Source organism: Curtobacterium sp. MCLR17_042 (assembly GCF_003234695.1).
GTDB lineage: Bacteria > Actinomycetota > Actinomycetes > Actinomycetales > Microbacteriaceae > Curtobacterium > Curtobacterium flaccumfaciens.
In genome coordinates this window covers 1-111602 of the sequence record NZ_QKTD01000004.1, presented here as the reverse complement: position 1 = coordinate 111602, position 111602 = coordinate 1, and the positions used below count along the sequence as shown (strand labels likewise).

Sequence of the window (111602 nt, the reverse complement as noted above, 5' to 3'; positions counted from 1 at the left end):
ACATGCCGATCATCAGGAACCACAGCGGCTTGTCGATCGTCATGAAGGTCAGGACGACGTAGCCGAGCGACACCAGGGCGGTGCCGATGACCGGGAAGATCCGGTAGCGGCCGGTGCGCGCCACGATCTGCCCCGAGGCGATCGAGGCGATCATCAGGCCACCGATCATCGGCAGCGTCGCGAAGCCGGACTCGGTCGGCGTCAGGCCGGTGACGATCTGCAGGTAGAGCGGGATGGTGAGCATCGCGCCGAACATCGCGAAGCCGACCAGGAAGCCCAGGATGGTCGCCATCGAGAACGTGCTCGAGCGGAAGAGCTTGAGCGGGATGATCGCGTCGTCCTGCATGCGGGTCTCGATCACCAGGAAGGCGACGAGGCCGAGCGCACCGATGACGTAGCAGGCGATCGCGCTGGCCGAACCCCAGCCCCACGTGCGGCCCTGCTCCGCGACGAGGAGCAGCGGGGCGAGCGTGACGATGACCGAGGTCGCGCCCCACCAGTCGATGCGCGGCTTGGCCTTGGCCTCGCCGAACTTCGGCAGGTGCAGGAACGCGATCACCATGAGGAGCGCGGCGACGCCGATCGGCACGTTGATCAGGAAGACCCAGCGCCAGCCGGTGATGCCGACGATCGAGCTCGCACCGGCGAACAGTCCACCGATCAGCGGGCCGATCACGGACGAGATGCCGAAGACCGCCAGGAAGTAGCCCTGGTACTTCGCGCGCTCACGAGGCGCGAGGATGTCGCCCATGATCGCGAGCGGGAGCGACATCAGCGCACCGGCACCGATGCCCTGGAACGCGCGGAAGGCGGCGAGCATGGTCATCGACGTCGACAGGGTCGAGAGCAGCGACCCGAGGATGAAGACCGCGATGCCGAAGATGTAGAGCGGGCGACGGCCGAAGACGTCGGAGAGCTTGCCGTAGATCGGCGTGGTGATGGTCGACGCGATCAGGTAGGCCGTCGTGACCCAGGCCTGCTGGTCGAGGCCGTGCAGGTCGTCACCGATCGTGCGGATCGCCGTGCCGACGATGGTCTGGTCGAGGGACGACAGGAACATGCCCGCCATCAGGCCGTAGATGACGAGCAGGATCTGGCGGTGCGACATGATCGGCTTGCCCGGCGTGCTCGCCGGGGAGTCCTGTCGTCCGCGCGACACCTCGACGGGTGCGGTGGCAGTGGACATGCGGAGTTCCTCACAGGGGATGTGGCGTGGTGGTCGTCGGCCTGGTCGGGACCCCGAACGGGTGTCAACCTTGCAGGCTCTGCAACTTTACACCGCCAGCACCTTTGCTGCCAACGCAAAGTTGCCGACCGTGCACGTTCGTGTACGGGTTCTCAGGTAGCGTCGGCGCATGGGGCGAACTACCTGGACCGATGTACCGACGACGCTGCGGCAGCAGGTGGAGGGGGTGCTGGGCGGTCCGGTCTTGACCGCCGAGTCCCAGGCGAGCGGGTGGTCTCCCGGCAGCGCCGACCGGGTGACGACCGCGGCGGGACGACGGGCGTTCTTGAAGACCGTGTCACGCTCGCGCAACGAGGCAGCCCTCGAGCTGCACCGCCGCGAGGCCGCGGTCATGGCCCAGCTGCCGACCACCGTGCAGGCGCCACGGCTGCTCGACGCGCTGCACGCCACGGTCGACGGCGACGACTGGGTCGCGCTCGTGCTCGAGGACGTCGCAGGGCAGCACCCGGGCCGGCACCTCGACGGATCGGACACGACGGCCGTGCTCGACGCGCTCCACACACTGCCGCCCGCGACCGATGGGCTGGCGACGCTCCCCCGCATCGCCGAGGACCTGCGCGGTGAGTTCGGCGCCTGGGACCGGATGCTGGCCGACGACGCGGACGCCGCCCGCGTCGCCGAGGTCGTCCCGCCGCACGTCCTCGACGCCGGCCCCGCGATCGCCCGCGCGGCATCCGGGGCAGCGGCACTCGTCGACGGCGAACACCTCGTGCACGCCGACTGCCGAGCGGACAACCTGCTCGTCGACGACGCCGGGCTCGTCTGGGTGGTCGACTGGCCCTGGGCGAGCGTGGGCGCGCACTGGCTCGACCCGCTGACCTACCTGCTCGACACGCTCGTCCGCGGTGAGGACGCCGACGTCGAACACCACCTCGCCACGCACCCGGTCTTCGCCGGGGTACCCGCCACCACGATCGACGCCGTGCTGGCCGGGCTCGCCGGGCTGTTCTTCGAGCACGCCCTGCCCCCGGCGCCGCCGAACATGCCCACGATCCGCGACTTCCAGCGTCGCGAGGGCGTGGCCGCCGCCGACTGGTTGCTCCGGCGCTGGGCCGACTGACAGCGCGCCCGCCCGAGCGGGGGACGCGTCTGTCCAGGGAGCGCAGCGCACCGGAGCGTACGGTCCACCGCATGACTGATGAGCACCGCACCCCGCGTCCCGAAGACGACGCCGCGCGCCTCGGTCTCGTCGTCGTCGGAGAGGCAGCAGCCCTGCAGTCCGGCGACGAGGCGGCACTGGACGCGAGCGAGCAGAACATCCGCGACACGATCGACGAGCTGGTCGACGAGCCCCTGACCCCGCGGCAGGAGGAGGTCGTCGAGCGACTCGCCGCGGCAGGCGGCACCCTGACCGCCGGGCTCAGCGGTGCCCTCGCCGCCCAGAGCGGTCGCAGCGTCGACGACGTGCTCGAGGGTGCGGCCCGCAGTGTCGTGTGGCAGCAGCGGCTCGCGGACGAGCGTGAGGACGCCGGCGCACAGCAGCGCGACCCGCAGAACGAGAACGGGCACGACGAGGGCTGATCCCCCGTCGCGCCCGCTGCAGGCACCCGCCCGGTTACTCGGTCGGCTCGACCTGTGGCACCGACTGTTCGCGCACGACGGCACGGGCAGCCGCCTGACCCGTCGTGGTGCTCTTCACGATGTCGCTCAGGGTGAACCCGGCGGTGGCACCGAGCAGCGCATCGACCTCGCTGAACTGGCTGACGACACTCTTCGACAGTGCACCGGCGCCGTCGGAGGACACCACGGTGAGCGTGTCGATGTTGCTCATCGGAGCGGCGAGTTCGCGGGCGATGCTCGGCAGTGTCTCGATGGCCTTGACCCGCAGGACGGCCTCGGAGTGCTGTGCGAGCGCGTCGGCCTGCGCCTTGGTCGCATCGGCCTCGGCCTGACCCTTCGCACGGATCGCGTCGGCGGCGGCTTCACCCTCGGCGCGTGAGGCGTCGGCGGCGAGCTTGCGGGCATCCGCCTCGGCCTTCGCCTCGGCCGCGACGGCCTCGGCGGAGATCCGGCGGGCCTCGGCCTGGGCGCGGGCGGTCTCGACCTGGGCCCCAGCGGCGGCTTCGGCCTCGACGCGGGTCTTGCGCGCCTGGGCCTCGGCGACGGCGGAGACCTCGGACTCGAGCTCGGCACGGCGCAGCTCGGCACGCTTCTGCGCGGTGATCTGCTCCTGCTCGACGACGCCCTGGGACGCACGCGCCTGGGCGAGCGGGCCGGCGGCAGCGGCTTCGGCGGACGCACGGTCGGCGTCGAGCTGCAGCGCGGCACGGCGGATGGCCAGGGTGTTCTCGGCCTCGGCGATCGCCTGGTCGGCGGTGGCACGGGCTTCTCGCGCTTCGCGGTCGGCCTGGGCCTCGGCGTTCTCGGCCTCGAGTCGCACGCGTGCACGCTCGGCACGGCCGAGGTCGCTGATGTACTCGTTGCGGTCCGAGATGCCCTTGATCTCGAACGAGTCGACGTCGAGCCCCTGACTGTGCAGGGCGTCCTGCGCGACGGTGAGGACCGCGACGGTGAGCTGGTCGCGGTTCCGGATGATCGTCGAGACGTCGGTCGCGCCGATCGAGGCACGGAGCGAGCCCGACAGGACCTCGCGCGCGAAGTCGTCGATCTTCTTCTCCTGGCCGAGGAACCGCTGTGCGGCCGCCCGGATGGACGCGTCGGCCTCGCCGACCTTGACGAGCGCCACGGCCTCGACGTCGATGGTGACGCCGCGGGAGTCCTGCGCGTTGACGTTGATGTCGATCGCACGCGAGCTGAGCGACAGCTTCGCGACCTTCTCGAAGAAGGGGCGGACGAGCACGCCGGCGCCGAGCACGACCTTGATGCCGGACTCGACGGTCTCGGTGCCGTCGGCGTTCTTGACCTTGCGGGAGCGCTTGCCGGTGATGATGAGCGCTTCGTCGGCACCGGCGTTGCGGTACACGACCTTGGCGTAGATCAGCGCGATCACGGCGAGGACGATGATCCCCACGATGATCAGCGGGACGGCTCCGAGCGCGAACAGGACTTCCATGACTCCCCCTCCGGACCAGGCGCCAGCCTGGATTCCGCATCTGTTGTTCCGTTGGCTCCCATCCTAGGAGCGCGCGCGGACAGCGGGGCCGCGCTGGGGAGGGTTGGGGACAACAGACGGGAGGCGCGGTACAGGATCACCCGCACCGCGCCTCCAGGCCGGGGTTGCGTCAGCGCCTACGCGCCCGCACGCCACCAGTCGTCGAAGGGCGTCGCCGGCACCTGGCGCTTGTGCTCCGTCGCGCGGTAGCGCGACTCGATCGCCTCGGCGACCTCGACCGGCACGTCGTGGCCCTGCAGGTACGCGTCGATCTCGGCGTAGGTGAGCCCGAGGTTCGCCTCGTCGGTCTGCCCGGGCAGCTCGTCGAGCAGGTCGGCAGTGGGCGCCTTCTCGTACAGGCGGGCGGGTGCGCCGAGGTGCTCGAGCAGCTGCCGCCCCTGGCTCTTCGACAGCCCGGTGAGCGGGGTGAGGTCGACGCCGCCGTCGCCGTACTTGGTGAAGAAGCCCGTGACGGCCTCGGCCGCGTGGTCCGTGCCGACCACCAGCAGGCCGCGCTGCCCGGCGATCGCGTACTGGGCGACCATGCGCATGCGCGCCTTGACGTTGCCCTTGACGAAGTCGCTCAGTTCGACGCCCGAGGCCGCGGTGTCCTGCATGACCCCGTCGACGCCGTGCTCGATGTTCACGGTGACGCCCGGGTCGGCCGCGATGAACTGCAGGGCGAGCTGGGCGTCGTCCTCGTCGGCCTGCACCCGGTAGGGCATGCGGACGGTCGTGAACTCGGCCGGGTGCCCCTCGGCGCGGAGCGACTCGACCGCGAGCTGGGTCAGGCGGCCGGCCAGGGTGGAGTCCTGCCCGCCGCTGATGGCGAGGAGGTACCCCTTCGCCCCGGTCGTCAGCAGGTAGTCGCGCAGGAACCCGACACGACGGGCGACCTCCTGCTCCGGGTCGATGGTCGGCTGGACGTTGAGGTCCGCTGCGATGGCGGCTTGGAGTTCACGCACCACCCCAGTATCACGCCGATCCGCCTCCGTGGACCGGCGGGTTCCCGAAGACGTCGATCGGAGCGACCGGGAGGTCCGGGGCGGCGGTGACCCGATCACCACCGCCCCGGGGATCCGCGACGACCCGAACGCGTCGCGGACCCGGTGAGGCGAACGCCGGTACCCGCCGGCGCCCGTCCTGGTCAGGCGCGACGAACTCGTCGCACCGGGATCGCGGTGGGTGGTCCGTGGTGTGGCACGGTGCCTCCTCCCCCGACGGGGTCTCCGCCACTGATCCGCCCCCGGTGGTGAGCCAGGGGATGTGGGGCCCGTCGAACGGGCCGAGGGCGGCTGGTGAGGCCGCTTGCTGTGGAAGGTACCAGGATGCGAGCAGGGCTCGACACCCCCGTTGTGGGGTCACGACTCGGACTGCTTTCGTTGACAGTTCGATGGCTAACAGTTAGAGTCCTGATCATGCAGGCACCGGACTTCACGACACCGCTCCAGCTCATGCGGTGGATCGGATGGGCACAGCGCAAGGGCGCCGAGGAGTGGGTCCGTGAGCGCGACCTCACCCACGAGCAGTCCTTCGTGCTCGGGTACCTGCAGGAACACCCCGGCGCCATCCAGCGGGACGTCGCCGAGGCCACCCGGACCAGCGCGGCCAGCGTCTCGAGTCTCCTGCAGGGGCTCGAGCGGCGTGGCCTGATCGAACGACGACCGGACGCCACGAACGGGCGGACGAAGACGGTGCACGCCACCCAGGCGGGCATCGACCTCATCGCCGGGTTCACCGACGCGATGGTCGCCCTCGACGACTCCCTGCTCGCACCCCTCGACGAGGACGAACGCGACACCCTGCGGCGACTGCTGCAGAAGGTGACCGCGGAACTCGCGCCGCCGACCCGCTAGCCGCACCACCGCACCGCCGGCGCCACGCGCGCCACCGCAGCGACCCGCTCCCGCACCACGCGCCTCCCGGCCGGATCCGCCGGCGTGCCTTCGCGACCCCGCGATCCCGCGCCTTCCCGACCCGCGACCCTGCGATCCCGCGACCCCATCGGTCGCGCGCTCCCCCCTGCCGTGCCGGCGTCCGTCGGCGCGCCCACCGCCATGCCCGGAAGGGAACCGTCATGTCCTCCACCACCACCGCTGCGGCGACGAACCGCTGGTACCTCTCCGCTGCCCCCATCGCCCGAGCCCTGGTGCACCTGTGCGTGCCGATGGCCGCCGCGATGGTCGTCAGCGCCCTGTACAACGTCATCAACGCGGGCTTCATCGGCGCGCAGCACGACACGTCCCTGCTCGCCGCGATCACCTTCGGCACGCCGTTGCTCGGCCTCGTGATGGCCGTGGGCGGGGTGTTCGGCGTCGGCGGCAGCGCGTTGATGTCCCGGTTGCTCGGCGCCTCGGAACACGATCCCGACAAGGCGCGGGACATCAGGCACGTCGCCTCGTTCGCCCTGTGGGGAGCCGTCGTGACCGGAGCCGTGCTCGGCGTCGTCGGGCTCCTGCTGCTCCGCCCGCTCGTCGCCGTCCTCGGTGCCGACGCGGCAGCCGTACCCGCCACGAGCGAGTACGTCACCGTGATGCTCGCGTTCGTCCCCGTCCTCGCCGCGTCCTTCGCGCTCGAGCAGATCGTCCGCTCCGAGGGCGCCGCGAGGCAGGCGATGATCGGCCTGGTCCTGTCCACGGTCGGCAACCTGGTGTTCGACGTCCTGTTCATCCTGGGACTGCACTGGGGTGTCGGCGGCGCTGCACTCGCGGTAGGCCTGGCCAACGTGGTCTCGATCGCCTACTGGGTGACGTGGCTGCAGCGGAACAGCGAGAACGTCAGCTTCGCGCCGAAGTGGTTCACCCTGCGGGCGGACATCCTGAAGCCCGTGTTCGGCATCGGCGTCGGCGAACTGCTGCAGTCCGCGTTCCTCATCGTCACGACACTCGTCCTCAACAACCTCGCCGCCGCCTACGGTGATGACCCGCTGGCGGCGATGGGCGTCGCGGTCCGCATCGCCCGGGTGCCGGAGTTCCTGGTGATGGGCGTGACCATCGGCGTGCTGCCGCTGCTGGCCTACGCGTTCGGAGCGGGTGACGCAGCTCGACTCCGTTCCGGCCTGCGCGCCGCGGCCCTGACCGTCGGCGGCATCGTGCTCGTCTTCTCCGGGACCGTGTTCGTGTTCCGCGAGCAGGTCTTCACGATCTTCTCCGGCGACCACTCGGTGCTCGCGATCGGCATGACGATCCTGACGGCACAGCTCGTCGCCGCCGTCGTCAACGGGTTCACGGGGCTGCTCACCTCGCTGTTCCAGGCGACCGGGATGGTCATGCCCGCGATGGTGCTGTCGATGGGGCAGGGCGTGCTGTTCATCCCGATCGTGATCGCCGGCAACGTGTGGTTCGGGCTCGCCGGGATCATCTGGGCGCTCACCGTCACCGAGGGCATCGTGTTCGTCGCCGCGGTCGTCCTCTGGCTGGCGACGCGGGGCCGCATCGCCCGAGGCCTGGCCGAGGGCAGCGCGGCACGCGCCGACGCCGCGCTGGAGGCCGCTCCCGTGGCGTGAGGCGCGTCGCCCCCGGCGTCACGCACCACGTGCGGACGGGAGGCCCGGTGCCGGTCCGGCGCCGGGCCTCCCGTCCGTCGCGTGGCCGCGTTCCGTGCGTCGCCTGCGCTGCGGCGTGCGTGCGTGCGCTTCGTGAGCAGGAACGGTCGGGTGCGCGCGTGCGACCCGACCGTTCCTGCTCACGAAGTGCGCGACGCTGCGCGCGCCGCGAGCGCTACGCGCTACGCGCTACGCGCTACGCGCTGCGACCGCGCCGCAGCAGCAGCACGACGACCGCGCCGGCCACCAGGACGGCTCCGGCGGCGAGGCCGATCCACACGCCCGGCGCGATGCCCGGCGACGAGGACGGAGCACCGTCCGAGGCTCCGGTGGCCGTCGCGGTGGCACTCGACGTCGGAGCGGTGCTCGCCGTCGGGGTCGGGGTGACGCTCGCGCTCGGGGTCGACACGGGCGCTGCGGCCCGGTACTCGAACGCGAGCGTGCCCTCGATCGGGTGGCCGTCCGGCGACACGTACCGCCAGAGCACGGTGTAGCTGCCCCGGTCGAGGTCGACCGCGCGGCGCATGGTCGTCCCGGAGACGGTCACGTCACCCCTGGCGACGTCGGTGCCCGAGGCGTCCGTCACCTGGATCCGGAGTCCGGCGTCGAGGCCGGCGAGCGGCGCCTCGGAGAAGGTCAGGTCGACGGACTCGAGCGGTTCGGTGACGACCGCCCCGTCCGCCGGGGTACTGCTGGTCAGGGCCGAGTGGGCCGACGCGGGCTGGACACCGACGAGCGTCAGCAGTCCCGCCGCGACGATCGCCAGTGCCGCCGCCGTGGTTCGGGCTGTGCGCATGCGCAGACTCTACCGACGGCCGAGCGGCAACCCGCTGGGGGTCAGAGCTGCTCGCCGAGGAAGTCCGCGTAGGTGGGCTCGTAGCGCGCTTCGCTGACGCTGACGAGCTGGTGGCCGGTTCCTTCGAGGCGTTCGGCGACGAGGGCGGCGAGGTCCTCGGGCGAGCGGAGGCCGTGGCGGTGCCAGGCGTTCTGGATGGTGGCGGTCATGGCGACCAGCCCTTCGTCGAGATGATGCGCATCTCGGATCCGTCCGGGCCGACCCGCTGTGCCAGACCTCACAGATCGTGAGGAGCATCGTGACGACGAGTCCCTGATGACTGACCCGGTACCGCAACGATACGGTCGCGCCCGAGCGCCGTCGAGGCGGATGCGCTTCGCGGCTGACGGACGGGAGGCCCGGTGCCAGCTGGCACCGGGCCTCCCGTCATCAAGGGGTCGCGCCCAGGGCGCGGATCCGCTCGATCAGTCGGTGCCGGAGTCGAAGGCAGCGCCCTCGGAGGCGAGGTCCGTGCGACGACCCATCGCGTCCTCGGCGTCGGAGGCGACGATCGCGCCGCCGAGGATCTCCTCGGCCTCGCCCGCCTCGAGCTCGCCGACGAGCTCGGCCGTCGCGCCACCGATGAGGCCGGCGGCGGCGTACTGCTCGAGCCGCGAACGGGAGTCCGCGATGTCGAGGTTGCGCATGGTGAGCTGGCCGATGCGGTCGTCCGGGCCGAAGGCAGCGTCGCCGACGCGCTCCATCGACAGCTTGTCCGGGTGGTACGACAGCGCGGGGCCCGTGGTGTCGAGGATCGTGTAGTCGTCACCACGACGCAGGCGCAGCGTGACCTCGCCGGTGACGGCGGAGGCGACCCAGCGCTGCAGCGACTCGCGGAGCATGAGGGACTGCGGGTCGAGCCAGCGGCCCTCGTACATCAGGCGACCGAGACGGCGACCCTCGTTGTGGTACGAGGCGACCGTGTCCTCGTTGTGGATCGCGTTGAGCAGGCGCTCGTAGGCGATGTGCAGCAGCGCCATGCCCGGAGCCTCGTAGATGCCACGGCTCTTGGCTTCGATGATGCGGTTCTCGATCTGGTCGGACGCACCAAGGCCGTGGCGGCCACCGATGGCGTTCGCCTCGTAGACCAGGGCGACCGCGTCGGTGTACTCGACGCCGTTGATCGCGACGGGGCGACCGGCCTCGAACCGGACGCTGACGATCTCGGTCGCGACCTCGACGTCGTCACGCCAGGCGGCGACGCCCATGATCGGCTCGACGATGTCCAGGCCGCTCGACAGCTCTTCGAGGCTCTTCGCCTCGTGCGTCGCGCCCCAGATGTTCGCGTCGGTCGAGTACGCCTTCTCGGTGGAGTCGCGGTACGGGAACCCGCGGGCGACGAGCCACTCGCTCATCTCCTTGCGGCCGCCGAGCTCCTCGACGAACTCGGAGTCGAGCCACGGCTTGTAGACGCGCAGACGCGGGTTGGCCATCAGGCCGTAGCGGTAGAACCGCTCGATGTCGTTGCCCTTGTAGGTGGAGCCGTCGCCCCAGATGTCGACGCCGTCTTCCTTCATCGCGCGGACGAGCATCGTGCCCGTCACCGCGCGGCCGAGCGGCGTCGTGTTGAAGTACGTCTTGCCGCCGGAGCGGATGTGGAACGCACCGGTCTGCAGGGCGACCAGGCCCTCTTCGACCAGGGCGCTCTTCGCGTCGACCAGTCGGGCGATCTCCGCGCCGTACTCGTGGGCGCGGCTCGGGACGGCGTCGATGTCCGGCTCGTCGTACTGGCCGATGTCGGCCGTGTACGTGCAGGGAATCGCTCCCTTCTCGCGCATCCAGGCAACGGCGCAGGAGGTGTCGAGACCCCCTGAGAACGCGATGCCGACTCGTTCGCCGACGGGGAGACTGCTCAGGACCTTGGACACGGGGTCAATCGTACGGGGCCAGCGGGCTCGACTACCGTCCGGGGCGACGGTTGTGGAGAACTGACCTGCCACAACCCGGAACCGATCCAGGGCGACCGGACAATACAGGGCATGAACCAGATCACGGGGGACCGGTCCGACTGGGCCCTGGGCGTCGCCGGGGACGGCCGTGCGGTCGGTCGGCTCTTCGACCGGCACGCGGCGCGACTGCGTCGTCACGTCCGAGCGCTCGTCCCGACGCCGGACGACGCCGATGACGTGGTCGCCGTGGTGTTCCTCGAAGCCTGGCGGAAGCGGGACCACGTCCGTTTCGTCGACGACTCGATGCTGCCGTGGCTCCTCGTCACGGCGACCAACACGGCGCACAACCTGACGCGGTCGTCTCGGCGGCACCGCTCGTTCCTCGGCAGGTTCCCGGTCGACGATCCGGCACCCGACCCAGCGGACTCCTTCACCGACGCAGAGGCCGTGACCGCGCTCCGTGGTCTCCCGATCGCAGACCAGCGGGTCCTGTCCCTCTGCGTGCTCGAGGGGCTGAGCGAGCGTGAGGCCGCGACCGTCCTCGGCGTCCCGCCCGGCACCGTCAAGTCCCGGCTCCACCGTGCGAAGGCGCGGCTCCACAAGCAGTACTCGGCGACAGCGGAACCCCTCGGAGGCACACTGTGAACCACGACCAGATCTCCCCTCGTCTCGCAGCGATGCGCGACGCACTCGTCGCAGAGGTCGACGCCACCAGCGCCACCGGAGCGCCGCTCCGTCGACGTCGCCGACCGACCCGCGGCACGGTCCTCACGATCACGGCGGCGTTCCTGGCGGGATCGGCCGTCACGGGCGGGATCACCGCGGCTGCCGTCCCGTCGAACGACCCGGACGCCGCGCTGGAGAGCACCCTCGCGACCTCGACGCGCTACATGGTCGAGGAAGCGAACCACGCCACGATCCTCGGGATTCCGGCCTTCGCGGCCACGCAGGGCGATGGTTCGTTCTCGCTCGGCACCCGCCCCGCGAACGCCGACCGGGTGACGCTCACGTGGAAGTGCCTCGACCCGGGGACCTTCACCGTGGCCATCGACGGGACGACCATCGACGGGCCCACCCGCTGCACCCCGGGCACGACCGGCGGGGTGAGCGGTGAGCATTGGAGCCTGTCCCCAGCGCCCGGTTCCGGACACTCGGCGGCGACCATCAGCGTGACGGGCGGCGGCTCCGCCCGCTACGCCGTCTGGGCCTCGTGGGTCGAGTCCGCGCCGATCGCGGAACCCTCTGCCCAGCAGCGAGCCGAGATCCGGGACGACCGGATCACCCTCGACGAGTACCGCGCCGCCTTCAACCGGCTCGAGGCCTGCCTGACCCAGGCGGGACACCCGATGGACGACGTGCCGCTCTCGTGGTTCGCGAACGGGTCCTGGACGAGCCGACCGGTGGGCACGGGCCCCTGGTATCTGTACTCCACGCCTGCCGAGGGCCTCGAGGTGTTCGACACCCAGTGCTACCCGCGGGAGTTCGGCCAGGTCGACGCGCTCTGGCAGGCGGAACACCCGATGCCGGAGGACCCGCCGGCCCAGCCTGCTGGCTGATGCACCATGGTGCGGAGGCTCATGCGACCGAGGAAGGGAACGAGATGCTTGGTCGTCATGCACTTCGAACCACCAGGACGGCGGAGGCCCCACGCCTTGCGGTCGTGGGGCCTCTCGGTCGATCAGTGGATCTTCGCGGCCTAACCGGTGTACCGAACTGATCCAGTCGCACTTCCGAGGTCGAAGTGCTGGTGGTGGCAGGCGGTGTCCGTGACCGAGCGGATGTTCGAGAACGCGGGTCGGTTGGGCATGCAGTTGAACTGACCAGCCTGCGAGCCGCTCGGCACGATGCTGTCGAGGTAACGCACGTACTCGATGCGCTTCGCCTCCGAAGAAGCGGACATCGTGGTTCCTCCCACCCCGATGACGTCGATCGCCTTCGCGGGGTCGTAGCAGTGCAACGAGAAGTCGCAGTTCGTGGACTCGTCCATGCACGGACGTCCGATGTCACTCACCCGGATGCTCCCGAAGTGGTCGACCGACATCGCGAGAGCCTGGAGGATGCGGACGTCCACCCTGCACCCGGCTGGAGCTGTACCGGTCTGGGCGTACGGAAGGATCTCTCGCTCGAAGATCGCAGCCTTGCCGTCGATGAACGTGAGTTTGCCTGCCTGGTACTGGGATTGCAGGCGCTTTGCGACCGCCTGGGCGCTGCTCGAGGGCGTCGACCTGCCGTCCCAGTCACCGGCGATGGGGACGAGCGAGCTGTTGCCGGTCGGTCCGAACACGAAGGTGATCGATGCGGATCCCGGCGCGTTCGAGTTCGTCAGGTGGTAGGAGCCGTCGCTCGGGCGGTACCACCCGACCGTGTCCTTGCCGTCACCGTTCCAATCGCCGGCAACTGGGGACACGGAGGAATTACCGGACACCCCCCACGCGAAGGCTGTCGAGGTCGCTCCGTTCCCGTTGGCGCTGGCCAGGTGCCAGGAACCATCGCTCGGGCGGTACCACCCGACGGTGTCCTTCCCGTCGCCGTTCCAGTCACCAGCGATGGCGGTCACCGACGAATTGCCCGCTGCTCCGTAGACGAAGGCGGAGGACGTCGCACTGTTGCTGTTCGCGCTGGCCAGGTGCCACGAGGCATCGCTCGGGCGGTACCACCCGACCGTGTCCTTGCCGTCGCCGTCCCAATCGCCCGCAACCGGGACGACGGACTTGTCACCGGCGGGGCCGTAGAGGAAGGAGATGTCGGTGCCGCCGTTGAGCTCGGCCGTGAGGTGCCACGATGCGTCGCTGTACCGGTACCACCCGACGCTCGACGATCCGTTCCCGTCCCAGTCGCCAGAGACCGGCACGATCCCACCGCTGTTGGCCGGACCGAACACGAACGCACGGTCGCTCTGCCCACCTCCTGGCGGTGTGCTGTAGGACAAGTGCCACGACGAGTTCGACGGCTGGTAGTACCCGATCCCGGAGGCGGCATTGGCGGTGCTCGCCTGGGCCGAGTCCTCGGGCGTGGTCACCCCGACCGCGAAGCCGGAGAGCGCCGTCGCTGCAGCCAACCCCGCGAGGACGCGGATGAAGCCAGCTCGCCTGTGTTGTTTCTGTGATTTCCCCATGCAACAACGATGGCAGACCAATCGTTCTACCCAGGGCGAGAGACGACCCCCAACTCGGGGGTGGTGCTGGTGCCCCTGGAGGGACTCGAACCCCCAACCGTTTCCTTAGGACGGAACTGCTCTTCCATTGAGCTACAGAGGCTGGCCCGACCACTCTAGCGGCGGAAGGGCCCCAAGAACGCGTGCAGTTCGTCGACGAACAGGTCGGGCTGCTCGAACGGCGCAAAGTGCCCGCCGCGGTCGAGCTCGTGGTGGAACACGAGGTTCGTGGTGCGCTCGAGCCACTCGCGCGGCGCCCGCACGATGTCGCCGGGGAAGATCGAGAACCCGGACGGCACCTCGACCCGTCGTTCCAGCTGCTCCGCCGGGATCGCCGCGTTCGCATGGTACATCCGCATCGCCGACCCGATCGTGGCGGTGGCCCAGTACTCGGTGAGCAGCGCCAGGACCTCGTCGCGCGTGTAGACCGACCACAGGTCCCCGTCGGAGTCGCTCCACGCCCGGAGCTTCTCGACGATCCAGGCCGCGAGACCCGCGGGTGAGTCGTTCAGCCCGACGGCCGCGGTCTGCGGCTTCGTCCGGTGCAGCATCGCGTAGGCGCCCTCGGCGGTGCGCCACCGATCGGTCGCGGCGACGAACTCCCGCTCGGCGGCGGACAACGTCGACGCATCCAGCCCCGGCCAGGCGAGCCCGCCGTCGATGCGGTGCACGGCGACGACCCGGTCGGGGTGGTCGAGTGCCAGGTAGCGGGCGACGTGCGTGCCGATGTCGCCGCCGGACACCGCGAACCGCTCGTACCCCAGGTCCGTCATCAGCGTCGCCCACATGCCGGCCACCTGCCGGGCGTCGAGCACCTGCGGCGGTGCATCCGAGAAGCCGTACCCGGGCATGTCCGGCACGACGACGTCGTACCCGGCGTCGACGAGCATCGGCAGCACCTTGCGGTACCGCCAGCCGGAGTCCGGCCAGCCGTGCGCGAGCAGGACCGGCAGGGCGTCGGTCCGCGGAGCGCGGGCGTGCAGCACGTGGATGCCGATGCCGTCCACGAAGACACGGCGCGAGGGCAGCGCGGCGAGCTCGGCACGGTGCGCGTCGAAGTCGAACCCGTCGGCCCAGTACTCGACGAGCGGGCGCAGGACGTCGAGGTCCACGCCGAGCGACCAGCCGACCCCGGCGGGCGCGTCCGGCCAGCGCGTGGCACGCAGCCGAGCACGCAGGTCGTCGATGGTCGCGTCGTCGATGTGCGGTGTCTCGCCCATGCCGGCGACGCTAGTCAGCGCCACCGACGAACGGAAGGCCAGGCCGACGAACGGAAGACCGCAGCCGATCAGGTCAGCGGTGCGTCCCGACCGGCCTCGAACAACACCCGGATGGCGTCCGCCCGGATCCACCGCTCGCTCAGGCAGAGCGGTCGCTCGTCGTCGCGGTCCGACGTCAGGCTCTCGATGAACCAGCCGAGCGTCACCTCGTCGAGGTCCAGGTGCCGGGCGACGTCCTCGGACACCACGTCGGCGGTCGCACGGACCCAGCGGCGGTGCGGCGTGGAACGTCCCACCTGCCGGAGCACCTCGTACAGCGAGTCACTGACCTGCAGCGCCTCGGCGAGCTCGGGCACGATCGACGGCGGGACCCACTCCACGCCCCACGCTGCCGGCAGCCCGTCGACCAGCGAGCGCCGGGTCAGGCGGTGCACGGGCGCTCCCGGTTCCAGGTCGAGGGACTCCGCGATGCGCGGCGGGACGGGGACGAGTGCGCACGACAGCGTCACGCTGGACGGCTTGCCTCCGGCCGCGCGGACGGTGTGGCTCCACGACGGTGCCGCACGCGAACCGATCAGGTAGTCGATGCGGCGTGCGACGAAACTGCCGACGCCCTTCACCCGGCGGATGCGGTTGCGCCGCTGCAGGTGCTGCAGCGCCGCCCGGGCGGCGGACCGCCCGACGCCGAACCGCGCCGCCAGCTCCGCCTCGCTGGCCACCCGCGAGCCGATCGGCAGATCGGCCAACTCGCCCTCCAGGGCGGCGGCGATGTCGAGGTATCGGGTCTCCGGCACGCTCGGACTGTAGCCGGTCCTCTGGCGGACCGCATGCCTGTCCGGACAGGCCGCCACGAGCCTCCCGGCGTCGTTCACCTGGCGGACACCTGCGCACCGTCTGCCCGCCACGGCGCACTCCGACGCTGGTCGGACCGCGCCGGTCCCGGCGTGACGGCACGAACCCAGGAGTCCCATGATCTCGCTCGTCTGCCTCGACATGGCAGGAACCACCGTCGACGACGGTGGCGTCGTCCTCGACGCCTTCCGCACCGCACTCACCGACGTCGGCCTCGAGCACGGCAGCTCGGAGCACGACCGCGCGGTGCGGTACGCGGTCGACACCATGGGCCAGTCGAAGATCGCCGTGTTCACGGCGCTCTTCGACGGGGACGGCGTCCGCGCCGAGGCGGCCAACACCGCGTTCGAGCGTGCGTACGGCCGGACCCTCGACCGCGGCGTGCGTCCGGTGGACGGCGCCGTCGAGACACTCGTCGCACTCCGCGCAGCGGGGCGACGGATCGCGCTGACCACCGGGTTCTCGCCCGCGACGCGCGACGCGGTGCTCGACCTGCTCGGCTGGCGGCCGCTGATCGACCTCGCGCTCTCCCCCGCCGACGCCGGCCGCGGGCGCCCGTTCCCGGACATGGTGCTCACCGCCGTGCTCCGGACCGGCACCGACGACGTCCGTGACGTGGCGGTCGTCGGGGACACCGTCGCCGACCTGCTCACGGGACACCGCGCCGGTGCCTCCGTCGTGGCGGGCGTGCGGACCGGGACGCACCAGGACGCCGACTTCGCGACCGTCCAGCACACCCACGTCCTCGACTCGGTCACCGAGTTGCCGTCGGTGCTCGCCGAGGTCGAGGACGCCGCCCGGGTCCTGGCGTGACGCCGGTGCGCGCCGACGCCCGGTACGCCCTGTGGCACGGCGTCGGCGCCCCGGTCACCGTCGAGACGCTGCCGTCGACGACGCTGCCGGACGGCGGTGTGCTCGTCGAGGTCGAGCTGGCCACCGTGTGCGGCAGCGACCTGCACACCGCGCTCGGCCACCGTCCGGGTCCGACGCCGAGTGTCCTCGGCCACGAACAGGTCGGCCGCGTCGTCGCGGTCGACGCCGTGCCGCCGACCACCGTCCAGGGACAGCCGGTCCGGGTCGGTGACCGCGTCGTGTGGTCGGTCGCCGCGTCGTGCGGTGACTGCGACCGGTGCGCGTCGGGCATCCCGCAGAAGTGCCGCTCCCTGCGGAAGTACGGCCACGAGGCCGTCACCGCGGACTGGACGCTGAACGGCGGCTTCGCCACGCACTGCGTCCTGCTCCCCGGCACGGCGATCGCGGTCGTCCCCGCGCACGTGCCGGCAGCCGTCGCCGCGCCGGCGGCCTGCGCCACGGCGACCGTGGCCGCGGCGCTCGACGCGGTGCAGCGACCGCTCGACGGCGCACGGGTCCTGGTCACCGGTGCCGGCATGCTCGGGATCACCGCCGTCGCGATGGCCGTCGATGCGGGTGCCAGCGTGACCGTCTCCGACCCGAACGCCGGCCGACGTGCCCGGGCGGTCTGCTTCGGCGCGGCGCGGGCCGCTGCCCCGGGTGACGCGATCGGGTCCTTCGACGTCGCGGTCGAGCTGTCCGGCTACCCCGACGCGGTCGAGGCGGCGGTGGACTCCCTCGACGTCGACGGCGTCGCCGTGCTCGTCGGAGCGGTCTCGACCAGCCGTCCGGTGACCATCGACCCGGAGCAGATCGTGCGGCGGCTGAACCGGATCGTCGGGGTCCACAACTACGCGCCCCGGCACCTCGCGACCGCGGTGGCCTTCCTCGCGCGCAGCGAGCTGCCCTTCGCGGACCTGGTCGAGCAGCCGGTCGGCCTCGGCGCGGTCGGGCACGCCGTCACGACGCCGCCGTCGGACGGGTTCCTGCGCCGCGGGGTCGCCCCCGCCGTCGCCGTGGTGTGATGGCTGCGTGACGACCTTCACCGCTGCCCGTGTCCACCGGGGCGACGGCGCGACGCCGGGCTCGTCCTTCGCCGTGCGCGACGGCGTGGTCGTCGAGGCGTCGGCCGGACCGGCGGTCGACCTCGGCGACGTCGACGTCCTGCCGGGCCTGGTCGACCTGCACGCCGACTCGTTGTCCCGCTTCGAGCAGCCGCGCCCCGGCGTCCCGGTCCCGCTCGCGCACGCGCTCGAGTCCTTCGCCGCCGACGCCCTGCTCGCTGGCGTGACGACCGCGCTGCTGTGCTGCTCGGTGGAGCACGCGACTGCTCCGGCGCGCAGCGCCGAGCACGCCGCCGCCGTCCTCGACGCGGTCGCCGCGTCCGACCTGCCGGTCGAAGTCCGCGTGCACCTGCGCGTCGACGTCACCCACGACGACGCCGTGGCAGCGGCCGGGAGGCTCGTGGCGGCGTATCCGGATCGCGTCGCCCTGGTCTCGTACATGGACCACACCCCCGGCCGCGGCCAGTACCCGACCGTCGCCGCGTGGAGACGGGCCTACCGCGCGCTCGACCGCGCCGACGACGAGGAGCTCGACGCCCGCCTGGCGGCGTTCCAGGCCGGCGCCGAGGGCATCGGCCGACGACGAGCGGCTGTCGCCGAGCTCGCGGACCGGGCCGGTGTGGTCGTCGCAGCACACGACGACGAGACACCCGAAGCCGTCCTCGAGGCCCGTCGGCTCGGCGCCCGGATCTCGGAGTTCCCGGTCACCGAGCGCGCTGCGGCCGCCGCGATCGACGCCGGGCTCGGGGTCGTCGTCGGTGCGCCGAACCTCTGGCGGGGCGGGTCGCACGGCTCCGGGCTGTCCGCTCGCGCGGCGATCGCGGCCGGTCGGGCCGACGTGGTGGCGTCGGACTACCAGCTCGGCTCGCTGCTGCCGGGGCTGCGAGCGGCCGTCGCCGCCGGGGTCGCACCGTTCGCCGACCTCGTCGCGACCGTCACGCGGAACCCCGCGGAACACGTCGGGCTCACCGACCGGGGGCTCCTCGCACCGGGGCGCCGAGCGGACTTCGTCGCCGTGCGCGAGGACCGTGTGGTCGGTGTCTGGCGTGACGGCCGGCAGCGGCTGTTCCGCGACTGACGATCCCCCTCGATCGAGGACGGCCGGGGTCAGCCGAGGACCGTCGGCGCGATGCCGAGGCCGGTCGTCATGCCGATGCCCGTGGTGACCGTCACGACGTCGACCCCGGGGACCGGCTGGTCGATGAGGAACTCCCGCCCCGGCGCCGAGGCGTAGACGCCCTGCCACCGGTCGACGACGGAGACCGGCGCACCGAACAGCCGCTCGGTCTCGGTGACGAGCAGCCGGAAGCCGTCCTCGTCCTGGAACGGCGGCGCGTCGACCCCGCGCTCGTGGGTGTCCCCGACGATGACGCTGCCGTCCGGCGGCGACGTGTACATCTGGTTGAGGTCCCAGCGGATCCCCTCGGGCAGGTCGGCGGCGAGCCGGTCCCGCAGGGCAGCTGCTCCGGGCATCGCGGCGAACCCCGAGTACCGCAGCAGCGACCACCCGGTCAGCAGCGGTGTGGCGAGCGGGAAGGCGAGGGGGATCGTCGCCCGCAGCATGTGGAGCCGGCAGCGGACCAGGCCGATCGACTCCGCGAGCTCCGGGAAGAGCTGGTCGAGGTCGTGGTTGGTGCAGACGACGATCCGGGTCCCCTCCACGATGCCCCGACCGGTGCGGACGGCGCCGGTGGTGACCTCGAGCACGGGGGTGCGCCAGTGGAAGGTGACCCCCTGCCCGGCGAGCCAGCGCGCGATCGCGGGAGCTGCCTCGCGGGGGTCGACCTGCAGGTCGTGCGCCAGGTGGGCGCCGCCGAGGGCCGAGCCGGGGTCGACCGGAACCGCCGCTGCGATCTCGGTCGCGTCGGCCAGCCGCAGGTCCGCGCCGGAGTCGCGGTACTCCTCGAGCACCGCGAGCTCCTCAGGGCGACGGGCGACGACGTGCGCACCGCGTTCGCGCGCCGTGAACCCGGCGAGCTGCGCGAGTGCCAGCCAACGGCGGCGTGCCTCCTGCGCGTAGCCGGCCGCCTCCCCGGTCTGCGGGGTGACGCAGGCGTGCCCGAAGTTCCGGACACTCGCACCGACGATCGCGCCCGCACGATCGACCACCGCGACCCGGGCGCCCTGGCGGAGTGCCTCGTAGGCCATGCCGAGCCCGACGATGCCCGCGCCGACCACGACGACGTCGTACCGTTCCGTCGCGCTCACCGGAACACCCGCCGCAGCCACATGGCCAGGCCCTCGGTGACGAGCACCGTGACCAGGATGAGCAGGACGATCGCGGTGACGGACGCGTAGTTCGACCCCTGCGCTGCATTGAGGAGGTAGTAGCCGATGCCGCCACCTCCGACGATGCCGAGGATCGTCGCCGCACGGATGTTCGTGTCGAGCAGGTAGAAGGTGTGCCCGAGCATCGCGCGGAACCCCTGCGGCACCGTCGCCGAGGCGTAGCGCTGCAGGCGACCCGCGCCGGTGGCGGTGACGGCGCGCTCGGGCCCGGGAGCGACCTCCTCGAGCGAGTCCGCGATCAGCTTGCCGAGGAGCCCGATGCCACCGAAGGCCAGGGCGAGGGTCCCCGCCTGCGCACCGAGCCCCGTCACGACGATGAGCACGACCGCGAGGATCGTCTCCGGGATCCCGCGGACGACGACGAGCAGCAGCCGTGCGCCGCCCCGGACCCCGCGCCCGGGAGCGACGTTGCGGGCGGCCAGGGACCCGATGACGAGCGAGAGCAGCAGCGCGAGGACGGTCGCGGCGAGGGCGATCGCGACGGTGTCGAACATCGCGCTGAACATGATGCCGGCACCGTAGCTGCCGAAGGACGGCGGCCAGAACTGCACGGCGACGGCGGGGATCTTGCCCCACACGGTGACCAGGTCACCCCAGGCGATGTCGCAGACCACGACACTGCCGACGACGACGGCCAGGGCGACCCAGCACCAGATCGCGTTCCGGACCCGGACGGGGGTCCACGGGCGGCGGAGGGTGCCCTCGACCGTCGCGGCGACCGGTCGCCGCGTGGACGGTGCGGCCTCGGTTCGCTGCCGGTCCCGTCGACGCATCCACCGACGGGCAGCCCTGGCACCGATGCCGCGCCCGGCCGGGGCCACCCCGAGCATGGCGGCGCGCACCGAGCTGGAGACGATCTCCATCAGGACGCACAGGCCGAAGATGACGATCGCGTACCCGATGCCGAGTGAGTAGTCGAGCGACTTGAACGCGAAGGACATCTCGCGGCCGAGGCCGACGATGCCGACGTACCCGAGGATGACGGATCCGCGCAGGTTGATGTCGTTGCGGTGCAGGATCGTCGCGACCCACGACGGCAGCACCTGCGGGAGCACGCCGGCGGTGAACTGCTGCGCACGGCTCCCCCCGGCTGCCCGGATCGCGTTGCGCGGTCCTTCGTCGATCTGTTCGATGGCGTCGGCGAAGAGCTTCGAGATCATCCCGACGGAGTGGATGCCGATCGCCAGGATCCCGGGCAGCGGACCGATCGTGAAGACCAGGACGAACACCATCGCGAGGACGACGTCCGGCACGGCCCGGGTCAGGACGCTGACCAACCGCGCTGCGGCCACCCACCCGCGGGCCGGACTGGTGTTCGCCGCCGCCAGGTACGCGACGGGGACGCTCAGTGCGGCGGCGAGCAGGGTGCCGAGCAGGACGAGCCCGACGGTGAGCGCGGTCTGCTGCAGCAGCACCGGGGCCGCCGGGAACCGGACGGTGCCCACACGGTGGAAGAAGTGCTCGGCGTTCGACCACGACGCGATGATGTTCGGGATCGAGATGTCGACCCGCGCGACCGCGACGCACGCCAGCACGCCGAGGGCGACGAGGGTGAGCACCGCAGCGGTGCGCTCCGGCGAGACCCGGCGGCGGGGTGCACGACGGGCCACGTCCTCGGCGAGCGCCGCCGCGGTTCCGGGTCGGGTGTCGAGCGTCGTCACGAGGTCCGCTCCCCAGCGTCGAGTGCGTGCAGCTCGGCCTCGATCGTGGCGAACTCGTCGGTGCTCGTCGCGACCTGCCCGTAGATCTCCATGACCTCCGCCTTGCCGAGGCCGTCGGTCCGGGTGTCGAGCACGACCTCGCCGTGCCGGAGCCCGATGATCCGGTCCGCCCACGACAGGGCCAGGTCGACCTGGTGCAGGCTGCAGAGCACCGTCAGCCCCCGGTCGGCGGCGATCTCGCGGATGAGGCGCATGACCTGCCCGCTGGACTCCGGGTCGAGCGAGGCGACCGGCTCGTCAGCCAGGAGCACCGTCGGGTCCTGCATGAGGGCCCGGGCGATCGCGACGCGCTGCTGCTGCCCACCCGACAGGGTGTCGGCCCGCTGGTACGCGCGGTCGAGCAGCCCGACGCGGTCGAGGTGCCCGAGTGCGGTGCGACGGAGGCCGCGCGGGTACGACCAGAGGCCGAGCCGCGGGCCACGGAGGGTCGCGAGCGCTCCGGTGAGCACGTTCTCGAGCACGGTGAGCGCCGGCACGAGTTCGAACTGCTGGAACACGAACCCGACGCGACTCCGCAGCTCGCGCAGACGGCGCCCGGTCAGGCGGTGCACCTCGGTCCCGTCCACCCGGACGCTGCCGGACGTCGGGAGCTCGAGTGCGTCGACGTGCCGGAGCAGGGTGCTCTTGCCGGAGCCGGACAGCCCGAGGAGCACGACCACCTCGCCCTGCCCGACGCGCAGCGACACGTCGCGCAACGCCGTCGTGTCGCCGAAGCGCTTCGTCAGGCCGGTGATCTCGACGGCCGGGGTACCGACCGGTGCGTGGTTCGTCATGGTGCTCCTCGGGCTGCCGTCTCGCGGTCGCCGGGTCAGGCCTGGCAGGTGGTGGACTTCGTCGTCTCGCAGATGTCGCGGATCAGGTCGTAGTACTCGTCGTCGACGGGCTTGGTGCCGTAGAAGACGCTGCGGAAGCCGTCGCTGTCGGCGCTGTCGACACCGGCGTCGATGATCTGGTCGATGGTGACGTCGGACAGCGCCTTCGTCAGCGTCTCCTTCTCGGCCGACGGCAGGGTGTCCGAGACGACGATCGGGGCGCCGGGGACCATCGTCTTCGCGACGACGCGCACGTCGTCGTTCTTCTCGACCTCGCTGTCCTCGGCGAACCCGGCGTCGCACTCGGTGCCCGCCGCGACCTTCTGGACGCTGACGTCGTGCTTGCCGGCGAACACCGGGGTGACGTCGGTCTTCGGGTCGACGCCCGCCTTGAGCAGGTTGTAGCTCGGGAACAGGTAGCCCGAGGTCGACGAGGGGTCGACGAAGCAGACCTTCTTGCCGGCGAAGTCCTTGAGCGAGTCGATGTCGCTGTCCTTCGGCACGATGGCCTCGGAGTAGTACCCGGGCTTCTGCCCCTCGGCGGTGATGATGGAGGAGATCGGGGTGATCTTCGCGCCGTTGTTCTTCGCCGTGACGTAGGTGAACCCGGAGAACGACGCGACGTCGATCTTGCCCGCGACGGACGCCTCGATGAGCGCGGCGTAGTCGGTCGACTCGTGGTACTCGACCTTCTTGCCGGTCTCCTTCGCGATGTAGTCCATCAGCGGCTGGTAGTTCGTCTCGGTGTCCACGGAGTCGGGGACCACGCCGAACACGATGGTGTTCTCGTCCGCGGCGTACTGCACGGCGTCGGAGCCGCCTGCGGGGCTGCCGTCACCGGTCGCGGCGGTGGAGCCTGCGGAGCAGGAGCTGAGCGTGGCGACGAGGGCCAGGGCGCCGGCCAGCGCGACGAGCGACTTGCGTGCGGAGATGGGCATGATGACCTTTCAGGCGGTTCGGGGGGGGGGCGGGTCCGGTGCGGACGACCGCAACTGTCGCAGCCGACCGGTGGAGCGGAGTTCCGTCCCGGTACACGCGGCGTGGACGGCAGGTGAACTCGGTTGGCACCTGTCCGGACAGGCCGCCGACGACGACGCCGCCGTCGCCGTCGCCGTTGCCGTCGCCGTCGCCGTCGCCGTCGTCAGAGCGCGAGCAGCGCGATGCCGCCGAGCACCACCACCGCGGCACCGACCCGGGCGAGCGCACGGCCTTCGCGGAGCACCAGCACCCCGAACAGGCTGACGAGCACGACGCTCACCTCGCGCATCGGTGCGACGAGCGCCACGGGGGCGATGCCGATCGCGACCAGCACGAGGATGTACGACAGCGGCGACAGCACCCCGAACGCGAGCACCCGCGGCCAGTGCTGCCGCAGCACGGGCAGGACCTCGCGCCGCCGCGACCCGAGGGCCAGTCCGAAGAACACGACCTCGACCGCCGTGCACCCGACCATGAACGCGACCGGCGCGACTCCCAGATCGCGGACGACGTACGCGTCCCAGATCGTGTACGCGGCGATGGCCACTCCGGTGAGCAGACCCGCGACCAGTCCCGGGTCGATCCGCCGCCTCGGGAGCTCCGTCGACGTCGTCCCCCGGTCGGCGAGCCCGACGGCGACCACACCGACGAGCACCAGCAGCCCGCCGACCAGGGCGATCCAGTGCGGGCGCTCACCCAGGAGCACGATCGCCAGGACGACGCTGATCGTCGGCCCGGTCCCCCGCGCCGTGGCGTACACCGTCGACAGCCGCCCGACCCGGTACCCGCGCTGCAGCACCAGCATGTACAGGACGTGCAGCACCCCGGACGCGGCCACGCCGAGCACGAAGCCGCCGGGGTCCGCGTCGCCGAGGCCCCCGGTGAACGGGACCACACCGATCCAGACCAGCACGCTCGACACCGCGCCGAGCCACAGGAACGGCATCCCGATCCGGCTCACCCCGTGGGCGATGACGTTCCACCCCGCGTGGGCGACGGCGGCGGACAGGACGAGGAGGACGGCGAGCGGTGTCACGGCAGGACCTTCTGCCCGGCGCGCGGCGCGACGGGCGAGGTCCTCCAGGCTTTTGTCCGTTCAGATGACGGCCCGCGTTCGGTGGCGGACCGTGGCGCCGCTCGGACCAGTCGGACGGGGAGTCCCGGAACCCTAGGCGCTGTCGACGGGGACGCTAACACCGCCGAGGCGGCCGCCGCGAACCTGTCCGGACAGGCGCTGACGCGCGTTCACGCGCCGTTCGGCGGACGTTCCCCGGCGTCGTCAGATCGTGTCCGGTCCGGAAGTGGCAGGCAAGCGGACGGGAGGCCCGTGGCGGGCCCGCCACGGGCCTCCTGTCCGTTGCTGATCACGCTCACGCGCGAGACGGCAGACCTACGCGGTCTGCTGACCGCCGTTCCGCACCCGGGTGACCTCCTGTCGGGTGAACGCGATGTGGTCCGGGTCGTCGACGTGCGGGAGCGCTTCGGCGAGATCGTGGATCGCGGTCAGCAGCACGCGGCGCCGTCGGCGCTCCTGCCGGGATCCGGCCGCCTTGACGTACCGCCGTCGCGCCTTCCGGGTACCGACGACGGCGTCGAGTTCGTCCGCCGAGAGCAGCCCGTCCGCCACCTCGGGCGCGAGCACCGTGCGGAGGTCCTCCCGCTCGGGGCGGACGGCGAACCGGAAGACCCGGAACACCACGAACACGACGATCACCGTCAGGATCGCGATGAACACCAGGTTGAAGGCCTGCAGCGGTCCGACGAGCGCGCCGAGGTCGTCCCAGAGGCCGTGCATGGCCATCGCGAGGACCATCAGCCCGACACCGAGCCCGACCCGTCTGCGCTGCACGGGACTGCCGGCGAGCAGGAACAGCCCCGTCGCGAAGATCGCGGAGTACGCGATGTGTCCGGCGACCCCGGTGGTCATCCGGACCACCAGCGTCTCCAGCCCCGCCAGGAACGGGTGCGCGCCGAAGTTCGCACCGGAGGTCTGCGCGACGTAGAGCACGTCCTCGACGACCTGGAACCCGAGCCCGAGGAACGCCCCCAGGATGAACGCGTCGAACGTGGTCCGGACGATCCGCGGTGCCAGGGTGATCAGGAGCACCAGACCGATGCCCTTCGACACCTCTTCGGTGAAGGGCGCGGTGAGCCCGGCTGCCCAGTCGGCGGCCCAGCGTTGCCCGAAGGTCTTGCCGTACAGGCCGAGGATCGCGTCGTTGGCGTAGATCGCCATGAAGAACGTCGCCGCGGTGGCACCCCACAGGAACGCGTGGACCACCAGGCTGATCGGCAGGGTCGAGTACCGGTCCATGGCACGGGTCGCCCACCAGAACAGGGCCGCGTACAGGACCAGGACCAGGCCGTTGGTGGCGACCGCCGAGGCGAACGGCGCCACAGCGGACTGCAGGATCGTGACCGCGTTCCAGGCGCCGGCGATCACCAGACCCCAGAACACCCAGAACGCGGCGTTCCGCGGCTGGAAGAGTTCCATCCGCAGGCCCCACCCGGACCGTTCGAAGACCGCCGTCCGTGCCTGCTCCAGCTCGGTCGGCACCGACGACGCGGCGACCGTGCCGACGGTGCGCTCGGGATCCCGTCGGAACAGGTTCAGCCTCATGATCCGGCTCCTTCGACGGTGATCGACGACAGGGTCTGTCCGATCAGGGTGGCCGTCCTCGACGGTGTGCTGTTCGGTGTGCTGATGACGACTTCGACACCGACGCCGTCCGCGACGAACGCGGCGATGGCACCGTCGTTCCGGACGTCACGGAACTCGCTGATCACCCCGCGCACCCCGGACGCCGTCGTGACCGGGGTCACCGTCGATCGAAGGGCCTGGGTACCGGTGGCCGCGTTGGTGGACTCGATCTGCCGCAGCAGTGCGCGCGGCGTGCCCTCGAAGGTGCCGGTCCGGAGCGTGATCGACGTCGTGCCGTCGAACACGGTCGCAGATGCCGGGTAGGTGCCGCCCGCCTCGGCATCACCGGTGAGGACACCGTCACTGATGCCCCACCCGGCTGGCGGCGTGAACTCGACGTCCTCCTTCAGCGACATCGTGCTCCCCGCCGGGACCGTCTCGGTGAACGACACCTGGTCGTTCAGCCACGGCACGCCCCAGTGCATGATCGCGGCGGTCGCCAGCACGATCACCGCGGGGAGGACCGTCCGGCGGTCCAGCCCCCACCACCGTCGGTCGGCCGGCACCCACCGATGCCGCCGACCGGTGGTCTCCACCGTGGGCGTCATGCGACGTCCGCCGATCCGGGCTGCGCTGCTCGTCGGGTCTTCCGGTCCTGCCGGGCGATGCTCACCACGAGGGCGATCGCGAGCGCCGCGGTGACGAACACCGACAGGGACGAGATGATGTCGGCGCCGGACATGTCCGACCGGTTGGAGTCGTTGTCGCCGGACTGCAGGAAGCGGGCGAAGTCCCCGAGGCCGTGCAGGACGATCGGTACCCACAGCCTCCCCGTCGCGCGGAGCGCACCGTAGAAGAGCGCCCCGTCCACGGCGAGGTACAGGGTGTCGAAGATGATCGAGGCGACCCCGACGCCGTCGAACAGGTAGCCGACGGTGTGGGCGAACCCGAAGGCGAACGAGGTGATCAGCAGCGCGGTGATCTCGCGGTGGTGCCCGAGCACGCTGACACGGAGGATCCCGCGGAAGTACAGCTCCTCACCGAACCCGATGAACAACGAACCCACGAGGTAGATGAGCACGACCGAGACCGTCTGCTCGGACCACGGAACCTCCATGAGGAGCCCGATGAGCTGCACCACGAGGACGATCGGGATCGCGAGCATCCACCACCGACGACGTTCCGTGAACGGTGACGGAGCAGTCCACGCCTCCGCTGTCCAACCAGCCTGGCGGGTGAAGAGCAGGCCGACCACGATGAGGACCGGGACCACGATGTAGTGGCTGAGGACGAAGTCGAGGGTGTCGTCACCGTTCGCGAACACGCTCAACAGGTTCCCGCCGACAGCGGCGAGGAGCACGTAGAACGCTGCGGCCGCGAGGCCGACCCAGATAGCTCGCGGGATCGTCCGGATGCTGCGGATGTCGGTCACGGGTCCTGCTCTCGAGTCGGTGGGACTGCGGGCGGTCCTCCGTCAGCACCGGAGGACCAGGACGACACCGGCCAGAGCATGAAGCCCCCTCAGGTCTCAGGGGAAGTATGCCCGGATGCCGCGTTCTCCGGCCAGAACAGGTGCGGCCGGGCGTGGCAGGCTCAGTCGCGGTCGCTGCCCTGCGGCTTCGGCAGGTACGGCTGGATGGCCGCGGCGAGGGCCGCCGGCGTCATCGACTGCAGCCAGATCCGGCCCGGACCGTGCACCTCGGCGAGGAACATCGAGTCACCGAACACCTTGTTCTTGATGCCCTTCACCGTGGCGAACTCGACCGACGTGCCCGCGCGGTACATCGCCAGGTGCCCCGGGTGGACCAGCAGCGACTCCCCCGCGGCGAGCTCGACCTCGGTGAGTTCGCCGGCGAGCTGCACCCACGCCGTCCCCGAGCCCGACAGCGCCTGGAACACCACGCCCGCGCCACCGAAGATCCCCGCTCCGAGGCGCTTCTGGAACCCGACGGACACGTCGACGTCGGCGGTGCTCGCCATGTACGAACCCGACTGCACCAGGAACTGGTCCGCCGGGTCCACCGTGATCTCGCGGATCGTGCCGGGGAGGCTCGCGGCGAACGTGATCCGCCCGCCCGCGGCCGACGCCGTGTACTCGGTGAGGAACAGCTGCCCACCGCCGAGCGCTCGCTTGAGCCCACCGAGGAACCCGCCGCTGCCACCGTGCGCGGTCGAGGTGTCCATACCGAACCCGGGGGTCAGCCAGGCCACGTCACCGCCCTCGGCCACGATGCGTTCACCCGCGTCGAGCGCGAGCGTCAGGACGGGCATGGTCGTTCCGGAGATCTCGCTGCGCATCGTTGCTCTTCCCTCGTGTCGCCGGACCGTCGGTCGGGGCTCCGACCGACGCCGCTGGCGTCGAGCCCAGGATGGCGGACGCGGCGCGACCTGCCAAGGGCGGGTCGGGCACTGGTCGCGGCGGGCGACGGACGGGAGGCCCGTGGCGGCGTCGCCACGGGCCTCCGGTCCGTCTGGTGGTGCGGACCGACGGCCGCTACGCGGCCACGAGGTACTCGTCCCACTCCGCCTGCGGACGCTCGATGCCGCGCACGACCCACGAGGACCCGTGCGGCACCTTCGGCGGGAACCGGAGGCGCCACCCCATCTCCTGCGGGGTGCGGTCGCCCTTGGTGTTGTTGCAGGCCAGGCAGCAGGCGACGAGGTTCTCCCACGAGTCCTGCCCACCGCGCGACCGCGGCTGCACGTGGTCGATCGTGGTGGCGTGCCGGCCGCAGTAGGCACAGTGGTTGCCGTCCCGACGCAGCACACCGCGACGGGACACCGGCACGAGCCTGGAGTGCGGGATGCGCACGTAGCGGGTGAGGATGATGACGGACGGACGGTCGTAGCTCGACGTCGACCCGGCCACCGGGTGTTCGACGTCGGCGGCGACGATGGCGGCCTTCTGGTTCATGACCAGCACGAGGGCTCGTCGGAACGAGATCACCGCGAGGGGCTCGTAACCGGCGTTGAGGACGAGAGTGCGCATGGGTTCCCTTCCGACGTGCCTGGACGGCTTCCAGGCGCTGCGGGTGCGTCGGACCGACGGCGCGAACGGGTGAGGACGACCTGTTCACGCCCCTAAACCACGAAGAGCACCACCCGGATGGGCAGTGCTCTCGTCATGCAGGGGCGTGCTCGTGCACGCAGGCTGTGCTCGACCATATGTCGATGCGCGCGCGCCGACCCATGGTGCGGGTCGTGCGGAACATCGACATGAGGGTCTCCTGTTCGCGCCGGTGCGGACCGGTGCAGCGTCAGGTTAACCCAGAAACCGGCCCGGCACGAGGGTGTGCGGGCCGGTTCTGGAGAAGTTCACACTCCCCCGGGGGCAGTGTTCGCTAGATGCCGAAGCGGACGATGTGGTAGTCGCTCGTCCAGATCGGGCGGATCTGGACGGTGCCACCGGGCTTCGGGGCGTCCATGATCATGCCGTTGCCCATGTAGAAGCCGTCGTGCGCCTCGTTGTTGAAGATGACGACGTCGCCGGGCTGCGCCTCGGACTCGGGGATCGTGGTGCCGGCCTGGTCCTGCAGCGGCACGGAGTGCGCGAGGTTGATGCCGTACTGGGCGTACACGAACATGATGAAGCCGGAGCAGTCGAAGCCCGACGGGTCCGCGCCACCGAAGACGTACGGGGTGCCGATGTACTGCTTGCCCGTGGCGACCACGGCCGGCAGCGAGAACGGGGTGTCGGCGGCGGACGAGCTGGCCGCGTACTCGGCGGCGGTGGGCCCGGTGTACGAGGAGTACTGCTTCGCGGTCGCGGCGCGGGCGGTCTGGGTCTGCTCGGCCTGCTCGGCGGCTTCCTTCGCAGCGGCAGCCTGGTCGGCGGCGGCCTGCTTCGCGGCCTTCTCGGCGTCGAGCGTCGCGGTGGAGGTCGCGCCGAAGCCGTCACGGCTCGTGTCGGCGAGCGCCACGGCGTCGGAGACCGACAGTTCCTGGCTCTGCGTGGCACGGACCTGACGCTGGGCATCGGCGACGGCGGTCGAGTTGCTCGAGGTCGTCGCGGCGAAGGCCGGAGCGACCGCGACCGTGCCGAACATGCCGGCGGCCACGGTGAGGACGACCGGCGCGAGGAACTTGCGCTTGCGCGACGACGAGCTGGCCTTCGCGGTGTTCGCTGCGGCCGCGGCCTGCGCGGCACGACGACCACCGGGCAGCGGGGCGGAGCGCACCGGCACGACCTTGCGGACCGGGCGGCCCTCGGTCTCGCGCACGGCCCGCCGGGTGAGCGGGGCGGTGGTGGCGTTCTCGGTGTTCGTCGGGTTCGCGGGCGTCTGGTCGTCCGCGGCGGTACCGGTCTGCGTCAAGAGGTGTGTCTCCAACGTCTCGTCATCACGCCGCCGTGGGTGTCCGGCGGTGTGCAACCCCATCCGTTCGTCATCGTTTCCGATCGAGGCAGGAGACGGGTTCGAGACGTCCTGCCACGGGTCTCCGGCTCAGGGGCAGCGCGGCGACTCGGACGAGTGTACGGAAGCGTCGTTACCGAGTCGAGACCAAACGCCCCGCAGGTAACGAAACGGTAAAGACTCTCAGGAACGACCAGGAACGGTCAGCCGCGTTCGATGTAGACGTGCTGCGCGACCTCGATCGGCAGCTCGATGCCCGAGTCCTCACCCTCGACGCGGACCGCGACGTAGGCGCCAGCGCGCTGCACGCTCGCCACGCGCCCGGGCATGACGCCGGCGGTGCGGAGCTGGTGCAGGAGTTCCGGTTCGAACTGCACGGGCTCGCCCAGGCGTCGGACGACCCCGGTCGTGACGGCGTCGGTGCCCTCGGTCGCGGCGACGATGTTCTGGACGCCGTCGAGGAACCCGGCGGCCGCGGGGCCACCGATCTCGGCCAGCCCCGGGATCGGGTTGCCGTACGGCGACTCCGTCGGGTTGCCGAGCATCTCGAGCAGGCGGACCTCGACCTGCTCGCTCATGACGTGCTCCCACCGGCAGGCCTCGTCGTGCACGAACGCCCAGTCGAGTCCGATGACGTCGGCCAGCAGGCGTTCGGCCAGACGGTGCTTGCGCATCACGTGCGTGGCGCGGGAACGACCCTCGTCGGTGAGCTCCAGGTGCCGGTCGCCGGAGACGACGACCAGGCCGTCGCGCTCCATGCGGGCGATGGTCTGCGAGACCGTCGGGCCCGAGTGTCCGAGGCGCTCGGAGATGCGCGCGCGCAGCGGCACGATCGCCTCTTCCTCGAGGTCGAGGATGGTGCGAAGGTACATCTCCGTGGTGTCGACGAGATCGGTCACGGTCCGCCTCTCATGTCTGGGCCCAGCGCCGACCACACTACTTGTTCGCACCGACGAACACCGACCGGCGCCCGGGTGCACGTGAGAAAGGGTCATCCGACGCGGTGGACGGGCGGGCCGAACACTCCCCGTCCGGCCGGTACACGGGCTCGGGCGGGCGGATCGTCATCGTTAGGATCGGTGCATGGCAGACATCGTCATCCCGGCCGAACTCCTCCCCACCGACGGTCGCTTCGGCTGTGGTCCGTCGAAGATCCGCGGCGCCCAGCTCGAGTCCCTCGTGACGCGCGGCGCCACGATCCTCGGCACGTCGCACCGCCAGAAGCCCGTGAAGGACCTGGTCGGCAGCGTCCGCTCCGGCCTCGCCGACCTGTTCCAGATCCCCGAGGGCTACGAGGTCGTCCTCGGCAACGGCGGCTCGACCGCGTTCTGGGACGCCGCCGCCTTCGGCCTCATCGAGCGCCGTGCCGAGAACCTGTCCTTCGGCGAGTTCGGGTCGAAGTTCGCCAAGGCCGCAGCGGCCCCGTGGCTCGAGGCGCCGCACGTCGTCGAGGCACCGGGTGGCTCCCTCGCCGCACTCGAGCCGGTGGAGGGCGTGGACGTCTACGCCTACCCGCACAACGAGACCTCGACGGGCGTCATGGCCCCGGTCGTCCGCGCGACCGGTGACGCCGGCGCCCTGACCGTCGTCGACGCGACGAGCGCCGCCGGTGGAGCCCTGTTCGACGTCAGCGCCACCGACGTCTACTACTTCGCCCCGCAGAAGAACTTCGCCTCGGACGGCGGCCTGTGGCTCGCGCTGCTCTCCCCCGCCGCGATCGAGCGGATCGAGCGGATCGCCGCCTCCGACCGGTACATCCCGGAGTTCCTGTCGCTCAAGAACGCCGTCGACAACTCGCGCCTGAACCAGACCCTGAACACCCCGGCGATCTCCACGCTGCTGCTCCTCGACGAGCAGGTGCGGTGGATGAACGAGTCCGGTGGCCTGGCGTGGGCGGACCTCCGCACGAAGACCTCGTCGTCGACGATCTACGACTGGGCCGAGGCCAGCGACTCCGCGACCCCGTTCGTCTCCGACCCCGCCGCTCGGTCCCAGGTCGTCGCCACGATCGACCTCGACGACTCGATCGACGCCAAGGCCGTGGCCGCGACCCTGCGCGCGAACGGCATCGTCGACACCGAGCCGTACCGGAAGCTCGGCCGCAACCAGCTGCGCGTCGCGACCTTCACCGCGATCGACCCGGACGACGTCGCGAAGCTCGTGCGCGCGATCGACTTCACGATCGACGCCCTGCGCTGACGTCGGGGACACCCGCCGGAACGAGGACGGGCCCGGCACCACCGGATCGGTGGTGCCGGGCCCGTTCGTCGGTCCGGGTGGGTCAGGCGCGGTGGAAGCCCGGGTCGGCCTCGCCGGCGTCGAGCTGGTCGACGTCGAGATCGGCGTCGGGCTCGAACGGCTGCACGCGGCGGGCACGGCGGCGACGGGGCGGCTGCGGGGCCTGGACCTCGGCGGTCGAGGCGGCGGCGGTGTTGCTGTCGGTGTCGCTCACATCGGCGAGCGCATCGACGTCCACGCCTTCGATGTCGTCGTCGTCCGACTCGTCGAGGTCGTCCTCGTCGGCGTCGAACTCGTCGTCATCGTCGTCGTCCGACTCGTCGTCGTCCTCGTCGTCATCCGAGTCGTCGTAGTCGTCGTCCTCGTCCGAGTCCTCGTCGTCGTCCGACTCGTCGTCGTCTTCGTCGTCGTCCTCATCCGACTCGTCGTCGTAGTCCTCGTCGTCCGAGTCCTCGTCCGACGCGTCCTCGCCCTCGTGCTCCTGCGCGGCCCGGTACTCGGCCAGTCGCTCGGACCACGGCACCCACTCGGGCGCGACGAGCGAGCCGTCCCCGGGCATCAGCTCGACCTCGAGCACGGTCGGTTCCTCGTCGCCGATCTTCGCAACGCTGACGGTCCAGCGCCACCCGGGGTACCCGGGCAGGCGGTTGGCGAACAGGACGGACACGACGCCGTCCCCTTCGTCCACGGTGCCGACGGGTGCGCCGACGGTCGACTCGGGGGTGACCTCGAGCAACGCCTCGCGCGCCAGGGCGGTGTAGTCGATGGGCGCTGCGTCGATGGACGCTGCGTCGGGAGCCGTCTCGGCCCCTGCTCTCTCGGACTCGGTCATGGGGTCACGCCTCCAACTGGTCTGCGACGTGCCGCAGGATGGCGGCGATGCGATCGCCGTTCTTCGGGTAGCGGCCGTGGCGGAGGTCTCCGCTGATCCGGTCGAGTTCCTTCACCAGGTCCTCGACGATCACGGCCATGTCGTCCGCGGAGCGACGGGTCATCCGCGACAGCGACGGCTGGGGCTCGAGCAGCCGCACGGACAACGCCTGCGACCCCTTCTTGCCCTGGACGACGCCGTACTCGAGCCGCGTGCCGGCCTTGACGGTCACGACGCCGTCGGGCAGCGAGGACGCGTGCAGGAACACCTGGTCGCCGTCGTCTCCGGTGATGAAGCCGAAGCCCTTGTCGTCGTCGTAGAACTTGACCTTGCCGGTGGGCATGCGTGGACTCCTCGAGGTCGTGGTACGGCCGTGGTGCGTCGGATATCCTGGGTCGATGGCCAAGCCGACCCGATCAACCGGGAACCCGCAGGACTCCGCAGAACCCCCGGTGACGTTCAATCGTACCGAACGCGCTCTGGCGTTCATGATCGGTGGGATCATCATCCTCGGCCTGCTCTGCTTCGTCGCGATGATCATCATGTGGCTCACCGCGCCCAGCGCCCAGGGTGCGATGCCGTGGCCGGTGGTCATGGCGATCCCGCTCTACGGCTTCCCGATCGCCATGGTGCTGGTCTTCACGCTCCTCGGCATCACCTGGACACGTCGCGCACGAGCGAACCGGACGGCTCGCTGACGTCCGCCCCGGACGCTGGCACCGGACGATGACGACCACCGCCGACCTCGCCGCCCGACTCCGGGCGATGCCGGACGATGCGCTCGAGCGCCTCGTTGCGGCGAGGCGACTCCCCACCGCTGCACTCGCCGAGACCGGCCCGCAGCGCATCACCGACTTCTTCGACCTCGCCGAGGCACTCCGCAGCGACGACGCCGTGGACGCCGCCGTCGAGCACCTGCCGCGCGCCACGATCCTGGCGCTGCGTGACGGCGGCGCCGTCGACGCGCTCGGCCCCGCGATCGAGCTCGGCCTCGCCGACGAGGACGGCGCAGTCGACGACGCGGTCGCCGCTCGCGTGGCCGCCCACCCCGACCTCACCTCGCTCGACGAGCAGCCTGGAGGCCCGGAGCAGGTCCGCCCCGCTGCTCCCGCCCTCGACGCCGCGGCACTCGAGCGTGCGCGCACCACGGGTGCGGAGCAGGCGTTCGCGACGATGACCGTGCTCGCCGAACTGCTGCGGGCGGTCGACGCCGGCGCGGTCCGCGAACTCGTCAAGGGCGGGATCGGCATGCCGCTCGCCCGCACCCTGGCCGAACGCATCGGCACCGATGCCGAGCTCGTCGCCGGTCGCCTGGCGCTGCTCGACGGCATCGGGTTCGCCGACCCCGACACCGGACGCTGGATCGTCACCGACCCCGGGCACGCGTGGTTGCTCGCCGGCTGGCCGGAGCGCTGGGTGTCGCTGGTGGCCGCGTGGTCGGACACGCTCCCGCCCGCCGTGCACCAGGTGCTCGAGCTGGCCGACGGGGACCTGCGCGACCTCGTGCCGCTCGGGCGCTGGGCGTACCCGGCGGGCTCCCGCTGGCTCGATGCCCTGCTGCTCGACGTCGCCGGCACCGCGGCGTCGCTCGGCCTGGCCGTCGACGGCATCGTGACGAGCACCGGCCGGGCACTCCTCGACGGCGACGCCGACCAGGCCTCCGACGACCTGCCGGGCACCGTCGAGCGGGTCTACCTGCAGCACGACCTCACCGTCATCGCACCGGGGCCGCTCGCGCCGGTGGACGACGACGCCCTGCGCACCGTCGCCGTGCTCGAGGCACCGGGCCTCGCGGCGCGCTACCGCATCTCCGAGGACACCCTGCGCGCGGCGTTCCGGGCCGGACACTCCCGCGACGACCTGCTGTCCCTGCTCGGACGGCTGTCGGCCACCGGGATCCCGCAGCCCCTCGCCTACCTGATCGACCAGGTGGCCGGACGCGACGGCAGCATCGTCGTCGACCGGGGGCCGGGCGGCGTCGGGACCGAGGTCCGCGGCACCGCCGACCAGCTCGACCTCGTCGGGGTGGACGCCGAGCTCCGGCAGCTCGCGTGGGAGCGGCCCGACCTGACGACGCTGACCACGCGCTACCCGCCGCACGTCGTGCACACCGCGCTCGAGGACCAGCGCTACCCGGCCGTCCTGACGACCGCAGCCCGCCCCGAGGCGCACCACGGGCCTCCCGGCCGGCGCAGCCCCACCGGACGCTCGCCGGAGCAGTCGGCGCACGCACTCGTCGAACGGCTCCGCCTGACGACGCAGCGCGGCGACGCGGAGCCGGAGCAGGAGTGGCTCGGTCGGCAGATCGACCTGGCCGTGCGCGGACGCACGCCGATCCGTGTGACCGTCCGGATGCCGGACGGCTCGGAGCGGCCGTTCTCGATCGTGCCGACCTCGGTCGCGGCCGGACGCGTCCGCGGGCGGGACACGGCCGTCGACGTCGAGCGGACCCTGCCGCTGTCGCTCGTCGTGTCGGTCGAGAGCGACGCCTGAGCCGCGCGGTCACCCGCACGCAGGTGCCGACGGCTAGGCTGGCAGGTCATGAACGGACCGCTGATCGTGCAGAGCGACCGCACCGTGCTCCTCGAGGTCGCGCACCCCGACGCCGAGGACGCACGCCACGAGCTCGCGGCCTTCGCCGAGCTCGAACGCGCTCCCGAGCACGTGCACACCTACCGGATCACCCGCCTCGGACTCTGGAACGCGCGCGCCGCGGGCCACGACGCCGAGGCGATGATCGACACCCTGGAACGCTTCGCGAAGTTCCCCGTGCCGCAGAGCGTCACGGTCGACATCCGCGACACGGTCTCGCGCTACGGACGACTCGTGATCCGTCGCGAGGAACGACCCGACGCGCCCGTGATCGCGAACTCCCCCACCGAGGAACTCGAGCAGCTGCCGCTCCTGCTCCTCACCGCCGAGGACCCGTCGGTGCTGGCCGAGGTCATCCGGTCGAAGCGCATCAAGCCGCTGCTCGGCGACATGCGGTCCTCGACCGAGGTCGAGCTGCAGCCGTGGGCGCGGGGACAGATCAAGCAGGAGCTCGTGAAGCTCGGCTGGCCGGCGGAGGACCTGGCGGGCTACACCCCGGGCCAGCCGCACCCGATCGACCTGGACACCGCCGAGTGGCACATGCGGCCGTACCAGGAGCAGGCGGTCGACACGTTCTTCGCCCAGGGCTCCGGCGTCGTCGTGCTGCCCTGTGGCGCGGGCAAGACGCTCGTCGGCGCCGGTGCGATGGCGACCGTCAAGGCGACCACGCTCATCCTCGTGACGAACACCGTCTCCGCGCGGCAGTGGCGCACCGAGCTCCTCAAGCGCACGACCCTGACGCCGGAGGACATCGGCGAGTACTCGGGCAGCGTCAAGGAGATCCGGCCGGTCACGATCGCGACCTACCAGATCCTCACCGCCCGCCGGAAGGGCGAGTACACGCACCTGTCGCTCCTCGACGCCCTCGACTGGGGCCTCATCGTCTACGACGAGGTGCACCTGCTGCCGGCGCCGGTGTTCAAGCTGACCGCCGACCTGCAGGCCCGCCGACGCCTGGGCCTCACCGCGACGCTCGTGCGCGAGGACGGCCGCGAGGGCGACGTCTTCTCGCTCATCGGGCCGAAGCGGTACGACGCCCCGTGGAAGGAGATCGAGGCGCAGGGCTACATCTCACCGGCCTCCTGCTACGAGGTCCGCATCGACCTGCCGCACCAGGACCGCCTGGAGTACGCAGCGTCGAGCGACGACGAGCGCTACCGGCTCGCCGCGACGTCCCCGGCCAAGACCCCCGTGGTGCGGGAACTCATCGAGAAGCATCGCGGTGAGCAGATCCTGGTGATCGGGCAGTACATCGACCAGCTCGACGAACTGGCTGCGTCGCTCGACGCCGCGGAGATCACGGGGGTGACCCCGGTCGACGAACGGGAGCGGCTGTACGACGCGTTCCGGTCCGGCGAGGTCGACGTGCTCGTCGTCTCGAAGGTCGCGAACTTCTCGATCGACCTGCCCGATGCGACCGTCGCCATCCAGGTCTCCGGCTCGTTCGGGTCGCGGCAGGAAGAGGCACAGCGGCTCGGCCGGCTCCTCCGCCCGAACAAGGACGGCCTGCCCGCGTCGTTCTACACGCTCGTGGCCCGGGACACCGTCGACCAGGACTTCGCGCAGAACCGGCAGCGGTTCCTGGCGGAGCAGGGCTACTCGTACACGATCCTCGACGCCGACCAGGTCCAGACGCCCGTGGGCTGACGCACGAACCGCTCTCAGGAAACCCCGAGGGAACAGTCAGAAGATAAGACCATGAGCGATGGCCCCAAGATCCTGATCGTCGACGACGAGCCGAACATCCGCGACCTCCTGACGACCTCGTTGCGCTTCGCCGGCTTCGCCGTGCGTGCGGTGGGCAACGGAGCACAGGCGATCTCCGCCGTGCTGGAAGAAGAGCCGGACCTCATCATCCTCGACGTGATGCTGCCCGACATGAACGGCTTCGGCGTGACCAAGCGCCTGCGTTCCTCGGGCTACACGTCGCCGATCCTGTTCCTCACAGCGAAGGACGACACCGAGGACAAGATCACCGGCCTCACCGTCGGCGGCGACGACTACGTCACCAAGCCGTTCTCGCTCGACGAGATCGTCGCCCGCATCAAGGCCATCCTCCGTCGCACCATGAACGACGAGGAAGACGCGATCATCCGCGCCGGCGAGCTCACGATGGACCAGGACACGCACGAGGTCACGATCGGCGACGCGCAGATCGAGCTCTCGCCCACCGAGTTCAAGCTGCTCCGCTACCTGATGCTCAACCCGAACCGCGTGCTGTCGAAGGCGCAGATCCTCGACCACGTGTGGGAGTACGACTTCAACGGTGACGCGGGCATCGTCGAGAGCTACATCTCGTACCTGCGCCGCAAGCTCGACCAGTACTCCGCCGAGCCGATCATCCAGACCAAGCGCGGCTTCGGCTACATGCTGAAGGCGTCCAAGGCTTCGTAGGAGCAGGAGTCCCACGGGGCTCGACTTCACGGCGGTCGTCCGGTTTCACCGGGCGGCCGCTGTCTATCGTTGGGGCAGCATGCACACGCGAATGAACCACTGGTGGGACGGGATCTCCCTGCGCACCAAGATCACCGGGATCACGGTGCTGCTCGTCGCGCTCGGATTGCTCGTCGCCGGACTCGGCACGATGACAGTGCTGTCCACCTACCTCATGCAGCAGCTCGACAACACGGTCAAGCAGACGACCGAGCAGCTCGAGGGCCAGAACATCAGCGACGGCGAGCAGTACTGCAAGCTGTCCGTCGTCGTCTCGCAGAGCGCCTACGTCGCCGCGTACGACGCCGACGGTGACCGGATCTGCCAGACGAAGGCGTCGAGTCGACCCGACGTCCGTGAAGCCACCCTGGTCGAGGCCTCGCAGGCGAACCAGCGCATCTCGCTCTACGACAGCCAGCACAACCACGAGTGGCGTGCGCAGATCATCCCGGCATCGCTGCAGAACCAGTCCGACGGCACCACCGAGACCGGCTACGTGCTCATCGCGGTCTCCAGCGCCGGCACCGACGAGACGATCGGCAAGTTCACCGCGATCTTCCTCGGGTTCGGTGCCTCGGTCATCCTGCTCGGCGCCATGCTCACCCGGCTGCTCGTCACCGCGACCTTCGACCCGCTGCGCGACGTCGAGGACACCGCGGCCCGGTTCGCCGCGGGTGACTTCAACCAGCGCCTCGAGGCCGACACCCCGAACACCGAGGTCGGCCGCCTCAACCGCTCCCTCAACGTCATGCTCGAGCGGATCGACTCCGCGTTCGAGGACCGCGAGCGCACCATCGCCCAGATGCGCCGGTTCGTCGGCGACGCCTCGCACGAACTCCGCACGCCGCTGGTGTCCCTGCGCGGGTACGCCGAGCTGTACCGGATGGGTGCCCTGCGCAAGGAAGAGGACGTCGCCCAGGCGATGGAGCGAATCGAGAAGGAAGCGCAGCGGATGGGCCTGCTCGTGCAGGACCTGCTGCAGCTCGCCCGCATCGACGAGTCGAAGCCCCTCGAGCTCGGCCCGGTCGACCTCGTCGCCATCGCCCGCGACTCGGCGCTCGACACGATGGCCTCCAACCCCGACCGCGAGATCCAGGTCCTCGTCGAGGACTCCCTGACCGGCGAGAGCGTGCCCCAGGCCGTCCGTCCGTCGGCGTCGTCGTCGTCCATCGGCTCTCCGGACTCCGGCGAAGCACCGCCCGTGTCGCCCACCTCGGCGAACACCACCGGGCCGATCGCGTTCTCGCGCCAGACCATCGCGCGCCTGCGGGCGCGTCGCACCCGCGCTATGAACATCGACGCCGGTGCTGCCCCGACGGATGAGACCACCCCGCTGCCCACGGTCGTGCTGCCGAAGCGTCCGCCGATCGTCCTGGCGGAGGAGAACAAGATCCGCCAGATCGTCACGAACCTGATGGGCAACGCCATGCGGTTCACGGCGAACGACGACCCGATCGAGATCGGCATCGGCGTGGACGACGAGCGCGGCATGGCACACCTCGACGTGATCGACCACGGTGAGGGCATCCCGCCGCAGCTGCGCGAGAAGATCTTCCAGCGCTTCTGGCGTGCGGACACCTCGCGCGCCCGGGACACCGGCGGCTCGGGCCTCGGGCTCGCCATCGTGTCCGGGATCGTCGCGGCCCACCACGGCTCGGTCGAGGTCTTCGACACCGAGGGCGGCGGCGCCACCTTCCGCGTCTGGCTCCCCCTGCTCCCCCGCGACTTCGCCGCCTGACCCGCGCGCGCCGCTGCTCGGCCGTGCCGCGGCATCCCGGGCGTCCCGGGCGGTCACAACACCCCGTCCGACGCCGCCGAGTGGTCACGATCTGTCGTCTGCGCGCCCGCTGACCGACAGTTCGTGACCGGCCGGCGCAGGGCCGACGACACGTTCTGACCGCCCGGGGACGAGATCTTCCGCGTGGCGATCACGGCCGTCACGCGGACCGCCGACGACTTCCGACCGCTCGGACCTCGAACGCCTGGCGGAGTCGCTCGAACAACACCGCGGGTCGGTGTGCGTCCGATGCCGTCGCGTGGATCACGAGCCAGTCGTTCACCACGAACCCGTTGTCCCGTCGTTGATCGTGTCGGAAGGTGTCGCGCTCCCGGTGGTGATCGCCGTCGTACTCCAACGCGATGCCGAACTCCGGCCACGCCATGTCGACGCGTCCGAGGAACCGCCCCGCACCGTCGTGCACGTCGACGTTCAGCTCCGGCTCGGGGAACCCCGCTTCGACCACGGCCAGACGGAGCCAGGTCTCCTGCGGCGACTCCGCCCCGGCCCGGACGAGGTCCAACGCGCGCCGAGCAGCGAGCGCGAAGCGTGTGCCGGGGCGGATCGACACACGGAGGTCGTCCGCCGTCGCCAGCCCGGCTGGTCCGACGAGGTGGTCCCCGATCGCGACCAGCGCGTCACGTTCGAGCACGGCGGCGCACTCGAACCACATCTGCGCCGGGACACTGACGAGGAACCCGCGGTGTTCGACCGTCCTCGGCCGGTCAAGGCGGTGCGCGACCACGCCGGGCCGACGCATCCGGCACCCGTCCCTCGCGGTCGAGACGTGCACCGGCCCAACCGAGCGCACCGACTGCGGCAGTGGCGCACCCCAGATCGCGGCGGCGGTCGTGTGGCTGAAGAACTGATCGGGACGCATGACCAGGGCGACGGCGTCGATGAAGTCGACCGAGTCGATCGGGGCACGGACGCCGTGGACCGGGGCTGCCAGGTCGGTGCGTCGGAGTCGTTCCGGATCGATGCCGTGCCCCACCGCATCGGCCACGCGGAAGGTGGATCGGTCGAACGGCGCAGGGAGGCGACGGGCAGCTGGCATGCCGTCATGGTCGTTGCGGGGCACGCGAGCCGGCCACGCGCACTCGCAACCTGTGGAGAACGAGGTGAGCCGAGCCTCCTGTGCGGGAGAGACGACCCCGGGCACGCGCAAGCCGCACGCACGAGCCGGCCACGACTCCCCGCTCCTGCGCCGCCGGACGGTCACGAAGTGTCGACGGGAACGGGCCCAACCGACGGTTCGTGACCGCTCGGCGAACCTGAGCGGGGTGTTGTGACCTCCCGGCCCCGCACCGCCCCGACCGCACACGCAGAAGGGCCCCACACGCGCAGCGTGCGGGGCCCTTCCGTCAGGCGGACTTAGAAGTCCATGCCACCCGTCGGGTCGCCAGCCGGAGCAGCAGGGGTGCGCTCGGGCTTCTCGGCGACGACGGCCTCGGTGGTCAGGAACAGACCGGCGATCGACGCAGCGTTCTGCAGCGCCGAACGCGTGACCTTGGCGGGGTCGATGATGCCGGCGGCGATCAGGTCGACGTACTCGCCGGTCGCGGCGTTGAGGCCCCAACCCGACTCGAGCTCGCGGACCTTGGCGGCGACGACGCCCGGCTCGAGACCGGCGTTCAGCGCGATCTGCTTGAGCGGCGCGTCGATGGCCACGCGGACGATGTTCGCACCGGTCGCCTCGTCGCCCTCGAGCTCGAGGGCCTCGAGTGCGACGGCACCAGCCTGGATGAGGGCGACGCCACCACCGGCGACGATGCCCTCTTCGACGGCAGCCTTCGCGTTGCGGACGGCGTCCTCGATGCGGTGCTTGCGCTCCTTGAGCTCGACCTCGGTCGCGGCACCCGCCTTGATGACGGCGACGCCACCGGCGAGCTTCGCGAGGCGCTCCTGGAGCTTCTCGCGGTCGTAGTCGGAGTCGGTCGCCTCGATCTCGGCACGGATCTGGCGGACACGGCCGGCGATCTGCTCGGCGTCGCCGGCACCCTCGACGATCGTGGTCTCGTCCTTGGTGATGACGACCTTGCGGGCACGACCGAGCAGGTCGAGCGTCGCGTTCTCGAGCTTGAGGCCGACCTCTTCCGAGATGACCTGGCCACCGGTCAGGATCGCGATGTCCTGCAGCATGGCCTTGCGGCGGTCGCCGAAGCCCGGGGCCTTGACGGCGACGGACTTGAAGATGCCACGGATCTTGTTCACGACGAGCGTGGCCAGGGCCTCGCCGTCGACGTCCTCGGCGATGATCAGGAGCTGCTTGCCCGCCTGGATCACCTTGTCGACGACCGGCAGGAGGTCCTTGATGTTCGAGATCTTCGAGTTGACGATCAGGATGTAGGCGTCCTCGAAGACGGCTTCCTGACGCTCGGGGTCGGTGACGAAGTACTGCGACAGGTAGCCCTTGTCGAAGCGCATGCCCTCGGTGAGCTCGAGCTCGGTGCCGAAGGTGTTCGACTCCTCGACGGTGACGACGCCTTCCTTGCCGACCTTGTCGATGGCCTCGGCGATGAGCGCGCCGATGGTCGGGTCAGCGGCCGAGATCGACGCGGTCGCGGCGATCTGGTCCTTGGTCTCGATGTCCTTCGCGTTGGCGAGGAGCTGGTCGGAGACGGCGGCGACGGCCTTCTCGATGCCGCGCTTGAGCGACACGGGGTCGGCACCGGCGGCGACGTTGCGGAGGCCTTCGCGGACGAGCGCCTGGGCGAGGACGGTCGCGGTGGTCGTTCCGTCACCGGCGACGTCGTCGGTCTTCTTGGCGACCTCCTTGACGAGCTCCGCACCGATCTTCTCGTACGGGTCGTCGAGCTCGATCTCCTTGGCGATGGAGACACCGTCGTTCGTGATCGTGGGGGCGCCCCACTTCTTCTCGAGGACGACGTTGCGGCCGCGCGGGCCGAGCGTCACCTTCACGGCGTCGGCCAGCTGGTTCAGGCCGCGCTCGAGGCCACGGCGGGCCTCCTCGTCGAAAGCAATGATCTTAGCCATGTGGTTTTTCGTCCCTCCCGGACGTCGTCTTGGGGGTCGTGCTGGCACTCAGCGTGAGCGAGTGCCAACGCCGATTCTGGCACTCGCCGGGTGTGAGTGCAACACAGTCGGGAGGCTCGTGACGACTTCCCAGGACACGTCGCGTCCGGTGGACCCCGCACCACCGCCGCGGTCGCGCTCCCCGCGCCGGTCACCGTCCCGGCACACGACGAACGCGCCGCCCCTGACGGGACGGCGCGTTCTGGAAGTGGTGCTGCTCAGGCGGGGCGGACGGACTCTGCCTGCGGGCCCTTCGACCCGGTGCCGACGTCGAACACGACGGCCTGGCCCTCCTCGAGGACCTTGTAACCCGACATGTCGATGGCCGAGTAGTGCACGAACACGTCCTGGCCCCCTCCATCCACGGTGATGAAGCCGAAGCCCTTTTCAGCGTTGAACCACTTCACGGTTCCGTTGGCCATGATCTCTTGCTCCCTGGTACTGCAGTGCGGAACGACGTGATCGTCGTCTGCATGGGACTCTGACCGAACCCGTCCGATCAGGCAAGAGGTGTGACGTTGTTTCACGTCGATTCCGTCAGAAATCAACGTGCCCGAAACACGGCCGTCACACAATGCGCGGAAAACGCGGCGCGACGACCCGCAGAACGACCGATCAGCCGGCGTAGTCGGCGCCGAGGACGACGCTCACGTCGGCGTTCGGGAACGCCGCCGACTGCTGCACAGCGGTGACGCCGAGCTGCTTCGCGATGCCCTGCGCGACCGCTGCCTGCGACGCCTGCTGGTAGTAGACGATCGTCGACGTGGACCCCGTCGTGCCGGCGTCACCGGTGGAGGCCACCTGCCAGCCGGCGCCGGTCAGCGCCGCACTCGCACGGCTGGCGAGGCCCGTGGTGGTCGTGCCGTTCAGGACGACGACGGTGGTGGTGCCCTGCTGCGCCGGCGTCGCGGCCGCAGCACTGCCCGACCCCGATCCAGCCGAGCCGGAACCGGCGGACGAGGACGCGGACGGCTTGGACGTCGCCGAGGGCTTCGCGGTGGCGGACGCCGACGTGGAGGCCGAGGGGGAATCCGAGCTGTTGAAGGAGTAGCTGCCGTTCAGCAGCGCGAGGACGAGCACCCCGACGCCGACGAGCACACCGGTGGCGAGCGCCGCCCAGGCGAAGGCGATCCAGCCACGGCCGCGACGCTGGGCACCGCGGTGCGCACCGACCCGCGGGCCGTCGGCGACGTCGTCGAACCGGTCTCGGGGGAATCTCGTGCTCATCGTTCCTCTTCACGTCCTTCGGGAGCGGCACCGGGCGCGACGAAGCTGCGCGTCGCCCGGGCGCTGGTGCGCGCGTGACGGAGCCGCTGCAGCCGGCTGACGAGCTGCGGGTCGTACGCGAGTGCCGCGGGCGAGTCGATCACGCGGTTCAGCACCTGGTAGTAGCGCGCCGCCGACATCTCGAACTCGACCCGGATCTCCGCTTCCTTCGTGCGGTCGTGCCGTGCCCGGTCCTGCTCGAACGTCAGCACGTGCTGGGCGAGCTCGCTGAGCTGCTCACTGCTGCGTTCGTCGGTGGGGCTGGTCACTGCGGTTCCGATCACGGTCGGGTAACGGGTCTCGCACATCGTAGGGGTGGAGTCGATCCGGACCCTGGCACGGCGCTGGACTGTCGCGAACACCGGTCACAGGTTCGGCGCGCGGAACCAGCGCACACGTGTCCCGAACGGGTCCGAGACGGCCACCGCGTCCCCGTCGAGCGAGACCGTCGCGAACGCGTCCGGGTCGGCCGCGTCGACGTCGTCGGGCAGCGTCGCCGCCACCCCGCGCAGGATCCCGGTGCGTTCGAGGGCGATCCAGTGCACGCCGCGCGCACGGATCCGGTCGACGAACCGCTGCCGGTCCGCGCCCGGCACGTAGACCAGCGTCCCGGTGGTCAGGACGACCGGTTCGACGTCGTCCGGCAGGGCGTCCAGTGCACGGTCGAGGTCGCCGGGCAGCGCGCCCCGGATCCGGACGGGAGGCACGGTGAGCGTCGCGGACGCCGCCGCCCGCATCAGGGCGGTCCGGTCCGACGCCTCGGGCGGGACGGCCTCGACCAGCCGGTCGAACGCACCGGGGACCGACAGGTCGATCGGGTTCGGGTCGAGGGCCACCCGGGCGCCGACCCTGATCGGGACGGTCGCGGGAGTGGGGACGGCCCCGGTTGCGTCCGCGACGAGCCGGACCGAGGGCTCGGCGACCGCCGTGTGCATCCGGAGGACCGCGGCCCCGGAACCGACGCGGTAGTCCAGGGTCACCCGGTCCGGGATCGAGCACAGCCCGGCGGCGGCCCCGGCGTCGACCAGGCCGAGCGGACGGGCGGACCGTTCGGCGAGCGCCGCGAACAGCGGGACGACCGGGGCGAGCCGCTGCGGGTCGTTGGCCTGCACCGTGGCGGAGGCGAGGGCCGCGACCAGCGCGGGGCGGGCCTCCAGGCCGAGCGCGCGCAGCGCACCCGGGTGCGACGGGTCCGCGCCCAGCCGTCGCGCGACCGCGAAGAACAGTTCCGGCTGCCGCTGCTGCTCGGGGACCTCGGCGAGGAGCGCGACGAGGGAGCCGTCGAGCGACCGTGCCCAGGCCGCGTACGACGGCGAGACCGCCTGGATGCGGTCGGCGTACGCGTCGTACCGGGCGCGGGTGTCCATCAGCGTCCGGGTCGGTGCATGCCGACGTGGCGGATGCCGGCCTCGTCGTACGGCTCCCCGAACCGCACGAAGCCGTACCGCTCGTACAGGGCTGCGACGTACTCCTGGGCATGGAGGACGAACGGGTCGTGTCCGTGTTCGTCGAGGACGGCGGCGACGAGCCGGCCGGCGATCCCCTGTCCACGATGCCCGGGGTCGGTCGCGACCCGGCCGATCACCCACGCCGGCGGCGCCGCGCCGTCGGGGTGGACCTCGTCGGCCGCCGGGCGGATGAGCCGCAGGTACCCAACCGCATCGGTGTCCGTGCCGAACCACCAGTGCTCGGTGTCGGGCTCGCGGTCACGGCCGTCGAAGTCCTCGGCGGTGACCCGCTGCTCGAGCGCGAACACGCGGTTGCGCAGGACGACGATGCCGTACAGTTCGTCCGTCGTCAGACGGGTCCAGCGGGCGTGGTGCACGGAATGCTCGGACATCGTGGCGAGTTTAGTGAAGTGGTCGGGAGTGCCCGGAAGAGCCCGGCCGGAAGCAGGAGGAACCAATGGCATACAACGTCGACAAGTCCGACGCCCAGTGGCGCGAGGAGCTCTCCCCGGACCAGTACGCCGTCCTCCGCCAGGCGGGGACCGAACGACCGTGGACCGGTGAACTCCTCGACGAGGAGCGCGCCGGCGTCTACACCTGTGCGGCCTGCAACGCGGAGCTGTTCAAGAGCGGCACGAAGTTCGACTCCGGCTGCGGCTGGCCGTCGTTCTACGAGTCGGTGAACCCGGACGCCGTGCAGCTCATCGAGGACAACTCCCTCGGCATGGCCCGCACCGAGGTCCGTTGTGCGAACTGCGGTTCGCACCTGGGCCACGTGTTCCCGGACGGGTTCGGCACCCCCACGGGTGACCGGTACTGCATGAACTCGATCTCGCTGAACTTCTCGGAGAAGTCGGGCGAGTGAGCCCCGGACGCCCTCACCGGTAAGATGAGCGGCGTCAGCCGGCATGGCGCAATTGGTAGCGCACCGTACTTGTAATACGGGGGTTGCGGGTTCAAGTCCCGCTGCCGGCCCCAGACGAAGCGATGCCCCGGGCGAAGTCTCGCCCGGGGCATCGGCACACGGAACGCGGATCAGGGGGCGTTCCGGGCGCTGGACGCGGTAACCAGCCGGTCGTGCGACGAGGATGACACCTCACCGACCCGCGCGTCCACACCCTGACCCCACATCCGCGGAAATCCGCACGATGTGCACGAACGCGCCGGGGTCCTGTCCGGTCAGCGCCCGCCGGTGATCTTCCGCTCCCGCTGCGCGACGCCGGCGGTGCCGTAGGGGTAGTCGTCGATGCGGGGAGCGCTGGCGTCGGTCAGCCGGGCGAGCTCGTCGTCGGTGAGCACCAGGTCGGCGGCACCGAGGTTGTCCTCGAGCTGCGACAGGGTGCGGACGCCGAGGATCACGCTCGTGACCGCGGGCCGGGCCAGCAGCCAGGCCAGTGCGACCTGCGACTTCGACGCGTCGTGGGCGTCGGCCACCTCGGAGACGGCGTCGAGCACCTCCCACGTGCGCTCGTCACCGTTGCGGGCCTCCCACGCCTCCATGCCACGCTGCGGGTTCTCACCCAGGCGGGTGGCGCCGGACGGGGCCTCGTCGCGCTGGTACTTGCCGGAGAGCCAACCGCCGGCCAGGGGCGACCAGGGCAGCAGGCCGATGCCGGCGTCGAGGCAGGCGGGCACGACCTCGTGCTCGATGTCGCGGACGAGCAGGTTGTACTGCGGCTGCAGGGTGACGGGCGGTGCCCAGCCGTGGGCCTTCGCCTCGTAGACGGCCTTGGTGACCTGGTAACCGAGGTAGTTCGAGAACCCGTAGGAACCGATCTTGCCGGCGGACACGGCGTCGTCGAGGAACCGCAGGGTCTCGTCGATGGGGGTCAGGGCGTCCCACGCGTGCATCTGGTACAGGTCGATGTGGTCGACGCCGAGCCGCTCGAGCGAGGCGTCGAGGGCCACGCGCAGGTGTCGTCGGGACAGGCCGAGGTCGTTCGGGCCGTCGCCCTGCGGGAACCGGCCCTTGGTGGCGAGGACGACCTGCGCGGCCTCGGTGGGGTGTGCTGCGAGCCAGCGGCCGATGATCCGCTCGGACTCGTTGCCGGAGTAGACGTCCGCCGTGTCGACGAGCGTGCCACCGGCGGCCACGAAGGCGTCGAGGATGGCGTGTGAGGTGGGTTCGTCGGCTTCGCTGCCGAACGTCATGGTGCCGAGGGTCAGCGTCGACACCGATGTCCCGCTGTTGCCGAGGAGTCTGTAGTCCATGGCGGGGACGGTACGCCCGGTGCCGGCCGACCGAGGGGACCCACGAGTACCCCTCAGCGCGGGGCGGACAGGAACCGCAGTGCCGCTTCGCGGAACGGCCGCGAGGTCGGGGCGTTGAAGTGGTTGCGCCCGGGGATCTCGAAGAAGGTGGCGTCCGGTGCGGCTTCGGCGAGCCGGACCGCGCTGTCGCGGATGCCGTCCTCGCTGCCGGCGGCGATCAGGAGCGGCTGCGCCGGGGCGTTCTCCGGGGTCGGCTCGATGCTGTTCCGCATCCCCTCGACCATGGCCACGAGCGCGCCGAGGTCGTTGCCCTCGACGTTGCCCGCCATCGTCAGGTAGCCGTTGGTGACGCGGTCTTCGATCGGGGTGCCGTCGGCGATGTACGCCTTCGCCTGGTCGACGCGGACGCGACGCATCGGGTCGGCGTCCGGGATCCCGCCGAACACCGCACGTGAGATCCGGCCGGGCAGCCGTTCGGCGGTGTGCCAGCCGACCCGTGCGCCGAGCGAGTACCCGAGGTACGCGACGTCGTCGAGCAGGTACGTGTCGATGACCGTGGTGACGTCGGCGACGAGCAGGTCCATCGAGTAGGCACCCGGGTCGTGCGGCTTCGCGCTCGCGCCGTGCCCGCGCTGGTCGAGTGCCACGACCCGGTAGCCGGCACGGACCAGGTGCCGCGTCCAGCCCGAGGCGTGCCAGTTGAGCACCGCACCGGAGGCGAAGCCGTGCACCGCGATCACGGCCGGGGCGTCGGGGTCGCCGAAGTCGTAGGTCGCGAGTCGCAGCCCGTCGGGCGACATCACGAACCGGGGGCGGGGCGCTTCGGGGACGAGTGACATGTCCTCTCAAGCGTATCGGGGCAGTGTGGTGGCCATGGACGGCTACGGCGGCGATCAGATCCGGGCGGCGGAACGCCCCCACCTCGACGCGGGGGAACCCCTGATGCAGCGGGCCGCCGACGGGCTCGCGCGCATCGTCGGCGAGCTGCTGGACGACCCGGCCGTGCGGCCGGTCGACGGACCGGGGTCCGTCCTCGTGCTCGCAGGCAGCGGCGACAACGGTGGCGACGCCCTGTTCGCGGGTGCTCGCCTGGCAGCGGCCGGGAGGCACGTGGCGGTCCTGCGCGTCGGCTCCCGTGTCCACGAGGCCGGCCTGGCAGCGGCGCTGGACGCCGGCGCGCGTCTGCTGGACGGCCCGTCCGGCGCCTCGGGACCGAACGCGGGCGGAGCGGCGGACATCCTGCGAGCCGCCGGCCGGAGCGACGGCGAACGCCTGGCGGACGTCGCGACCGAGGCGGCGCTCGAGGCCGACCTGGTGCTCGACGGCATCCTCGGCATCGGGGTGCACGGCGCGAACGCACTGCGGTCCCCCGCGCGGGAGGTCGTGGACGCCATCCGTGAGCTCGCCCGCGACCAGCGTGCGCCGTTCGTGGTCGCGGTGGACGTGCCGAGCGGCATCGACGTGGACACCGGCGGCGTCGCGGACGACCACGTCCTGCACGCCGACGTCACCGTCACCTTCGGCGGTGTGAAGGCCGGCCTGTTGACCGGACCCGCCGCCACCCTCGCCGGCCGGATCGAACTCGTCGACGTCGGGATCGGTGCGGATCTGGCGACGATGGAGCCGCTGATCCGCACCTGACCCCTCGCCCGTCAGTGCTGCTCGAACGTCAGTGGTGCTCGTACAGCACGGGCTCCGGCAGACCGTGTTCGGCGCGGATGCTGCGTGCGATGCCCTCGATGGCGACCAGGGCGTCGACCACGAGTTCGGGCGTGACCGGGAACGGCATGTTGTGGATGGTCTCGCCCTCCACCGTCGCGGCCTCGGCCACGGCGCGCAGCACGTCACGGTCGTCCACCGTCAGGCCGATCTCGGTCAGGGTGTTCGGCAGGCCGACCTTCGTGGTGAAGACGACGAAGTCCTCGATCTCCTCGGCCGGGGCGCCCTCGAGCACGAGCTGCGCGATCGTGCCGATGTTCACCTTCTGCCCGTGTGCCAGGCCGTGCGCCTGCGGGGCCGCGGTCAGTCCGTTGTGGATCGCGTGGGCGGCGGCGAGCCCGCCGGACTCGAAGCCCAGGCCGGACAGCAGCGTGTTCGCCTCGACGACCTTCTCGAGCGCCGGGGTGACGACCTTGGCCTTGACGGCCTCGATGGCCTGCAGGGCGTTCTCGTGCAGGAGCTTCCACGACAGTTCGGCGAGCGCGACGCCGGTCTGGGTCTGCAGGCCGCCGGCCATGGTGTCGGCGTTGGCGCGCTTCGCGGCACGGGCCTCGACCCAGGTCGCCAGCGCGTCGCCGATGCCCGCGACCAGGAACTGCACCGGCGCGTTGGCGACGAGCCGGGTGTCGATGAGCACCAGGTCCGGGTTGTGCGGGAAGAAGCGGTACTCGATGAACTCGCCCTCGGCGGTGTAGATGACGGCGAGCGCCGAGGTCGGGGCGTCGGTGGACGCAGCCGTCGGCACGCTGGCCCACCGGATGCCGGCGAGGTGCCCAGCGGCCTTCGCGGCGTCGATGGCGGAGCCGCCGCCGAGCCCCACGATGACGTCGGCGTCCGTCGCGCGGATCTGCTCGACGAGCTCGTCGACGGCTTCTGGGGTGGCGAAGCGGCCGAACCCGACACGCTCCACGGCCAGGTCGGCGGACCGGAAGCTCTCGGAGACGGCGGTCTCGACGATGCCCCAGACCACGTCGTCGGCGACGATCAGGGGCCGCTTGCCGATCGGGGCGATGAACTCGCCGACGCGGGTGATCGCGTCCTTGCCCTGGACGTAGCGGGCGGGGCTCATCACGGTGCTGATGGGAGTGGCCATTGTGCGGTTCCTTCCGGTTGTCCGACAGGTGTACGACAGGTGTCGGGGTGGCCGACGCCGCCGACGGTACGCGGGGCCGCTGATCGGGAGGTGCTGATCGGTAGGTTCGGGATCATGACGTTCAACGACGACTCGCAACTCCGGGGCGGCAAGGTCAAGCGGCGGGGTCGCACCACGGCGATCGGCGGAGGTGCCGTGGGCGTCGGCGCCATCGTGGTGTTCCTGATCGCGCAGTTCACCGGCTTCGACCTGAGCGGGATCGTCGGCGGCGGCAACGGCCTGACGACGATCCAGCAGGGGGGCGAGTCCGTCGACGCCGCACCCGAGTGCCGGACCGGGCGCGACGCCAACCTGCGCGTCGAGTGCCGGATGGAGGGCGCGGCCGAGTCGCTTGACGCCTACTGGACGTCCGAGGCGCGGTCGCTCGGTGTCTCGTACACGGCACCGGAGTTCTTCCTGTTCCAGGACTCCACCGACACCTCGTGCGGGCAGGCATCGGCCGCGACCGGCCCGTTCTACTGCCCACCGGACCGTGCGGTCTTCCTGGACACCGCGTTCTACGACGACCTGCAGTCGCAGTACGGCTCGTCCGGCGGTCCGCTCGCGCAGATGTACGTCGTCGCGCACGAGTGGGCGCACCACATCCAGCAGCTGCAGGGGTCGTTCGCGAACACCGACCGCTCCGGCACAGGGGCGTCGTCGGGCAGTGTCCGCGTCGAGCTGCAGGCGGACTGCTACGCCGGGGCCTGGGTCGGCGACGCCGCCACGACGAAGGACGCGAACGGCGAGACCTTCTTCGAACCGATCACCCGCTCCCAGATCACCGACGCCCTGTCGGCGGCGAGCGCCGTGGGCGACGACAGCATCCAGGAGCGCGCGACCGGCCGCGTCGACCCGGACTCGTTCACGCACGGGTCGAGCGAGCAGCGACAGCGCTGGTTCCTGCGGGGCTACCAGCAGGGCGCGACGAGCTGCGACACCCTGAGCATCCCGGGTTCGGCCCTGTAGCCGCACCGTCGAACCACGGGAGGCCCGGTGCCAGCTGGCACCGGGCCTCCCGTCCGTGGTCAGCGCGTCAGCGCTCGTCCGGCCGTCAGCGCTTGGTCGGCGTGGGCGACGGGGTCGCGCTCGGCGTGGGCGTCGGGGTGGCGTCGGTCGCCCCGGCGGCCGTCACCACGAAGGTGCGGAAGTCGTCGTTCGTGACCGGCGAGGTCAGCTCGTAGCGCTGCCCGTTCACGAGCACGAGCGGCGTGCCGGGGAACTCCTTCAGCGTCGACCCGGGGATCGTGCCGTCGGACACCGCCGTCGTCTGCTCGTCCACCCACTTGGCGTAGTCCTGGTCGGCGATGCAGCTCCGGACGGCGCTGCGTTCCTGCAGCCCCTGCACGCCCGTGACGACGTCGGTGAGCTCCGCGTCGGTCAGACCCGGGGTGCCCTCGTCCGGCTGCTTCGCGAAGAGCGCCTGGTTCACCGCGTAGAACTGGTTCGGGGAGTGCTCGGCGACGCAGGCAGCGGCGTTCGCGGCGCGGAGGGAGTACTTCGTGCCCTGCGAGCGGTTCGACAGGACCGCGACGGGATGGATGTCGACCGTGGCCGCACCGGAGTCGACGAGGTCCTTGATGTAGTCGCCGTTCGCCTGCTCGAACTGGCCGCAGCCCGGGCAGAGGTAGTCGACGTACAGGGTGATCCGGACGGTGCCGGCGCCGTCGGTCGCGGCGCTGCTCGGCGACGCGGAGGCCGATCCGGACGCGGACGCCGCGACGGGCTTCAGACCCTGCCCGATGGTGATGCCGCCCTGCGACATGGTCGACGGGCCGGGGCCCGCGGGCTTCACGGAGTCGACCAGCACGAGCGTGACGATCGTCGCGGCGGCGAGGAGCACGACCCCGAGCCCGATCTGCAGACCGAGCCGGACACCACGCTGGCGTCGCTTCTGCTGGGTCCGGGCACGCTGGGCTCGCTGGCGGGCGGCTTCACGGCGCTCGTTCCGCGCGGCGCGGGCGGCACCCTCGGGGCGGTTGTTCATCGGTGCGTCGTCCTCCTGATCGGTGTCCGCTCGGCGTTCCCCTGCTCGGCGGACGGACCCGGCGATTGTAGTGGGGCGCTCTGGGAAGCCGCCGACCAAGGGGGAAAACACTGGCGCACCCGGGTGAACTCGTGTTGTATGAACCTCGACAGTCGACGGCGACTGTCCGGGGCCCGTACGGGCACACCGCTTCACTCGGATCGTCCGGCACGTACCTGCCGGTGAAGGAAGGACCGAACGCTCATGGCGTCCGTCACCTATGACAAGGCAACCCGTCTCTACCCCGGAGGCAACCGTCCCGCGGTCGACTCCCTCGACCTGGACGTCGCCGACGGCGAGTTCCTCGTCCTCGTCGGCCCCTCGGGCTGCGGCAAGTCCACCTCGCTCCGCATGCTGGCCGGCCTCGAAGAGGTCAACTCCGGTCAGATCCGCATCGGCGACCGCGACGTCACGGACGTCCCGCCGAAGGACCGCGACATCGCGATGGTGTTCCAGAACTACGCGCTGTACCCGCACATGACCGTCGCCGAGAACATGGGCTTCGCGCTCAAGATCGCCGGCGTCGGCAAGGAAGAGCGCGCCACCCGCGTGCAGGAAGCCGCCAAGCTCCTCGACCTCGAGGACTACCTGGGCCGCAAGCCGAAGGCGCTCTCCGGTGGTCAGCGTCAGCGCGTCGCGATGGGCCGTGCGATCGTCCGTCAGCCGCAGGTGTTCCTCATGGACGAGCCGCTGTCGAACCTCGACGCCAAGCTCCGCGTCCAGACCCGCACGCAGATCGCGTCGCTGCAGCGTCGTCTCGGCGTCACCACGGTCTACGTCACGCACGACCAGACCGAGGCCCTCACCATGGGTGACCGCATCGCGGTGCTCAAGGACGGCATCCTGCAGCAGGTCGGCACCCCGCGTGACCTGTACGAGAAGCCGAACAACGTGTTCGTCGCCGGCTTCATCGGTTCGCCGGCCATGAACCTGCTGCCCGCCGACGTCATCGAGGGCGGCATCAAGTTCGGCACGCTCAACCACGCGATCGACCGCGACACCCTGTCGAACGCCCGTGCCGCACAGATCACGGTCGGCATCCGCCCCGAGGACGTCATCGTGTCGCAGTCCGGCGAGGGCCTGCCCGTCACGGTCGACGTCGTCGAGGAGCTCGGCGCCGACGGCTACCTCTACGGTCACGCCGACGTGAACGGCCAGCGCGCCGACATCGTCGCCCGTGTCGACGGTCGTGCACACCCGTCGATCGGTGACACGATCGTCATCACGCCGAAGCAGGGTCACGTCCACGCCTTCGACACCGAGTCGGGCGACCGCCTCGACGACAAGGCCGTCGTCAGCGCGTAACCAGCGCACTCCCCCGAGAGCCCGCGCCCGCCTCACAAGGGCGGACGCGGGCTCTCGGCTGTCCCCGACACCAGAGGAACCACCGTGCCCGACTCGATGTCCATCACCGCCGCCACCGTCGACCCCGGCCTGCTCGACCTGCCGTGGGACCTGCCGCTCGCCGACTGGCCCGACGACACGATCGTCGCGCTGCCGAAGGGCATCTCGCGGCACCTCGTGCGGTTCGTGCACCTGAGCGGGTACGTCGCCGCGGTGAAGGAGACCGGCGAAGAGGTCGCCCGGTCCGAGTACGAGATGCTCCGGACCCTGCAGCGGATGGACGTGCCGTGCGTGGACCCCGTCGCGGTCATCACGAACCGCGTCGACGCCGACGGTGAACCACTGCACCCCGTGCTCGTGACCCGCCACCTGCGGTTCTCCCTGCCCTACCGCGCGCTGTACTCGCAGACGCTGCGCCCTGAGACCGCCACCCGTCTGGTCGACGCCCTCGCGCTGCTGCTCGTCCGCCTGCACGTCATCGGCTTCTACTGGGGCGACGTGTCCCTGTCGAACACGCTGTTCCGTCGCGACGCCGGAGCCTTCGCCGCGTACCTGGTCGACGCCGAGACCGGCAAGCTCTACCCCGGCGGGCTGTCGAACGGTCAGCGCGAGAACGACCTCGAGGTCGCCCGCGTGAACATCGCCGGCGAGCTGCTCGACCTCGAGGCCGGCGGACGACTCGACGAGAACGCCGACCCCGTGGACGTCTCGAACCGCATCGTCGCCCAGTACCGGACGCTCTGGACCGAGCTCACCGGCACCGAGCAGTTCGACATCAAGGAACGCTGGCGCATCAACGACCGCGTCGAGCGCCTGAACGAGCTCGGCTTCGACATCGAAGAACTGTCGATCCACACGACCGAGGGCGGCTCGCAGGTCCGGATCCAGCCGAAGGTCGTCGACGCCGGGCACCATCAGCGCCGACTGCTGCGACTCACCGGGCTCGACGCCGGCGAGAACCAGGCCCGGCGCCTGCTCAACGACCTCGACTCGTACCGCGCCCGCAACGGCCGTGACGAACTCGACGAGGAGATGGTGGCGCACGAGTGGGTCTCGCGGGTCTTCGAGCCCGTCGTCCGCTCGATTCCCCGTGACCTGCGCGGCCGACTCGAACCCGCCGAGGTGTTCCACGAGCTGCTCGAGCACCGCTGGTTCATGTCCCAGCAAGAGGAACGTTCCGTCTCCCTGCCCGAGGCCACGACCGCCTACATCAACGACGTGCTCCGACACCGTCGCGACGAGCGCCTGCTCATCAACCCGCCGACCTCGTCGATCACCGTGCCGATCCCGGTGCTGGACGACGACGACGCCGACGGGTCCGACGAGTCCGACGACGTCGACGACTGGCGCGCCACGGTCTGACCGTCTCCGCCGGCCGACGTGTCCTGACCGTTCGGGGGTCGGCAACGCGACCGCCTGGAGGCCCGGCCCGCGTCCCGGAGACCGGCGCCGGCCCTCCAGACCGTCACGCCCAGCCCCACCGGCCACCGTGAGCAGGAATGGTCGCCTCCCGCTCGGGGAGGCGACCATTCCTGCACACGAAGTGCTGGGGCTACGCGGTGCGACGGCGCCGCGCGACCTCCCACAGGGTGACGCTCGCGGCGATGCCGGCGTTCAGGGACTCGGTGGCGCTCGAGATCGGGATCGACACGATGGCGTCGCAGGTCTCGGTGACCAGGCGCGACAGGCCCTTGCCCTCGGAACCGACGACGATCACGATCGGGCGGTCCGCGAGCTCGAGGCCGTCGAGCTCCACGTCACCGTCGCCGTCCAGACCGAGGACGAACAGGCCCATCGACTTGAGCGACTTCAGGGTCTGCGTGAGGTTCGGGGCCATCGCGACGGGCGTGCGGGCCGCGGCACCGGCCGAGGTCTTCCACGCCGACGCCGTCACGCCGACCGAACGACGCTGCGGCACGATGACGCCGTGTCCGCCGAAGGCCGCGGTCGACCGGATGATCGCGCCGAGGTTGCGGGGGTCCGTGATGCCGTCGAGTGCGACGAGCAGCGGGACCTGGTCACGCGAGAAGGCCTGCTCGACGATGTCCTCGGACACGGCGTACTGGTACGCCGGCACCTTCAAGGCGACGCCCTGGTGCACGCTGTCGTGTCCGGTGATGCGGTCGAGCTCGGGACGCATGAGCTCGATGATCGGCACGCCGCGGTGGTTGGCGAGCGCGAGGATCTCCTTCACGCGGTCGTCGACCTCGATGCGCGACGCGATGTAGAGCGTCGACGACGGGGTCTTCGTGCGCAGGGCCTCGAGCACGGAGTTGCGCCCGGTCACCAGCTCGGAGTCGTCGGTCTTGCGTGCCGGCGGACGACCCGTGCGACCCTGCGGGGTGCTCGAGGAACCGTGCCGGCCCTTGGCCGCCTCGAAGCGGTCCTTCGCGGCCTTGCGCTTGCCGGCCGGGTGGTACGGGCGGTCCTCGGCCTTCGGGGTCGGCTTGCGACCCTCGAGCGCCTGGGCGCCCTGTCCGCCGGAGCCGACCTGCTTGTTGCCCTTGCGACCGGTGCGGACGGCGCCGGGCCGACCCTTCTTGCTTCCCGAGACGTTCTTCATGCGTAGCTCCTGTTCGGCACTGCCGTGTTCAGGCGATGCTCCAGCGTGTTCCGGACGGCGTGTCCTCGATCGTGATGCCCGCGGCGGCGAGGTCGTCGCGCACGCGGTCGGCCGCGGTGAAGTCCCGTGCTGCCCTGGCGTCCGCGCGCTCCTGCACGAGGCGTTCGACGAGGGCGGCGAGCGGGCCTGCCGAGGTGTCGTGGCCGCCGCCCGACCAGTGGGCGGCTCGCGGGTCGATGCCGAGCACCTCCACCATCGCAGCCACCTGATGGTACGCGGTCCCGAGCGTTTCCGCATCGTCGGCGTCCAGGGCAGCGTTGCCGGTGCGTACGGTCTCGTGCAGCACGGCCAGGGCCTGGGGCACGGAGAGGTCGTCGTCCATGGCCGCGGCGAAGGCCTCGGGCACGGCCGGGGCGTCGGCGAGGTGGACACCCTCGAGCCGGGTCTCGGCGCGCTCGAGGAACCCGGCGATGCGGTCGTACGCCGCCTCGGCCTCGGTCAGTGAGCCCTCGTGGTGGTCGATCGACGAGCGGTAGTGGGCGGCACCGAGGAAGTAGCGCACGACGGCGGGACGGGCGGATCCGAGGAAGTCCGCCGCGAAGATCGAGTTGCCGAGCGACTTCGACATCTTCTGGCCCTCGACCGTCACCAGGCCATTGTGCAGCCAGTAGGACGCGAACGGGTCCCCGGCGGCCGTGGACTGCGCCAGCTCGTTCTCGTGGTGCGGGAAGCGCAGGTCGAGCCCGCCGCCGTGGATGTCGAACGCGGGGCCGAGGTACCGCCGGGACATCGCCGAGCACTCGATGTGCCAGCCCGGGCGGCCGGCACCCCACGGGGAGTCCCAGTTGGCCGTCGACGGCTCGCCGGGCTTCGCACCCTTCCAGAGCGCGAAGTCACGGGCGTCGCGCTTGCCCCGCGGGTCGGCGTCGGTGGCCTCGACCATGTCCTCGCGCCGCTGCCGGGTGAGCACCCCGTAGTCGGCCCAGCTGCCGGTGTCGAAGTAGACGTCACCCGAGCCGTCGTCGGCGGCGTAGGCGTGCCCGCGGTCGATGAGGCGCTGGATGATCTCGTGCATCTGCGGCACGCTCGCCGTGGCCCGCGGCTCGTAGGTCGGGGGCAGGATGCCGAGGGCGTTGTACGCGGCCGTGAACTCGAGCTCGACCCGGTAGGCGCGGGCGAACCACGCCTCGTCCGTGCCGGCAGCCAGGTCGAGGACCTTGTCGTCGATGTCGGTGACGTTGCGCACCAGGGTCACCCGGTACCCGCGGTGGGTGAGCCACCGACGCCAGATGTCGTAGACGAGCGCGGACCGCAGGTGCCCGATGTGCGGCGACGACTGCACCGTCGGACCACAGACGTAGACGCTCACGTGTCCGTCGACCAGGGGCACGAGGTCGACGACGGCTGCGGCGCGGGAGTCGTAGAGGCGAACGGTCACGCCTCAACCCTAATCGGCGCAGGGCCGCGGTTTCAGGAGGGACGCACGAGTGCCGTGGCGATCGCCGCGAGCCCTTCGCCACGGCCGGTGAACCCGAGCCCGTCGGTCGTCGTGCCGGACACGGCGACGGGCGCACCGACGACCGCGGACAGGGCGTCCTGCATCTCGTCACGGCGACGACCGATGCGCGGCCGGTTGCCGATGACCTGCACGGTGACGGACACCGGCACGAGCCCGGCGTCGGCGAGCAACGCGACCGCGCCGCGCACGAACACGTCCCCCGTGGCGCCGGCGTACTGCGGGTCAGCGGTGCCGAAGCGTCCGCCGATGTCACCGAGGCCCCCGGCGGAGAGCAGGGCGTCGCACACCGCGTGCGCCACCGCGTCACCGTCGCTGTGCCCGGAGAGACCGGGTTCGCCGAGGAAGTCGAGCAGCCCCACGCGGCAGGGCGAGTCGTCGTCGAAGGCGTGCACGTCGACCCCGAGCCCGAGTCGGACCGCGACGACGTCCGCCTGGCTGGCACCCGCCGCACCGGCACCAGCACCAGCACCGGCACCGGCACCGGCACCGGCTTCGGTCCGCGCCCGCACGATGGACTCGGCCCGGCCGAGGTCCCACGGCGTCGTGATCTTGAAGGCGTCGGCGTCACCCGGCACAAAGCGCACGGTGCCCCCGACGGCCTGGAACACCCCGGCGTCGTCCGTCTCGGACTGCGACGACACCGCGTACGCCCGCCGCAGTGCCGCGAGCGGGAAGCCCTGCGGCGTCTGCACCCCGACGAGCGCCGCACGGTCGACGGTCTCGACCACGACGTCACCGTCGACCCGCTTCACCGTGTCCGTGACGGGGAGCGCCGGCACGACGCCCGCACCGTCCCCGACGGCGACGGCGTCGAACACCCGCGAGAACTGTGCCGCCGGCGTGAGGCACCGCGCTGCGTCGTGCACGAGCACCGTGGTGACGGAGTCCGGCAGGACGGCCAGGCCGGCCTCGACCGACCCGTGGCGATCCGCGCCTCCTGGGACGACGGCCGTGTACGCGACCGCGGCACCCGCGACGGAACTGACCACCTGCCGGCACTCGTCCAGGTGCGACGCGGGTGCGACCACGACGACGAGCGTCGGCAACGGCAGCGCGAACAGGGGTTCGAGCGCCCGCGCGAGCATCAGCGCACCGGCCACGGGCACGAACGCCTTCGCGGTCCCGATGCCGAGCCGGGTGCCGGAGCCGGCCGCAACGACGACGACCGCCCGGTCCACCCCTTCGGGGAACCGCGCGGTCGTCGTTCGTGCTGTCGTGTTCAGTGCGCTGTCGTCAGGCTCAGGAAGCCAGGACCTCGTCGAGGACGGTCGATGCCTTGTCCTCGTCGGTCTTCTCGGCCAGCGCGAGCTCGGAGATGAGGATCTGCCGGGCCTTGGCCAGCATCCGCTTCTCACCCGCGGAGAGCCCGCGGTCCTGATCGCGCCGCCAGAGGTCGCGAACGACCTCGGACACCTTGATGACGTCACCGGAAGCGAGCTTCTCGAGGTTCGCCTTGTAGCGGCGTGACCAGTTGGTGGGCTCTTCCGTGAACGGCGCCCGGAGGACCTCGAACACCTTGTCGAGTCCTTCCTTGCCGATCACGTCGCGGACACCGACCAGGTCGACGTTGTCCGCCGGGACCTCGATCGTCAGGTCACCCTGCGTCACCCGCAGTTTCAGGTAGACCTTTTCCTCGCCCTTGATGACGCGAGTCTTGACTTCAGAGATGGTTGCCGCCCCGTGATGGGGGTAGACGACGGTCTCGCCGACCTCGAATTGCATGTATCAGGCTCCGTTCCCAGACATCCAGTTTACCACAAGGGCCGTTCCGGTAAGGGGACCCTCAACGCTCACCCCTCCCGGTGATCGCTAGGATGGGCGCGGGGACCGCCCGGTCTCCATCGTGACTTACGGAGGAATCTCTTGCGACCTCGGGTACTCGTGTCCGTCGCCGTTGCGGCAACCATCGCGCTCGGCGCCACCGGGTGCGAGTTCATGTCGCCGGCCCACACCGTCGACATCAAGCAGATCACCGACGGCGTGGACGTCTCGACCGGCAAGGTCGACGTGCGGAACGCCCTCCTGATCTCGGACGACGGTGAGAGCGCCCGCTTCATCGGCACGCTCGTGAACAACGACGACCAGGACGACTACACCGTCTCGATCGAGATCGGCGGCGACACCCAGACCGTCGACGTGCCGGCGAACACCCACGTCGACCTCGCCATGGCCGCGGGTGCGGGCAGCGACGACGAGTCGAGCGTGCAAGAGGGCGACACCACGCAGGGCACCACCGCCGGTGACGCCGAGCCGATCGTGTTCGACAACGCGGACGCCAAGCCCGGTTCGCTCGTCAAGGTCTACTTCAGCTACCCCGACGCCGAGGGCACCTCGGCCAACGTGCCGGTGCTGACGAGCTCGCAGGAGGAGTACCAGACCCTCGCGCCGAGCCCGACCCCGACGCCCACCTCGACATCCCCGTCCGAGAGCGGCGCACAGTCGACCGGCGAGGCCGTGCCCGGCACGCAGCCGACCGACTCGCAGACGGATTCGTCCGAGGGCGACAACGGCACCAACTGACGCCGACGGGCGCGGCTGACACCGCGCCCGGATCGTTCGCACAGGAGGCCCGGTGCGAGTCCCAAGGACTCGCACCGGGCCTCCTGTCCGTCCGTCTCAGGCCTCGATGCGGTACCCGAGACCGCGGACCGTCACCAGGATCTCGGGGGTCGACGGGACCCGCTCGATCTTCGAGCGGATGCGCTTGATGTGCACGTCGAGGGTCTTGGTGTCGCCGAAGTAGTCGGAACCCCACACCCGGTCGATGAGCTGCCCGCGGGTCAGCACACGGCCGGCGTTCCGGAGCAGCAGCTCGAGGAGCTCGAACTCCTTGAGCGGCATCGGGGTCTCGGACCCGTCGACCGACACCGTGTGCCGCTCGACGTCCATCCGGATACCGCCGACCTGCAGGATCCCGCTGTCCGCCGGGTCGTCCTCGGTGCGGCGACGGAGCACGGCACGGATCCGGGCCAGGAGCTCCCGGGTCGAGTACGGCTTCGTCACGTAGTCGTCGGCGCCGAGCTCGAGCCCGACGACGATGTCCACCTCCGAGTCCTTCGCGGTCAGCATGATGATCGGCGCGTTCGACCGGGTCCGGATCTGCCGGCACACCTCGGTGCCGCTCAGGCCCGGCAGCATGAGGTCGAGGAGCACCAGGTCGGGGTTCTCCGCGTCGAACTTCGACAGCGCGGTCACGCCGTCTGCAGCGACGGAGGTCTCGTACCCCTCGCGCTGCAGCAGGAACTCCAGGGGCTCGCTCAGGGCCGGCTCGTCGTCGACGATGAGGATCTTGGTCACGATGGCTGCTCTTCCAGTTGCTCTTCGAGTGCTGTGGTCAGTTCGGGATCTGCCTCGGGCAGACGGATGGTGAAGGTCGAGCCCTTGCCGGGCTGCGACCAGACGCGCACGTCACCACCGTGGTTGCTGACGACGTGCTTGACGATCGCGAGCCCGAGGCCGGTGCCCCCGGTGGCGCGCGACCGTGCGGGATCGACACGGTAGAACCGTTCGAAGACTCGGTCGAGGTCGGCCTCGGGGATGCCGACGCCCTGGTCGGTGATGGCGATCTCGACGAAGCCCTTCGACGACCGGACGCCCACACCGACACGGGTGTTGTCCGGCGAGTACTTCACCGCGTTGGCGATGAGGTTCGACACCGCGACCTGCAGCAGCCCCCGGTCGCCCATCACCCGCAGCTTCGACTTCTTGGCGCGGATGATCTCGATCGAGCGGGCGCGGGCGACGACCTCGTTCGCGTCGATGGCGGCCTGCACGATCTTGTCGATGCCGGTCTCCTCGCTGTTCTCGAGGGCGTCGACGGACTGCAGCCGGGACAGCTCGATGATGTCCTTCGTCAGCGCTCCGAGCCGCTCGGACTCGGTGATGAGCTGCGCGGCGAACTTCTTCACGTGCACGGGGTCGTCGGCGGCGAGGACGAGGGTCTCGGACAGCAGGCCGATGGCGCCGATCGGCGTCTTCAGCTCGTGCGAGATGTTGGCGACGAAGTCGCGGCGGACCTCGTCGATGCGCCGGCTCTCGGTCAGGTCGTCCGCCGTGAGCAGGACGTACCGGTTGCCGAGCTGGGCGGCACGGAAGCTGAGGTAGCCGATGAGCTCTCCGTGGCGGCCACGCGGCAGCTCGAGGTCCTCCGACCCCATCTCCCCGCTCTTGCGCACCCGGTCGATGAGCTCGAGCAGTTCGTGGTGCACCAGGCGTCGGCGCACGACGAGCCCCGCAGTGAGGGCCTGGGGGGATGCCGCGACGACGGTGTTCGACGGGTCGATGACGACCGCCGGGTTGTGCATCGTCGCGATGACCGCTGCGACGCCGTCCGGCAGGGTCCGCTCCGCCACGTCGGCAGCACGTGCCGTCCGCTCGGCGGTGATGATCAGCACCACGACGCCCGCGCCGAAGACCCCGCCGAGGAGCATCGACAGTGGCACGAGCCACGCGTTGTCCATGCCGCCAGTGTAGGGATGGTCATGCGGGGTTCCGGTACCGTTCACCGTCTGCGGAAGGCCAGAACGCGAAGCGTTCAGCCCCGCGTCACCGTTCGTTCACCTGGGCTGACGACACTCGTCCGGTACGCAGAGAGAGGTACTCCCCCATGCGCGAAGTCTTCCAGCAGGAACTCCAGGACGTCCAGGAGCGACTGACCGAGATCGCCGGGCTCGTCGAGTCCGCCATCACCCGAGCCACGCAGGCCTTCAGCGACTCCGACGTCGCCCTCGCCGAAGAGGTGATCGCCGACGACGAGAAGATCGACCTCGCTGCGAACAGCCTCGACGAGATCGCGATCGACATCCTCGCCCGCCAGGCCCCGGTCGCCCGCGACCTGCGCGTCGTCGTCACGGCCCTGCGCGTCAGCTCCTCGCTCGAGCGCATGGGCGACATGGCCGAGCACATCGCGCAGCTCGCCCGCCAGCGCTTCCCCGAGAAGGTCGTGCCGAAGGGCCTCCGCAGCACCTTCAAGGAGATGGGCCGGCACGACGTCGCGATGGCGCAGAAGCTCACGCGGCTGCTCGCCACCGAGGACATCGCGCTGTCGGCCGAGATCCGCGACGAGGACGACGCCGTCGACGAGCTGCACGCCAGCGTCTTCGACTTCGTGCTCGGCGAGGCCTGGAAGGGCGGGCCGATCGACACCGTCGACGCCACCCTGGCCTCCCGCTACCACGAGCGCTTCGCCGACCACGCGGTCTCGATCGCGAAGAAGGTCGAGTACCTGGCGACCGGCGACTGGACCGGCGCGTCCACCTCGACCGCGGCGGTCTGACCTGACCCGATCGGTCTGACCCGGCCCGATCGGTCTGCGAGGATCGTGACATGGCCCAGGTCGCGATCATCGTCAACGGCATGCCCGGTTCCGGCAAGAGCAGCATCGGCACCGCACTCGCCGAGGTGCTCGGTTGCCCGTTCCTGTCGAAGGACCGCATCAAGGAGCCCCTCGCCGACGTCGTCGGCCCGATGATCGCCTCGCGGCCGCTCGGCGGCATCGCGATGGACACGATGTGGTCCATGGCGCGGGCCGTCGAGAACGGGGTCGTCCTCGACGCCGTCTGGCTGCCGTCCCGTGACCGCGACCTCCTGGAGGCCGGACTCGCGTCCGCAGGGACACCTCGCGCCGTCGAGGTGTGGTGCGACACGGACCGCGCCACCGCCGAGGAGCGGCTGCGCGACCGGTACGAACCGGGCACCGTGCCGGTGCGGCACGAGGTGCACGGAGACCTCGCCGACGTGCTGGCCTTCTGGGACGAGCACGGCGACGACGCCCGGCCCGTCGGGCTGCCCGGCGTGCCGGTGATCCGGGTCGACACGACGAAGCCCTACGACGTCGGGGCCCTGGTGCAGGAGATCGCGTCGCACTTCGTCTGACCGGCCACGGCTCGTCGAGCCGACCACGCTGCCGGAGCGACAGGTCGTCGACGGGGCGATCCGTTCCTCCTGGCAGAGCGACAGGAGTCGGCGGAACGTCGGCGGCCCACTGTCGCCCTCGCGAAGCCCCGCACACGCACGAACGCCCCGCCCGGATACCGGACGGGGCGTTCTGCGTGGGTGCTACTTCTTGGCGCCCTGGGCGGCCACGGCGGCGGCGCCGGCTGCGGCGGCCTCGGGGTCCAGGTAGTACGCGGGCTTCGTCGGCGTGAAGTCGTCGTCGAGCTCGTACACCAGCGGGATGCCCGTCGGGATGTTCAGGCCGGCGATGTCGTCGTCGGAGATGCCGTCGAGGTGCTTCACGAGCGCACGCAGCGAGTTGCCGTGGGCCGTCACCAGCACGGTCTTGCCGGCGGCGAGGTCCTTCGTGATGTCGGACTCCCAGTACGGCAGCAGACGCTCGATCACGAGCTTGAGCGACTCGGTGCGGGGCAGCTGGTCGCCGAGCTCGGCGTAGCGGCGGTCACCGAACTGCGACCACTCGGCGTCGTCGGCGATGGGGGGCGGCGGGACGTCGAACGAGCGGCGCCACTCCATGAACTGCTGCTCGCCGTACTCGGCCAGGGTCTGGGCCTTGTCCTTGCCCTGCAGGTCGCCGTAGTGGCGCTCGTTGAGGCGCCAGTCGCGCTTCACCGGCAGCCAGGCCAGGTCGGCCTGCAGCAGCGCGATGTCGGCCGTCTGGATCGCACGGGTCAGGAGCGAGGTGTACAGGACGTCGGGGACGATGCCGGACTCGGCGATGAGGTCGCCGGCGCGCTTCGCCTCCTTCTCGCCCAGCTCGCTGAGCCGGACGTCGACCCAACCGGTGAACAGGTTCTTCTGGTTCCAGTCACTGTTGCCGTGACGGAGCAGGACGAGCGTGGAGGTCATGCCTCCGAGTCTACCGAGCGGTACCGGCCCCGTACCCTTGACGCATGCCCATCGGGAACGTGACGCGCGGGACGACCGGGTACAACCGGCTCCGCCGCGTCGACCGGTGGATCGCGACCCTGCCGGTGCTGCGCCGGACGGACGACCCGCTCGTCGCCGACGTCGGCTACGGGGCCTCACCGACCACCACCCTCGAGCTGCGCGACCGGCTGGCGGCCGTCCGACCCGACGTCGAGGTGACCGGCATCGAGATCGAGCCTTCACGGGTCGCGCTCGCGAACGCCGGGACGCGTGACGGCGTGACGTTCCGCCTGGGTGGCTTCGAGACCCCGACGCCCGGGCAGCGCCGGCCCGCCGTCATCCGGGCGTTCAACGTGCTGCGGCAGTACGACGAGTCCGCGGTGGTCGGGTCGTGGCGGATCATGCAGGACCGGCTGCAGCCCGGCGGTGCGCTCGTCGAGGGGACCTGCAACGAGGTCGGCCGGGTCGCATCGTGGGTGACACTCGACGACGTCGCGCCGCACACCTTCACGGTGTCGCTCCGGCTCGCCGGGCTCGACGTGCCCTCGATCGTCGCCGAGCGGCTGCCGAAGGCCCTGATCCACCGAAACGTGCCCGGCGAACGGGTGCACGCGTTCCTGCGCGACCTCGACCTGTCGTGGGCGGTGGCGGCTCCGCTCGGCACGTACGGGCCCCGGCAGCGGTGGATCGCCACGGTGCGCGGGATGCGTGACCGCGGCTGGCCGGTGCTGCACGGGGTGACGCGCTGGCGGCTCGGTGAGCTCAGCGTCCCGTGGTCGGCCGTCGAGCCTGCCTGACGCTGCGACGCAAGACACCGGTGTTCGCGCTCCGAACACCCGCAAACCGCGGTGCGACCGGCGAACACCGGTGTTTTGCGACCGTCAACGGGGAGCTAGGAGCGCTTGACGGCTCCGAGCCGGGGCAGGCGCGGGACGTTCGCCGTCGCACCGGCCTCGGGCGGGACGATGGTCTCCTGCGCCGCGGTCACCACGACGTCGTCGGCCTCGAGCCGCAGGGTCGCGGTGGGGTCGAGTGAGCGCTTCACCACGGCGAGCCCGATCGGACCGAGCTCGTGGTGGATCGCCGAGGCCGAGAGCCGACCGACCTGCTTGTCGTCGAGCAGCACCGGGGTGCCGGGCGCCGGCAGCACGCCATCGGACCCGTCGAGGTGCAGCAGCACGGCCCGACGCGGCGGGTGCCCGAGGTTGTGGACCTTGGCGACGGTCTCCTGCCCCCGGTAGCAGCCCTTCGACAGGTGCACGGCGGAACGCAGCCAGTCGAGCTCGTGCGGGATCGTCCGCTCGTCGATGTCGGACAGGGTCGGGCGCCAGGCGGCGATCCGCAGCGCCTCGTACGCGAGGAGCCCCGCGACGGGCACGTCCGACGCGGCGATCGCGGCCGCGGTGCCGGGGGTGACCACGGCGATGCGGAGGGTCCAGTCGGAGCCGGGGTGGGCCTCCTGGTCGGCGTAGCCCCATCCGCCCGGCGTGACGGCGCCCCACGGGTCGACCCACTCGGCGACGGGCGGTTCCGGCAACTCGACGGACGCGAACGGGGCGTCCGCCCCGAACCAGCCGAGGGTGAGGAAGTCGTCGGAGCGGTCAGTGACCTCGACCCGGAGCATGAAGCGCATCGAGTCGAGCCACCCGGCGAGCGGCGCAGCGTCAGTGCGCTCGGTGAGCAGCCAGACCGTCGCACCGTCGTCGACGACGCGGGCCGCGTGCTCGACGCGTCCGGCCTGGTCGAGCACGAGTGTCTCGGTGCTGACGCCGGTCGGCAACCCGGTGAGCTGCTGCGAGGTGATCGAGTTGAGCCACGACAACCGGTCCGGTCCGGAGACGGTGACGACACCGAGTCCGAGCTCGACGACGGCACGCCCCCGGGTCAGCAGGCGCTGCTCCCCGATCGGGTTGCCGAAGTGCGCGGCGACCGAGTCGGCCGCGACGAAGCCGTCCCGCGCGGCGAACACCGACATCAGTCGACCTTCGCGAGCTGCCCCGAGGCGTGCGAGGTGAGCTCGCGACCGAGTGCGGCGATGTCCCACGCCCAGAAGAGCTTGCCCTCGACCAGCCCGTACAGGCGGGTCGCGGCGGAGTAGTCCTTCGCGTTCGGCGAGCGCAGCACGGCGTCGGTCGACAGGTCGATCCGGCCCTTCAGCACCCGGCCGACGTAGAGCTCGTTGACGCCCGTCGGGTGGATGATCGCGGCCTCGACGTCGAAGCCGTCCGTGGTGTTGCGGAGCGCCTCGACGCTCTCGACCGTGCTGAAGGGCGTGGGGCCGTCGCCCAGGAGCATCGCGGGGCCGCGGTCGCCCGGCTCGGTGGGACGGTCGATCCGCCAGTAGCCCATCTCGGCGGCGAGCGGGGTGTGGTCGTCGTCGAGCAGCCAGGTGGTCGACGAGTAGTTCAGGTACGGCAGGCCGTCGTGGCTGAAGCTGACGCGCTGGCCGAACTCGTAGTTCCGGACCTCGTCGTCGTCACCGACCGGGTACTCGACCACACCGGTGCCCTCCCACACGCCGACCAGCCACGACAGCGGGACCAGTTCGGGGGCGAGGCCCTCGGGCAGCTCGATCAACGCTGGCCCTTGAACAGCTTCACGACGACGACCACCGAGATGAACGCGATCGCGAGCGACGCCAGGCCGAGGAGGCCGACGTAGAAGAGCTCGAGCGCAAGCAGCGAATCCATGCTCGGAGTCTACGCGGCTCGGCTCAACGCGCCAGGAGCACCACCGCGGTGACGAGGACCACGACGAACGCCCCGGACGACGCGATGCTGATCCGTTCGACCAGACCGTCCTTCGTGGCGGTGATGAGCTGCAGCACGAAGCTGACCATCACGCAGGCGACGAAGACGAGCAGCAGCCAGGCGAAGGCGTCGCGCTCGGCCACGGTCAGCACGAGCACGGCCCCGACGACCGCCAGCACCCAGACCGGCAGGACGGACGTCAGCCGCAGGCGACGCTGGTCGGTGGGGTGCACGGGCTCGGTCACGCGCTCCATCATGGCAGGGACGTGCGGAACGCACGCACCGTGCGGTGCGGGATGACGCGCAATCCGTCCGGCCGGATGAGTCCTTCCCGAGCATCACTAGGATGTCTCCACGACGTCATCCACCTCCGGAGGTCCTGTGGCACAGCTCCTGGTACTCACCTCGACCGCGCCCGGAGACGTCCTGCCGAGCCTGGGCCTCCTGAGCCACCGGATCCGCCACGTGCCGGCCGAGGCCGCACAGCTGGTCAACGCCCCGCAGAGCGACCTGATGTTCGTGGACGCCCGCACCGACCTGGTCAGCGCGAAGGCCCTGTGCAAGATCCTCGCCTCGTCGGGGTCGACCACGCCGATCGTGCTCGTCGTCACCGAGGGCGGGCTGACCGCGGTGAACAGCGACTGGAACGTCGACGACGTCGTGCTCGAGAGCGCGGGCCCGGCCGAGATCGACGCCCGCATCCGGCTGTCGGCCGGTCGTGCGGCGAAGGGCCAGACGAGCTCGAAGATCCAGGCGTCCGGTGTCGTCATCGACGAGGCCAGCTACTCCGCCAAGGTGCGCGGCCGGCCGCTCGACCTGACGTTCAAGGAGTTCGAGCTCCTGCGCTTCTTCGCCACCCACCCGTCACGCGTCTTCACCCGCGAGCAGCTGCTCAGCGAGGTCTGGGGCTACGACTACTTCGGCGGCACCCGCACGGTCGACGTGCACGTCCGACGACTGCGCGCCAAGCTCGGCGACCTCGAGTCGCTCATCGGCACCGTCCGCAACGTCGGGTACCGCTTCAACGTCTACGACGACGAGGCCGAGCGCCTGATGGGGCAGTAGTGCTGCCCGACCTCGGCAGCTACGTCGCCCCCGGCGAGGCTCCCCCCTTCTCCGACCAGACCCTGGTGGACGTCCGCGCGGGGCGCGCGACCGTCCTGACCGTCGACCACGGGGTCGCCGTGGTCCGTGACGGCGAGCTCGAGATGGTCGTCGCCCAGGAGGCCCGTGGCCGGGGCATCGGCACCGCCCTGGTGACGCAGGCACTCGCGCTGGGCGGCGGGGCCGCTCCCCGGCTCGCGTGGGCGCACGGGGACCACCCGGCAGCGCGTGCGCTGGCCGACCGGTTCGGCTGGCGCGCGGTCCGCACGCTGCTGCAGCTCCGGGCACCCGTCGCCGACTCCGATGTGGACGTCGCCGCCGACGTCGAGCTGCCCGACGACTACTCCCTGTCGGCGTTCCGCCCCGGCACCGACGACGAGACCGACTGGCTCGCGCTGAACGCCGCCGCCTTCGCACACCACCCCGAGCAGGGGCGGATGACGCTCGACGACCTGCACGCCCGCGAGGCCGACGACTGGTTCTCCGGCGAGGACCTGCTGCTGCTCCGCGATGCCTCCGGGCAGCTCGCCGGCTCGTGCTGGCTCAAGGTCGAGGACGGCATCGGCGAGTTCTACGCCGTCGCCGTGCGGCCCGACCTGCAGGGGCAGCGACTCGGCGGAGTGCTCATGCGTGCGGGCACCGCTCGGCTGCGCGGCCGCGGCTTGACCGCCGCCGCACTGTACGTCGAGGGGGACAACGAGCCGGCGCTGGCGCTGTACCGGCGGTCGGGGTTCACGCAGCACGCGATCGACGTGCAGTACGCGGCACCGGAGCAACCCTCAGGTCACTGATACGCTGCGCCCATGATCCAGGGGGACCAGGGCGGATCGCCCATCGAACGACGACATCCGGACGCACGGTCGGGGGCAGACCGGTGAACTTCAACCCGTTGCCGGTGTTCCTCGCGATGGCCGCGATGGTCGCCATCCCCGCCGTCGTCACCGCACTCGTCCGCCAGAGCGACCGGAAGCGACCCCCGTCGACGGTCGTCGGGGACGAGGCGTACGGCGTGCTCTTCACCGTCCGCGCTCGCCGGTGGAACTACCTGCTGCTCCGGATCATCGGGATCGTCTTCATCGTGGTCGGCGGGTTCTTCCTGCTGGCCGCACTCGCCCTGCTCGACGACCCCGAGGCGATCGGGATGCTCCTCGGCGGTCTCGGCATCGGGCTGTTCGGGCTGCTGTTCGTCTACCTGGGCGTCGGGCAGAAGCGGCGCCGGGTCGAGGCGTACGACTCGCAGCTGGTCGTCACGCCGATGTTCCGTGCCGCCCGGATCGTCGACCCCGCTGCCATCAAGCACATCCGGCCCACGACGAACCGCTTCGGCGGCCTGGACGTCAAGGTGCACGGCCAGCGCGGGGTGATCAGTGTCCTGTCCATCGATGCCGCCTACCCCGAGTTCTGCGCGTGGCTCGAGCAGCGGGCGCCGGCGCAGTGGGGCGCGTTCGTGCAGGTCTTCGCGCGCTGAGCGCAGCACCTCGGTCCGTCGCGGCCGTTCCTGCACAACCGAACGGTTCACCGCCGGTTTCCACAGCGTCCACCGAGGCCCCTCCGGTGGCAGGGGCCGGGTGGCAGGATGTGGGGATGGACACCGAACCGCAGCTCGACGGCGAATCCGTCGCACCCGACCTCGACGACTTCGACGAGGTCGTCGAGATCGAGCACGAGTCGCTGCCGACGGACCGCTACTTCGACCGCGAGCTCAGCTGGCTCCGGTTCAACCAGCGCGTGCTCGAGCTGGGTGAAGACCGCACGCAGCCCCTGCTGGAGCGGGCGAACTTCCTGGCGATCTTCGCGTCCAACCTCGACGAGTTCTTCATGGTCCGCGTCGCCGGCCTGAAGCGCCGCATCGACACCGGCATCGCCGTCCCGACCAACGTCGGCCGTGCCCCCAGCGACGTCCTGCGTGACATCGCGAAGAAGGCCCACGAGCTGCAGGACCGGCACGCCCAGGCCTTCATCGGGTCGCTCAAGCCCGACCTCGACGCCGCGGGCATCCACATCGAGCACTGGTCCGACCTCGACGAAGCCGACCGGCAGCGGATGCGGGAGTACTTCAACGAGCAGATCTTCCCGGTGCTCATGCCCCTGGCCGTCGACCCGGCGCACCCGTTCCCCTACATCTCCGGGCTCTCGCTCAACCTGGCGGTGCGGGTCCGCAACCCGAAGTCGCAGCGCCAGGAGTTCGCGCGCCTCAAGGTGCCGCAGAACTTCTCCCGCTTCATCAAGCTCCCCGACGACAACTCCGGCCGGATGCGCTTCATCCCGCTCGAAGACCTCATCGCGAACCACCTCGACGACCTGTTCCCGGGGATGGAGGTCCTCGAGCACCACGTGTTCCGGGTCACCCGCAACGAGGACGTCGAGATCGAGGAGGACGAGGCCGAGAACCTCATCCAGGCCCTCGAGCGCGAGCTCCTGCGACGTCGGTTCGGTCCGCCGATCCGCCTCGAGATCACCGAGGACATGGACCCGGTGACCCTCGACCTGCTCGTGCGTGAACTCGACATCACCGAGGAAGAGGTCTTCCGGCTGCCGTCGCCGCTCGACCTCGGCGGACTGTTCGAGATCTCCAAGATCAACCGTCCGGACCTGCACTACCCGAAGCACGTGCCGACCACCCCGGTGCAGTTCCAGCCGGGTGAGCCGAACACGAAGCCCGACCTGTTCCGCGCGATCAAGGCGAACGACGTCCTGGTCCACCACCCCTACGAGTCCTTCGCCACGAGCGTGCAGGCGTTCCTCGAGCAGGCCGCGGCCGACCCGAACGTGCTGGCGATCAAGCAGACCCTGTACCGCACCTCCGGCGACAGCCCCATCGTCGAAGCGCTCATCGACGCAGCGGCCGCCGGCAAGCAGGTCCTCGCCCTGGTCGAGATCAAGGCCCGCTTCGACGAGCAGAACAACATCACCTGGGCCCGGAAGCTCGAGAAGGCCGGCGTGCACGTCGTCTACGGCCTGGTCGGACTGAAGACCCACTCGAAGCTGGTGCTCGTCATCCGGCAAGAGGGCGGGACGCTCAAGCACTACAGCCACATCGGCACGGGCAACTACAACCCGAAGACCTCGCGCATCTACGAGGACATGGGGCTCTTCACCTCGGACGACACGGTGGGCAAGGACCTCACCCGCCTGTTCAACGAGCTGTCCGGCTACGCCATCGAGAAGAAGTTCAAGCGCCTGCTCGTGGCACCGCTGCACCTGCGGAAGGGCCTGCTCAAGCGCATCCAGACCGAGGCCGCCAACGCCCGCGCCGGCAAGCCCTCGGGCATCCGGATCAAGGTCAACTCGATGGTCGACGAGCAGATCATCGACGCGCTGTACCTGGCGAGCCAGGCCGGTGTGCCGATCGACGTGTGGGTTCGCGGCATCTGCTCGCTCAAGCCGGGCATGGAAGGCGTCAGCGACACGATCCGCGTGCGGAGCATCGTCGGGCGCTACCTCGAGCACTCCCGTGCGTTCGCGTTCCACAACGACGGCGACCCCGCGGTGTTCATCGGCAGCGCCGACATGATGCACCGCAACCTCGACCGACGCGTCGAGGCGCTCGTGCGGCTGGTCGCCCCGGACCACATCAACGAGGTCCAGGAGATGTTCGACCTGGCGATGGCCGACACCGCCAGCTCGTGGCACCTGGAGTCCGACGGCGAGTGGACGCGGCACTCCACCGACGATGCGGGCCGTCCGCTTGAGGACGTGCAGAATGTGACCATGCGGAAGATCTCGGCCCGGAAGCGCTCGACTCGGTGAGCGGCGGTCCCTCGGGCCCCGTCGTCGCTGCGGGTGCGGTCGTCTGGCGCGAACAGGACGGCACGCCCCTCGTGCTGCTCATCCACCGCGACCACCACAAGGACGTCTCCCTGCCCAAGGGCAAGGTGGACCCGGGCGAGGCCGTCCCGACGACCGCCGTGCGCGAGATCGACGAGGAGACCGGGTACCGCGTCCACCTCGGCGCACCGCTCGGCACCGCCGAGTACGTGCTGCCGAACGGCCGCGACAAGGTCGTGCACTACTGGGCGGCCCGGGTCTCGGCCAAGGAGTACGCCCGCGCCGGTGCCTTCGTGCCGAACCACGAGGTCGCCGCGCTCGAGTGGGTCACGATCGACGACGCCCGCAACCGCCTGACGTACGAGCGGGACGTCGCGATCCTCGACCGGTTCGCCGAACGCGCCGCCGCCGGACAGCACCGCACGTTCGCCCTGATCACCCTGCGCCACGCGAAGACGGTGCCCGGCTCGGACTGGGACGGCCCCGACGCCACCCGTCCGCTGCTGCCCGTCGGCCGTTCGCAGGCCAAGGCCGCCGCGGCACCGGTCGCGGCGTTCGGCCCGAAGAAGATCGTGAGCAGCACGGCGGCGCGGTGCCTCGCGACCGCCGAACCGCTGTCCGCGGCGACGAAGCTCGGGGTCTCGAGCACCGCCGACATCAGCCAGGACGCCCACGACCGCGGCGCCGCCGACGTCAAGGGCGTCGTCCGGCGTCGGCTCGACAAGGGCAAGACCGCCGTGTTGTGCTCGCACGGTCCGGTGCTGCCCGACATCATCGCCAGGATCGCCACCGCGACCGCCGACGACTCCGGCCGCTTCGACCTGCGCCGCGCCGCGATGCTGTCCGTCGGGGACTTCTCCGTCATGCACATCGCCGGGGACACCCTCGTCGCGGTCGAGACGCACCGCAACACGATCCCGGCGTAGCCGGCCACCGCCGGGCCGCAGCGCCGGCGGACCACAGTGCCGCCGGACAGCAACACCACCGCACCGCAGCCGACGTGACCGGCACCCGGCCACGCGACGGGGCCGCGCCGCGCCCGGGAACGCGATCCGGGCCTCCCGACCGCTCGTCCGCGACCATGCGTGCGCATCTTCCGAACGAGCGCACAGTGCCCCCGATCCTGCTCCCTGCGCGGGAGCGGCGCACGCCGCCCCGACGTGGACAACCCCTCGTTCACCTCCCGTTCACCAGCGGGGGTGATTGCGGTCACCTCGCGTCCCTACAGTCACTCCCGGGTCGGCACCGGCCCAGGGACCGCAGTGGTCCCACTGCATTCCATTCCCGAAGGGACCCCTGTGAACATCAAGCGAATCGGTTCGATCGCAGCAATCGCGATCGCCGGCGCAGTCGTGCTCTCCTCGTGCGCGGCAAACGAGGACGCGGGCAGCACCGAGTCCTCCTCCACCAGCGGCAGCGACTACTCGAAGCTCTCCGGCACCCTGACCGGCTCCGGCTCGTCGGCACAGCAGACCGCGCAGGCCACCTGGGCCGCCGGTTTCCAGAACGAGGCCTCGGGCGTCACCGTGAACTACACCCCGGACGGCTCGGGCGCCGGCCGCGAGAACTTCATGTCGGGTGCCGCGGACTTCGCCGGCTCGGACGCCGCGCTGAAGGACGAGGAGCTCTCGGGCAAGTTCGAGTCCTGCAAGGCGGACACCAAGGGCATCGACATCCCCGTCTACATCTCCCCGATCGCCATCGCGTACAAGGTCGACGGCGTCAGCGACCTGACCCTCGACGCGAAGACCATCGCGGGCATCTTCTCGGGCAAGATCACCAAGTGGGACGACTCCGAGATCGCCGACCTGAACAAGGACGCGAAGCTGCCGGACGCCGACATCACGGTCGTCCACCGCTCCGACGACTCGGGCACCACGCAGAACTTCTCGGAGTACGTCTCCGCGAACGCCTCGGACGTCTGGACCGAAGAGCCCAGCCAGACCTTCCCGTACTCGGTCGGTGACAGCGCGAAGGGCACCTCCGGTGTCGCCTCCGCGATGGGCAACGCCACCAACGCCATCACCTACATCGATGACTCCGGTGCGGGTGACCTCGACCGCGCGAAGCTGATGGTCGGCGACAAGGCGACCGAGATCTCGGCCGACGGTGCCGCGCAGGTCGTCGCCGACTCGAAGATCGCGACCGGCCGTGAGGACAACGACCTCGCGATCGACATCGACCGCAAGGACACCGCTGACGGTGCCTGGCCGCTGGTCCTCGTCTCCTACGCCATCGCGTGCCAGGAGTACAAGGACGCCGACAAGGCCGAGCTCGTGAAGGGCTACCTCGACTACGTCGTCTCGAGCGCCGCTCAGGACGCCGCTGCCAAGGAGGCCAAGTCGGCCGCCCTCTCCTCCGACCTCGCGTCGAAGGCCAAGGACGCGGTCGCTTCCATCAAGTAAGGCCCCCTGAGCGCCCGGACGCCGGTCCCACCCACACGACCGGCGTCCGGGCCCTCAGCCGTCCAGGACCCCACCTGGACGCGCACCACCACCCCAGAACCCGTCGCCTCCCCCGGCGTTCCTCCGACAGGAGTACCCCATGACGACCGCACCGGCCCAGCCAGGGGCCACCGTCACCCCGACCAAGCCGAAGCCCGTCGTCCGTGTCGGCGACCGCGTCTTCTCCGCCGCCTCGGTCATCGCCGGCGGCCTCATCCTCTTCGTGCTCGTGCTCGTCGCCGCGTTCCTCGTCTGGCAGAGCATCCCGGCCTTCTCCGCCAAGGTCGGCGAGCTGCCGGGCAAGGCCACGAACTTCTGGGACTTCGTCGGCCCCCTGGTCTTCGGCACCGTCTGGTCCGCGCTCATCGCGCTCGTGATCGCCGTGCCGCTGTCCCTCGGGATCGCCCTCTTCATCTCGCACTTCGCGCCGCGTCGACTCGCGCCGGTCCTCGGCTACGTGATCGACCTGCTGGCCGCGGTGCCGTCGGTCGTCTACGGCCTCTGGGGCATCGCCGTGCTGGCGCCCCTGGTGAAGCCGTTCTACGTCTTCCTGAACGAGTACATCGGCTGGTTCCCGCTGTTCTCCGGCCAGGTGTCCGGCACCGGCCGCACGATCCTGACCGCGTCGATCGTCCTCGCCGTCATGGCGATCCCGATCATGACCGCGGTCATGCGTGAGATCTTCCTGCAGGCCCCGACCCTCAACGAGGAAGCGGCCCTGGCCCTCGGCGCGACCCGCTGGGAGATGATCCGCCTGTCGGTCCTGCCGTTCGCGAAGTCCGGCATCGTCTCCGCGATCATGCTCGGCCTCGGTCGTGCACTCGGCGAGACGATGGCGATCGCACTGGTGCTGTCGGTCTCGACGAACGTCACGTTCCAGATGCTGACGTCGCAGAACCCCTCGACGATCGCCGCGAACATCGCCCTGCAGTTCGCCGAGGCATCCGGCACGGCCCTGAACGCGCTCATCGCGTCGGGTCTGATCCTCTTCGTCATCACCCTGGTCATCAACATGCTCGCGCGGTACATCGTCCGCAGCCGAGTCAGCTGAGAGGTCGCACCCGATGTCCCTCGCGCTCCGTCAGACCGGCACCGCCGGCAACGTCTACGCCAACGGCAAGCTGCACGCCTCCGTCCCGTGGCTGCTCCTGGTCGGCAGCTGGGTCGCCCTCGTCCTGGTCTTCGCGCTGCTCAACGCGGGTGGCGCCGTCAAGGACTTCAACGTCGTCGCTGCGATCTTCCTCGGCACGGTCCTGTTCGACGTCCTCATCGTCGTCATCTCGCGCATCGTCGAGGGCGGCCGCAAGGCGGTCGACCGCCTGGTCACCTCGCTCGTCATCACGGCGTTCGTCATCGCGGTCCTGCCGCTGGTGTCGCTGCTCTGGACGGTCATCGCCAAGGGCGTCGCCCGCTTCGACGCGAACTTCTTCTCGTACTCGATGCGCGGGGTCATCTCCGAGGGCGGCGGCGCGGTCCACGCCCTCATCGGCACGCTCGAGATCACGCTGTTCGCGGCGCTCATCTCGGTGCCGATCGGCCTGCTCACCTCGATCTACCTCGTCGAGTACGGTCGCGGCGCACTGGCGAAGGGCATCACGTTCTTCGTCGACGTCATGACGGGCATCCCGTCGATCGTCGCCGGTCTGTTCGCCTACGCGCTCTTCGCGCTGTTCCTCGGCCCGGGTGCCCGCTTCGGCCTGGTCGGCTCCGTCGCCCTGTCGGTGCTGATGATCCCGATCGTCGTGCGCTCCACCGAAGAGGTGCTGAAGATCGTCCCGATGGAACTCCGCGAGGCCTCGTACGCCCTCGGGGTGCCGAAGTACCTCACGATCCTCAAGGTCGTGCTCCCCACCAGCCTCGCCGGCATCACCACCGGCGTCATGCTCTCGATCGCCCGCGTCATCGGTGAGACCGCCCCGCTGCTCGTCACGGCCGGCTTCACCGCGAGCATGAACTACAACCTGTTCCGTGACCCGATGATGACCCTGCCGGTGTACGCGTACACGCAGTACTCGCAGCAGGGCGCCAACCCGGTGCCGTTCGTCGACCGGGCCTGGACCGCGGCCCTCGTGCTCATCCTGATCGTGATGCTGCTCAACCTGCTCGCCCGGTTCATCACCCGTCTCTTCGCCCCCAAGCTCAGCCGCTGACCCTCCGCCCCCGCGGAACCAGCGACACCACCCACCCAGAAGGATCAACGTGTCCAAGCGCATCGAGGTCGACGGCCTCAACGTCTACTACTCGAAGTTCAAGGCGGTCGAGGGTGTCGACATCACCATCGAGCCCCGCACCGTCACGGCCTTCATCGGCCCGTCGGGCTGCGGCAAGTCCACCTTCCTCCGCACCCTGAACCGCATGCACGAGGTCATCCCCGGCGCATGGGTCGAGGGATCGGTCAAGATCGACGGCGACGACCTGTACGGCGCCGGCGTCGACCCCGTGCTCGTCCGTCGTCAGGTCGGCATGGTCTTCCAGCGTCCGAACCCGTTCCCCACGATGTCGATCCGCGACAACGTGCTGGCGGGCGTGAAGCTCAACAACAAGCGCGTCTCCCGCTCCGAGGCCGACGACATCGTCGAGCGCTCGCTGCAGGGTGCGAACCTGTGGAACGAGGTCAAGGACCGCCTCGACAAGCCCGGCATGGGTCTGTCCGGTGGGCAGCAGCAGCGTCTCTGCATCGCCCGCGCGATCGCGGTCGAGCCGGACGTGCTCCTGATGGACGAGCCCTGCTCGGCCCTCGACCCGATCTCGACCCTCGCCATCGAGGACCTGATCGAGGAGCTCAAGAAGGAGTTCACGATCGTGATCGTGACCCACAACATGCAGCAGGCGTCGCGCGTCAGCGACAAGACGGCGTTCTTCAACATCGCCGGTACCGGCGCCCCCGGCAAGCTCATCGAGTTCGACGACACCGCGACGATGTTCTCGAACCCGTCCGTGCAGGCCACCGAGGACTACGTCTCGGGCCGCTTCGGTTGATCGGCATCCGTCCGTCGCACTGACGGACGGCCTGGAGGCCCGGTGCACGTCCGCCACGGACGCGCACCGGGCCTTCGTGGTTGCGCCTGAGAGCCGTGCGGACGCAGAACGACGAAGCCGCTGTCGTGTGACAGCGGCTTCGTCGTTCTGCGTCGGTGACGGTCCAGCAGGACCGCCCGAGGCGTCAGGCCGTGGTGGTGGGGACCGCCATGATCGGCGAGGTGGTCGGCTGCTCGGAACCGCCCTCGGGCTCGACCGTCATGCCGATCGTCGCACCCTCGGACATCGCGCCCTTGAGCACGGCGGAGTGCACGCCGTCGGCCGCACCGTCGACCAGGCCGGCCGACTTGATGGTGCCGCCCTGCTCCTCGGAGCCGATGTACCAGAGCTCGTACGTCTTGCCCTTCGGTGCCTGCTCGACACCGTCGAGGATCACCGCGGACTTGCCGAGGTCGTTCGACCACACGACCGTCGCCGAACCGCCGCCCGCGACCTTGGTCGTGGTGCGCTGGAAGTCCGAGGCGGCGTAGATGCGGTCCAGGCCGCTCGAGGCCTGCGTCGTGCCGGTGCCGGAGCCGTTCGGGTCGAAGATCGACCCGACGCCGAGTCCGCCGAAGAAGACCGCGGCGACGGCGGCTGCGGCCGTCAGCATGACCGCCGGACGCTGGAACCAGCGGCGGCGAGCCTCGGACGATGCCCGGCCACCGGCGGTGGGGCCGTCGGCGATCGAGGCGACGTGCCTGGCGGGCTCGGGACGGGCCTCCTGGACGGAGGTGGTCTCGGCGACCGGGGCATGGTCGACCGTCGTGTCGGCGAGGGGCGCAGCCTGGGGGGTCGTCGCGATCCGGGCCAGCAGCGACGCCTTCAGCGACGCGGGGGGCTCGATCGGTGCGACGGCGTAGGCGAGCTGCAGCGCGGTCTCGCGCAGCGAGTCGTTCTCGGCCTGCAGCTCGGGGGACGTCCGGAGGGCGTCCTCGAGGAGCGCGCGCTCGTCGTCGGACAGCGCGTCGAGTGCGTGGGAACCCGTCATCAGTGCGGGGTCGTCGTGGCGTTCGGTCATGAGGTCACCCCCATCTCGTCTCGGAGTCGGATCATCCCGTCACGGAGACGGGTCTTGACGGTGCCGATGGGGACACCGAGGTGTTCGGCCATCTCGCTGTGCGAGTAGCCGCCGTAGTACGCGAGTTGCACGGCCTGCCGCTGGAACTCGGTGAGCTTCGCCAGCGCTCGGCCGACGCGCTCGTGCTCGATGCGGATCTCCACGGACTCGGAGACCTGGTCGAAACCGGCCTCGAGGTCGCGGATGCCGATCTTGGTGTCGCGGTCGTGCGACGACTGCGAGGCACGGACCCGGTCGACCGCTCGGCGGTGGGCCATGGTGAGGACCCAGCTGGCGGCCGTCCCACGCTTCCGGTCGAAGCGGGTGGCCTGCTGCCAGACCTCCAGGAAGACCTCCTGCGTGACCTCTTCCGACTGCGCGCGGTCCCGGAGGAGGCGCGTGATCAGACCGAGGACACGACCGGAGAGTGCGTCGTAGAGGTCCGCGAAGGCGGCTTGGTCACCGGCGGCGACCCGGGCGAGGAGGTCGTCCGGCGATGCCTGAGCTGGCTCTGACGAGCTCCAGCGTTCGGTGTCGCTATCCACGAGGGCAAGCATTGCAGGTTTCCCTCCTCTCGGTTGCTTTCGTTGACCAGGCGGGTAGCACGAAGCCTCCGCATGGGCGGTCGAGACGAGGGGCCGGCGTGACCCACAGGGAATTGACCGGCGGTGCCGGTCCGGGTCACACCGGGCCTCTCGCTTCGTGACGGGCATTCCGTCCGTCACGCAGATGATTCGGTGCGGTCCCCGCTGTGGATTGGATGGGGGTCGGGATTTCTCGGCGGGATGGGCGCGGCGGGCCCGCACAGGGGTGCGCGCGGGCACGCCCGGGGCCGGTTCTGTCCACCATGAGTGAACAGGGTCGAGTGATCAGCCGACGTCTCGTAGACTTGGTCTCGCCGGGCCGCAGCAAGCCCCGGGCTCCAAAATTCGCCGCTTCGAGCGGCCTCGCGCCGAGAGGCGCTTCTGCGGCCCGGTCTTTTTGTGCCCGGACGCGGTCACGTCCGGGTTTTCTGCTGCGCGGCCCTTGGCCTGGCGCGTCATCGCGCTGCTGCGCGGTCCTGGCCGTGCGCGGCATCGCGCTGCTGCGCATCCTGGCCTGGAGGCCCGGTGCGGGTCCGTCCCGCCGCTCGCTCAGTCCAGGCTGTCGCGGCGCCAGAGCGCCGCAGCCTCGGTCAGGTCGGCAGCCAACTCCGTCAGGCGGAGCGCCCGCGTCGTGAGTTCGCTCGCGCGCTCGGACGCCACCAGGTCGGACTCGTCGGCCACGGCGGTCGCGCCGGCGGCGGTCAGTCGGCAGAACGACGCCCCGCGGTCGAGCGCCACCGCGAGGTCGCCCGTGTACAGGCCGTGCAGGATGCGGTCGGCGAGCGTCAGGATCTCCGCCGGCCCCGTCGGTTCCTCGGCACCCGCGACCGCCTGGTCGATCGTGCCGATCTGCGCCGTGCCCCGCTCGAACAGGTACGCGATCTCCTCCGGGTTCTGCCGGATGACGATGCGCACCAGGTACACCCGCCAGAGCGCCCCCGGCAGGGTGTGCGCCCCGACCCGCGCCCACAGCTCCGCGATGGCGTCGATGCCGTGCACGTCGGTGTAGGTGACGAGCCGCTCGACCACGGCCGGGTCCGGGTCCTCGCGCACGCGGTGCAGCAGGGCGTTCGCGGTCTCGTGCGCGACACGGTTCACGAGCGCCGGGTCCTCACCGCCCTGGATGGCGGCGAACTCGGCGTCGGTGAAGTGGACGGGACGGTGGTGATCGCGAGGCACCGCAGCAGTGTAGGCGCGGCCGGTGACACGCCCGCGTCCCGTTCGCCCAGAACGCAACGGCTGCGCCACGCGTACCGTGTTGCGGCAGGGAGGCGCTCCTCCCTGCACGTGAAGGAGAGGATCTTCCATGAACGCCCTGCTCATCATCCTGGCTGTGATCGCAGTCATCCTGCTGTTCGTCGGCGGTTTCGCTGCGAGCCTCAAGTTCCTGCTCTACGTCGGCATCGTGCTGCTGATCATCGCGGTCATCGCGTGGCTGCTGCGGACGCTCACCGGACGCCGGGGCTGACCCGGTCGGACGGTTCCGTCCCGGAGGCCCTCACCCGCTAGCCTTGCGGGTGAGGGCCTCTAGCTCAGTTGGTAGAGCACCGGACTTTTAATCCGAGGGTCGTGGGTTCGAGCCCCACGGGGCCCACCCACTAGCTCCTGTCTAGAATGTCCTCGATGGGCCGACGATCGCAGCGCGAGCGGCCGGGCACCCCCACCGGCCCGGCGACGATGCGCCGACGCCGCCGGAAGCTGGTGCCGGCACTCGCCCTCGGCGCGATGGCGCTCGGGGTCTCCGGACTCCTGCTGATCCTGCCGAGCGTCTCGAGTGCCTGCCAGCCGGTGTCCTCGTCGACCTCGGCCTCGGCCGTCGCTGCCCCCGGCGTCTCGGCCGACCGCGTCGCCGCGGCGATCGAGCCCGGGTCGCGCGTCCTGATCGTGGGTGACTCGTACACCTCGGGTCGGGGCTCGGCCAGCGGACTCCGCGGTTGGGCACAGGACCTCAGCGAGGACCGTGGGTGGACGGCCAAGATCGACGGGTACCCGGGCACCGGCTACGTCGACACCGGTCGGACCGGTTCGTCGCACTACACGTACGGGCCACGCCTCGAACGGCACGCTGCGTTCGACCCCCAGCTCGTGATCGTGCAGGGAAGCCAGAACGACTGGCTCGTCGACTCGGACACCCTCCGCGCCACGGTGGAGCGGACCCTCCGCACGGCGCAGCAGACCTGGCCGGACGCCGTCGTCGTCGCGCTCGGCCCGTCAGCGCCGCTCCCCTGGGCGAACTCGACCGTCGGTGTCGCCGCGTCGGTCTCCGCGGGTGCCGCCGCCGCCGGTGTCCCGTACATCGACGCCCTCGCCGGCAGGTGGTTCACGTCGAGCAACAGCCCGGGGTACTCCGCCGTCGACGGCGGCCACCCGAACGACGCCGGCTACCAGTACCTGGCGGACCGCGTCAGCGAGTCCCTCGACGCCCTCGGCGCACCCGTCGGCAGCGCCCGCTGCGTCTGAGCGACGCCATCTGCTCCTGAACGGGGTACAACCCGTCCCCAGCGGGCTCATGGGAGATCCCCTGCCCACCACAGCCCGCCCTCAGCGGATTGTTGGGCTGCCGCCGATAGTGTCGTTCCCGGATCCGATCACCGGATCCTGCAGCACAGCACCACCACGAACGAACGGGGTACACCGTGATCGAGCCCATCGAAGCCACGCAGACCAGCACCACCGGTGACGCGCGCCGCATCGTCGAGCTCGCAGCAGCGACCAACACGACGATGAGCAACGAGCTCCTGCTCGACACGCTCCGCCGCAACGCCCAGGTCACGACCCGCCACATCCGCAAGGACTTCATCGAGGTCGCGACGGCCACCGCCGTGCTCGGCTACGTCTGCCGGCAGCGCAAGGACTTCATCGCGCTCCGTGGCGACGACCCGGCGTGGGCGCACGAGGTCGGCCGGTACGCGACCGAGTCCCTCGCGGTCGAGGCACTCCGGATGCGCCGCGGTTGACGCCCGGCGTCCGACACGAACGATGAAGGCCCCGCCGGACGCCCGGCGGGGCCTTCATCGTGTCAGCGGTGCGAGCTGACCGGAGTCCTCAGGACCAGACGCGGCGGATCCCCCACGAACCGGTCCAGGTCTCGTCCGGCTCGAGCCAGCGCAGGCCCTCGCCCGAGTTCAGGGCGTTCGCGGGTGCCGTCATCGGTTCGACCGCGACGGCGAGGCCCTTCCCGTCGCCCCGCGGGTACTCGCGCGAGGTGAAGACCTGCACGTAGGGGAACGAGGCGTCCTGCCAGAGCTCCACACCGTCGCCCTCGGGCCCGTGCATCGTCGTGCGGCGGATCCCGTCGGCGTCGGGGGTGACGTCCGTGTAGGCGGTGTCGAGGTCCGAGTCCCCGGCACGTCGCCCCTGGCGCAGGTCGTACGGCGTGCCCTCGACCGGCACCGAACCGTTCGGGACCTTCTGCTCGTCGACGGTGAAGGCGGTCGCGGCGTCGAGCGTGACGACCAGGTCGTCGGCGGGGGTGTCACCGGCACGCAGGTACGGGTGCGCGCCGACGGCGAAGGGTGCGCGGACGCCCGAACGGTTCGTGACCTCGTGCGTGACGCGGATGCCGTCGACGACGAGTTCGTGCAGCACGCGCGTCTCGAGGGTGAAGGGCCACCCGTGCTGCGGGTGGATCGTCGCTTCCTGCTGGATCGACGTCTCGGTCTGCGACACCACCCGGTACGGGGCGAACCGGAGCAGTCCGTGCGACGCGTTGCCGTACTTCGGCTCCGAGACGTCGAGCTGCTGCCGCTTGCCGTCGAGCTCCCACACACCACCGGCGACGCGGTTCGGCCAGGGCGCCAGGACGATGCCGTTCGCCCCCGGCGGCTGCTCGGTCACGGGGAACGGCTCGGTGATGTCGAAGCCGGCGACGCGGAGTTCGCGGATACCCGCGGCGACCTCGGTGACCACGGCTTCGACGACCCCGTCGGGTCCGGCGTGGTGGAGGCGGTACTGGCCACCCGTGGGTGCTGCGGTCATGGGGTGTTCTTCCTTCCGGCTGGTTCGGTGTGCTGCTCGCCGTCGGCGACGATCACCTGGGCCCCGGCCGCCCGGATCGTGGCGACCGCGGCGGCGTCGGCCTCGGCGGTGACGACGACGTCGATGTCCTCGAGCGCGCGGACGACCCCGATGTGGGCCCGGCCGAACTTCGACCCGTCCGCGACCACGACCGTACGCCGGGCCGTCGCCGCGAGCATCCGCTTGGCCTCGGTCTCGGGCAGGTTCACGTTCGTCAGGCCGTGGTCGACGTCGAGTCCGGTCCCGCCGAGGAACACGAGGTCCGCGGCGATCATCGGCAGGACCGCCCCGTTGAAGGGGGCGACGAGCGAGTGCTGCAGGGGCCGGAGGGTGCCGCCGGTGACGATCACGGTGAAGCGCGGAACGGCTCGCTCGAGCGCGAGCGCCGTGGTGAGGGAGTTCGTGACGACCGTGACGCCGGTGAGCTCGGTGCGCGCCACGAGGGCCTCGGCGACGGCGGCCGGCGTGGTGCCGACGTCGAGGACGACGCACTCCCCCGGGCGGACCAGCGCAGCGGCCGCACGGCCGATGGCGGCCTTGGCCACCTGGTGCTCGACGGCGGTCTCCTCGAAGGGGCGCTCGGTGGACCCGACCCCGAGGCGGACCGCGCCTCCGTGCACCCGCCGGATCCGGGCCTCCTGGTCGAGGACGGCGAGGTCCTGGCGGACCGTCACCTCGCTGGTGCCGAGGGACGCGGCCAACGCGGCCGTCCGGACCATGCCGGGGGCGCCTTCGACGATCGCGACGATGCGGTCCTGCCGGAGGGGCGCGGGCAGCGCGCCGGCGAGGAAGGAGAGGTCGGCGTCCGTCATGTGCACAGTTTCGCTTGCTTCCGATGTCTTTCGCAACGCTTCGGATGGGCGCTAGGCTGTTCCGGTGATCACCAAGCGCGTGACGAAGCTCGCGGACGGCCGCGACCTCTTCTACTTCGACGACGCCGACTCGACGCTGCCCGCAGAACGCAGCATCGACGAGCGCGTGCTCGACCCGCGGCCCGAGACGGCGCGGATGCGGCAGGACGTCCTGACGGGCGAGTGGGTTTCGATCGCGGCGTCCCGGCAGAACCGGGTGTTCCTGCCGCCGGCCGACCAGGACCCGCTCGCGCCCCAGAGCCCGGCCAACCCGTCCGAGATCCCGAGCTGCTACGACGTCGCCGTGTTCGAGAACCGCTCGCCGTCGTTCGGCCCGCTGCTCGAAGCCGACGACGCTCCCGAGTCGCTCGAGTCCCTGAGCGACGTCGGCCTGAACCGCCAGCTCCGCTCGGTCGGCCGGTGTGAGGTCGTGTGCTTCTCGCCCGAGACCTCCGGGTCCTTCGCCTCCATCTCCGAGTCGCGTGCCCGCACCGTCGTCGAAGCCTGGGCCGACCGTACCGCCGCACTCTCCGCGATGCCGGGCATCCAGCAGGTGTTCCCCTTCGAGAACCGGGGCGAGGCGATCGGCGTCACGCTGCACCACCCGCACGGGCAGATCTACTCGTACCCGTACATCACACCGCGCACCCAGCGCCTGCTCGCGAGCATCGAACGGTTCGGTCCGGACCTGTTCGAGCAGCACCTCGCGAACGAGCGGGGTTCCGAGCGAGTCGTCCTCGCTGGCGAGCACTTCACCGCCTTCGTCCCGTTCGCCGCGCGCTGGCCCATCGAGATCCACATGCTGCCGCACCGCCACGTCCCCGACTTCGCCGGCCTGACCGACGCCGAGAAGGACGAGCTGGCCCGCATGCACCTCCGGCTCACGCGTGGGCTCGACGCGCTCTACGGCGACCCGACGCCGTACATCGCCGCGTGGCACCAGGCACCGGTGCACACCGCCCGCGACACCGTGCGGCTGATGCTGCAGATCACCTCGCCGCGGCGTGCGGCGGACAAGTTGAAGTTCCTGGCCGGCAGCGAAGCCGCCATGGGCGCCTGGATCGGGGACCTCGTGCCCGAGAAGGCGGCCGAGTTCATCCGACAGGGAGTCGAGCGCGCATGACGTTCCAGCAGGTCTACGGGTACGAGCCGACGGTGCGGTACTCCGCCCCGGGTCGCGTCAACCTGATCGGTGAGCACACCGACTACAACGACGGCTACGTGCTGCCCTTCGCGATCGACCGTCGCACCACCGCCTCCATCGCGCAGCGCGACGACCGGACGATCCGCGTCGCCTCCGCCTTCGACGCCACGAGCGCCCCGGTGGCGCTGTCCCTGGACGACCTGTCGCCCGAGGCCATGGACGGCTGGTCGGCGTACGTCTTCGGCATCGCCTGGGCCCTGCGCGAGCAGGCCGGTGCCGATCTGAGCGACAAGACCGGGTTCGACGTCTTCATCGAGTCCGACGTGCCGGTCGGTGCGGGCCTGTCGTCGAGTGCCGCGATCGAGTGCGGTGTCGCGCTGGCGTTCAACGACCTGTGGGAACTCGGCCTCGACCGGAAGACCCTGGCGCGGGTCGGGCAGTACTCGGAGAACCACGCCGTCGGTGCCCCCACCGGCATCATGGACCAGTCCGCCTCGCTGCTCGGCGAGCAGGACGCCGTCGTGTTCCTCGACTGCCGCACGCTCGACACCGCCGTCGTCGACCTGGCACTCGAGGCGAACGGGCTCGAGGTCCTGGTGATCGACACACGCGTCGAGCACGCCCACGCGACCGGTGGCTACGCGGCTCGTCGGGCCTCGTGCGAGAAGGGTGCGCGGGTGCTCGGTGTCGAGGCCCTGCGTGACGTCAGCGTCGAGGACCTGCCTCGTGCGCAGGAGCTCCTGGACGACGAGACCTTCCGCCGCGTACGGCACATCGTGACCGAGGACCAGCGCGTCCTCGACACCGTCCGCACGCTGCGCGAACAGGGTCCCCGGGCGATCGGTTCCCTGCTCGTCGCGTCGCACGAGTCGATGCGCGACGACTTCGAGATCTCCGTGCCGGAGCTCGACCTGGCCGTCGCGACCGCCGTCGAGCACGGTGCCGTCGGTGCGCGCATGACCGGTGGTGGGTTCGGCGGTGCGGCGATCGCGCTGGTCGACCGGGAGTCACGCGGGGCGATCACCGCCGCCGTCACCGCCGCCTTCGCCGACGCCGGGTTCCGCGAGCCGAACGTGTTCACGGTGCACGCCGCGCAGGGCGCCCGGCGCGACTGACGGCTGCGGCGGGCTCGGCCGCTCGGCCGCTCGGCCGCTCGACGTTTCGCGCTGAGCGACAGTTCACGCGGCGATCGGCCCGTGGACTGTCGCTCAGCGCAGAAGAACGGAAGCGCCCCGACCGCCGCGCCCCGCCGACTCAGCCGAGGTAGTCCGCGTACCGGACGTACTCCACCACGTTCCCGAGCACGAACGGGTGCGTCCGACCGTGCTCCACGGCCCACTCCACCCACGCGGTCTGCGCCGGCATGAGCAACCACACCAGGGCGGTGGTCCCGAGCACGGCGGCCAGGGTCAGGCCCATCACGGTGTGCTCGTCGAAGCGGGCTGCACCACGGCGGGCGATCGCGACGACGAACCCGGCGACCGCGAACCCCACCGTCGCGAGCGTCCATCCGGGCCAGGGCTCCGACGTGAACGTGTACTCCTGGCCGGCGTGCACGAAGGTCGTCGCCCAGGTGGACCCCGGAGCCTGGAACAGCACGCAGATCGCCACGATGACGATCAGCCACCGGGCGTCCTTGGTCAGTTGCGACGGCTCGGGCCGGGCTCGCATCACCGGCGTCGTCTGCAGTCGTTCGTCCCCCATGCCGCGACCGTAGCACCGGCTGGGCGCACTTCGTGAGCAGCAATGGTCGGGTGCGATGACGCCACCCGACCATTGCTGCACACCATCGGCGCGCGAGCCACGCGACCGCCCGCGCTACGACAGCTGGCGCTCGGCGGCCTCGACGACGTTCTTCATGAGCATCGCGCGGGTCATCGGCCCGACGCCACCGGGAGTCGGCGACAGGAAGCCCGCGACCGACGCGACCGCGGGGTCGACGTCGCCGTGCAGCTTCGCCTTGCCGGTCTCCTCGTTGACCACGCGGGTGATCCCCACGTCGATGACGGCGGCACCGGGCTGCACCCAGTCGGGCTTGACGAGCCCGGCGACCCCGGCCGCGGCGACGATGATGTCGGCGCGACGGCACTCCGCGGCGACGTCGGCGGTCAGCGAGTGCGTCAGGGTCGCGGTCGCCTCGAGCCGCGTGAGGAGCAGGCCGAGCGGCCGTCCGACGGTCAGCCCCTGGCCGATGATCGTCACGTGCGCACCGCGGATCGGGATCTCGTACGCGTCGAGCATCGCGACGATGCCCCGCGGCGTGCAGGGCAGCGGTGCGTCGATCGTGCCGGCACCACCGGGCACGGCGAGCACGAGCTCGCCGAGGTTCGTCGGGTGCAGGCCGTCGGCGTCCTTCGACGGGTCCATCAGCTCGAGCATCGGCGTCGGGTCGATGCCCTGCGGCAGCGGGAGCTGCACGATGAACGCGGTGACCCGGGGGTCGTCGTTCATCTGCAGGATCGCAGCCCGGATGTCGGCAGCGGACGCGGTCTCGGGCAGGTCGATGCGGTGCGAGTCGAGCCCGATCGACGCCGAGTCGCGGTGCTTGCCCGCGACGTAGGACATCGAGCCGGGGTTCGAGCCGACCATGATCGTGCCGAGGCCCGGACGGATGCCGTGCTCGTGCAGGCGGTCGATCCGGCCCCGGAGTTCGTCGAGCGTCCGGGCGGCGAGGGCGGTGCCGTCGATGCGGACGGCACTACCCTCACCGGCCCAGAGTTCGCGCGGGAGCGCCGCGCTGACCGAACCGCTCACGCGTAGAGCGGGAACGCGTCGGTCAGGACCTTCACCCGCGCCGAGAGTGCTGCGACGTCCGGGTTCGGCATGAGGGTCAGCGCGATGATGTCGGCCACCTCGGTGAACTCGGCGTCGCCGAAGCCACGGGTCGCCAGCGCCGAGGTGCCGATGCGGACACCCGAGGTGACCATCGGCGGGCGCGGGTCGAACGGCACGGAGTTGCGGTTCACGGTGATGCCGACCTCGTGCAGCAGGTCTTCGGCCTGCTTGCCGTCGACCTCGGACGCGCGCAGGTCGACGAGCACCAGGTGCACGTCGGTGCCGCCGGTGAGCACGTCGATGCCCGCGGCCTTGGCGTCGTCGGCGGTCAGACGGGCGGCGAGGGCCTGGGCGCCGCGGATCGTGCGCTCCTGACGGTCCTTGAACTCCGGGGTGCCGGCGAGCAGGAACGCGGTGGCCTTCGCGGCGATCACGTGCATGAGCGGGCCGCCCTGCTGGCCGGGGAAGACCGCGGAGTTCAGCTTCTTGAACAGGGTCTCGTCGTTCGACAGGATGATGCCCGAGCGGGGGCCGCCGAGGGTCTTGTGGACCGTCGACGAGACGACGTGGGCGTGCGGGACCGGGGACGGGTGCAGCCCGGCGGCGACGAGGCCGGCGAAGTGCGCCATGTCGACCCAGAGCTTCGCACCGACCTCGTCCGCGATCTCGCGGAACTTCGCGAAGTCGAGCTGGCGCGGGTAGGCGGACCACCCGGCGATCAGGACCTTCGGCTGGTGCTCGATGGCCTTCGCGCGGATGTCGTCGTAGTCGACCTCGAACGTCTCGGGGTCGACGCCGTACGCCACGGCGTTGTAGATGCGGCCCGAGAAGTTGAGCTTCATGCCGTGGGTCAGGTGACCGCCGTGCGCGAGCTCGAGGCCGAGGATGGTGTCGCCGGCCGAGGCGATGGCGTGCAGGACGGCCGCGTTCGCCGTCGCGCCGGAGTGCGGCTGCACGTTCGCGTACTCGGCACCGAAGAGCGCCTTGGCACGGTCGATGGCGAGCTGCTCGGCGACGTCGACGTACTCGCAGCCGCCGTAGTAGCGCTTGCCCGGGTAGCCCTCGGCGTACTTGTTGGTGAGCACGGAGCCCTGCGACTCGAGCACGGCGCGCGGCACGAAGTTCTCGGACGCGATCATCTCGAGGGTGTCGCGCTGGCGTCCGAGCTCCTGCTGCAGGACGGCGGCGATCTCGGGGTCGACCTCGGTGAGCGGGGCGTTGAAGGCGGCGCGGGCGGCGGCCTGCTCGGCCACCTCGGCCGAATCGGAGACGAACGGGGGCAGATCGGCAATGGACACGGGACTCCTACGGTGTGCGGACGACCAGCTGGTCGCACTCGGACGGTCGGTCGGTGCAGCCCAGGCGTACGGCCGCGCACCGTGTCTTTGTCGCTCCCCGATGGTGACCCATCCAACGCCAGTCGCGACCTGACGATCGTACCGAGCCACCGCACCCTGTGTCACCCTGGATGCATGACGCTGCTCTCGCCCGACGTGGACGAACGGACCACCACGGACGAACGGACCAGTGCGCGGGCGGACACCCCGTGGGTCACGGTGGTGTGGGACGACCCGGTGAACCTGATGTCGTACGTCACCTACGTCTTCCAGCGGCACTTCGGGTTCTCACGCGAGCAGGCCGAGCGGCTCATGCACCAGGTGAACGACGACGGCCGGGCGATCGTGGCGACGGGCCCGCGCGAGTCGATGGAGGCCCACGTGCAGTCCATGCACGGCTACGGACTCCAGGCGACCGTCGACAAGGCCCCCGAAGCGTGATCCCGTTCGTCCGCCGCGCCGACGGCGTCCACCTCGGCCTGTCCTCCGGCGAGCGCGACCTGCTCGCCTCGCTCACCGAGCAGCTGCGGCAGGTGCTCGGCGGCGACCTGTCCACCGACCCGCTCAGCGAGCGGATGTTCCCGGACGCCTACCCCGGCGACGACGCGGCGAGCGCGGAGTTCCGGAAGTACACGCAGTCCGACCTGCTCACGCAGAAGACGACGAACGCCTCGATCGTGCACGACTGGCTGACGGGCACCCGCGACGGTTCGCTCGACGCCGAGGACGAGCAGGCGTGGCTCCGCACCCTCACCGACCTGCGGCTGACGATCGCCGATCGGCTGGGCATCGAGGACGCCGACGACGAGGAACGCTCGGTCGAGGCCGACGCGGGCGTCGGCCTGCGCGACGTCTACGACTGGCTCGGTTACGTGCAGGAACACCTGGTCGTCACGCTCACGTCGCGCTGACGGCCCACGGCCTGGAGGCCCGGATCACCTCCGGTGCGGCGGGTCACCCCAGCAGGTCGTCGCGGTGGGCTCGCGCCCAGTCGGCCAGGCTCCGGGGTGCGGTGCCGGTGATGCGCAGGACGTCGTCGCTCATCACGTCGACACCGTCGAGGCCGCGGCGGACGACCCGGCCGAACTGCTGCCGGAGCCCCTCGGCCTGCCACGCGGGCACGCCGCTCACGCGCAGCACGCCGGCGTAGACCCGGCTCGGCAGGTGCAGGGCGCGCACGGGTCGGCCGAGCCCGGTGGCGAGCGCGGTGGCGACACCGCGCGCGTCGAGCAGGTCCGGGCCGGTGAGCACCGGTTCGGTGCTGTCGTGGCCGTCCTCCGTCAGCACCCGGGCGGCGGTCCGGGCGATGTCCTCGGTGTCGATCCAGCCGATCACCCCGCGGCCCGTGGTGTGCGGGAACCACCCCCGTCGGATCGCCGGCGCCGAGGGCTGCACGTTCGTCATGAACGACGAGGGGTGCAGGATCGTCCACGCCAGCCCGCTCTCGCGCACGCGCCGGTCGATGTGCCAGGCGGCGCTCGCCCACGACATCGGGGAGTGCTCGGCGGCGTCCCCGCCCGACAGCTGCACGATCCGGCCGATCCCTGCACGCTGCGCCGCACGGACCCCGGTGGTGCCCTGCTCGCGCTGCCGCTGGCTGACCGGCGTCACGAGGAAGAACCGGTCGACCCCTTCGAGCGCCGCGGTGAGGGCGTCCTCGTCGCCCAGGTCGGCCAGGCGTCCGTCGATGCCCCGCGCCCGGAGCGCGTCGACCTGTTCGGGCCGCCGGACCACGGCTCGCACCGTCACCCCGGCCGCCCGCAGCAGCTCCGCCGTCTTGCCCCCGACGTCCCCGGTCACACCGGTGACCGCCACGATCTCGCCCATGTCTGCTCCTCGTCCCGCCGACCCCTTTTGGTATCAGTTTTCTGATACCAGAACGTACGCCGGTACGATCACCCCGTGCCCCAGGAACTCCCAGCCCCGCGCGACGACGTCGACGGCATCGTGGCGTGGACGGTGATCCGGGCCGCACGGACGCTCTCCCGGCGGCTCGCGGCCGAGCTGGCGCCGCTCGGGTTGACGCCCGTGGAGTTCGGGGCGCTCATCCAGCTCGCGGCAGCGGGCGAGCTCAGCCAGGCCGACCTGGCGCGAGCGGTCGGCGTCCGACCGCAGAGCATGACGACGCTCGTCGGGGGGCTCTCGACGCGGGGACTCGTGGAGCGGGGCGCCGCACCGGGCCGGGGACGGGCCTCCCGGATGCGGCTGACCGACCAGGGCGAGGCGCTGCTGGCACGCGCCCACCCGATCGTCCGGGCGAGCAACGCGTGGTTCGGCGACGGTGCGGAACCGATCTCGGCGACCCTGCTCCCGCTGCTCGAGCCGGACGCGGGCGACGACGGGTCCGCCGTTCCCTGAGCAACATCAGAAGGCAAACTTGCAAGGCGGGCTGGTGACGGACTAGCCTCCGGGCGTGACCGACGCATCGGAGACCGACCCGACCGACCTGGCCGACGCCGTCCTGACGATGCACGGACGCCTGCGGCGGTCGTTGCTGGTCTCGAAGTCGGACGACGTCACGGCGTCGCAGACCGCCGCTCTCGGACGCCTGCTGCGGTACGGGCCGACCACCATCGCCGACCTGGCCCGAGCCGAGGGTGTCCGACCGCAGTCGATGGGCGCGACCGTCCAGGCCCTCGTCGACCTCGGCCTGGCCGAGCGGCAGCCCGACCCGACGGACGGCCGGCGGTCGATCGTCAACGCGACGGCGGCCGGTCGGGACGCCCGCCAGGCCGCCTGGGCCGCGCGGAACCGCGAGCTCGCCGAGCGGCTCGCGACCCTGCCCGAGGCGGACCGCCGCGTCGTCGCGCGGGCGATGGACCTGCTCGGGCCGATCGTCGATCCCTGACCCGCGCACCCCTCGCCCAGCCCTGCAACCGGAAGAAGCGCCCTCACGTCCACCACCACCACGACCCCCGACACGACCACGGGCAGCGGCTTCGGCCCGAAGCTCCTCATCCCGGTGCTCGTCGGGCCCCTGCTCAACCCGATCAACACCACGATGGTGTCGGTCGCCCTCACCCCGATCTCCCGCGACCTGGGCATCGGTGCGGCGCAGGCGATCTGGCTCGTCGCGGCCCTGTACCTGGCGAGTGCGATCGCGCAGCCCACGATGGGCAAGCTCGCCGACCGGTTCGGCCCGAAGAAAGTGTTCCTGACCGGGCTCGTCATCGTCGGGATCGCCGGGGTGGTGCCCGAGGTCCTGACCGGGTTCGGCGGCGCCGTGTTCGCCCGGGTGCTCATCGGCATCGGGACGTCGTCGGCGTACCCGGCGGCGCTCACCACGCTCCGGCAGCACTCCGCCCGGATCGGCAAGCCGACGCCGCCGCTCGTGCTCGGGGCGCTGTCGATCACGTCGCTCGTGTCCGCCGCCGCCGGCCCGCCACTCGGTGGGGCGCTCATCGCCGCGTTCGGCTGGCACGCGATCTTCCTGGTGAACGTGCCGCTCGCGGTGTTCGGCATCGTCGTGGCGACGCTCTGGCTGCCGTCCGACCGGCTGCGTCCGCGAGACGACGCCGCGCTGCCGGTACTGCAGGCGCTCGACCCGCTCGGCATGGTGCTGATGACCGGGACCGTCTCGGCGCTGCTCGTCTTCCTGCTCGACCTGTCCGCCGGGCTGTGGTGGCTGCTCGCGGTGGCCGTCGTGCTGCTCGTCGCCCTGGTGGTGTGGGAGCTGCGGGCCGTGCGACCGTTCGTCGACGTGCGGCTGCTCGCCCGGAACGGCGCGTTGTCCCGGACCTACGGCCGCCTGTTCCTGACCTACCTGCTCGCCTACACGATGACCTACGGGTTCTCGCAGTGGGTGCAGGACGTCGCGGGCTACCCGAGCGACGTCGCCGGCTACATCCAGCTGCCGGCCGCGATCGTCGCCGGGGTGGCCTCGTTCGTGGTCGCACGCAAGACCGCGATCCGCGGGCCGCTCGTCGTCGCCGCGCTGGTGCCGATCCTGGGCGGTGTGCTCCTGCTCTTCCTGCACACCGGGTCGCCCGTCGTCCTGCTCGCCCTGACCCCGGCGCTGTTCGGGGTGCCGCAGGCCCTGGCGTCGGTGTCGAACCAGGCGGCCCTGTACCGGCTCGTCCCCGCGGAGTACATCGGCACCGCGGCCGGGCTGTCGCGCACCGCGGTGTACATCGGGGCGATCGCGGCGTCCTCGCTCATCGGTGGCGTGTTCGGCCAGGCCCCGACGACGCCGGACCTGCACGTGCTGGCGTGGGTGATCCTCGGCGTCGCGGTGCTCCTGACGCTGCTGACCCTGGCCGACCGCCGCCTGCGGGACGCTGACGCCGGGCGCGCCACTACCGCCGCGCCCGCCGCTGACGCTTCGTGAGCACAAATGGTCGAGTCGCCGCGGCGCACTCGACCATTCCTGCTCACGAAGCACCTCCCCCGCGGCCGGTACCCTGATCCGGTGACCGACCCGACCCCCACGCACTGGACCCTGACGCTCGTCTGCGACGACCAGCCCGGGATCGTGCACGCCGTCTCCGGAGCGATCGTCGCCGCCCAGGGCAACATCACCGAGTCGCAGCAGTTCTCCAGCGCCGACACGAACACCTTCTTCATGCGCCTGCAGGTGATGGCGCCGGTGGACCGCGCCGCCTTCGAGGCCGCGCTCGCCCCCGTCGCCGCCCGCTACGACGCCCGCGTCCAGCTCGACGTCGTCGGTCGTCCGCTGCGCACCCTCGTGCTCGTGTCGAAGGCGGGCCATTGCCTGAACGACCTGCTCTACCGGCAACGCGGCGGACAGCTGCCGATCGAGGTCCCCCTCGTGCTGTCGAACCACGCGGACCTGTCCGAGCTCGCCGCGTTCTACTCCGTGCCGTTCGAGCACCGTCCGGTCACCGACGCCGAGTCGAAGGAGCAGATGGAGCGGCGTGTGCTGCAGGCGGTGGAGGAGCACGACATCGAGCTCGTGGTCCTCGCCCGCTACATGCAGATCCTGTCGCCCGAACTCTGCGCAGCGCTCGAGGGCCGCGCCGTGAACATCCACCACTCGTTCCTGCCCGGCTTCAAGGGCGCGAACCCGTACCGGCAGGCGCATGCCCGCGGGGTGAAGCTCATCGGTGCGACCGCGCACTTCGTGACGAGCGACCTCGACGAGGGCCCGATCATCGAGCAGAACGTCGTCCGCGTCGACCACACCAAGGAACCGGCCGAGCTGGTGTCCATCGGGCAGGACGAAGAGTCCCGCACGCTCACCCAGGCGGTGCGCTGGATCGCGGAGGACCGCGTCCTGCTCGACGGCGCCCGCACCATCATCTTCAAGTAGGCAGCACCATGACCAACGCCCCACAGTCCCCCGTCGACTGGGAATCGGTCCCCGACCCGGCAGCCGTCCGGCAGCCGCGACGGCGGTTCGAGGCCTGGATGATCCTGCGGATCGCCGTGATGGTGTTCGGCCTGCTGTCCCTGGCCTTCTGGGGCTACTGGTCGTGGCAGCTCCCGCTCCCCGGCTACCTGTTCATGGTCGGGGCTCCGCTGTTCGCCGCGGTCGTCTGGTACTTCTTCCGGTCGCCGCGCTCCCCGATCGAGACCGACATCGTCGGCAAGACCATCGTCGAGGTCGCCCTGGTCGTCGCCGCAGGCGCGACCTGGATCTCCATCGGCCACCCGGTCGTCGGCATCGTCTTCATCGTGATCGCCGCCCTGAGCGGCGTGATCGCGTTCCGCAAGGAGACCGCATGAGCACCACGGGCCTCCAGACCGGCCAGGAGGCCCAGCGCACGCTGGTCCGCGCTGCCCGCGTCGTCGACGCGGCCGGCACCACGGCCGACGGCTGGGTCCTGGTCGTCGGCGACACGATCCACGCGACCGGCTCCGGCCCCGAGGCCCCCGTGGCCGACCGGGTCGTCGACCTGGGCGACGCGGTCCTGACGCCCGGATTCGTGGACCTGCACGGGCACGGTGGGGCGACCGAGGCGTACGAGGACGACTCGTTCGACCGTTCGCTCGCGATGCACCGTTCGCACGGCACGACCCGCTCCGTCCTGTCGCTCGTCGCGAACCCGGTCCCCGCGCTCGCGGCGTCGCTGGCCCACGTCCGCGCCGTGATGGCGACCGACCCGCTCGTGCTCGGTGTGCACCTGGAGGGACCGTTCCTGTCCCCGCACAACAAGGGCGCCCACAACGAGTCGTTCCTGATCGAGCCGACCCCCGCCGCGGTCGACGCCCTGCTCGAAGCGGGCGAGGGTGTCATCCGCCAGGTCACGATCGCGCCCGAGCTGCCCGGAGCGCTCGACGCCGTCCGCCGCTTCGTCGACGCCGGCGTCGCGGTCGCCGTCGGCCACACGGTCGGCACGTACGACCAGGCGCGGGCCGCGTTCGACGCCGGCGCGACGATCCTGACCCACGCCTGCAACGCGATGCCCGGGCTGCACCACCGCGCACCGGGGCCGATCGGCGCCGCCGTGTCGGACGACCGCGTGACGCTCGAACTCATCCTGGACGCCGTGCACGTGCACCCGGTCGTGGCGGACACGCTCTTCCGGGCGACGCCGGGTCGGGTGGCGCTGATCACCGATGCGATGGGTGCCGCCGGCGCTGCGGACGGCTCGTACCGGCTCGGGTCGCTCGACGTCACGGTGACCGACGGCGTCGCACACGTGGCGGGGACGGAGACCATCGCGGGGTCGACGCTGACGCAGGACGTGGCGCTCCGCAACGCGGTCTCGCTCGCCGGGCGGACCCTGCCCGAGGCCGTGGCGGCGCTGACGAGCGTGCCGGCCGGCGCGCTGGGGCTCGGCGACCGTCTGGGTCGGCTGGCGCCGGGGTTCGCCGCCGACATGGTGGCGCTGACGCCGTCGCTCGAGGTCGAGCGCGTCTGGGGCGGCGGGCGCGAGCTGCGCTGAAGCGCGCACGGCGCAGACGGCTCGCTCGGACACGTCACGGCAGGTCGGTCGGGCGGGGGTTGAGCGGCTCACCGAACCGTGGGGCCCGGCCGGGGACGCAGTGCCCGTAGATGGACACGTCCGCATGGGACTCGTACGCCTGGAACAGGACGGCGAAACCGTCCCCGGCCGTCCCACCGAGGTAGCCGTTCGGGTAGCTGACGACGGTGCGCTCGGGCGTCAGCGTGTCGTCGTGCTGCACGCGGGCTCCGTCGTACCCGATCGCAGCGAGCGCCTTCGTGACGCGCTGGGCAACCTGGTCGGGCGTGCCCGGGAGCGGGAGCCTGCGTGCGGCCGAGTACGAGTACTGGGCGGCTTCCTGGTCGCCGGTGCCGCAGATGAACCACGCGGGTTCGTCGTCGCCCCAGCCGTCCTGCCCGACGACCGAGCGCACGGCGGCGAAGATGTCCAGGACGTCCTGGTGCGACTGTTCGACGTTCATTGACGTGTCCTTCTGCATCGGGGAGTCCGGGGCGGGGCCGGTGCACCCGGTCAGGAGTGCGGTGACCACCAGGGCTCCGGCGAGTGCCGCCCACGACCGTTCAGAGCGTCGGGTCACCGGTGCCCCCGGTCTGCCAGCCGTACATGAGCCAGTCGTCCTTGGTCTGCTGCCGCATCCGGTCGAAGGGGCGGCCTCGCTCCGGGATCTCGTCCCCGTGTCCCATCGCCGCTCGTGCAGCGTTGTGCTGGGCGGTGGTCCCGTTGTCGAAGTACGAGTACCGGCCGTCGTCGTCATCGCCGTCGTACGGCCCGTGGCGGGTGACGCCGTGCAGGGTGTCCGACCCACGGCCCTCGGTCTCGGAGCTGAACGCGTGCGCGTCCCACGTGGACTCGGTCGGGTCACGCCGACCGGACAGGTTCTGCCCGGTGACGGCCCAGCCGTCCTTCGCGCCCTGGCTGGCGAAGACCTGCCCCTCGGGCACGTGCAGCATGGACGCGTTCGGTACGGCGTCCGTCACACCGGCCGAGCCGAGCAGCACCACGTGGTCGGCGTGGGTCTTCGTCAGGGCGATGGTCGCCACGGTCGTCCCGTAGGAGTGCCCCATGACGGTCAGATCGGCGTCCCGCCCGGCGGCCGCTCGTGCCGCGTGGAACCCGTCGAGGTCGGCGACGAGTCGCTCGGCGCCCGCTCGCGCGCGGTCGTTCGCCAGGACGGACCGGAACGACGGGTCGTCGGCCATCGGCGGGTGGTAGCCGATCCAGGACAGGACGGCCACGTCGCCCGCGCGGGCACCGGACACCCGAACCTGCGCAGCACGCATGCCGATGGCGATCGCTCCGTAGTCCTGCACCGTGCCGTCCTGGTACGTCGCGGTGTTCATGCCCGGCACGATGACGCTGACGTGCGTGGCACGGTCGAGGTCACCCGCGACGATCTGCGCGAGCGGGGGACGGTCGTCGACGAGTGCCACCAGCGAGACCGGTGTCGTGGCGAGGGTGTCCTGGATGTTCCGGTAGGCGTCGCGCTGCCGTTCCCAGACGAGTAGCTGCTCCCGTGCCGTCGCCGCTTCGGCCGGGTTCCGGGCGGCGTCGTGCCGCCCACGCCAGTAGCGGACCTGCTTCCGCGCGTGTGCGAGCCGGTCAGCCAACACCGTCGTGTTCGCCCGTGCCCGCGCCCAGGAGGCGACACCGTTCAGGTTGCCGATGACCGCCGGCATCGCCACGACGAACGCCCGCTGGACGGCGGACGGCACACCGTCGACGCCCGACATCGCCTGCCACCACCCGGCCACCTGCGCAGGGTCGAGTCCGGCGAGCCGCTCGGCGACCCGTGCGTCGTCACCGAGCGCGGCGACGGTCTCCGGGTCGAGCGTGCCGAGCCACGTGAGGAACTGGCCGTCGCTCATCGCGGACACGACCGTGGCGGAGACCAGCTTGCCGAGCACCGACCGGTCCTCGAGCGCGGAGGCCGCCACTCGGTCGGCTGCGGCTCGGCGGGCGACGAGCTCGTCCCACTGCGCCGTCAGCCGAGCGTCCAGCGCTGCCAACCACTCGCCGCTGCGCTCCAGCTGCTGCAGGAGCGCACGGTCCGACTCGACCGCATCCGGTCCGGACGCCACCACGGTGGCATCGCGGATCGCCCGCTCGTTGGCCGCGATGTCGTCCGCGGTGTTCCGCCGGGTCGTCTGCAGGCTCGCGGCGTCGTCCTGGATCTCCCGCACCTGGCGCGCGTAGGTGGCGAGTGCGGCCGACGCCGCGTCCAGCCGCGCCGCGACGCGCTGGGCACTCGCCGGCATCGCCGCCGCCGTCAGGAGGAACCGCTGTTGCGCCCGCCCCGCCCAGCCGGACGCCGCGTGCTCCGCGGCGACGAGCACGTGCCGGGCACCGTCACGGACCGCGTCCGAGTGGTCGTCGTGCCGACGGGCGATCCGCTGGATGCCGTCCGGGTCGCCCGAGACGGGGTCCGCGCTCACCGCACCCGCCGGGCGAGGTCGGCATCCGCGCGCAGGAGCGCTTCGGCGGCGGCGGTCACGTAGTCGCGCAGCGTGTCCGCGTCGTCACCGAGGGAACGGATCATCGCGTCGTGCGCCCTGGCAGACGCCGCGAACGCGGACTCGACCGCCCCCGAGCCGAACGCACCGCCGTCCGAGCCGGACAACGGGCGCTCAGAGCGGAGGTCGGTCACCGCCTGCCCCACCGCTCGCGCGACCGCCTGCATCGTCGGCAGGTCGACCGTCAGATCCCCCATGGTGCCCCCTCGTGTTCCCCGAGGAGGTCAACATATCACCGCTGAAGTACGGTGTGTCAAGCGGTGTTCAGCGGTCGATCGGGCGCCCCCGCTGGCCACTCGCCCACGACGTGTCCGCCGTTTCCCCGACCCGCAGGGACAACGTGCCGCCCCGGGTGACGAACGACGCCGGCACCCAGGACCGCTCGTGCGTCCACCCGTTCAACCGGGCGCCCTGCACGTACGGCGCGGTCCCCGACGACCGGATGAGGACCCGCTCGCCGCTCGAGCGCCGGATGTCGACCGTGCTGAACGTCGGGCTGCCGATGAGCATCTCCGCTCGCCCGGGCGTCTGCGGGAACAGGCCGATCGAGGCGAAGACGTACCAGGCGCTCATCGTGCCGAGGTCGTCGTTGCCCGGCAGGCCGCCTGGGCCGGTCGAGTAGGCGTCGTCCACGACCTGCCGCACGGTCTCCTGCGTCTTCCAGGGCTTGCCGAGCGCGTTGTACATCCACGGCGTGTGGATGTCGGGCTCGTTCGTCGGGTCGAACTTCGTGGCGTCGCCACCCGTGACCGCGAACGCACCGGTGCTGTCGTGGAAGAAGTCGTCGAGCCGAGCGGTTGCGGCGTCGTCACCGCCGAGCGCGCTCGACAGCCCCTGCACGTCCTGCGGCACGAGCCAGGTGTACTGCGCGCTGGTGCCCTGCGCGAACCCGGTGCCGGTCGAGGGCGACCAGTCGGGCGTCCACGAGCCGTCCGCCTGCCGCGCGGCCTGGTATCCGACGGCGGCGTTGAAGGTGTTCTTCCAGTAGGACCCACGCTCCGCGAACATCCGGGCGTCGGAGCGCAGCCCGAGGGAACCGGCCCAGTACCCGAGCGCGCTGTCGGAGATCGAGTCCTCGAGGGTCTCGGCCGCACCACCCCAGCAGGAGCAGTCGTCGTTCGCCGCGTACTGCCGCTCCAGGTACTCGTCGAGTGCGGGTCGCTGCGCCAGGCACTGCCCCGGGCACCCGATGTCGCTCTCGGCGTCCGCGTTCTCGACCGTCGCCTGGTGCTTGAGCGAGGCGTAGGCGGCGCGGACGTCGAAGTTCCGGACGCCCATGGCGTACCAGGTGGCGAGCGTCGCGGCCGAGGGGTCGCCGGTCATCACGTGCGTCGGCGCTCCGAGGTGCAGCCATCGGTCCCACACCCCGCCGTTCTGCTCGGCGAACCGCAGCATCGACTGCGCCATGTCCCCGGCGACGTCCGGCCGCAGCAAGGCCAGCAGCTGGATCTGCGCCCGGTACTGGTCCCACCCGGAGTACGTGCCGTAGACGGCTCGGTGTCCGCGGTCCATCCGGTGCACCCGCAGGTCGGGCCCGAGGTAGCGACCGTCGCGGTCGTTCAGCGTGTTCGGCTGCATCAGTGCGTGGTAGACCGACGTGTACAGCTGGGTGGTCCGGTCCGCCGTGCCGCCACCGACGCGCAGGCGCGACAGTTCACGGTTCCAGGAGGCCCGTGTGCCGGCTGCGACGCTGGCGACGGTCGAGCGCTTGGTCACCTCACCGTCACGGTTCGCGACCGCTCCGGCCGCGCTCACGTACGAGATGCCGATCTTCGCCTGCACCGTCGCTCCGCGACGCGCATCGAACCCGACCCACGCGCCGGAGCCGCGTCCGGCGCGGTCGGCGCCGGTCAGGTAGCCCTCCCCACCGGAGGAGGACGTGCCTCCAGGCTGGACCGTGCCGTCCTTCCAGGTGCCGGTGCTCGCGAACGCCGTGTCGAAGGTCGCGGTGAAGTAGAGGCGGTAGTAGCTGCGGCGGTCCGGGTTGGTGGCGCCGCCGCCGTTCGCGCGGCGGCTGCAGAAGCCGCCGGTCAGGACGCTGCCGCTGACCGTGCGGGTGCGCGGGTCGACGCGGGTGATCGCGGCCTCGCTGCCGTTGATCGAGTTCGACGTGCGGAAGAGCAGGTTCGCGTCCTTCCCGGCCGGGAACGTGAACGCGCCGACGCCGGCACGGGTGGTCACGGCCAGGTCGGTGCGGACGCCGTTGTCGAGCGTGACGCCGTAGCGGCCGGGGCTCGCGGACTCCTGGTCGTGGGAGTACCCGGCGGCGTAGACGGCGTCCTTCGAGTCGGCCGACGGCGAGGTCGTGACCGGGGTCGTGACCGGCATGATCGGCACGTCACCGGCAGCCCCGGGAGCACACCCGGCACCGTTCAGGTGCGTCAGGCTGAAGCCGCGCAGCCGGTTCACGTCGTACGAGTAGCCGTTCGCGACCGGGGTCGACGTCTGGTCGCCCGCGGTGCCCGTGGGGCTCCACTGCATCATGCCGAACGGCGCGGTGGCCCCGGGCCAGGTGTTGCCGTTGTTGCTCGTGCCGATGAAGGGGTCGACGTACCGCGCGGGATCGCTGACGGTGCGCCCGGCCTGCGTCGAGGGCGAGGCCACGGCCGGCGCGGCGACGATCCCCGTGCCCAGCAGTGCGGCGATCGTGGCCACCGCGGCGAGCGGGAGCGGACGGACGAGCGGGCGACGGTGCACGCGAGATCGGTTCACATCGGTGACGCTAGCCCCCTCGGACGGGGGACGCCGCCCGCGTCACCGAGCGCTCTCCCGCTGTTCACGTCGGGTTCGGCGACGGGCCCGGCCCCGCCCGGTCAGACGACGGTGCGGGCGGCGACCTCGTCGACGAAGGTGCGGACCCGCTGCCGGAACACCGGGTCGGTGGCGGTCCCGCGGACGGGCACGACGTGCAGCCGCCGGTCACCACGTCGCAGCGCCGGCCCGACGAACACCCCCTCGGCGACGTCCGGCGCGGTGGCCGACCAGAGCGTCGAGCGAGCGCCGTCCTCCGCGGTCCGGGCCATGCTGCGCGCGATCATGCCGCCGAGGCGCTGCGCGAGGGTCTCGGCCTGGTCGTTCATCCCCGTCGCCGCGATGCCGGGGTGTGCGATGACCGAGCGGACGTCCGAGCCGGCCGCGCGGAGCCGCTCACCGAGGTCGACCGCGAGCGCCGTCGCCGCCGTCTTCGAGTCGGTGTACACGGCGAGCTGCGAGTAGTCGCTCGGATCGTCGACCCCGCCCGGTGCGGGCACGCGGCGGGTGCGCTGCGACAGGTTCGACCCGACGAGGACGACCCGGGGCGACGGTCCGCCGAGCACCGGGAGCATCGCGTCGGCGAGCACGGCCGGCCCGACGACGTTGGTGGCCCAGGTGCGTTCGATGCCCTCGTCGGTCAACCCGAACGCGCCCAGCGTCGCGCCGGCGTTGTTGACGAGGGCGTCCACGACGATGCCGTCCGCCACGAGCTGCCGGGCGAACGCCGTGACCGAGGCGACCGACGCGGTGTCGACGACCCGCGCCTCCAGGCCGACGGGCAGGACGCGAGCCGCCTTGTCGGGGTTGCGGACCGCCGCGATGACGCGTGCTCCGGCGGCTGCGAGTCGGGTCGCGGCCACCAGCCCGAGTCCGCCGGTCGCGCCGGTGACCACCACGGTCCGGCCGCGCTGGTCGGGCATCACGGACGGTTCCCACTCGAACGTGTCCATGGTCGTCTCCTGCTCACTCGTCGCCTGGAATCGGATGATCCATCCGGAAGGCTAGCACAAGCGGATAGACTGTCCGTATGACGATCGCGATGGCCCGACCCGAAGCGCTGCGCTCCGATGCGCAACGCAACCGGACCGCGCTGCTCGACGTCGCCCGGTCGTTCGTCGAGCGGGGCGAGCAGCCGCTGCTCAACGCCGTTGCACACGACGCCGGTGTGGGTGTCGGGACCGCCTACCGGCACTTCCCGTCGCAGCAGCACCTGCTCGAGGCGCTCGCGATCGACGCGCTCGAGGACATGCTCGACCTCGTCCGTGTCGCCGTCGCGCTGCCCGACGCGGTGGACGCGCTCCGGGGGGTCGTGACGGCTGCGTTCCGGAGCATGGTCGACGACGCGGCCCTCGGCGACCTGCTGACGAACGGCGGGTTCTCGTGCGCCGACACCGCGGCGCTCGCGGGCGACCTGGTCGAGTCCGTCGACGCGCTGCTCGCACGGGCACGGGCCGAGGGGCTCGTGCGTGCCGACGTCGACGCGGACGACCTGCGACGGCTGCTGTGCGGGATGCGGGTGGCCGCTGTGGCGGGTGGCTCCCGGGTGCACGACCCCGAGCGCTACGTCGAGGTGCTGCTGGCGGGCCTCCGCCCGGCCTGACCACCACCCTCGCGCCCCGCGTGCCTCGCTGTCAGGATGGGCGCATGAGCGTCATGGTGTCCGTCTTCGATGCGTACCGGTCCCGCACGAGCGAGAAGTACACGGCCTACCCGCCGGACGTGCTCCCCATGTTCGTCGCCGAGATGGACAGCATGCTCGCCGAACCGATCCGCGACGCCCTGGTCACGGCGGTGACGAACGGCGACACCGGGTACGTCGGGCACGGACGGGCCCTGCCCGAAGCGTTCGCCGACTTCGCCGAGAGCCGGTGGGCATGGCGGGTCGACCCCGACCTGGTCCGCACCACCACGGACGTGTCGGTCGCGGCGGTCGAGGTGCTGCGCCGGGTCATCGAGCCGGGCGACCAGGTCGTCATCATGCCGCCCGTGTACCCGCCGTTCTGGGAGTACGTGTCCGAGGCCGGCGGCACCGTCACCGAGGTCCCGCTGCTCGCCCCCGCAGGCCCGGCCGACCCCTTCGACACCACGGCCGGCTGGCGGATGGACCTGGACGGCATCGCGCAGGCGTTCGCCGACGGAGCCCGCACGGTGCTGCTCTGCAACCCGCACAACCCCCTCGGCCTGGTGCACGACCGCTCGTCGCTCGTCGCACTCGCGAAGCTGGCCGCCGAGTGGGACGCCGTCGTGGTGTCCGACGAGATCCACGCGCCGCTCGTGCACGCCGACGCGGTGTTCACGCCGTTCCTGGAGTCCTGCCCCGAGGCCGCGTCCCTCGGCGTCGCCCTGACGAGTGCGAGCAAGGCCTGGAACCTCGCCGGCACGAAGTGCGCGATGATGATCGGCGCCTCGGAGCGGGCACGCGCCTGGTTCGACGGACTGCCGACCGAGGTCGTCGAGCGCACCGGCATCCTCGGCTACACGGCGAGCGTCGCGGCCTTCAGCGAGGGCGGGCCGTGGCTGGCGTCACTGCTCACCGAGCTCGCGGCGAACCGCCGGACCCTGGCCGAGCGGATCGGCGACGTGCTGCCCGGTGCCGAGTACCGGCAGCCGCAGGCGTCGTACCTGGCGTGGCTCGACCTGCGGGCGCTGCCGTGGGGCGACGACCCCGCGGCGGAGCTCGTCGACCGGGCGAAGGTGGCGCTCGGCTCCGGCCCGGCGTTCGGACGGCAGGGCCGGGGCTTCGCGCGGCTGAACTTCGGGTGCTCGGCGGAGACCCTCGACGAGGGGCTCAGCCGCCTCGCCGCAGCGGCCAGGGCCTGAACCCGAGCCACCCGCCTACTCGAACCGCTGCCAGGCCGGCTTGTTGGCGTACGTGTAGCGGTAGTAGTCGGCGAGCTGCAGCCCGGCGGCGGCTTCCTCGTCGACGACGACGGTCGCGTGCTCGTGCAGCTGCAGGGCCGAACCGGGCACGAAGGAGCTGAGCGGCCCCTCGATCGCAGCGGCGACGGCCGCCGCCTTCGACGCGCCCTGCGCGACGAGGACGAGCTCGCGGGCCTCGAGGATGGTGCCGAGCCCCTGCGTCATGCAGTGCGTCGGGACCTGCTCGGGCGAGTCGAAGAAGCGCGCGTTCGCGTCACGGGTCGACGGCGCGAGGGTCTTGATGCGGGTACGCGAGGCGAACGACGACGTCGGCTCGTTGAACCCGATGTGGCCGTTGGCCCCGATGCCGAGGATCTGCACGTCGATCCCGCCCGCGGCACGGATCGCGGCGTCGTACTCCTTGGCCGCGAACTCCAGGTCGGCGGCACGGCCGTCCGGCACACGCACGCGCGAGGCGTCGAAGCCGAGCGGCGCCACGACGTCGCGGGCGATCACGGCCGCGTACGACTCGGGGTGCTCGAGCGGGATGCCGACGTACTCGTCGAGGGCGAACCCACGGGCCTCGGCGAACGAGATCTCGCCCGCCTGCACCCGGCGCTGCAGGTCGGTGTAGATGCCCTGCGGGCTGGATCCGGTGGCGAGACCGATGACGGCGGACGGCTTCTTGGCGACGACGGACGCGATCTTGGCCGCGGCGACGCGACCGACCTCGTCCGGCGTGGGCAGGATGATGATCTCCACACGGCAAGCCTACTGGTCATGACCAGTCTGCGACAGGGGTCGTGTGGGTAGCGTGGAGGCATGCCGACCCCCGACTTCGTCCTGTCCCTGCGCGAGAAGATCGGCACGGCGCCGCTCTGGCTGTCGGGCGTGAGCGCCATCGTGACCCGCGGCTCCGGCGCCGATCGCGAACTGCTCGTGGTGCGGCGGGCCGACACGGGCGCGTACACGCCGGTCACCGGGATCGTCGACCCGGGCGAGGAACCCGCCGTCGCCGCCGAACGCGAGGTCCTGGAAGAAGCCGACGTCGTCGCCGTCGCCGAACGCCTGGCCTGGGTCCAGGTGCTGCCCGAGATGACCTACCCGAACGGCGACCGATCGCAGTACCTCGACCTGGTCTTCGCCTGTCGGTACGTCTCCGGCACGCCGAACCCCGCCGACGGCGAGAACACCGAGGCGTTCTGGGCTCGGCTCGACGCCCTGCCCGACATGTCGGAGAACATGCGGGCACGCGTCGAGGCCGGGCTGGCCGACGAGCGCGAGGCGCGCTTCCAGCGCTGACCCCACCGGTCTGGAGGCGCGGTGCCAGGCCGCCACGGGCCTCCAGTCCGCCGTCGGTCGCGCCCACCCCGCCGAAGCGACAGAAGTCCGCGAAGCATCCGCGCCCATCTGTCGCTTTCGCGACGGTGAGCGCGGTCGCGAGCGCGATCTGTCGCTTTCGGGGGGGGGTGGAGCTACGCGAGCGGCGCGACCGCGACCGGTGCGCCGAGCAGGCGCACGGCGACGGGGTCGCCGGTGGTCCGGCGGTCACCGACCTCGTGCTGGACGGTCACGACGGTGTCGTCGTCCAGGCGGACGGTGGTGCGGCGGATCGATCCGAGGAAGCTCGAGGTGACGACGGTGCCGGTGATGCCCTCGGGGGCGAAGGCGATGTCCTCCGGCCGGACGTACGCGAGCACCGGCCCGTCCGGAGCCGAGGAGTCGAGGGCCGGCACCCGGAAGCCGTACACGAAGACGTCGCCCCCGCGCAGGTCGCCCTGCAGCCGGTTCGACTGCCCGACGAAGTCCGCCGTGAAGGCCGACGACGGGGTGCGGTAGAGCTCCTCGGGCGTGCCGACCTGCTCGATGTCGCCCGCCTGCATCACGGCGATCCGGTCGGAGACGGCGAGCGCTTCCTCTTGGTCGTGCGTCACGAACACGGTGGTGATGCCGAGGTCGCTCTGGATGCGGCGGATCTCGTCGCGCAGCGAGACCCGGACCTTCGCGTCGAGGGCCGACAGCGGCTCGTCGAGCAGGAGCACCCGGGGGCGGGTGACCAGGGCACGGGCCAGGGCGACGCGCTGCTGCTGCCCGCCGGAGAGCTGGTGCGGGTACCGCTCGGCGAACTCGCCGAGGCGGACCATGTCGAGGGCCTCGACCACGCGGCTCTTGCGCTCGGCCGCGGGGACCCGGCGCATCTCGAGGCCGAAGGCGACGTTCTGCCGCACCGTCATGTGCGGGAACAGCGAGTACTGCTGGAACACCATGCCGATGTCGCGCTTGTTGACCGGGGTGTCGGCGACGTCCTGGCCGTCGATGCGGATCGAGCCGGCGTCGATGGCCTCGAGGCCCGCGAGCGCGCGGAGCGCCGTCGTCTTGCCGCAACCGGACGGCCCGAGGAGCGAGACGAACTCCCCCGGCTCGACGCGGAGGGACAGTCCGGCGAGTGCACGGTGTGCGCCGTAGTGCTTCTCGACGGCGTGGAGTTCGACGACGGCACCGGTGGTGGCGAGGGACGCCGGGGCTGCCGGAGCGGTGACGGTCATGCGGACTCCTTGAGGCGGGGACGACGGGTGGTGCGGGTGCGGCGGACTCGGCCCGTGCGACGGGTCCCGATGCGGCCGATGAGGACGAGCAGCACGAAGCCGAACGCGAGCGCGACGACCGAGAAGATCGCGGCGACGTACGGGTCGGTCCCCTGCACGAGCACGAGCCCGGTCTGGAACGTGCTGCGGGAGAGGAACGCGGCGAGGGTGTACTCGCCGAGGACCACGGTGATCGTGAGGAAGCACGCGGCGGTGATGCCCCGGCGCAGGTTCGGCAGGAGCACGCGCCAGGTGACGGTCCACCACGAGGCACCGAGTGAGCGGGCCGCCTCGGACAGGACGATCAGGTCCGTCGCGGTGATGGCAGCGGCGATCGGGCGGAACGCGAACGGCAGCGTGATGATGCCGATCGCGAACGCCAGCGTCCAGGAGCCGGACCCGAAGACCTGCGAGACGACCTGGTACACGGGGATGAACCCGACGACGAGCACCACGACCGGCACGGTGATCGGCACGATGCAGACGAACTCCAGGATGCTCCGGAGCCTGGGGTAGCGGAGCGCGGTGATGATCTGGGCGGGCAGCAGGACGAGCAGCACGATCCCGACGGTGATCACGGCGATGAGCAGCGACGCCCCGAGCCCGTCGAACACCGGCTGGTAGGTGAACGCGTTGGCCGGGTCACCGATCGCCGCCCAGTGCGCGAAGGTGAGCCCGCCGTCGGTGCCCTGCCGGAAGGTGAACTGCAGCAGGGCGACCAGCGGGACTGCGAACAGGAGCCCGATCGCGGTGAGCACGATCGCTGCCGCACCACGGGACGGGGCCGTGCCGAAGCGGCGGACGCGGGACGGGCCTCCGAGCCGAACCGGCTGCGCCGGGCGGACCGGACGGACCGGGGCCGCCGCGCTCATCGCTGCCACCTCGCGGCACGGCGCTGCAGCAGCGAGTACGCGCCCATCACGACCGCCATCACGACGACCATGCCGAAGGCGAGTACCCCGGCGACGTTCTGCAGGCCGGCGAGCGTCTCGCTGGTGAGCTGCGTGCGGATCGTGAGCGGCACGATGCCGCCCTGCGAGATGAGGGCCGCGGCGGTGGCGAACGACGAGAAGCCGTTCGCGAACAGCAGCAGGAGCGACCCCCAGAACGCCGGCGCCAGGACCGGCAACGCGATCCGGCGCCAGTACGTCAGGCGCGAGGCCCCGAGGGTCGCGGCGGCCTCGCCCCACTGGGCCTTGACACCCTCGAGTGCGGGCATGAACGTGAGGACCATGAGCGGCACCTGGAAGTAGACGTAGGGGATCACGAGCCCGGGCACCGTGTACAGGAAGGCGCCGTCCGCGTTGAGGTCGACGTGGAAGACCGTGACCAACCACGTCGTGACGAGGCCCTGCACGCCGATCGTGGCGATGAACGCGAACGCGAGCATGACCCCGCCGAACTGGGCGAGGACGCTGGCGGCCGAGTCGATCATCGACCGGACCAGTCCGTCCGGCCGCAGTGCCGAGAGCGCCCAGCAGACGACCGCGCCGAGCACGGCACCGATGACCGCGGAGGCGGCGGACAGGCCGAACGACCCGCCGAACGCCTGCAGCACGGATGGGTCGGCGAAGGCCGCGAGGTTCGCGAACGTGAACGCTCCGGAGCCGTCGAAGAAACCGCTGCCGATCGCGATCACGGCGGGGACCGCGAGGAACAGCAGGACGTAGGCGGCGAAGGGCGTCAGCCCCAGCCAGGCGAGGCCGACGCGGCGCCGGACACGGGGTCCGGCGCCGCGTCGGACGGCATCGGCGGACGCGCGTGCGGACGTCGGGCGCACGGGGCTCGTCGCGCTCGTCGCGCTCGTCGCCGGTGCGGCGTCGGTCGCGGCTGCGCCGCTCGCCGCGGGCGCGTCTGCCGATGCGGTGGTCATGCTGCTCAGGACCCCATCGTCGAGGACCACTTGGCCTTGAGCACCTTGGCGGCGTCGGCGACCTGCGCGTCGGTCAGCTCGACGTAGTCCTTCGGTGCGCCACCGGCGGCGTCGAGGGCGTCCTGGTCGACCTTGCCCGACTTCGTCAGCGCGGCGAGGGTGGACGGGAAGGCGCCGGCCTGCAGGTACAGGTTCTGGACCTCGGGGCTGGCGATGTACTCCTCCCACAGGCGGGCGGCCGCGGGGTGCGGGGCGTCCTTGTTGATGGCCTGCGAGTAGTACGAGCCGAGCGCCTGCCCCTTCGGGACGACGGTCTTCCAGTCCTTGTTGCCGCTCGCGCCCGCCGCCGGGCCCCAGGCCAGGTTGTTGTACGACCACTGGACGACGACCGGGGTCTCACCCGAGGCGACGGTGGCCTGCGTCGGCAGCACGTTCTGGAAGTTGCCGGCCTGCTTGAGCTTGCCGAAGAAGTCGACACCCTTGGTGATGTCGTCGGCCGAGCCGCCGTTCTCCAGCGCCGCCAGGTACACCGCGGACGCGGCCTGGTTCGCCTGCGTCGGGTCGCCGCCGATCGAGACCTTGCCCTTGTACTCGGAGCCGAGCAGGTCCGTCATGTCCTTCGGGGCGTCGGAGATCTTCGACGAGTCGTACCCGATCGACATCAGGCCGGTGTAGTCACGCGTCCAGGCGCCGTCCTCGTCCTTCAGGTTCGTGGGGATGTCGTCCCAGTTCGCGACCTTGTAGTCGGCGAACAGGTCGAGGTTCTCCTGCAGCACGGCGTTCCCGAGGTCGAGCACGTCGGGGGCGGTGGACTGGCCCTTCTGCGACTTGACCGCGGCGACCTCGTCGGCGCTCGAGCCGTTCGGGTTCGCGGAGTTGATCTTGATGCCGTACTTCTTGGTGAAGCCGTCGATGATCTTGCCGTAGTTGGCCCACGTCGGCGGGAGCGTGATGACGTTGAGCTGGCCCTCGGCCTTGGCGGCCTTGACCAGGGCGTCCATGCCGCCGGCGGACTGGGCGCTGGTGGTGGTCTTCCAGTCGGCGTCGCCCTTGCTCGTGCTGGCGGAGCTCGTCGAGGAGCATCCGGCGAGGGTGACGACTGCGGCGGCGGCCAGGGCGATGCCGGCCAGGGTGCGCTTGTGCTGCACGGGTGGGCCTTTCGGGTGGGGAGGAAGGTGCTGCGGGGACCGGGTGTCCGGGTTCTGGTCGATCGTGGACGCGGCCGGTTTCCGGCCCGTGCTCCGGTGGTGAACGACGGCGGAACAGCGGGTGCGGCTGTACGCTTTGCTCGTTCTGGGCACAGGGTCGCGCCCAGACCAGGCCTGGAGGCACGGATGCGGTTCACGACGACGGTCCTGCAAGCACGGAAGACGGCGACCGGACTCCCCGTCCCGGAGTCCGTCATCGAGGCGCTCGGATCCGGCAAGCGCCCCGCGGTGGTCGTCACGATCAATCGGGGCTACACCTACCGCTCCACCGTCGGGGTCATGGACGAGCAGTTCCTGGTGCCGCTGTCGGCCGCCCACCGTGAGGCCGCCGGGATCGCCGCCGGGGACACGGTCGAGGTCTCGCTCGAGGTCGACACCCTGCCCCGGACCGTCGACCTGCCGGAGGACCTGGCCGCCGCGCTGCAGGAGGCCGGCGTGCGTGCGGCGTTCGACACGCTGTCGAACTCGCGGCAGCGGGCGCTCGCCGACCCGGTCACGCAAGCGAAGGCCCCGGAGACCCGTGCCCGGCGGATCGAGAAGGCCGTGGAGTCCCTGCGGGGGTAGCGGTGCGCGGCGGCCAGGTCCTCCGGC

At 71.1% G+C, this 111602-nt stretch carries 113 protein-coding genes, 3 tRNA genes and 1 riboswitch (1 of these 117 running past the window's edge); of the genes, 52 read left to right on the top strand and 64 right to left on the bottom strand.

Annotation, left to right across the window (positions count from 1 at the left end; genetic code table 11):
* Nucleotides 1–1186 carry the 5' portion of an MDR family MFS transporter gene (locus DEJ02_RS06260; RefSeq protein WP_111032365.1) on the bottom strand. 875 nt of this gene lie to the left of the window's left edge, so only the first 1186 of its 2061 coding nucleotides appear in the window; the start codon lies at nt 1184–1186; its stop codon lies beyond the left edge, outside the window.
* Nucleotides 1187–1355: 169 nt separating this feature from the next.
* Between DEJ02_RS06260 and DEJ02_RS06255 the strand changes: the two genes are divergently transcribed.
* Nucleotides 1356–2306 carry a phosphotransferase family protein gene (locus DEJ02_RS06255; protein ID WP_146249231.1) on the top strand — a complete coding sequence of 317 codons (951 nt, stop codon included), beginning with the start codon at nt 1356–1358 and terminating at the stop codon, nt 2304–2306.
* A 71-nt stretch (nt 2307–2377) separates the two neighbouring features.
* Nucleotides 2378–2767 carry a hypothetical protein gene (locus tag DEJ02_RS06250; protein WP_071244081.1) on the top strand — a complete coding sequence of 130 codons (390 nt, stop codon included), beginning with the start codon at nt 2378–2380 and terminating at the stop codon, nt 2765–2767.
* A 34-nt stretch (nt 2768–2801) separates the two neighbouring features.
* Here DEJ02_RS06250 and DEJ02_RS06245 read toward each other — a convergent pair whose 3' ends face one another.
* Both DEJ02_RS06245 and nadE read right to left on the bottom strand, forming a co-directional pair.
* A complete protein-coding gene (locus DEJ02_RS06245) occupies nt 2802–4259 on the bottom strand; it encodes an SPFH domain-containing protein (protein WP_111032363.1) in 1458 nt (485 codons plus the stop codon).
* Between the two features lie 176 nt (nt 4260–4435).
* On the bottom strand, nt 4436–5263 hold the full coding sequence (gene nadE, locus DEJ02_RS06240; RefSeq protein WP_110863289.1) for an ammonia-dependent NAD(+) synthetase: 828 nt from the start codon (nt 5261–5263) through the stop codon (nt 4436–4438).
* Between the two features lie 453 nt (nt 5264–5716).
* Here nadE and DEJ02_RS06235 point away from each other — a divergent pair, with 453 nt between their 5' ends.
* Together DEJ02_RS06235 and DEJ02_RS06230 are read left to right on the top strand one after the other, a co-directional pair.
* Nucleotides 5717–6154, top strand: coding sequence for a MarR family winged helix-turn-helix transcriptional regulator (locus DEJ02_RS06235; RefSeq protein WP_111024304.1), 438 nt, complete (start codon nt 5717–5719; stop codon nt 6152–6154).
* A 221-nt stretch (nt 6155–6375) separates the two neighbouring features.
* The gene (locus DEJ02_RS06230) at nt 6376–7803 is read left to right on the top strand and encodes an MATE family efflux transporter (RefSeq protein WP_111032362.1); all 1428 of its coding nucleotides are present in this window, start codon (nt 6376–6378) and stop codon (nt 7801–7803) included.
* 235 nt (nt 7804–8038) lie between these two features.
* Here DEJ02_RS06230 and DEJ02_RS06225 read toward each other — a convergent pair whose 3' ends face one another.
* From DEJ02_RS06225 to argG, 3 genes are all read right to left on the bottom strand, one after another.
* The gene (locus tag DEJ02_RS06225) at nt 8039–8638 is read right to left on the bottom strand and encodes a copper resistance CopC family protein (protein ID WP_111032361.1); all 600 of its coding nucleotides are present in this window, start codon (nt 8636–8638) and stop codon (nt 8039–8041) included.
* A 41-nt stretch (nt 8639–8679) separates the two neighbouring features.
* Complete coding sequence (locus DEJ02_RS18420; RefSeq protein ID WP_155896891.1) at nt 8680–8847, bottom strand: hypothetical protein; 168 nt, start codon at nt 8845–8847, stop codon at nt 8680–8682.
* A gap of 255 nt (nt 8848–9102) precedes the next feature.
* Nucleotides 9103–10545, bottom strand: a complete 1443-nt coding sequence (argG, locus tag DEJ02_RS06220) for an argininosuccinate synthase (RefSeq protein ID WP_042540079.1) — start codon at nt 10543–10545, stop codon at nt 9103–9105.
* Nucleotides 10546–10656: 111 nt separating this feature from the next.
* Between argG and DEJ02_RS06215 the strand changes: the two genes are divergently transcribed.
* Nucleotides 10657–11211 carry an RNA polymerase sigma factor gene (locus tag DEJ02_RS06215; protein ID WP_111032360.1) on the top strand — a complete coding sequence of 185 codons (555 nt, stop codon included), beginning with the start codon at nt 10657–10659 and terminating at the stop codon, nt 11209–11211.
* Nucleotides 11208–12122, top strand: coding sequence for a hypothetical protein (locus tag DEJ02_RS06210; protein WP_146249230.1), 915 nt, complete (start codon nt 11208–11210; stop codon nt 12120–12122). The genes DEJ02_RS06215 and DEJ02_RS06210 overlap by 4 nt, the downstream gene beginning before the upstream one ends.
* Nucleotides 12123–12262: 140 nt before the next feature.
* On the opposite strand, the gene DEJ02_RS06205 is transcribed toward DEJ02_RS06210, so the two are convergent.
* From DEJ02_RS06205 to DEJ02_RS06190, 4 genes are all read right to left on the bottom strand, one after another.
* Nucleotides 12263–13681, bottom strand: a complete 1419-nt coding sequence (locus DEJ02_RS06205) for a VCBS repeat-containing protein (protein ID WP_146249229.1) — start codon at nt 13679–13681, stop codon at nt 12263–12265.
* Nucleotides 13682–13748: 67 nt separating this feature from the next.
* Nucleotides 13749–13823, bottom strand: a tRNA-Arg gene (locus DEJ02_RS06200).
* A gap of 13 nt (nt 13824–13836) precedes the next feature.
* A complete protein-coding gene (locus DEJ02_RS06195; protein WP_111032357.1) occupies nt 13837–14940 on the bottom strand; it encodes an epoxide hydrolase family protein in 1104 nt (367 codons plus the stop codon).
* 68 nt (nt 14941–15008) lie between these two features.
* Nucleotides 15009–15734 carry a GntR family transcriptional regulator gene (locus DEJ02_RS06190; RefSeq protein ID WP_220036566.1) on the bottom strand — a complete coding sequence of 242 codons (726 nt, stop codon included), beginning with the start codon at nt 15732–15734 and terminating at the stop codon, nt 15009–15011.
* Between the two features lie 175 nt (nt 15735–15909).
* Here DEJ02_RS06190 and DEJ02_RS06185 point away from each other — a divergent pair, with 175 nt between their 5' ends.
* Genes DEJ02_RS06185 through DEJ02_RS06175 form a run of 3 tightly spaced genes read left to right on the top strand, consistent with a single transcriptional unit; the run spans nt 15910 to nt 18786 of the window.
* Entirely contained in the window at nt 15910–16605 is a 696-nt protein-coding gene (locus DEJ02_RS06185) for an HAD family hydrolase (protein WP_111032355.1), read from the top strand.
* Nucleotides 16602–17669 carry an alcohol dehydrogenase catalytic domain-containing protein gene (locus DEJ02_RS06180; protein WP_111032354.1) on the top strand — a complete coding sequence of 356 codons (1068 nt, stop codon included), beginning with the start codon at nt 16602–16604 and terminating at the stop codon, nt 17667–17669. The genes DEJ02_RS06185 and DEJ02_RS06180 overlap by 4 nt, the downstream gene beginning before the upstream one ends.
* A 7-nt stretch (nt 17670–17676) precedes the next feature.
* Nucleotides 17677–18786 carry an alpha-D-ribose 1-methylphosphonate 5-triphosphate diphosphatase gene (locus DEJ02_RS06175; protein ID WP_111032353.1) on the top strand — a complete coding sequence of 370 codons (1110 nt, stop codon included), beginning with the start codon at nt 17677–17679 and terminating at the stop codon, nt 18784–18786.
* 29 nt (nt 18787–18815) lie between these two features.
* Here the strand turns inward: DEJ02_RS06175 and DEJ02_RS06170 are convergent, their stop codons facing one another.
* From DEJ02_RS06170 to DEJ02_RS06115, 12 genes are all read right to left on the bottom strand, one after another.
* The gene (locus tag DEJ02_RS06170) at nt 18816–19916 is read right to left on the bottom strand and encodes a TIGR03364 family FAD-dependent oxidoreductase (RefSeq protein WP_111032352.1); all 1101 of its coding nucleotides are present in this window, start codon (nt 19914–19916) and stop codon (nt 18816–18818) included.
* Nucleotides 19913–21658 (bottom strand): ABC transporter permease, encoded by a 1746-nt coding sequence (locus DEJ02_RS06165; protein WP_111032351.1) that lies wholly within the window; start codon nt 21656–21658, stop codon nt 19913–19915. Before DEJ02_RS06165 ends, DEJ02_RS06170 begins: the two co-directional genes overlap by 4 nt.
* Entirely contained in the window at nt 21655–22491 is an 837-nt protein-coding gene (phnC, locus tag DEJ02_RS06160; protein ID WP_111032350.1) for a phosphonate ABC transporter ATP-binding protein, read from the bottom strand. The genes DEJ02_RS06165 and phnC overlap by 4 nt, the downstream gene beginning before the upstream one ends.
* A gap of 35 nt (nt 22492–22526) precedes the next feature.
* On the bottom strand, nt 22527–23468 hold the full coding sequence (locus DEJ02_RS06155) for a phosphate/phosphite/phosphonate ABC transporter substrate-binding protein (protein ID WP_111032349.1): 942 nt from the start codon (nt 23466–23468) through the stop codon (nt 22527–22529).
* Between the two features lie 203 nt (nt 23469–23671).
* Entirely contained in the window at nt 23672–24544 is an 873-nt protein-coding gene (locus DEJ02_RS06150) for an EamA family transporter (protein ID WP_111032348.1), read from the bottom strand.
* Nucleotides 24545–24898: 354 nt separating this feature from the next.
* Nucleotides 24899–26128, bottom strand: coding sequence for a PrsW family intramembrane metalloprotease (locus DEJ02_RS06145; protein WP_111032347.1), 1230 nt, complete (start codon nt 26126–26128; stop codon nt 24899–24901).
* Complete coding sequence (locus DEJ02_RS06140) at nt 26125–26757, bottom strand: hypothetical protein (RefSeq protein WP_111032346.1); 633 nt, start codon at nt 26755–26757, stop codon at nt 26125–26127. Before DEJ02_RS06140 ends, DEJ02_RS06145 begins: the two co-directional genes overlap by 4 nt.
* Nucleotides 26754–27581: a CPBP family intramembrane glutamic endopeptidase gene (locus tag DEJ02_RS06135; RefSeq protein WP_111032345.1), complete on the bottom strand. Its 828-nt coding sequence runs from the start codon at nt 27579–27581 to the stop codon at nt 26754–26756. The genes DEJ02_RS06140 and DEJ02_RS06135 overlap by 4 nt, the downstream gene beginning before the upstream one ends.
* A gap of 161 nt (nt 27582–27742) precedes the next feature.
* On the bottom strand, nt 27743–28447 hold the full coding sequence (locus tag DEJ02_RS06130) for an AIM24 family protein (RefSeq protein ID WP_071244046.1): 705 nt from the start codon (nt 28445–28447) through the stop codon (nt 27743–27745).
* 196 nt (nt 28448–28643) lie between these two features.
* Nucleotides 28644–29138 carry an HNH endonuclease gene (locus DEJ02_RS06125; protein ID WP_111032344.1) on the bottom strand — a complete coding sequence of 165 codons (495 nt, stop codon included), beginning with the start codon at nt 29136–29138 and terminating at the stop codon, nt 28644–28646.
* A gap of 352 nt (nt 29139–29490) precedes the next feature.
* Nucleotides 29491–30462 (bottom strand): C40 family peptidase, encoded by a 972-nt coding sequence (locus DEJ02_RS18740; RefSeq protein ID WP_111032343.1) that lies wholly within the window; start codon nt 30460–30462, stop codon nt 29491–29493.
* 242 nt (nt 30463–30704) lie between these two features.
* On the bottom strand, nt 30705–31400 hold the full coding sequence (locus DEJ02_RS06115) for a metal-dependent transcriptional regulator (protein ID WP_071404062.1): 696 nt from the start codon (nt 31398–31400) through the stop codon (nt 30705–30707).
* A 184-nt stretch (nt 31401–31584) separates the two neighbouring features.
* Between DEJ02_RS06115 and serC the strand changes: the two genes are divergently transcribed.
* The gene (gene serC / locus DEJ02_RS06110) at nt 31585–32700 is read left to right on the top strand and encodes a phosphoserine transaminase (protein ID WP_071404063.1); all 1116 of its coding nucleotides are present in this window, start codon (nt 31585–31587) and stop codon (nt 32698–32700) included.
* A gap of 82 nt (nt 32701–32782) precedes the next feature.
* Here the strand turns inward: serC and DEJ02_RS06105 are convergent, their stop codons facing one another.
* A complete protein-coding gene (locus DEJ02_RS06105) occupies nt 32783–33571 on the bottom strand; it encodes a DUF3027 domain-containing protein (protein ID WP_146249227.1) in 789 nt (262 codons plus the stop codon).
* A 4-nt stretch (nt 33572–33575) separates the two neighbouring features.
* Nucleotides 33576–33953 carry a cold-shock protein gene (locus DEJ02_RS06100; protein WP_017888041.1) on the bottom strand — a complete coding sequence of 126 codons (378 nt, stop codon included), beginning with the start codon at nt 33951–33953 and terminating at the stop codon, nt 33576–33578.
* Nucleotides 33954–34008: 55 nt separating this feature from the next.
* Between DEJ02_RS06100 and DEJ02_RS06095 the strand changes: the two genes are divergently transcribed.
* The 5 genes from DEJ02_RS06095 to DEJ02_RS06075 all read left to right on the top strand — a co-directional run bounded on the left by DEJ02_RS06095 (nt 34009) and on the right by DEJ02_RS06075 (nt 40373).
* Nucleotides 34009–34308 (top strand): hypothetical protein, encoded by a 300-nt coding sequence (locus DEJ02_RS06095; RefSeq protein ID WP_128780559.1) that lies wholly within the window; start codon nt 34009–34011, stop codon nt 34306–34308.
* Nucleotides 34309–34336: 28 nt separating this feature from the next.
* Complete coding sequence (locus tag DEJ02_RS06090) at nt 34337–36103, top strand: helicase-associated domain-containing protein (RefSeq protein ID WP_111032342.1); 1767 nt, start codon at nt 34337–34339, stop codon at nt 36101–36103.
* 48 nt (nt 36104–36151) lie between these two features.
* Nucleotides 36152–37849 (top strand): DNA repair helicase XPB, encoded by a 1698-nt coding sequence (locus tag DEJ02_RS06085; RefSeq protein WP_111032341.1) that lies wholly within the window; start codon nt 36152–36154, stop codon nt 37847–37849.
* A gap of 51 nt (nt 37850–37900) precedes the next feature.
* Nucleotides 37901–38596: a response regulator transcription factor gene (locus DEJ02_RS06080; RefSeq protein WP_017888045.1), complete on the top strand. Its 696-nt coding sequence runs from the start codon at nt 37901–37903 to the stop codon at nt 38594–38596.
* Nucleotides 38597–38675: 79 nt separating this feature from the next.
* Entirely contained in the window at nt 38676–40373 is a 1698-nt protein-coding gene (locus tag DEJ02_RS06075; protein WP_110863081.1) for a cell wall metabolism sensor histidine kinase WalK, read from the top strand.
* A gap of 199 nt (nt 40374–40572) precedes the next feature.
* On the opposite strand, the gene DEJ02_RS06070 is transcribed toward DEJ02_RS06075, so the two are convergent.
* From DEJ02_RS06070 to DEJ02_RS06040, 7 genes are all read right to left on the bottom strand, one after another.
* On the bottom strand, nt 40573–41469 hold the full coding sequence (locus DEJ02_RS06070; RefSeq protein ID WP_111032340.1) for a hypothetical protein: 897 nt from the start codon (nt 41467–41469) through the stop codon (nt 40573–40575).
* A 317-nt stretch (nt 41470–41786) separates the two neighbouring features.
* Nucleotides 41787–43409, bottom strand: a complete 1623-nt coding sequence (gene groL / locus DEJ02_RS06065) for a chaperonin GroEL (protein ID WP_071404070.1) — start codon at nt 43407–43409, stop codon at nt 41787–41789.
* A gap of 257 nt (nt 43410–43666) precedes the next feature.
* On the bottom strand, nt 43667–43870 hold the full coding sequence (locus DEJ02_RS06060) for a cold-shock protein (RefSeq protein ID WP_017888049.1): 204 nt from the start codon (nt 43868–43870) through the stop codon (nt 43667–43669).
* A gap of 193 nt (nt 43871–44063) precedes the next feature.
* A complete protein-coding gene (locus DEJ02_RS06055) occupies nt 44064–44675 on the bottom strand; it encodes a LytR C-terminal domain-containing protein (protein ID WP_111032339.1) in 612 nt (203 codons plus the stop codon).
* Nucleotides 44672–44983 carry a DUF3263 domain-containing protein gene (locus tag DEJ02_RS06050; protein ID WP_258378672.1) on the bottom strand — a complete coding sequence of 104 codons (312 nt, stop codon included), beginning with the start codon at nt 44981–44983 and terminating at the stop codon, nt 44672–44674. Before DEJ02_RS06050 ends, DEJ02_RS06055 begins: the two co-directional genes overlap by 4 nt.
* Nucleotides 44984–45079: 96 nt before the next feature.
* Nucleotides 45080–46081 (bottom strand): DUF2332 family protein, encoded by a 1002-nt coding sequence (locus DEJ02_RS06045; RefSeq protein WP_111032337.1) that lies wholly within the window; start codon nt 46079–46081, stop codon nt 45080–45082.
* A complete protein-coding gene (locus DEJ02_RS06040) occupies nt 46081–46554 on the bottom strand; it encodes a GNAT family N-acetyltransferase (RefSeq protein WP_111032336.1) in 474 nt (157 codons plus the stop codon). Before DEJ02_RS06040 ends, DEJ02_RS06045 begins: the two co-directional genes overlap by 1 nt.
* Nucleotides 46555–46619: 65 nt before the next feature.
* On the opposite strand from DEJ02_RS06040, the gene msrB reads away from it, so the two are divergent.
* Together msrB and DEJ02_RS06030 are read left to right on the top strand one after the other, a co-directional pair.
* A complete protein-coding gene (gene msrB / locus DEJ02_RS06035) occupies nt 46620–47027 on the top strand; it encodes a peptide-methionine (R)-S-oxide reductase MsrB (RefSeq protein ID WP_027466599.1) in 408 nt (135 codons plus the stop codon).
* Nucleotides 47028–47064: 37 nt separating this feature from the next.
* Nucleotides 47065–47140, top strand: a tRNA-Thr gene (locus DEJ02_RS06030).
* Nucleotides 47141–47341: 201 nt separating this feature from the next.
* Here the strand turns inward: DEJ02_RS06030 and DEJ02_RS06025 are convergent.
* Both DEJ02_RS06025 and DEJ02_RS06020 read right to left on the bottom strand, forming a co-directional pair.
* Complete coding sequence (locus tag DEJ02_RS06025) at nt 47342–48373, bottom strand: aldo/keto reductase (RefSeq protein ID WP_111032335.1); 1032 nt, start codon at nt 48371–48373, stop codon at nt 47342–47344.
* 53 nt (nt 48374–48426) lie between these two features.
* Complete coding sequence (locus DEJ02_RS06020; protein ID WP_111032334.1) at nt 48427–49212, bottom strand: alpha/beta fold hydrolase; 786 nt, start codon at nt 49210–49212, stop codon at nt 48427–48429.
* A 34-nt stretch (nt 49213–49246) separates the two neighbouring features.
* Here DEJ02_RS06020 and DEJ02_RS06015 point away from each other — a divergent pair, with 34 nt between their 5' ends.
* Nucleotides 49247–50014 carry an NAD(P)H-hydrate epimerase gene (locus DEJ02_RS06015; protein ID WP_111032333.1) on the top strand — a complete coding sequence of 256 codons (768 nt, stop codon included), beginning with the start codon at nt 49247–49249 and terminating at the stop codon, nt 50012–50014.
* Nucleotides 50015–50042: 28 nt separating this feature from the next.
* Here the strand turns inward: DEJ02_RS06015 and DEJ02_RS06010 are convergent, their stop codons facing one another.
* Nucleotides 50043–51185 (bottom strand): glycerol dehydrogenase, encoded by a 1143-nt coding sequence (locus tag DEJ02_RS06010; RefSeq protein ID WP_111024146.1) that lies wholly within the window; start codon nt 51183–51185, stop codon nt 50043–50045.
* A gap of 114 nt (nt 51186–51299) precedes the next feature.
* On the opposite strand from DEJ02_RS06010, the gene DEJ02_RS06005 reads away from it, so the two are divergent.
* On the top strand, nt 51300–52193 hold the full coding sequence (locus DEJ02_RS06005; protein WP_111032332.1) for a neutral zinc metallopeptidase: 894 nt from the start codon (nt 51300–51302) through the stop codon (nt 52191–52193).
* Nucleotides 52194–52278: 85 nt separating this feature from the next.
* Here DEJ02_RS06005 and DEJ02_RS06000 read toward each other — a convergent pair whose 3' ends face one another.
* Complete coding sequence (locus tag DEJ02_RS06000; RefSeq protein ID WP_110863113.1) at nt 52279–53211, bottom strand: thioredoxin domain-containing protein; 933 nt, start codon at nt 53209–53211, stop codon at nt 52279–52281.
* 243 nt (nt 53212–53454) lie between these two features.
* On the opposite strand from DEJ02_RS06000, the gene DEJ02_RS05995 reads away from it, so the two are divergent.
* Both DEJ02_RS05995 and DEJ02_RS05990 read left to right on the top strand, forming a co-directional pair.
* The gene (locus DEJ02_RS05995; RefSeq protein ID WP_071244017.1) at nt 53455–54555 is read left to right on the top strand and encodes an ABC transporter ATP-binding protein; all 1101 of its coding nucleotides are present in this window, start codon (nt 53455–53457) and stop codon (nt 54553–54555) included.
* Between the two features lie 84 nt (nt 54556–54639).
* A complete protein-coding gene (locus DEJ02_RS05990) occupies nt 54640–55956 on the top strand; it encodes a DUF4032 domain-containing protein (RefSeq protein WP_111032331.1) in 1317 nt (438 codons plus the stop codon).
* Nucleotides 55957–56146: 190 nt separating this feature from the next.
* On the opposite strand, the gene rlmB is transcribed toward DEJ02_RS05990, so the two are convergent.
* The 4 genes from rlmB to DEJ02_RS05970 all read right to left on the bottom strand — a co-directional run bounded on the left by rlmB (nt 56147) and on the right by DEJ02_RS05970 (nt 60398).
* On the bottom strand, nt 56147–57157 hold the full coding sequence (rlmB, locus tag DEJ02_RS05985; RefSeq protein WP_027466607.1) for a 23S rRNA (guanosine(2251)-2'-O)-methyltransferase RlmB: 1011 nt from the start codon (nt 57155–57157) through the stop codon (nt 56147–56149).
* A 28-nt stretch (nt 57158–57185) separates the two neighbouring features.
* Complete coding sequence (cysS, locus tag DEJ02_RS05980; protein ID WP_111032330.1) at nt 57186–58595, bottom strand: cysteine--tRNA ligase; 1410 nt, start codon at nt 58593–58595, stop codon at nt 57186–57188.
* A gap of 32 nt (nt 58596–58627) precedes the next feature.
* Nucleotides 58628–59854 (bottom strand): 2-C-methyl-D-erythritol 4-phosphate cytidylyltransferase, encoded by a 1227-nt coding sequence (ispD, locus tag DEJ02_RS05975; RefSeq protein WP_111032329.1) that lies wholly within the window; start codon nt 59852–59854, stop codon nt 58628–58630.
* A gap of 61 nt (nt 59855–59915) precedes the next feature.
* The gene (locus DEJ02_RS05970; protein ID WP_017888066.1) at nt 59916–60398 is read right to left on the bottom strand and encodes a CarD family transcriptional regulator; all 483 of its coding nucleotides are present in this window, start codon (nt 60396–60398) and stop codon (nt 59916–59918) included.
* A 141-nt stretch (nt 60399–60539) separates the two neighbouring features.
* On the opposite strand from DEJ02_RS05970, the gene DEJ02_RS05965 reads away from it, so the two are divergent.
* The gene (locus DEJ02_RS05965) at nt 60540–61196 is read left to right on the top strand and encodes a hypothetical protein (protein ID WP_128780543.1); all 657 of its coding nucleotides are present in this window, start codon (nt 60540–60542) and stop codon (nt 61194–61196) included.
* 96 nt (nt 61197–61292) lie between these two features.
* On the opposite strand, the gene DEJ02_RS05960 is transcribed toward DEJ02_RS05965, so the two are convergent.
* Nucleotides 61293–61973, bottom strand: a complete 681-nt coding sequence (locus DEJ02_RS05960; RefSeq protein ID WP_027466611.1) for a response regulator transcription factor — start codon at nt 61971–61973, stop codon at nt 61293–61295.
* On the bottom strand, nt 61970–63136 hold the full coding sequence (locus tag DEJ02_RS05955; RefSeq protein ID WP_071404724.1) for a cell wall metabolism sensor histidine kinase WalK: 1167 nt from the start codon (nt 63134–63136) through the stop codon (nt 61970–61972). Before DEJ02_RS05955 ends, DEJ02_RS05960 begins: the two co-directional genes overlap by 4 nt.
* Before the next feature lie 146 nt (nt 63137–63282).
* Here DEJ02_RS05955 and phoU point away from each other — a divergent pair, with 146 nt between their 5' ends.
* Together phoU and DEJ02_RS05945 are read left to right on the top strand one after the other, a co-directional pair.
* Nucleotides 63283–63951, top strand: coding sequence for a phosphate signaling complex protein PhoU (gene phoU, locus DEJ02_RS05950; RefSeq protein WP_027466613.1), 669 nt, complete (start codon nt 63283–63285; stop codon nt 63949–63951).
* A 50-nt stretch (nt 63952–64001) separates the two neighbouring features.
* Nucleotides 64002–64550, top strand: coding sequence for an AAA family ATPase (locus DEJ02_RS05945; protein ID WP_111032328.1), 549 nt, complete (start codon nt 64002–64004; stop codon nt 64548–64550).
* Between the two features lie 183 nt (nt 64551–64733).
* On the opposite strand, the gene DEJ02_RS05940 is transcribed toward DEJ02_RS05945, so the two are convergent.
* Nucleotides 64734–65480 carry a phosphoglyceromutase gene (locus tag DEJ02_RS05940; protein ID WP_111032327.1) on the bottom strand — a complete coding sequence of 249 codons (747 nt, stop codon included), beginning with the start codon at nt 65478–65480 and terminating at the stop codon, nt 64734–64736.
* Between the two features lie 44 nt (nt 65481–65524).
* Here DEJ02_RS05940 and DEJ02_RS05935 point away from each other — a divergent pair, with 44 nt between their 5' ends.
* Nucleotides 65525–66298: a class I SAM-dependent methyltransferase gene (locus DEJ02_RS05935; RefSeq protein WP_111032326.1), complete on the top strand. Its 774-nt coding sequence runs from the start codon at nt 65525–65527 to the stop codon at nt 66296–66298.
* A 95-nt stretch (nt 66299–66393) separates the two neighbouring features.
* Here DEJ02_RS05935 and DEJ02_RS05930 read toward each other — a convergent pair whose 3' ends face one another.
* From DEJ02_RS05930 to DEJ02_RS05920, 3 genes are all read right to left on the bottom strand, one after another.
* On the bottom strand, nt 66394–67476 hold the full coding sequence (locus DEJ02_RS05930) for a folate-binding protein YgfZ (protein WP_111032325.1): 1083 nt from the start codon (nt 67474–67476) through the stop codon (nt 66394–66396).
* Nucleotides 67476–68078, bottom strand: a complete 603-nt coding sequence (locus tag DEJ02_RS05925; RefSeq protein WP_027466617.1) for an FABP family protein — start codon at nt 68076–68078, stop codon at nt 67476–67478. The genes DEJ02_RS05930 and DEJ02_RS05925 overlap by 1 nt, the downstream gene beginning before the upstream one ends.
* Nucleotides 68079–68214: 136 nt before the next feature.
* Entirely contained in the window at nt 68215–68496 is a 282-nt protein-coding gene (locus DEJ02_RS05920; RefSeq protein WP_128780538.1) for a hypothetical protein, read from the bottom strand.
* Nucleotides 68497–68632: 136 nt separating this feature from the next.
* On the opposite strand from DEJ02_RS05920, the gene DEJ02_RS05915 reads away from it, so the two are divergent.
* The 9 genes from DEJ02_RS05915 (at nt 68633) to pstB (ending at nt 78546) form a co-directional block, all read left to right on the top strand.
* Nucleotides 68633–69316, top strand: coding sequence for a response regulator transcription factor (locus tag DEJ02_RS05915; protein WP_017888078.1), 684 nt, complete (start codon nt 68633–68635; stop codon nt 69314–69316).
* Nucleotides 69316–70146 carry a mycothiol synthase gene (mshD, locus tag DEJ02_RS05910; protein WP_111032324.1) on the top strand — a complete coding sequence of 277 codons (831 nt, stop codon included), beginning with the start codon at nt 69316–69318 and terminating at the stop codon, nt 70144–70146. The genes DEJ02_RS05915 and mshD overlap by 1 nt, the downstream gene beginning before the upstream one ends.
* A gap of 83 nt (nt 70147–70229) precedes the next feature.
* A complete protein-coding gene (locus DEJ02_RS05905; RefSeq protein ID WP_111032323.1) occupies nt 70230–70823 on the top strand; it encodes a hypothetical protein in 594 nt (197 codons plus the stop codon).
* Between the two features lie 116 nt (nt 70824–70939).
* Nucleotides 70940–73105 (top strand): RNA degradosome polyphosphate kinase, encoded by a 2166-nt coding sequence (locus DEJ02_RS05900; protein ID WP_071404719.1) that lies wholly within the window; start codon nt 70940–70942, stop codon nt 73103–73105.
* A complete protein-coding gene (locus DEJ02_RS05895) occupies nt 73102–74049 on the top strand; it encodes an NUDIX domain-containing protein (protein ID WP_111032322.1) in 948 nt (315 codons plus the stop codon). Before DEJ02_RS05900 ends, DEJ02_RS05895 begins: the two co-directional genes overlap by 4 nt.
* A 372-nt stretch (nt 74050–74421) precedes the next feature.
* The gene (gene pstS / locus DEJ02_RS05890; protein WP_071404717.1) at nt 74422–75528 is read left to right on the top strand and encodes a phosphate ABC transporter substrate-binding protein PstS; all 1107 of its coding nucleotides are present in this window, start codon (nt 74422–74424) and stop codon (nt 75526–75528) included.
* Between the two features lie 139 nt (nt 75529–75667).
* The gene (pstC, locus tag DEJ02_RS05885) at nt 75668–76618 is read left to right on the top strand and encodes a phosphate ABC transporter permease subunit PstC (RefSeq protein WP_071404716.1); all 951 of its coding nucleotides are present in this window, start codon (nt 75668–75670) and stop codon (nt 76616–76618) included.
* A gap of 13 nt (nt 76619–76631) precedes the next feature.
* Nucleotides 76632–77717 (top strand): phosphate ABC transporter permease PstA, encoded by a 1086-nt coding sequence (gene pstA, locus DEJ02_RS05880; protein WP_111024123.1) that lies wholly within the window; start codon nt 76632–76634, stop codon nt 77715–77717.
* Nucleotides 77718–77766: 49 nt separating this feature from the next.
* Entirely contained in the window at nt 77767–78546 is a 780-nt protein-coding gene (pstB, locus tag DEJ02_RS05875; protein WP_027466631.1) for a phosphate ABC transporter ATP-binding protein PstB, read from the top strand.
* A 184-nt stretch (nt 78547–78730) separates the two neighbouring features.
* On the opposite strand, the gene DEJ02_RS05870 is transcribed toward pstB, so the two are convergent.
* From DEJ02_RS05870 to DEJ02_RS05860, 3 genes are all read right to left on the bottom strand, one after another.
* Entirely contained in the window at nt 78731–79606 is an 876-nt protein-coding gene (locus tag DEJ02_RS05870; protein ID WP_111032321.1) for an anti-sigma factor domain-containing protein, read from the bottom strand.
* On the bottom strand, nt 79603–80202 hold the full coding sequence (sigK, locus tag DEJ02_RS05865) for an ECF RNA polymerase sigma factor SigK (protein ID WP_027466633.1): 600 nt from the start codon (nt 80200–80202) through the stop codon (nt 79603–79605). Before sigK ends, DEJ02_RS05870 begins: the two co-directional genes overlap by 4 nt.
* A gap of 576 nt (nt 80203–80778) precedes the next feature.
* Nucleotides 80779–81408, bottom strand: a complete 630-nt coding sequence (locus tag DEJ02_RS05860) for a hypothetical protein (RefSeq protein WP_027466634.1) — start codon at nt 81406–81408, stop codon at nt 80779–80781.
* A gap of 127 nt (nt 81409–81535) precedes the next feature.
* Here DEJ02_RS05860 and DEJ02_RS18280 point away from each other — a divergent pair, with 127 nt between their 5' ends.
* The 4 genes from DEJ02_RS18280 to DEJ02_RS05845 all read left to right on the top strand — a co-directional run bounded on the left by DEJ02_RS18280 (nt 81536) and on the right by DEJ02_RS05845 (nt 83186).
* Entirely contained in the window at nt 81536–81697 is a 162-nt protein-coding gene (locus DEJ02_RS18280) for a hypothetical protein (protein WP_017888098.1), read from the top strand.
* A 53-nt stretch (nt 81698–81750) separates the two neighbouring features.
* Nucleotides 81751–81823: transfer RNA gene (locus DEJ02_RS05855), tRNA-Lys, on the top strand.
* Between the two features lie 29 nt (nt 81824–81852).
* Complete coding sequence (locus tag DEJ02_RS05850; protein WP_181433049.1) at nt 81853–82689, top strand: SGNH/GDSL hydrolase family protein; 837 nt, start codon at nt 81853–81855, stop codon at nt 82687–82689.
* 176 nt (nt 82690–82865) lie between these two features.
* A complete protein-coding gene (locus DEJ02_RS05845; protein ID WP_027466636.1) occupies nt 82866–83186 on the top strand; it encodes a hypothetical protein in 321 nt (106 codons plus the stop codon).
* 88 nt (nt 83187–83274) lie between these two features.
* On the opposite strand, the gene DEJ02_RS05840 is transcribed toward DEJ02_RS05845, so the two are convergent.
* Nucleotides 83275–84207 (bottom strand): aldose 1-epimerase family protein, encoded by a 933-nt coding sequence (locus tag DEJ02_RS05840; RefSeq protein WP_111032319.1) that lies wholly within the window; start codon nt 84205–84207, stop codon nt 83275–83277.
* Nucleotides 84204–85058, bottom strand: a complete 855-nt coding sequence (locus DEJ02_RS05835; protein ID WP_111032318.1) for a DeoR/GlpR family DNA-binding transcription regulator — start codon at nt 85056–85058, stop codon at nt 84204–84206. Before DEJ02_RS05835 ends, DEJ02_RS05840 begins: the two co-directional genes overlap by 4 nt.
* A gap of 64 nt (nt 85059–85122) precedes the next feature.
* On the opposite strand from DEJ02_RS05835, the gene galT reads away from it, so the two are divergent.
* Together galT and galK are read left to right on the top strand one after the other, a co-directional pair.
* The gene (gene galT, locus DEJ02_RS05830) at nt 85123–86220 is read left to right on the top strand and encodes a galactose-1-phosphate uridylyltransferase (protein ID WP_111032317.1); all 1098 of its coding nucleotides are present in this window, start codon (nt 85123–85125) and stop codon (nt 86218–86220) included.
* Complete coding sequence (galK, locus tag DEJ02_RS05825) at nt 86217–87356, top strand: galactokinase (protein ID WP_111032316.1); 1140 nt, start codon at nt 86217–86219, stop codon at nt 87354–87356. Before galT ends, galK begins: the two co-directional genes overlap by 4 nt.
* A gap of 139 nt (nt 87357–87495) precedes the next feature.
* On the opposite strand, the gene DEJ02_RS05820 is transcribed toward galK, so the two are convergent.
* The 3 genes from DEJ02_RS05820 to glyA all read right to left on the bottom strand — a co-directional run bounded on the left by DEJ02_RS05820 (nt 87496) and on the right by glyA (nt 90269).
* Nucleotides 87496–87945 carry a hypothetical protein gene (locus DEJ02_RS05820; RefSeq protein ID WP_111032315.1) on the bottom strand — a complete coding sequence of 150 codons (450 nt, stop codon included), beginning with the start codon at nt 87943–87945 and terminating at the stop codon, nt 87496–87498.
* A gap of 114 nt (nt 87946–88059) precedes the next feature.
* Nucleotides 88060–88995, bottom strand: a complete 936-nt coding sequence (locus tag DEJ02_RS05815) for a tetrahydrofolate dehydrogenase/cyclohydrolase catalytic domain-containing protein (RefSeq protein WP_071404707.1) — start codon at nt 88993–88995, stop codon at nt 88060–88062.
* Nucleotides 88992–90269: a serine hydroxymethyltransferase gene (gene glyA / locus DEJ02_RS05810; RefSeq protein WP_017888107.1), complete on the bottom strand. Its 1278-nt coding sequence runs from the start codon at nt 90267–90269 to the stop codon at nt 88992–88994. Before glyA ends, DEJ02_RS05815 begins: the two co-directional genes overlap by 4 nt.
* A 96-nt stretch (nt 90270–90365) precedes the next feature.
* Nucleotides 90366–90450, bottom strand: a riboswitch (ZMP/ZTP riboswitch).
* 38 nt (nt 90451–90488) lie between these two features.
* On the opposite strand from glyA, the gene clpS reads away from it, so the two are divergent.
* Both clpS and DEJ02_RS05800 read left to right on the top strand, forming a co-directional pair.
* Nucleotides 90489–90794: an ATP-dependent Clp protease adapter ClpS gene (clpS, locus tag DEJ02_RS05805; RefSeq protein WP_071404706.1), complete on the top strand. Its 306-nt coding sequence runs from the start codon at nt 90489–90491 to the stop codon at nt 90792–90794.
* Complete coding sequence (locus DEJ02_RS05800; protein ID WP_111032314.1) at nt 90791–91264, top strand: DUF2017 family protein; 474 nt, start codon at nt 90791–90793, stop codon at nt 91262–91264. The genes clpS and DEJ02_RS05800 overlap by 4 nt, the downstream gene beginning before the upstream one ends.
* A gap of 43 nt (nt 91265–91307) precedes the next feature.
* Here the strand turns inward: DEJ02_RS05800 and DEJ02_RS05795 are convergent, their stop codons facing one another.
* Complete coding sequence (locus tag DEJ02_RS05795) at nt 91308–92180, bottom strand: NAD(P)H-binding protein (protein ID WP_111032313.1); 873 nt, start codon at nt 92178–92180, stop codon at nt 91308–91310.
* 75 nt (nt 92181–92255) lie between these two features.
* Here DEJ02_RS05795 and DEJ02_RS05790 point away from each other — a divergent pair, with 75 nt between their 5' ends.
* The 6 genes from DEJ02_RS05790 to nagA all read left to right on the top strand — a co-directional run bounded on the left by DEJ02_RS05790 (nt 92256) and on the right by nagA (nt 97201).
* Nucleotides 92256–92711: a MarR family winged helix-turn-helix transcriptional regulator gene (locus DEJ02_RS05790; protein WP_111032312.1), complete on the top strand. Its 456-nt coding sequence runs from the start codon at nt 92256–92258 to the stop codon at nt 92709–92711.
* A gap of 55 nt (nt 92712–92766) precedes the next feature.
* Nucleotides 92767–93201 (top strand): MarR family winged helix-turn-helix transcriptional regulator, encoded by a 435-nt coding sequence (locus tag DEJ02_RS05785; RefSeq protein ID WP_111032311.1) that lies wholly within the window; start codon nt 92767–92769, stop codon nt 93199–93201.
* Nucleotides 93202–93315: 114 nt separating this feature from the next.
* Nucleotides 93316–94680: an MFS transporter gene (locus tag DEJ02_RS05780; RefSeq protein WP_111032310.1), complete on the top strand. Its 1365-nt coding sequence runs from the start codon at nt 93316–93318 to the stop codon at nt 94678–94680.
* Between the two features lie 81 nt (nt 94681–94761).
* Entirely contained in the window at nt 94762–95622 is an 861-nt protein-coding gene (gene purU, locus DEJ02_RS05775; RefSeq protein WP_110861849.1) for a formyltetrahydrofolate deformylase, read from the top strand.
* A gap of 8 nt (nt 95623–95630) precedes the next feature.
* Entirely contained in the window at nt 95631–96038 is a 408-nt protein-coding gene (locus tag DEJ02_RS05770; protein WP_084740750.1) for a YrdB family protein, read from the top strand.
* Nucleotides 96035–97201 carry an N-acetylglucosamine-6-phosphate deacetylase gene (nagA, locus tag DEJ02_RS05765; RefSeq protein WP_111032309.1) on the top strand — a complete coding sequence of 389 codons (1167 nt, stop codon included), beginning with the start codon at nt 96035–96037 and terminating at the stop codon, nt 97199–97201. The genes DEJ02_RS05770 and nagA overlap by 4 nt, the downstream gene beginning before the upstream one ends.
* Nucleotides 97202–97235: 34 nt before the next feature.
* Here the strand turns inward: nagA and DEJ02_RS05760 are convergent, their stop codons facing one another.
* The 5 genes from DEJ02_RS05760 to DEJ02_RS05740 all read right to left on the bottom strand — a co-directional run bounded on the left by DEJ02_RS05760 (nt 97236) and on the right by DEJ02_RS05740 (nt 103436).
* On the bottom strand, nt 97236–97799 hold the full coding sequence (locus tag DEJ02_RS05760) for a hypothetical protein (protein ID WP_258370510.1): 564 nt from the start codon (nt 97797–97799) through the stop codon (nt 97236–97238).
* Complete coding sequence (locus DEJ02_RS05755; protein ID WP_111032308.1) at nt 97783–99654, bottom strand: alpha/beta hydrolase; 1872 nt, start codon at nt 99652–99654, stop codon at nt 97783–97785. Before DEJ02_RS05755 ends, DEJ02_RS05760 begins: the two co-directional genes overlap by 17 nt.
* Nucleotides 99651–99929, bottom strand: a complete 279-nt coding sequence (locus DEJ02_RS05750; protein ID WP_111032307.1) for a hypothetical protein — start codon at nt 99927–99929, stop codon at nt 99651–99653. The genes DEJ02_RS05755 and DEJ02_RS05750 overlap by 4 nt, the downstream gene beginning before the upstream one ends.
* Nucleotides 99930–99996: 67 nt before the next feature.
* Complete coding sequence (locus tag DEJ02_RS05745; RefSeq protein WP_258378671.1) at nt 99997–102444, bottom strand: GH92 family glycosyl hydrolase; 2448 nt, start codon at nt 102442–102444, stop codon at nt 99997–99999.
* A gap of 101 nt (nt 102445–102545) precedes the next feature.
* Complete coding sequence (locus DEJ02_RS05740) at nt 102546–103436, bottom strand: SDR family NAD(P)-dependent oxidoreductase (RefSeq protein ID WP_111032305.1); 891 nt, start codon at nt 103434–103436, stop codon at nt 102546–102548.
* Between the two features lie 77 nt (nt 103437–103513).
* Here DEJ02_RS05740 and DEJ02_RS05735 point away from each other — a divergent pair, with 77 nt between their 5' ends.
* Nucleotides 103514–104086: a TetR/AcrR family transcriptional regulator gene (locus tag DEJ02_RS05735; protein ID WP_111032304.1), complete on the top strand. Its 573-nt coding sequence runs from the start codon at nt 103514–103516 to the stop codon at nt 104084–104086.
* Nucleotides 104087–104130: 44 nt separating this feature from the next.
* Entirely contained in the window at nt 104131–105306 is a 1176-nt protein-coding gene (locus DEJ02_RS05730; protein ID WP_111032303.1) for a MalY/PatB family protein, read from the top strand.
* Between the two features lie 15 nt (nt 105307–105321).
* Here DEJ02_RS05730 and nagB read toward each other — a convergent pair whose 3' ends face one another.
* Complete coding sequence (nagB, locus tag DEJ02_RS05725) at nt 105322–106107, bottom strand: glucosamine-6-phosphate deaminase (protein ID WP_111032302.1); 786 nt, start codon at nt 106105–106107, stop codon at nt 105322–105324.
* Between the two features lie 60 nt (nt 106108–106167).
* Between nagB and DEJ02_RS05720 the strand changes: the two genes are divergently transcribed.
* Entirely contained in the window at nt 106168–106647 is a 480-nt protein-coding gene (locus DEJ02_RS05720; RefSeq protein ID WP_017888122.1) for an NUDIX domain-containing protein, read from the top strand.
* A gap of 173 nt (nt 106648–106820) precedes the next feature.
* On the opposite strand, the gene DEJ02_RS05715 is transcribed toward DEJ02_RS05720, so the two are convergent.
* The 4 genes from DEJ02_RS05715 to DEJ02_RS05700 are packed head-to-tail and all read right to left on the bottom strand — an operon-like array spanning nt 106821 to nt 110951.
* Entirely contained in the window at nt 106821–107891 is a 1071-nt protein-coding gene (locus tag DEJ02_RS05715) for an ABC transporter ATP-binding protein (protein WP_111032301.1), read from the bottom strand.
* The gene (locus tag DEJ02_RS05710) at nt 107888–108802 is read right to left on the bottom strand and encodes an ABC transporter permease (protein ID WP_111032300.1); all 915 of its coding nucleotides are present in this window, start codon (nt 108800–108802) and stop codon (nt 107888–107890) included. Before DEJ02_RS05710 ends, DEJ02_RS05715 begins: the two co-directional genes overlap by 4 nt.
* Nucleotides 108799–109803: an ABC transporter permease subunit gene (locus DEJ02_RS05705; RefSeq protein WP_258378670.1), complete on the bottom strand. Its 1005-nt coding sequence runs from the start codon at nt 109801–109803 to the stop codon at nt 108799–108801. The genes DEJ02_RS05710 and DEJ02_RS05705 overlap by 4 nt, the downstream gene beginning before the upstream one ends.
* A 5-nt stretch (nt 109804–109808) precedes the next feature.
* On the bottom strand, nt 109809–110951 hold the full coding sequence (locus DEJ02_RS05700; protein WP_111032298.1) for an ABC transporter substrate-binding protein: 1143 nt from the start codon (nt 110949–110951) through the stop codon (nt 109809–109811).
* Between the two features lie 186 nt (nt 110952–111137).
* On the opposite strand from DEJ02_RS05700, the gene DEJ02_RS05695 reads away from it, so the two are divergent.
* Nucleotides 111138–111575, top strand: coding sequence for a YdeI/OmpD-associated family protein (locus tag DEJ02_RS05695; RefSeq protein ID WP_111032297.1), 438 nt, complete (start codon nt 111138–111140; stop codon nt 111573–111575).
* Nucleotides 111576–111602 lie beyond the last annotated feature (27 nt).

Bases quoted from the DNA above. Each gene is read 5' to 3' on its own strand.
- DEJ02_RS06145 (WP_111032347.1), bottom strand. From the start codon at position 26,128: ATGAGGCTGAACCTGTTCCGACGGGATCCCGAGCGCACCGTCGGCACG.
- DEJ02_RS06225 (WP_111032361.1), bottom strand. From the start codon at position 8,638: ATGCGCACAGCCCGAACCACGGCGGCGGCACTGGCGATCGTCGCGGCG.
- DEJ02_RS06250 (WP_071244081.1), top strand. From the start codon at position 2,378: ATGACTGATGAGCACCGCACCCCGCGTCCCGAAGACGACGCCGCGCGC.
- DEJ02_RS05695 (WP_111032297.1), top strand. From the start codon at position 111,138: ATGCGGTTCACGACGACGGTCCTGCAAGCACGGAAGACGGCGACCGGA.
- DEJ02_RS06100 (WP_017888041.1), bottom strand. From the start codon at position 33,953: ATGCCCACCGGCAAGGTCAAGTTCTACGACGACGACAAGGGCTTCGGC.
- DEJ02_RS06255 (WP_146249231.1), top strand. From the start codon at position 1,356: ATGGGGCGAACTACCTGGACCGATGTACCGACGACGCTGCGGCAGCAG.
- phnC (WP_111032350.1), bottom strand. From the start codon at position 22,491: ATGACGAACCACGCACCGGTCGGTACCCCGGCCGTCGAGATCACCGGC.
- DEJ02_RS06055 (WP_111032339.1), bottom strand. From the start codon at position 44,675: ATGAGCACGAGATTCCCCCGAGACCGGTTCGACGACGTCGCCGACGGC.
- DEJ02_RS06140 (WP_111032346.1), bottom strand. From the start codon at position 26,757: ATGACGCCCACGGTGGAGACCACCGGTCGGCGGCATCGGTGGGTGCCG.
- DEJ02_RS05945 (WP_111032328.1), top strand. From the start codon at position 64,002: ATGGCCCAGGTCGCGATCATCGTCAACGGCATGCCCGGTTCCGGCAAG.
- DEJ02_RS05795 (WP_111032313.1), bottom strand. From the start codon at position 92,180: ATGGGCGAGATCGTGGCGGTCACCGGTGTGACCGGGGACGTCGGGGGC.
- clpS (WP_071404706.1), top strand. From the start codon at position 90,489: ATGACGCTGCTCTCGCCCGACGTGGACGAACGGACCACCACGGACGAA.
- DEJ02_RS05710 (WP_111032300.1), bottom strand. From the start codon at position 108,802: ATGAGCGCGGCGGCCCCGGTCCGTCCGGTCCGCCCGGCGCAGCCGGTT.
- DEJ02_RS06235 (WP_111024304.1), top strand. From the start codon at position 5,717: ATGCAGGCACCGGACTTCACGACACCGCTCCAGCTCATGCGGTGGATC.
- phoU (WP_027466613.1), top strand. From the start codon at position 63,283: ATGCGCGAAGTCTTCCAGCAGGAACTCCAGGACGTCCAGGAGCGACTG.
- DEJ02_RS06105 (WP_146249227.1), bottom strand. From the start codon at position 33,571: ATGACCGAGTCCGAGAGAGCAGGGGCCGAGACGGCTCCCGACGCAGCG.
- DEJ02_RS06085 (WP_111032341.1), top strand. From the start codon at position 36,152: ATGAACGGACCGCTGATCGTGCAGAGCGACCGCACCGTGCTCCTCGAG.
- pstC (WP_071404716.1), top strand. From the start codon at position 75,668: ATGACGACCGCACCGGCCCAGCCAGGGGCCACCGTCACCCCGACCAAG.
- galK (WP_111032316.1), top strand. From the start codon at position 86,217: ATGACGTTCCAGCAGGTCTACGGGTACGAGCCGACGGTGCGGTACTCC.
- DEJ02_RS06025 (WP_111032335.1), bottom strand. From the start codon at position 48,373: ATGGACTACAGACTCCTCGGCAACAGCGGGACATCGGTGTCGACGCTG.
- DEJ02_RS06015 (WP_111032333.1), top strand. From the start codon at position 49,247: ATGGACGGCTACGGCGGCGATCAGATCCGGGCGGCGGAACGCCCCCAC.
- sigK (WP_027466633.1), bottom strand. From the start codon at position 80,202: ATGCTTGCCCTCGTGGATAGCGACACCGAACGCTGGAGCTCGTCAGAG.
- groL (WP_071404070.1), bottom strand. From the start codon at position 43,409: ATGGCTAAGATCATTGCTTTCGACGAGGAGGCCCGCCGTGGCCTCGAG.
- DEJ02_RS05705 (WP_258378670.1), bottom strand. From the start codon at position 109,803: ATGACCACCGCATCGGCAGACGCGCCCGCGGCGAGCGGCGCAGCCGCG.
- rlmB (WP_027466607.1), bottom strand. From the start codon at position 57,157: ATGAAGAACGTCTCGGGAAGCAAGAAGGGTCGGCCCGGCGCCGTCCGC.
- DEJ02_RS05930 (WP_111032325.1), bottom strand. From the start codon at position 67,476: ATGTCGGTGTTCGCCGCGCGGGACGGCTTCGTCGCGGCCGACTCGGTC.
- DEJ02_RS05870 (WP_111032321.1), bottom strand. From the start codon at position 79,606: ATGACCGAACGCCACGACGACCCCGCACTGATGACGGGTTCCCACGCA.
- DEJ02_RS05900 (WP_071404719.1), top strand. From the start codon at position 70,940: ATGGACACCGAACCGCAGCTCGACGGCGAATCCGTCGCACCCGACCTC.
- DEJ02_RS05735 (WP_111032304.1), top strand. From the start codon at position 103,514: ATGACGATCGCGATGGCCCGACCCGAAGCGCTGCGCTCCGATGCGCAA.
- DEJ02_RS18280 (WP_017888098.1), top strand. From the start codon at position 81,536: ATGAACGCCCTGCTCATCATCCTGGCTGTGATCGCAGTCATCCTGCTG.
- DEJ02_RS06230 (WP_111032362.1), top strand. From the start codon at position 6,376: ATGTCCTCCACCACCACCGCTGCGGCGACGAACCGCTGGTACCTCTCC.
- DEJ02_RS05740 (WP_111032305.1), bottom strand. From the start codon at position 103,436: ATGGACACGTTCGAGTGGGAACCGTCCGTGATGCCCGACCAGCGCGGC.
- DEJ02_RS06205 (WP_146249229.1), bottom strand. From the start codon at position 13,681: ATGGGGAAATCACAGAAACAACACAGGCGAGCTGGCTTCATCCGCGTC.
- nagA (WP_111032309.1), top strand. From the start codon at position 96,035: ATGAGCACCACGGGCCTCCAGACCGGCCAGGAGGCCCAGCGCACGCTG.
- DEJ02_RS05955 (WP_071404724.1), bottom strand. From the start codon at position 63,136: ATGGACAACGCGTGGCTCGTGCCACTGTCGATGCTCCTCGGCGGGGTC.
- DEJ02_RS06020 (WP_111032334.1), bottom strand. From the start codon at position 49,212: ATGTCACTCGTCCCCGAAGCGCCCCGCCCCCGGTTCGTGATGTCGCCC.
- DEJ02_RS06130 (WP_071244046.1), bottom strand. From the start codon at position 28,447: ATGCGCAGCGAGATCTCCGGAACGACCATGCCCGTCCTGACGCTCGCG.
- DEJ02_RS06185 (WP_111032355.1), top strand. From the start codon at position 15,910: ATGATCTCGCTCGTCTGCCTCGACATGGCAGGAACCACCGTCGACGAC.
- DEJ02_RS05730 (WP_111032303.1), top strand. From the start codon at position 104,131: ATGAGCGTCATGGTGTCCGTCTTCGATGCGTACCGGTCCCGCACGAGC.
- DEJ02_RS06040 (WP_111032336.1), bottom strand. From the start codon at position 46,554: ATGTCCGAGCATTCCGTGCACCACGCCCGCTGGACCCGTCTGACGACG.
- DEJ02_RS06155 (WP_111032349.1), bottom strand. From the start codon at position 23,468: ATGCCCATCTCCGCACGCAAGTCGCTCGTCGCGCTGGCCGGCGCCCTG.
- DEJ02_RS06070 (WP_111032340.1), bottom strand. From the start codon at position 41,469: ATGCCAGCTGCCCGTCGCCTCCCTGCGCCGTTCGACCGATCCACCTTC.
- DEJ02_RS05940 (WP_111032327.1), bottom strand. From the start codon at position 65,480: ATGACCTCCACGCTCGTCCTGCTCCGTCACGGCAACAGTGACTGGAAC.
- DEJ02_RS05715 (WP_111032301.1), bottom strand. From the start codon at position 107,891: ATGACCGTCACCGCTCCGGCAGCCCCGGCGTCCCTCGCCACCACCGGT.
- DEJ02_RS06195 (WP_111032357.1), bottom strand. From the start codon at position 14,940: ATGGGCGAGACACCGCACATCGACGACGCGACCATCGACGACCTGCGT.
- DEJ02_RS05820 (WP_111032315.1), bottom strand. From the start codon at position 87,945: ATGGGGGACGAACGACTGCAGACGACGCCGGTGATGCGAGCCCGGCCC.
- DEJ02_RS05720 (WP_017888122.1), top strand. From the start codon at position 106,168: ATGCCGACCCCCGACTTCGTCCTGTCCCTGCGCGAGAAGATCGGCACG.
- DEJ02_RS05835 (WP_111032318.1), bottom strand. From the start codon at position 85,058: ATGACGGACGCCGACCTCTCCTTCCTCGCCGGCGCGCTGCCCGCGCCC.
- DEJ02_RS06005 (WP_111032332.1), top strand. From the start codon at position 51,300: ATGACGTTCAACGACGACTCGCAACTCCGGGGCGGCAAGGTCAAGCGG.
- DEJ02_RS06000 (WP_110863113.1), bottom strand. From the start codon at position 53,211: ATGAACAACCGCCCCGAGGGTGCCGCCCGCGCCGCGCGGAACGAGCGC.
- pstA (WP_111024123.1), top strand. From the start codon at position 76,632: ATGTCCCTCGCGCTCCGTCAGACCGGCACCGCCGGCAACGTCTACGCC.
- DEJ02_RS05850 (WP_181433049.1), top strand. From the start codon at position 81,853: ATGGGCCGACGATCGCAGCGCGAGCGGCCGGGCACCCCCACCGGCCCG.
- msrB (WP_027466599.1), top strand. From the start codon at position 46,620: ATGGCATACAACGTCGACAAGTCCGACGCCCAGTGGCGCGAGGAGCTC.
- DEJ02_RS05995 (WP_071244017.1), top strand. From the start codon at position 53,455: ATGGCGTCCGTCACCTATGACAAGGCAACCCGTCTCTACCCCGGAGGC.
- DEJ02_RS06245 (WP_111032363.1), bottom strand. From the start codon at position 4,259: ATGGAAGTCCTGTTCGCGCTCGGAGCCGTCCCGCTGATCATCGTGGGG.
- DEJ02_RS06125 (WP_111032344.1), bottom strand. From the start codon at position 29,138: ATGCGCACTCTCGTCCTCAACGCCGGTTACGAGCCCCTCGCGGTGATC.
- DEJ02_RS05840 (WP_111032319.1), bottom strand. From the start codon at position 84,207: ATGACCGCAGCACCCACGGGTGGCCAGTACCGCCTCCACCACGCCGGA.
- DEJ02_RS06075 (WP_110863081.1), top strand. From the start codon at position 38,676: ATGCACACGCGAATGAACCACTGGTGGGACGGGATCTCCCTGCGCACC.
- DEJ02_RS18420 (WP_155896891.1), bottom strand. From the start codon at position 8,847: ATGACCGCCACCATCCAGAACGCCTGGCACCGCCACGGCCTCCGCTCG.
- DEJ02_RS05970 (WP_017888066.1), bottom strand. From the start codon at position 60,398: ATGCAATTCGAGGTCGGCGAGACCGTCGTCTACCCCCATCACGGGGCG.
- DEJ02_RS06010 (WP_111024146.1), bottom strand. From the start codon at position 51,185: ATGGCCACTCCCATCAGCACCGTGATGAGCCCCGCCCGCTACGTCCAG.
- DEJ02_RS06045 (WP_111032337.1), bottom strand. From the start codon at position 46,081: ATGGACACCCGCGCCCGGTACGACGCGTACGCCGACCGCATCCAGGCG.
- DEJ02_RS06060 (WP_017888049.1), bottom strand. From the start codon at position 43,870: ATGGCCAACGGAACCGTGAAGTGGTTCAACGCTGAAAAGGGCTTCGGC.
- DEJ02_RS06215 (WP_111032360.1), top strand. From the start codon at position 10,657: ATGAACCAGATCACGGGGGACCGGTCCGACTGGGCCCTGGGCGTCGCC.
- DEJ02_RS05935 (WP_111032326.1), top strand. From the start codon at position 65,525: ATGCCCATCGGGAACGTGACGCGCGGGACGACCGGGTACAACCGGCTC.
- DEJ02_RS06090 (WP_111032342.1), top strand. From the start codon at position 34,337: ATGACGACCACCGCCGACCTCGCCGCCCGACTCCGGGCGATGCCGGAC.
- DEJ02_RS06095 (WP_128780559.1), top strand. From the start codon at position 34,009: ATGGCCAAGCCGACCCGATCAACCGGGAACCCGCAGGACTCCGCAGAA.
- DEJ02_RS05750 (WP_111032307.1), bottom strand. From the start codon at position 99,929: ATGGGGGATCTGACGGTCGACCTGCCGACGATGCAGGCGGTCGCGCGA.
- DEJ02_RS05770 (WP_084740750.1), top strand. From the start codon at position 95,631: ATGACCAACGCCCCACAGTCCCCCGTCGACTGGGAATCGGTCCCCGAC.
- serC (WP_071404063.1), top strand. From the start codon at position 31,585: ATGGCAGACATCGTCATCCCGGCCGAACTCCTCCCCACCGACGGTCGC.
- DEJ02_RS06080 (WP_017888045.1), top strand. From the start codon at position 37,901: ATGAGCGATGGCCCCAAGATCCTGATCGTCGACGACGAGCCGAACATC.